Origin of the sequence: Bacillus sp. PPSBB_11 (genome assembly GCF_038023285.1) — a bacterium.
GTDB lineage: Bacteria > Bacillota > Bacilli > Bacillales > Bacillaceae > Bacillus > Bacillus altitudinis.
In genome coordinates this window covers 3,296,490-3,411,832 of the sequence record NZ_CP150633.1, presented here as the reverse complement: position 1 = coordinate 3,411,832, position 115,343 = coordinate 3,296,490, and the positions used below count along the sequence as shown (strand labels likewise).

The following is a 115,343-nucleotide window of genomic DNA, read 5'->3' as shown; positions in this document are numbered from 1 at the left end:
AGAACAGGAACAGGCACTATCAGCACGTTCGGTTACCAAATGAGATTTGATTTACAGGAAGGGTTTCCTTTATTAACAACAAAGAAATTACACCTGAAATCAATCATTCATGAGTTACTGTGGTTTTTAAAAGGTGATACAAATGTCAAATATCTTCAAGAAAATGGTGTCCGTATTTGGAATGAATGGGCAGATGAAAATGGAGAGCTAGGGCGTGTGTATGGTGCGCAGTGGAGATCATGGGCGAGCGGAGACGGAGAGACAGTAGATCAGATCAGCAGACTGATCCATGATATTGAGAATCATCCTAATTCGAGAAGATTGATTGTCAGTGCGTGGAATCCAGGAGAGATTGATCAGATGGCGCTGCCTCCTTGTCATTGCTTGTTTCAATTTTACGTATCAAACGGTAAATTATCGTGCCAGCTCTATCAACGTTCGGCAGATATCTTTTTAGGTGTGCCTTTTAATATTGCTTCGTATGCACTACTAACGATGATGATTGCCAAAGTGACAAACCTTGAGCCAGGAGAGTTTATTCATACGCTAGGAGATGCTCATATTTATCAAAATCATCTTCCGCAGGTCAAAATGCAGTTAGAGCGTGAGGAGCGCACACTTCCGCAGCTTCGCATCACTAGAGATGTCAAAAGTATTTTTGATTTTACGTTTGATGATTTTGTGCTTGAGAACTATGATCCACATCCGCATATTAAAGGAGAAGTCAGTGTATGATTTCCATGATAGTGGCGACAGGAAAAGACAGAGTCATTGGCAAAGATAATCAAATGCCTTGGCATTTACCCGCTGATTTAGCGTATTTTAAAAAAGTCACAAGTGGTCATACCATTGTCATGGGTAGAAAAACGTTTGAATCAATTGGACGAGCACTGCCTAACCGCCGGAATATCGTGTTGACCACAAGTTCTTCTTTTCAAGCTGAAGGATGCGAGGTAGTCCATTCAATCGATGATATTTTAACCATTGCGAAGACCGAGGAAGAATTATTGATCATTGGCGGGTCTAAGCTGTATGAGGAAATGATGCCATACGCAGATCGTCTATATATCACGCACATTCATCATTCATTTGAAGGCGACCGTTTCTTCCCTTATTACGATGAAGATCATTGGACGGTTGTATCACGTGAAAAAGGCCATCGTGACGAAAAAAACCCCTACAATTATGAATTTGTCGTCTATGACAGAAAAGAAGGATAAGTGAGTAGGAGGAGTACGGTTGTTTCGTTATTGGTTTTTAACGATTTATGTTGTTGTATCCTTTTTTAAAAGTATAAGGCATTTGTATGATCATGAATTAACGGATCCACGCATTTCCTATACGAAACGAATGCATCTCATCCATGAGCATGCAAAAAGGTTTGCCAGAGGGTGTATTGATCAATCAGGATCGGTCATGACCATTCATCAGCAAAAAAGGCTGCCAGATGGCCCTGTTATTTATGTCACAGAAGCACATCATCCAGTGACGACGACATTGCTGATTGGTCACTTAGAGAAGCCATTTGCTTTTATGGCAAAACCGCATCTGTTTCGCTATCCCATCTTAAAACAATGGTTGAAGAAGATGGCGGTGATCAAGCAGAATCAATCTGATGAGGCGTTATTAGAAGAAGCAAGAGAAAGAGTTCTATCTGGCCAGAGTCTGTTGCTTTCTGAACAGTATCGTGTCATGGCAGAAACGCTTGCTGAAGAGTGTAACTGCCCACTTGTTCCGGTTGAAACAAGCGGCACAGACCGTCTTTTAACAGGGAAGATCGTCAAAAGACTTCGTCCAGTTAATGTCGATATCCATATAAAAGCACCGGTCAAGATGAGTGATTACGCACAAAAGCGTGCATAGAAAAAACCAGCATCCGAATGTGGATGCTGGTTTTTTAATCATGCTGGGATGTTGACGCAATAAAATAGAATGCAGAAGAACATGGATGCACTTCCACCGAGAACAAAGCTGTGCCAAATCGCATGATGATAGGGAATTTTCCGCCAAATATAAAAGATCGTTCCGACTGAATACAAAATACCGCCTAATAGTAAGAGGCTGAATCCAGCTCCTGTTAATTGAATGTACAGAGGTTTAATTGCGATGATAATCATCCAGCCCATTAATAAATAAACAAGGGTGGATACAATGATAAACCGTTTGACGAAAAAGATCTTAAAGACGATACCGCCTGCAGCGAGCGCCCATACGATTGCAAGAAGAGTATAGCCAAGTGCGCCTTTTAATGGGCCAAGCAAAAATGGCGTATATGTACCAGCAATCAATACATAAATCGCAGAGTGGTCAAGGATTTCAAATACATCTTTTGTTTTTTTGTGCCGAATGCTATGAAGCAAAGTAGAGCTTAAATAAAGCAGCAGCATCGACGCGCCAAATATCGAAAAGCTAATAATGTCAGTGACAGTGCCGTATTGAACAGCGAATAAAACGAGAAAAACAATGGCGGGAATGGATAAAATGACGCCAATGCCATGTGTAATCGCGTTGGCAATTTCTTCTTTTACAGTAAACAATGGATGTCCTCCTTTATTGAACCGGTATATAACCATCAAGCGACTTCAGAAATGAGAGACCTTCAAGTGTAATCTTCGTTCCAGCTCTGCCTTTCCCTTTTGTCACATAGGCTTTTTTCTCAAGATCATCTAATCGACTCCTGACTTGCTGAGGGGTCAGCGGGATGTCGCCTTGTTTGCTTAACTCAGACAAGATACGTCTGCTGGCTGCTTCTCCTTTTTCATTTAGAGACTTAATGGCTTCGAGTAAGAAAACAAATTCTTGTTTCTCCATAAGCGTGAGCTGGTGTTCTTCTTTTTTTCCTTTACCAGCTGTTTGTTGAGGTAATAATACAAAAGGTGGCAAGTGATGCAAGAAAACTGTTTGCCCTTCGAGAATTGCGGCTGCATAATGAACGATATTTTTGAGCTCCTGGACATTCCCTTCAAACGAATATTGCTGTAAGACTTCCCACACACTTGAGTCGATGTCAGGCGTCATGTTCAGTTCCTGAAAGAAAGAAGCGGTTAAAATAGGAATATCTGTTTTTCGATCTTCTAAGGGCGGGAGAGGGATATGAAGCACATTGAGCCGATAAAACAGCTCAGGTAAAAAACTGGACGAAACGCTCATCGCCTCTAATGATAAAGACGAAGAAGCAATGATTTTTGTTGCAGGAGAAACTTCGAGAAAACGAATGACCTGATGCTGCATAGGAATACTAAGTGCGCTGACTTCGTCTAAATAAATCAAATGATTTGCCGTATGAGTAAATGCTTCCTGCAAAGTCTCTTCATCTACAATGGGGCAGTAGATATGTTTCATCGAAGCCTGCGCAGCAAATGAATGGGCCATTTCTTGTGCAAAGCGTGATTTGCCTGTTCCAATTTCTCCTGTGATCAACACAGGCTGATCGTTTTTCGTGAATTGTTTTGCCAAATGAATGGCGTGTTTTATATCTTGGTGTTCTCCATATATATTAGCAAACGGATGTGTGGTCATCGAGCGATTCCTTTCTTTTGGTTCTAATTGGTTTTATTATAACACCCAATTAGAACAAATGTATAGAAAAACGAAAAAGTTCATGAAATTTATCTCCGATCCATGATCTATTGGTTTATTTTTTGAATATTCATGTTATAATGACAAATTAAATAAGGTTAAAGAGAAAGGATCTTGTACATGAAACCGTTGCTCAAAGAAAACACGCTAATTCAAGTGAAAGACATCTTAAAAGCCCATCAAAATTTGAAGGATGTAGTGATTCATACACCACTTCAAAAAAATGAGCGACTTTCTGAACGATATGAATGTAATGTCTACTTAAAAAGAGAGGACCTGCAAGTTGTTCGTTCTTTTAAATTAAGAGGCGCTTTTAATAAAATGAGCCAGTTGCCAAAAGAAAAACTAGAAAACGGCATTGTTTGTGCCAGTGCAGGAAATCACGCACAAGGCGTTGCCTATTCTTGCAAATATTTAGGTATCCACGGGAAAATCTTTATGCCTGCTACCACACCAAGGCAAAAAGTATCTCAAGTGGAGCTTTTCGGAAAAGAATATGTTGACATTATCTTAACCGGAGATACCTTTGATGATTCGTATCATGAAGCAGTCAAATGCGGAGATAAGGAAAAGCGGGAATTTATCCATCCATTTGATGATTTAGATGTCATGGCAGGACAAGGAACAACTGCTGTAGAAATATTAAATGATATCGAAGTGGAGCCTCACTTTTTATTTGCAAGTGTTGGGGGCGGAGGTTTGTTATCTGGCGTTGGCACGTATATGAAAAATATCGCACCAGAAACAGAAATTATTGCAGTCGAGCCGCTTGGTGCCGCCTCACTTCATGCTTCCCACGAGAAAGGGGAGGTTGTCACACTTGATTCAATAGATAAGTTTGTAGATGGAGCAGCGGTTCAGCGGATTGGCGAAAAGACGTTTACGTCGCTTCAGTCTGTTGTCGATAAGATTAGTCTTGTACCAGAAGGAAAAGTATGTACAACCATTTTAGAGCTGTATAATCAATGTGCAATTGTAGCTGAGCCAGCGGGTGCGTTACCGATCGCGGCTTTAGATGCACATCGTGAGGAGATTAAAGGGAAAAATGTCGTTTGTATTGTCAGCGGAGGCAATAATGACATTGGCCGAATGCAAGAAATCAAGGAACGCTCCATGATTTATGAAGGACTCCAGCATTATTTCATCGTTAATTTTCCGCAAAGAGCAGGTGCTCTCAGGGAATTTTTGGATGAAGTGTTAGGGCCAAATGATGATATCTCACGCTTTGAATATACGAAAAAAAATAACCGAAGCAAAGGACCTGCGCTTGTTGGGATCGAATTGAAAGAAAGAGATGACTATGCAGCGCTGATTGACCGAATGAATAAAAAAGGCTTCCACTATGTTGAAGTGAATAAAGATCAAGATTTATTCCACCTATTTATTTAGGCTTAACAGATAATTGGAAAAGAGGATTGATCGTTTGTGCTGCTCAAAACAATATGTTTTAGACGGATGGATGGAGCTCAGATCAAGGTAACAGAAGTCCCTGTTTTAAAGGGAGATGAATCCTATGGTTTCATGCTCACCTTTAGACTTGAAGCTTTCTTGAAAAAAGTCTATGTATCTAAGGGAAAGAGGCATGTGTACTCTTTCAGGGAGGATGTGAAACGTAACGTCAAGTGGAGCACATATGAACAGATCTACCAAGAGCCTACACTAAAACACAATGCGTAAATTGGAATCTTTGCCAAAGAGAGTGAGCGGCCATTTTCAAATGGGGGCTACTCATCTTGGCAAGGATTTTTTACATGAAAAGAAGAAAATGTGACAATTTCAAAAACGTTCTGACAGTTGTTTTCAAGTATGCACGAAATAAGGTAATATCATATGTAAAGACTAAGACAGCAAGGATGAGACGATAGTGAAACAAATTAAAATTGTAACAGATTCAACTGTGGACCTTCCGCAAGAAAAAATCAATGATCTTTCCATTCATGTCATTCCGCTCAATATTTCCATTTCTGGGGTTGATTATATTGACCGAGTGAACATACAGCCAGATGAATTTATTGAAAAAATGGAGGCCGCTGAGGAACTGCCGAAAACGTCTCAACCTGCGATCGGTCAATTCGTCGAATTATATGAAAAACTGACGGCAGATGGAAGCGAAGTCATTAGTATCCATTTGACTGGTGGGATGAGTGGTACGGTTCAAACTGCTGAAAGCGCTTCTAAAATGGTAGACGGAAATATCACTGTCATCGATTCGAATTTTATTTCCTATGGTTTAGGGTTTCAAGTCACCAAAGCAGCAGAGCTTGCAAAAAAAGGGGCAAGCCGTGATGACATCCTCAAAGAAATGGACAAAATTCGTCTTAAAACAAAGCTATTTGTCACAATCGATACATTAGAAAATCTCGTGAAAGGTGGACGAATTGGAAGAGGAAAGGCGCTGATCGGTTCACTTCTTCATATTAAACCAATTGCCAGCTTAACAGACGGCATATACACACCAGAAGCGAATGTGAGAAGTTACTCCGCTCTTGTCCGCTATTTGACAAAACAGTATGTACAGGCAGTGAAAGGGAAAACCGTTCAGGCCATTGGGATCGCACATGCAGACGCATTAGAACTTGCAGAAAAGCTTAAAGCAGCACTGCTTGATCACACACCTGATGCACTAGTTGACATCGCTTATACAACACCGATTATTTCCTGTCATACTGGTAAGGGCGCTATAGGCTTTACTTTTTATACCGATTGATTGAAAAGGGGATGTAATGGTCATGTATACAAAAAGGGGAGCCTTATTTGGTGCGCTTACGATCATAAGCGTGCTTCTTTTAGTCTCATGTTCAAATGGACAAATCAAGGATGCGTTAAATTATCAAATCCAGCCGTTTGAGTATCAAAACCAGGATGGTCAAAAGGTGTCGCTCGACGATTTAAAGGGGAAAGTCTGGGTGGCAGATTTTATTTTCACAAGCTGTGAAACGATTTGCCCGCCGATGACGGCACATATGACTGAGCTACAAAAACGGTTAAAAGAAGAAAAATTGGATGCGCACATCATTTCATTTAGCGTCGACCCAGAGGTGGATTCACCGAAAAAGCTAAAGGAATTTGCAAAAGCATATCCATTATCCTTTAAGAATTGGGATTTTCTCACTGGTTACTCGCAGTCAGCGATTGAAAAATTTGCAATGAAAAGCTTTAAGACGATTGTGAAAAAACCTGAAGACGAAGACCAAGTGATACATCAATCTCTGTTTTTCCTCGTTGATCAAGAAGGAAAAGTGATGAAAAACTATGATGGTGTTCAAAATACGCCATATGATGAAATCATCAAGGACATCAAAACACTGAATCGAAGCTAGCATAAGGATGTTCAAATGAGCGAAAACATGATACACTTTTTTAATCAGAAAAAGGAGGGACATCATCGTTTGAAGGCTCGTTTGATTTTGATTGTGATGTCTCTAGCTTTTGTTCTTTCTGCATGTTCCGCGCAAGAGGCTGGCATAAAGGATAAACTAGAAGACACACAAAACGTAAAAGAACATATTACGATCGCAGCGGTTGGAGATTCCTTAACAGAAGGAATCGGAGATCAAAATAAAAAAGGGTATGCCGGCATCACCCGTGACAAGATAGAAGCGGTGGACGGTGTACAGTCTGTTACATTAAAAAACTATGCCATTAAAGGCAGTAGAACGGTAGATTTATTAAAAAGATTAAAAGAAAAAAAAGTGCAGGATGGACTGAAAGACGCTGATTATATTTTCTTTACGATCGGCGGAAATGACTTAATGCATGTCGTCCGACAAAATGTGCTCAACTTGACATTTGCTCCTTTTCAAAAAGAGCAAGGTCCTTTTGAAGAGCGTTTTAAGACCATTCTTGCTCAATTAAGAGAGCATAATGACCATGCAAAGATCATGTATGTCAGTATGTACAATCCTTTTAAATTCAGCTTGTCTGAGCTGAGAGATATTGATGAGGTCGTCAAAGACTGGAATGCTGCTGCCGAAAAAGAACTAAAAAAAGACGGCAATGCTGATATGATCGATGTAGCAGATTTATTTGAAGATGATAAAGATGAAAAATTACTGGCAGATGATGATTTCCACCCAAACCAAAAGGGGTACTCTCTTATGGCAAATCGTTTATTCTCAGAAGTGAAAAAAGAAGGACTGCCGAAGGAATAGGGTGAAAAGATGAAAAAATGGAAGAGTTTATTTTTTATTTTACTGTCAATTAATCTATTAATTGTTCTTGTATGCGGTATTTTTATGCTGCTGCCGAGCGATCAATCCGCTTCGAAAAAAGAAGTGAACAGCGAGTATGCTTTTAACATTTCTAGTTCAAAAGAGTCGCTCACCAGCTTTGTCAATGATTATTTGAAAAACCAAGGATCAAGCGATATGCCCGACTTTCATGTTGCGATTGACCAAGATGTGAAAGTAACAGGTGCAATCAAAGCTTTTTCTTCAACGATTAATGCAAATGTATCATTTACACCAACTGTTGAAGATAACGGGGATGTTCTGCTGAAAGTAGATGACTTTTCAATTGGACAATTAAGCATCCCAATCAGTTTTGTTTTAAGCTACATGGGTCAATTCTATGAACTGCCTGATTTCGTTCATGTGAAACCAGACCAAAAAACGGTGGAAGTGCGCCTTTCAGAAATGCCGCTGACGAATGATATGTATGTCAAAGCGAACAAAATTGATCTTGAGAATGATGAAATTGAATTCTCATATTATCATCCAAAGCAATAGAACGTGTAAGTCAGGAGTGAAACGATGAAGCGAGTCTATCAATATTTTAGTTTACTGTCGCTCTTATTTGCTGCATACTTTGGCATGACAGCTGCCTCTCATTTGAAAGCAGAAAATATCGACCAGTTTTACTTAAATATCGCCTATTGTGCATTATTTTTAGGTACCATGATTCTTGCTTTTGATTTTCAAAAACAAGAAAAAGCTGAAGATGTCTCGTAAATAGCCTTTTCCATTTGGAAAGGCTATTTATCTTATTTTCAGCGTGATTGAAAATCTTTGCATTCTAGGAAGGACGAGTACCGGCGCAGAGTGAATGTGACATTCGTGAGCACCGGCACGCAGGACTGACACCGAATGCGAGGGTTTGTCTACACGCTAAGAGCCTTTTCCATTTGGAAAGGCTCTTTTTACATTTGGTGAGACAAGACGACTTTTGCCATTAGCTCTGGCTCTCCGTTTGCAAATCCATGAAGTAAAATAAGATAGGCCCGCTTTGTTTGCAGGTGAACTTTCGGAATATCAAGCAGTACACTTTGAGTACCGGCAGCTTTTAATTCAAAGTGATACTTATTCGGAGAGAAGTGGTGGGTTTGGGTGCCGTTCACATATCCGAGCTCCTTTGATAACATGCCTTGATCTCGTTCATATATATCAATGAAAGGGAGGTCTGGTGACAGCTGGATAAACGTGAGTGCTGATAGCTCATCTTGCTTAATCAGCGAGTCTTGCTTTTCTGTGAGCAGCGCAAAGCCGGTACGAGCTCCCGTGATACATAGCGTGTAAGTCTCGTTTCCATTAATCATCATACGAGAAGAAAGAATTCTTTCTTTTGTAGCCAGCTTGAATACTTCTATCTCATAAACACCCTCATCCCATTCCATATAAGCAGACAGCTGACCGTATGGCAGCTTTTTTTGGATTGGCTGCTGATTTACAAATACAGCAAGCTCACTTAAATCCGGTGCAGCGTGAAATAATCGAATAACAGCTTTGGAAATGGTGTTTCTCGGATGGTATGGGGGGAAGGTAGCTAATGGACGATATTGAAATTGATTCATCTCGTAGAGCTGCTGCACGTCTTTATCCCTTCTTTCTCTGCAATGTGTTTTTTGTAGCGTATGCAAGAAAGGGACGATCTGTATAGGCAAAAGAAACATAGAAAAAAGCCTGACAAAAAGTGTCAGGCTCTCGTATTAAGAAGGAGATGAATATTGATGATATTCAGCCAGCTTAATGAACGTTTTTTCATCCTCAATTAATCCGCAAACGCCGCACTGGACTTTGATTTTCGGTCCTTGATAGTTCATGTGAAAAGGAGAAAGCTGATCTCCTTCATATGTTTCGACAATAGCTCCAGTTGCTGGATCAAGTTTCACAGGTTCTGAATGCTGCTCGATGAGATTAAAACGCGTTCTGTTGGTTTTGCAGTTCGGACAAAGATATGGACTTGTCATGGTTCATTCCACCTTTTTATCCGTAGCATGTCCTCCACGCTAAAATCTATGCTTAATCCTTTTGACTTTTATCCAGCTTTTTAAATAATTTGATCATCGTTTTCAGTTCTTCATCATCAAATGATTCAAATCGTTCCATGAAGTATTCTGTTTTCTTTTTCTCAAAATGCTCAGTAATTTCCTTACCCTTATCGGTTAAGTGGATTTTGATGATGCGTCGATCCTCTTTTGAACGGATACGAGTGATCCAGCCTTTTTCTACAAGTGTGTCGGTTACAGCTGTAATATGGCTTGCTGATACACCGAGAATTGAAGCGAATTCCGTTACTTTTTTTGCGCCTTGTTCACGCAGCAGATTTAAAATGAGAAATTCATTCCGAGATAATTCGTTTTCAAGCAGGCTGTTAATTTCATAACGTATTTGCTTAAATACGGTTCTCAGTAAAGTATCCATTTCATACATCATTTGTTTTCTTTGTTCCAATCATTAAACCCCCATTATATTTTAAGATACGACAGAATGCTTTCTTTTGTTTTTAGGTATACAAGTCGTATCATTTTCATTATTTTTTATCATGTTATAATATGATGATACCATTTTTTAAATGAAGGGGGCACTAATATGTCTGAAAAACAAGAATTAGCCACATTTGCTGGAGGCTGTTTCTGGTGTATGGTTAAACCTTTTGATGAACAGCCAGGCATTATCAAAGTTGAATCAGGGTATACTGGCGGACATACAGTGAATCCAACCTATGAGGAAGTATGTACAAATACGACAGGCCATAGAGAAGCCGTTCAAATTACCTTTGATCCAGACGTTTTTCCGTATGAGAAGCTATTAGAACTATATTGGCAGCAAATAGACCCAACAGATGATGGAGGACAATTTGGTGATAGAGGAGAGTCCTACCGTACAGGGATTTATTTCCACAATGAAAAACAAAGGCAACTTGCAGAAACATCAAAAGAGCAGCTGAGCCAAAGTGGAATTTTCCAAAAGCCAATCGTGACAGAAATTTTAGAGGCTAGCCCTTTTTATCCTGCTGAGGAATATCATCAGCATTATTATAAAAAGAACAAAATGCACTACGAACGATACCATGTCGGTTCGGGCAGAGCAGGTTTTATTCAATCTCATTGGAGTGATAAATAATGGCTAACGAAAAAGAGCAGCGCATCAAAGAATTAAACCGTATGCAGTACGAAGTGACGCAAAATAATGGAACTGAGCCGCCATTTCAAAATGAATTTTGGGACCATAAGGAAGAGGGCATTTATGTAGATATCATTTCAGGCAAACCATTGTTTTCTTCTTTAGATAAATTTGATGCCCATTGCGGCTGGCCAAGTTTTACAAAACCGATTGAAGATCAAGAGGTAGAAGAGAAAGTAGATACGAGCCATGGCATGGTGCGGACTGAAGTTCGCAGTAAGACGGCCGACTCTCACCTTGGTCATGTATTCCCAGACGGCCCAGGGCCAAAAGGTCTTCGGTATTGTATTAATTCTGCCGCTTTAAAGTTTATCCCGAAGGATGATCTTGAAAAAGAAGGCTATGGTCATTTGAAACACATCTTTCAATAATTGATTTAAAAATCGTCACATGGAAGTCAGCTGCTTCCGTGTGACGATTTTTTTATTTTTTATGGTGTGTATGATGTAATTGTTCAATGATGTGAAACAGCTTCTCTTTTGTAATGAGCGGTGCTTCGTTTGATGTGTAATGGGTCAAATGGACTTTTTGAAAATGAGGGTGAAGATGTAGTCTTGGTAAAATGGCATAAAATTGTTCATGTTCAAACAGTGAATCTGCCTCGTGAGGGAATGTGAGTTCCTCGTGAAGTTTTTCTCCAGGTCTTTTGCCGACAACGAGAATATCAGGAGAAGGAACGTTGATCTGACCGGCATATTCATGAAATGCTTTCAATAGATCAGCCAGCTGTAATGACTCCATCTTGAGAATGAATGTTTCGCCGCCTTTCATCATGATAGCTGCTTCAAGCGTGAGGGATACAGCTTCTTCGATAGACATAAAAAAGCGTGTCATCTTAGGATCAGTTACAGTTAGAGGTTGTTCATTTAACAACTGTTGAAGCATGATGGGGATGACGGAACCCCTTGATCCAAGCACATTGCCAAACCGGACAGAGCAAAACCTCGTTTTCTGATTTGAAATACTTTCATTCGCTTGAAAAAACAATTTTTCTGAAATTAATTTTGTAGCTCCCATGGCATTTGTCGGAGAAACCGCTTTGTCGGTTGAAATGTTGACAACATGACTCACTTCATGTTCAAGTGCTGCTTCGATGACATGCTGTCCGCCGATGATGTTGGTTTGGACAGCTTCAAACGGATTATCTTCGCAGGTGGGTACTTGTTTGAGTGCAGCTGCATGGAAGATGATATCTACCCCTTTGACAAGCTGCCTGACGCGGCTTGCATCCCTCACATCTCCAAGTGCAAATACAACCTCTGGATGCGCCGCATATTCATTTTTCATCATGTATTGTTTACTGTCATCTTTACTGAAGACAATGACCTTTTTAGGAGAGCAGGCTGTTAATTTTTTCACAATCTGCCGGCCAATCGAACCCGTACCGCCTGTGACCAAGATGATTTTGTCACGAAAAAAGGTCTTCAAACTCGTTTCTATTTGTTTGGACATATCTAATCCCCCAACTCTCATTTCTCTACTTTGCATCATATGTGAAAGAGAGGAAGACGTTTGAGGAAAAGAACCACTTCATGCATAAATTAGGTGAACCAATTATAACCATCTGCTTGACGACTTAATAGAATATGTAGAGATAGAAGATTAAGTAGAATAGCGAGGCACCTGAAGACTTCAGTACGGCGATCAGTTCAGCTCTCAGAATGTATTCACTGATACTGAGCTGCGCGAGGGGAGAAGATCATACATGTATAGGGGAAATCGTATTTTAGCCATGATCCCAGCTTTTAGCAGCAAGCAGGGGCATCATGCTGAACACATTCGCGTATTGGCGGAGCGGCCGCTAATCTATTGGACCATTCAGCCATTATTACAAATGATTGAATTAGATGAAGTCATCGTATCTTCAGAGGATGTGAATACTCAAATCATTTCGTCCCACTATGGAGCAAATGTCATTGAACTGCCAAGCACACATGTGACGGAACAAACACCTTCTTTAGTAGCTGTGAAGCATGCACTTGCTTATTTAGAACGAGAGGGAAAGACGTTTGATATTGTTTTGTATTTGCATCCAGCATCACCACTAAGGCAGACGGCAGATATTGAGAACTGCTTGCAGCTTCTAGTAGAGGGAGGATATGATTGTGCGGCTTCTTTTACAGAGGCGTTAGAAAATCCAAATGAAACTTGGACACTTCATGACACCAATGAAGCCAGCCTGTATAAGGACAATCATTATTTTTTTGTACCAACTCAGGAGCACCCTTATACGTATGGACGTTTAAATGGAGCTGTCTATGCGTTTCATGTTCCATATGCAAAAGAATGCATTCATTCCTTTTTAGAAGGATCTGTTGGTGCATATATGATGGATCATGCGCAATCGCTTGTTGTGAAAAGTGAGGAAGATCGGAAAAAGGCAGAGAAGATTTTATTGGCTCGACAAGATGCAGAAGGAACGGCATAAGATGATGGCAGTTAGAAAAAGCGCCCGGTCATAGGGCGCTTTTGACTATTTCATAAAGTCTGTATGGCAGCGTATCAAATGTGTTCCAGCGAACGACTTGCTCGTAATTGTTCTCTGCAACCGATTGTCTTTGCTGAGGGTTTGTTACATAGTGCTCGACCTGCTCAATCAAATCGTTTTCATGTGTGTAAAAAGCGAAGCTTGAAAATGCCTGTGACGGTTGTAGATCTGTCAACTGAAAGCCTCCGCTTGCAGCGATATCAAATGCTCTGTTGTTAAGACTCATATTTTGAACATTGGCTTTGTTTTGATTATAGGCAAATTGCGCGGGCCTGTGCGGATTCAGAACAATGGCTGATGTTTGATAGATGTCTGCCATCTGCTCGGGACTCAGCCAGCGGGTCATCAGTGAGAGATCGCGATATCGTCTGCGTGATTTATTCAACACGCGATGCCACTCTTTTCCTGCTACGAGAATGCGCCATTTGTTTTGATGTAAGAGTGTATCGATGGCTTTGAGGCGGTTTGGATAAGGGTAGCCAATGAGTGCAATGTCATAGATGCACGACTCATGTGGTGATTCTTTTTTCTGAAATACGTGTGTATTGGTTGGAATGGGAAAGTAGTGCGTGTGATCAGCGCCCATTTGTTTGTAAAATGACAAAGCACCTTCGTCAATCGTTAAGATCAGCTGTGCATCACTTACACATGCAGCTGACACATCTATATAAAAAGGGTCTTCTGTCATCCACAGTACAACGGGGATCTTTTCTTGTTTGAATTGATGAAGCAGTTCTGTTGGAATATGATCACCGATCATCATGAAAACAAAATCCGGAGAAAATGTCCGGATTTTGTGCATATGAGCGGGTAGAGTTTCCCTTTCCACCTTGACGCATGAAAAGGGGGAATCAATGAAGCTATCTTCTATCCATTGATCGAACATCCGATAGATTCCACCGTAGCCAGAGCTGATATAAAGAAGCTTCATGATGGCCCTCTCACATTAAGATGTGAACGTAACACTTTCTACTTTATCTACATCTAATAGAGTCGTTGCAGAGCCTGTAGGTGTCACAGAGCTTTCTTGTGTGACGAAAACAACACCTGTTGAAGCATCGAATGATACGAATTGAACGGGTCCGATTAAGTCACCTGAGTCCATGACAATGCTAATGACTGTTCCAGGTGCAAGTCTTGCGAAAATCCATCTTGCTGGTTGAGATACGTCGAGTGTTGTAGCAGAATCTGAAGGTGATGCTTCAGCAGCTACCTCACTAAATAAATCGTTCAATTTTTCTTCCACTTGAACTCCTCCTTCTTCGAGATTAACTGTTAACGCATGACTAAGCGGTTTGAAAAACAGCTTTAATAGCTCTTTTTTTAATTCGGCACGCTTTTCGCTCATGTTTTCCCCATCCTTTCTTCATCCATTCAAACACACCACTATGTATATGCCGTTCTCTTTTTTTGGTATAAGCAGAATGCTCATTCCTTGTTCTTTTTTTCATTTAATGACTTCACACATTTTTGAAAAATGTTTTCAAATGCTGATGCTAAATGAAGTGATCCTCATACTCTAGTAAAGATCAAACGAGAAGAAAGAGGGAATCTGAATGGAATTTGAACAACTATTAAATGGCTGGAACGAAGAATTACTAGAAACAGAAGGAATACTTGAAGTTGTGTTGATTATACTTCTTCTTCATCTTTTAGAGGAAAGTGAGGAAGGGAGTGCGTCAGAGATTAAAGAATTGCTGCGCCCGTGGCTTGAGCTCGGCATTCCGCTGCCGCGTGTTCATTTAGTCAATGGAGATGTGCTGCAAAACGTGGTTGTCGTACAATTGTTTGACTCAGTAGCAGTCTTTAAAAATGCGACAAATCAGCTAAGAGTAAGTGTTCCTTATGTGAACATTGTCAGCTGGGGGGCTTTTTAATCTATTTAAAAAAGGATAATGGTCATGAAAGTATCAGTGATATTAACAAGCTACAACAAACCTGATTTCATTGAACGTGTGTTAAAGAGTGTGGTAGAACAAACGTATCAGCATTGGGAGCTTTTGATCATGGATGATGGCTCTGAACAAGAAACGATCCAAAAGATGCAGCCTTATTTAGTGGATAAGCGCATTCAATTGTATTCTCATCAAATTTATCCTGCAAACCGGCTGAAGACTGTACGTTATGCAACGCTAATTAATGAAGCATTAACACTTATAACAGGTGAGCTGGTTTGTTATGTAACTGATGATACAGTCTACAGAAAAGATCGTTTAGAGAAAATGGTCGAGGTTTTTCAATCGAAGCCTCACATAGATATCGTCTATTCCTCGCAGCGTGTCGTGCATGTGAATCAGCATTTGGTGGAAACGGCGAGCTTCGTTCGAGAAGCAGATCAAGTGTTGGAGCATGCATCCTTTCAAGTCGACCATTGCTCTGTTATGCATAGAAGCCGGCTGCTTTCGCTTATTCATGAAAAATACGGACAATACTGGGCCGACGAACCAAAACATTGGCATCATGCTGACTCTGTGTTTTGGATGAGACTGAATCATTTTGCTGCGTTCTATCCATTACAAGAAGTACTAGATACCACATATAAAACGCCACAATCATTCCATCATATGTTTGCGAGTATGCCCTACGATTTAATTGACGGAACTGTGATTGAAAGAGATGGCGCTTATTATCAAATCGCTCACGGATGTCTTCATCTAATTGACAAGCGCTGGGTGAATGAAAAGAACAGGCGTGCGATTCGTGTTCCTTCCTTATGTACGATGAAATATGAAATGAACGAGCCGCTGACAGTTCCGAATTATACAGTCGTCACTGCAGATAACGGAAGAACATTTTATTATATTGAACATCAGACAAAAAGAAGGTTTGCTTCAAGACGTGATGTGCAATATTTTCAGTTTCATCAAAAGGAGATTTACACGGTCACAAAACAGCAGCTGGAGACGTTTGAGGAAGGCAGCATCATTCAAGTATCTCCTATATTCAGCCCGCCAAATAGACGGCTGTTTAAATGGAAACAAGATGTCTATTTATTTGTGCATGATACCTTTTGCCGAATTGTCCCTGAGGTAGTGAAAATATTTGCGTTTTACCATCAGCCAATCAAACTACAACCTTCTCAATTTGCATTTTTTCAAGAAGGAAAGCCAATTGTGCCGCTGTATATGGAGTCACTTCAGGAATTTGACTTGTCTCTTTATCAGATGTCAGGACGAAAGCACTCCTCCTAAGAGGGGTGCTTTTTTTAGAATAGATGAAAAAAGCAGGAGATCGACAGGAAAAAGCGAATCGTGAAAAGGATAGGGGAACACGTTGAACATCATCAAGCCGCTGAAAATTGGGCAATACAGTGCCGAATTTTCGGCATAGAGAGTGAGGGGGAAATAGTGGGGAAGGTTGTCGAAAGAGCGGATTGGTTTGAATTAATTTTAGAAGCCATCGATGAAGCGATTCACGTTGTAGACGATCAAGGGGTTACCATCTTTTATAATCATAATGCAGCGAAGTTCGACTGTTTAGCGAAAGAAGAGGTGATTGGCAAGTACATACTGGATGTGTATCCTTCATTAACTGAAAAGACAAGTACACTCATGCATGTACTTAGAACAGGAAAACCCATTTATCATTCGTTGCAAACCTATTTGAATAAAAATGGAGAAAAAATTGAGACCGTCAACACCACACTGCCCATTATAGAAGGCAGCAAGTTAATTGGGGCGGTAGAAGTAGCGAAGGATGTGTCGAAGCTGTCGGCGCTTTCGAATCGTTTAGATCAAAAAAAACGAACGGATGGTGCCGCGGAGACCACTCAAATGCTCGATTTTTCTGCATTTTTAACAAATGATCCACACTTAAAAGAGATGCTGGAGAAAGCGAAAAAAGCTGCTGCATATCCTTCATCGGTTATGGTCTTCGGGGAAACTGGGACAGGAAAAGAGGTACTCGTACAAGCGATTGTTCATGCATCTGATCGGAAAGATCAAGTCTTTATCCCGCAAAACTGCGCTGCTCTTCCAGAATCGCTGCTTGAAAGTCTTTTATTCGGGTCTGTCAAAGGAAGTTATACGGGCGCAATAGATCGCAAGGGGCTGTTTGAATTAGCAGATGGCGGTACGCTTTTTCTTGATGAGCTGCAAGCGATGCCGCTTACGCTTCAAACAAAATTACTGCGTGTGTTAGAGGATGGTGTTGTCCGCCGGATAGGTGATGCAAAGGCGGTTCAAGTAAATGTCAGAGTGGTTACTGCTCTCAATATCGACCCATTTGAAGCCGTTAAAAAACAAATGTTAAGAGAAGACTTATTTTATAGACTGCATGTGTCATCATTTCATATCCCGCCGCTTCGCACAAGGAAGCATGATATCCAGCTGTTATCCCGCCACTTTATTCAAACGTATCATCAGCAATTTTCTAAAAACGTCAACCGCCTTTCTGAAGAAACTGTCCAAGTATTTATGGCCCATCAGTGGCCAGGGAATGTCAGAGAATTAAAACATACGATCGAGCATGCCGTCTTGATGATGCCAAAGGAAGCAGAAGAAATCACCCCAGCATATCTTCCTGCCCATTTGCGGACGCATCAGATAGAAAGTCATCCGCCAGAGTCCTCATTAAAAAGTCAAGTGACGTCATTTGAACAAACGCTGATTCAAGAAGCTTTAAGACAGCACGCAGGGAATATTAAGCAAACAGCAGCCGCTTTAAAAATTCCTCGACAAACATTGCAGTATAAACTAAAAAAATATATAGATGCCAAAAAGTAGGCACTTCAAACAGGTGAATGTGACGGAAAAGCTCCTTTTCTAAAGAATAGGGGCATTTTCCCATGTTGGCACATAACTTGCATAGTATAAAGTGAATGCTGATAGGGGGAATGGATATGAATCAAAAACTGTATCAACCTGCGCGACATTGGAAGGACATTGAACTTTGGAAGGACGTACCCGAGGAAAAGTGGAACGACTGGATTTGGCAGCTGACGCATACGGTCAAAACGCTTGAAGATTTAGAAAAAGTCGTGAACTTAACAGAAGAGGAAAAAGAAGGGGTGAAGATTTCCACGAAAACCATTCCACTCAACATAACACCCTACTATGCCTCACTGATGAATCCAGACGATCCAAGATGCCCAATCCGTATGCAGTCTGTACCGATTGCAGAAGAGCTTCATAAAACAAAATATGACCTCGAAGATCCGCTCCATGAAGATGAGGATTCACCTGTTCCAGGTTTAACGCACCGTTACCCAGATCGTGTGCTGTTTCTTGTCACAAATCAGTGCTCCATGTACTGCCGCTATTGTACGAGAAGACGTTTTTCCGGTCAGATCGGGATGGGCGTGCCGAAAAAGCAATTAGATGCCGCCATTGGATATATTAGAGAAACCCCTGAAGTGCGGGATGTGTTAATTTCAGGCGGTGACGGGCTGTTAATTAATGATCAAGTGCTTGAATACATTTTGAAAAACTTACGAGACATTCCTCACGTTGAAATCATTCGAATTGGAACACGTGCACCGGTCGTGTTTCCGCAGCGAATTACAGATGAATTGTGTGAGATTTTAAAAAAATATCATCCAGTTTGGCTGAACACTCACTTTAATACAAGCATTGAAATCACAAAAGAAGCGAAAGAAGCGTGTGAGCGACTTGTCAATGCTGGCGTGCCTGTTGGTAATCAGGCGGTGATCCTAGCAGGAATTAACGACAGTGTTCCAATTATGAAGAAGCTGATGCATGATCTCGTCATGATTCGCGTCAGACCTTATTATATTTATCAATGTGATTTATCTGAGGGGATCGGCCACTTTAGAACACCGGTTTCAAAAGGCCTTGAAATCATTGAAGGCTTAAGAGGACATACGAGTGGTTATGCTGTGCCAAGCTTTGTTGTAGATGCACCAGGCGGAGGAGGTAAGATCACCTTACAGCCAAATTATTTATTATCTCAAAGCCCAGAGAAAGTGGTCCTGCGTAACTTTGAAGGTGTGATCACCTCTTATCCGGAGCCAGAACATTACGTCGCCGGCCAAGCGGATGCGTATTTTAATGAAATCTATGAAGAAAAGAAAGAACCCGCCATTGGCATAACAGCTCTATTTGAGGATGAAGCAAGATCCTTTACGCCTGAAAATTTAAGCCGAATGAAACGAAGAGAGTCTTATGAAACGAATCCTGAACATGATACGCTCAAAAACAAACGCGAAAAACGAGATGAATTAAAAGAGAAGAAATATCAAGCCCAGCTCAAAAAAGAACAAACCGTAAAGGAGGAGAAATAACGTTGCTGACATGTGATTGGTGTGAGGAGAAGAAAGCGAACGCAGGACAGACCACAGTCTATTGGGAACTCATCACGGGCACACAATCGATTGAGATTTTGGAAACGCCTTCGATTTCTTGCACGCATTGCGGGATGACGTATCAGAAGGATGAGACAGTAAAAGAGATAGAAGATCAATTAATTTTAGTCGATCAAACAAAACTTCCAGAAAAAATCTCATATGAAGAATTAATGAGCATGGAGCGGTTATTAAAGCGTAATTACTTTGATTTTTCTTCATAAGTTGTACCTCCGCCTATACAAGTCATCAAATTCCTGTATAATATAACAACAAAATAGAGTGTCGCGGAGGGAAAAACAGGTGAAGTCGTTTTACCATTATTTAATGAAGTACAGACATCCAAAACCGAAGGATGACATCAGTCATTTTGCAAATGCTGCTTATGAAGATCACAGCTTTCCTAAAGCATCCACTGATTATCATGAGCTATGTGCCTATTTAGAGTTAAATGGGGACTATTTAAGCTCCATGACGACATTTGATGAGGCTTTTGAGCAATACGAAGTAGAAGTCAAAAAAAAATAACACACACAACCGCTTGTTCCGTATGGAAGAAGCGGTTTTTTCATGAAGAAATAAAATGGCGTTTTGCATGGTGTGGTTGCCCATGCAGAATTCCTTGCGCCGGCATACGATACGTTAAGACCAAAAGTCGGGCAAGGGGGAGACAGAATGAAGGCGAAAGCACCAAAATATAAAGTAGGGGATATTGTCGTCGTTGTCATGTACGGCACAGTTGGAACGATAACAAAAGTCCATCAAATTGACCAACATTATCTATATGAGGTCAATCATAATGAGGTGCTTTATTTTGAAACATCACTCCAGCTTTACGATGAGTACGACGGGGTGATTGTAGATACAGAAAAGCTGGACATTGAATATGAGTTCCTCATTGGCGATGTTGTATATGTAAAGGATTACGGGAAAGAGCTATTTAAAATCATTGGCCATCGGACTGAGATATGGCGCTACCTTGAAGATGGCTGGGAAGATGTCATTTATGAACTGACAAGGTTAAAAGACGGAGAATGGCTGGAAACAGAAGAAGAAGACTTGACGCTTGTCCTAAGAAAATATGAGATGGATCAGTTTGTTCATCAGCTTCTTTTTGTGCATTACGTTGGAGAAACCTCAAAAGAAATAGAGGAAGATATGGTGCAAACCGCTCTATTACAGTTAGAAGAGAAACAAGAAAGCGAAGCATCACTAGAATTTCTCGCTGTATCTATAGTGGATGAGCTTCTTGATATTTACAATGATTATAAAATTCTCTATGAATTTTTCAAAGACCCAGAATATAAGGATATGATGGACTTTATTTTGGAAAGTTTAAACGAGCATTTTGGTTAAAAGAAGACTTGTCCTAACACGAATAAAAAGTAAGGAACACAGAAAAAAGCAATCACATAAAACCATCCCCTCAAGATACGGCCCATCACCTGATCAAAAGTATGTCCATCTAAAATGCTTAACCATTTCATTGCCTCATGCCCCTTTTCTTTTCGTTTACTGCATTTATATGTATGGAATGAGCCATTATGACAAACTGTAATAAAAATAAGGCAGCGTTCATACATCATAAAAAAGGAGGCGGAAAGCAATGAAAGAAGCAGATTTGGTGATTGATACAGAGGAAATTGCAGAATTCTTCTACACGGAGCTGGTCAAAAGAGGGTACATACCATCTGAGCTGGAAACGTTTGAGCTTGCCGATATTACATTTGAATATATGCTGAGGAAAGCAATGATAGTTGAAGAAGAGGCGCGGTAGGCACTATACTTTGAAGAGATTCTGAGTAGAAAGGGAGGGGAATTGGTTCGCGTGTATGTCATCATTTTTTTCCTTTTGTTTGGCGCCATCGCAGCGCTTATGGTGTCTGGCATGTTCCAGGAGTTGGACAACCAGATCATCTTATCGTTTGAAAACATCAGACTTCCTTTTTTAAATGATGTCATGCTGACTTTGACTGACTTTGGTATCAGTGCGCTGCTTGTCCCAATCATGCTCATCTTTAGCGTGGTGCTGTTTATGTATAAACGCTACCACTCTATTATGCTGCTTTTTCTACTATATATAGCAGAAAAAACGGTCAATCATGAACTGAAAGGACTGTTTGCTAGAGAGCGTCCAGCCTTTGATCATCTAGTGAATGAGACCTATTACAGCTTTCCGAGCGGACATTCTATGAATGCAGCAACGATCTATCCATTTATCGCCTATCTATTCATTGAAATGGTTCCGTGGCTGAAAAAGAGACAAAAAGCAGTCTACATGGTGACAGGGTGCTATGTGCTGATGATCGGCATCAGCAGGATGTATATCGGTGTTCATTATGTCACTGATGTAGCAGGGGGCTTTGCGATAGGACTAGCTTTATTTCTCATATGTAAAAAGATTGACGAAAAATTGTCCGTCATTCGACAAAAATAGAAGAAGGAAATTCATAGATCCCAGCCAATTTTATATAAAAGGGGAGGGATTTGAATGCAATTGACGTTGAGATTTTTTCAAAAGAAACCTTCAGCTTATCACTTAACCATTTATCAAACACCTGAATATGGTGCAGAAAGCGGGCATCAGCCTGTGTACCGGACAAAGATTGGCGGCAGGACACACCTTGATGTACTGGAAAAAGCATTCTCGACATTTAATGTACAAGATACAGTCCCTAATGATTACAATGCACGGTTTATCACAACTGGGGATATCGTTGTGATTGATGACCAGAAAAAAGGGAAGTGCTACTACCAGCTCTTTCCGGCAGGATGGAAACGCAGTGAACGCCTAATGACGATGAGTTAAATATAAACGACGATGCCAGCTTTACTTTCAGCTGGTATTTTCTTTTTTGAACGCAATCGTTTATAATAAATGGGACTAAACACATGTTAAACGTAAGTGGAGGCTAAAAAATGAGTGTACATATTGGAGCAGAAAAAGGACAAATTGCAGAAACGGTATTGCTGCCAGGCGATCCGCTTCGTGCGAAATATATTGCAGATACATACTTAGAAGATGTTGTGTGCTATAACGAAGTGCGCGGCATGTATGGTTATACTGGAACATATAAAGGAAAACGCATTTCTGTACAAGGTACTGGAATGGGCGTACCGTCTATTTCGATCTATGTGAATGAGCTGATCCAAAGCTATGATGTTCAAAACTTAATCCGTGTTGGCTCTTGCGGAGCGATCAAAAAAGATGTCAATGTACGTGACGTCATCTTAGCTCAAACATCATCAACAGATTCTCAAATGAACCGTGTGGCATTTGGACCGATTGATTACGCACCATGTGCTGATTTTGGTTTACTGAAAAAAGCCTACGACACAGCAGAAGCGAAAAATGTAGCTGTGCGTGTTGGGAATGTATTTACAGCAGACCAGTTTTATAATGAAAAACCACTTGAGCTGATGGACCAATATGGAATTCTAGCGATCGAAATGGAGACAACGGCTCTTTATACGCTTGCTGCAAAATTTGGCAGAAAAGCGTTGTCGATTCTGACAGTGAGCGATCATGTGCTAACAGGAGAAGAAACAACTGCTGAAGAGCGTCAAACGACATTTGACGAAATGATCTTAATTGCACTAGATTCTGTTTTATAATAGTATAAAGGGTGTGCTACGATGTAGCGCATCTTTATTTTTTTAGTAGAGCAAAAGGAAGGTATGTCATGAAGAAAAGCTATAAAATACTCTCAATCGCATCGATTCTTGGTTTGACGGCCGCATTATCAGGCTGCCAGTTGCTGGATCAGAAAAGCGGTACCACTGAATCTAACAAAACAAACGAACAAAAGAACGCAGCAAGTTCATCATCCCAGCAAAACTCAAACGATACGGCAGATTCATCTAATCAAGAGCTGACGTTAAAGAGTGAATATTTCAATGACATCAAGGTAGTGAGCGGACTGAAGACCATTCAAAACCCTGAAAATGTGCTTGCTTTAGTGAACAAAGAATATGCACTGCCAGGAACCTATAAACCTTCTGATCTCGTTGTACCAAAAGTGGAATTCTCTTTTTCAGAGGATATTGAAAAACGATATATTCGAAAAGAAGCAGCGGAGGCACTTGCAAAGTTATTCAAAGGTGCTAAAAAGGAAAACTTTGAGCTTGCTGCAGTATCTGGCTATCGTTCCTATGATCGTCAAAAAGTCATTTTTGATAGTGAAGTGAAACTAAAAGGGAAAGAAAAAGCCCAAGAAGCCGTAGCCTTACCAGGCGAAAGTGAGCATCAAACAGGTCTTGCCATGGATATTTCCTCAAAAAGTGCCGGCTTTGAAATCTCTGAAAAATTTGGTGAAACACCTGATGGTAAATGGGTAGCCAAAAACGCTTATAAATATGGCTTTATCATCCGTTATCCAAAAGGGAAAGAAGACATCACGAAATATGAATATGAGCCGTGGCACTTGCGCTATGTAGGGAAAGAAGCTGCAAAAGCGATGCATGATCATGATTTAACTTTCGAAGAGTATATGAATAAAGTGAAGAAAATATAAACAAATAAAAGGCCTCCCGAAGCTGGGAGGCCTTCTTTTATACGCCGTTTTAAAAAAAGAACAAACCTGCTAAAGCGAAGCCGGTAATAAAACCGAGACCGATGCCATAAGCTGCACCCCAGCCATAATAACCTCCGTAATATCCATAACCAAAGCCCCCGCGGGACCCGCCGACTGGCCGGATATAAACTTTGCGGTTTGACACCCGCTCAATACGTCCAACATGTACTCTGCCATTTCGATCAGTAATTCTAGCTACTTTCCCCATATGCTGCTGACAAAGTTTATAGTAGCGCTCCATGTTTTTCCTCCTTATGACAAACTCTTTTCACTCTTATCCTATGCGAAAGACTTCATAGAGTTTGGACAAAACATATAGGAGATTCGCTCATTTTATACTGTACATTCAAATACAAGGTGACTCAGATGTTCTCGGTGTGTTTGAATCAGGTCATAGTGTGTCTGTAATGTATCATAAAGAGAAGATGGTATTTGATCTGATAATTCCATTTCGGTCGGCTCTTCCTGCACCATGTGTTCATCAAATGAGAGAATCTGAATGTCACGGAATCCTGCGGACGCTAACTGTTTTTTCCATTCAGGAAATGAAAAGAGGGAGTGAAACCCATAAAACTCCCGAATGGTTGCCTGTTCTTTTGAGGGGAGCGGCACTTTTAACACAGCCTCATTTGCGATCAATTGCTTTCCAGGAGCAAGCACCCGTTTGATCTCAGCAAGCGCAGCAGGTAAATGGGTGAAACTTAAAACAGATTCACTGATCAGTAGAGAGAACGAGTCATCTGAAAATGGCAGGTGTTCGATCGATGCTTGCTGTGCACGGAAAGGTAGTTGTTCCCGCTCGAATCGCAGATTGGCTTTTTCAATCATCAAAGGGTGTGTATCAATCGCCTCTACTTCATAACCTAAATGTCCTAGATAGGCGGCTGTTTGTCCTGTGCCGCATCCAACATCCAGTATACGATCGTCAGACGCCAAGTGAAGATGCTCAATCATCGTTTTTGTTAGCTCAATTCCGCCAGGATGGGCACCTGATACACCAAAATAGGCAAGCATTTCTACATAGTCACTCATGGAATCCCTTCTTTCTTTATCATGTTTCTCTCTAAAGATTATGCATTGCAAGGCGAAATGGCTTATCTTTTCAAATAGAAGTTTGATCCTTTGGTTGACGGATGAAGAATCGTCCTTGATAATAATGAAAGGAGATAAAGGTGGTGTTTTTTTGAAAAAACAATTCAAGTTCGTGATAGCCATTCTGGTGACAGCAGCGCTTTCCTCAGCGATTACATTTGTGATCACAAAACAAGGTGCTGTCAGCGTTTCAGGAGATGAGAAGTTTAGTAAACTCATGGCTGCATATACGAAGGTAAAAAACGAGTATTACGAAAAAACGGATGATCAAAAACTAGTAGACGGTGCGATTCAAGGAATGATTGCATCACTTGATGATCCATACTCTACATATATGGATCAGGAGGAAGCCGAAGGATTTAACAACACGATTTCATCTTCATTTGAAGGAATTGGTGCACAAGTAGAAGAGAAGGATGGACAAATTTTAATTGTCGCACCGATTAAAGGCTCTCCTGCTGAAAAAGCTGGTTTGAAACCTCATGATCGTATTTTAAAAGTGGATAGTAAAAGTACAAAAGGTATGTCAGTGAATAAAGCCGTTTCTCTTATCAGAGGGAAAAAAGGAACGGATGTCAAACTGCATTTGAACCGACAAGGTGTTGGGAATGTAGATGTCACGATCACAAGAGATACGATTCCACTTGAAACGGTGTATGCAAAACTAACAAAAGATAAAATAGGCGAAATCCAAATCACGTCTTTTGCTGAAACCACGTCTAAAGAGTTAGATAAAGCGATTGATGACCTCGAGAAAAAAGGGGCAAAAGGTTTTGTCATTGATCTGAGAGATAATCCAGGCGGCATTATGACAGAAGCAATTGAAATGAGCAATGACTTTATCGATAAAGGAAAAGTCATTATGCAGGTTGAGGAAAAAGGAAAGAAACAAGTGTACAAAGCGGAAAAAGAACGCAAAGTTCATCAGCCGACAGTTGTTCTTGTAAACGGCGGTTCAGCGAGTGCTGCTGAAATCATGGCGGCAGCTCTGCACCAATCCTCTAGCATTCAACTGGTTGGAGAAAAGACATTTGGTAAAGGGACTGTTCAGAATGCGCAAAGCTACAATGATGGTTCTAGTGTGAAATTAACCATTGCCAAGTGGCTGACACCAGACGGGTCTTGGATTCACAAAAAAGGAATTGAGCCACAGGTGAAAGCATCTCTGCCGAGCTATGCGAAGCTGCCATACTTAAGTCCGAAAAAGACGTATCAACTGAATGATGATGGAGATGAAGTCAAAGCGGCTCAAAAAATGTTCCAAGCGCTTGGCTACAAAGCAAAAGCCAATGGAGAATACGATCAAGCATTCCAGTCGATCGTGAAAAGTTTCCAATCAGATCACGATCTAAAGGCTGATGGTATTCTGACAGGGGATACAACGACGGTACTGATGACAAACATACAAGATAAGCTCAAGAAAAATGACACGCAAATGAAAAAAGCCATTGAAGTGTTGAAAAAAGAAATGAAATAGAAAAAGCAGTCCTCATCAGGGGACTGCTTTTTTTCTTGTATTACGCTTTGTTAGCCACAGGTTCCGTTGTTTTCCCATTCTTTTCAAACAAATCACTTGTCACAGCATTAGATGTGACATTCTTTTGGAAGAATGGATTCAAAATCAGGATGACCACAACGTTTGCTAGTAAACCAAGAAATCCTTCATAAAGACCAAACGTGACTTGTGAGATATTGGCTGTAAAGGTGACGATGATGCCAACAACTAAACCCGCAATCGTTGCTTCTCTCGATTGTTTTTTCCAGAACAAGCTGATGGCAATGGCTGGGAAAATTTGAACCATTCCTGAAACACCGATCAGCTGAAGCGTGACAAGCGCAGTCGGGAACAGCATACCGAATAAAAGAGCAAGCCCGATCACGATAAATACCATCGAACGTGTAATGATCGTTAACCGTTTAGGTGACACAGTTGGATGGATTAAATCACGGTACAAATTATTGGCAAATAAATTCGACGCCCCAATGGCCATGATCGAACATGGAATGAGAGAAGCAAGTGCAATCGTTGAATACGCAAGCCCCTGCATCACGCCGCCATATGACGTCTGAATTAAATGAAGAAGAGCAAATCTTGGATTTGTATCTTCCGGTAAGACTAAAAAGGCAATGAAGCCAAGGAAGATGACCAAAATCAATACAATGTTGTAAAGAGGTAAAAACATACTGTTTTTACGGATGGCATCTGCGCTTTTGGCTGTGAAAACACCAGTTGCTGCATGTGCCCACATAAATAATGCGAGTGCAGAAACACCTGATGCGGTAATAAACCACAAAATGCCTTTAGGCCCGCCTTCAGGAATCGTCAGAAGCTGTGGGGCTTCCTTAGCTAACGTATTCATCATTGGTGTCCAGCCGTTAAAATGAATAATCGGGAGGGAAACGACCATAAAGAGCATGATCACCCAAACAAGAATATCTTTAATAATGGCTGTATATGTAGGACCTTTAATACCACTGAAAAATGTATAAAGTGCAACTAAAATAAATGAAATTATAACAACTGCATTCACATTAATATAACTCGTTCCAGCGACAGTTAACGTATCTTGAATCCCGCTGAGCTGAAGACAAATGTATGGAATGAGCATGAGTACACCAACAATGGCAATCAAACTGGATAACAGTTTACTGTCAAATCGCTCACGTGCATAATCAGCAAGTGTTGTCAGCTTGTGATTTTTTGCAACCGTCCAAAGTTTTGGTAAGAAGAAATACGCAATAAAATAAGCAAGAACTGAATAGGGGATAGCGAAAAAAGCAACACTTCCCGCTGTATAAGCTGTACTTGTGAGCCCTAAAAAGGTATAAGCAGTATATAAGTCTGCGCCAACAAGGAACCAGACGAGAAGCCCGCCAAATTTTCTCCCGCCAACAGACCATTCTTCTACTGATTGTCTTGATGATTTATCACGACCAGCGGCAAAACCGATGACCACGACGATGAAAATGATACTTGCAGTTATCAATAAAGCTGTTAAGTTTCCTTGCATTCGTCAGTTCCTCCATTTGAATGTTGCATCCTGTAAATGATAAATGTGCAAACGGGTGTGAGTACAATCCATAGTAAGAGCCAGAAGTGGAAAAAGGGCAGCCCGATGACAAATGGATGAATACGATTCACAAAGGGGAGCAGTGCAAGCTGTCCAATGAATGGAATCGCGATGAGTAGCGCCAGTATCAGTTTTTTGTTCATGTTTTCCTCCTCTAATATTTTGTAATTTCATAATAATAGCAGTTGTCAGATTAGATCACAAGACCATTTTCAGAAAAAACAATCATTTTTATGAATATCATACTAATATAACGCTTTCATTTTTAAAAAGAGGTAAATAGAGAAGAATGAGAAAGGAAGACTTGAAAATAAGTATGGAAAAATAATATTTAGAGCAAATAAAAAAGCCCCAGCATGAAGCTGAGACTGTGCCGTTTTTTATAGGAAATCAGATACTTCTTCGATGTCAAAACGATTGCTTTTATGAGCTTCTTTTGCTGCTTTGCCGACAGAAATCAACATCACTGGTTCGTATCGACCGCTCACATTGAATTCTTTCACGTACGCTTCTTTGCTGAAACCGCCCATTGCGCATGTATCATATCCCATTGCTTTCGCCGCAATCATTAATTGCATAGCAGCTAACGAAGCGTTAGAATACGCAGCTTCACGTGCATATTGCTCGCTTTGATAAGCACCATTAATTTGCGTCATCAATGTTTCTTTAATATCTTCTGTGATGAAGCCTTGTTCTGCTAGCTCACTGTAGATTTTTTCACCCTTTAGATTGGCTTCAAGGTCACCAAGCACTGCAATCACAGCTGATGCTTGAGAGACTTGTTTTTGATTGTAAGCAATTGGAAGAAGTTTTGCTTTTGATTCAGCACTATGGAAAACAGTGAAATGCCAATGCTGAAGGTTCCAAGCAGATGGTGCTTTTGTTGTGATATCAAGAAGCTCTTTTAACTCTTCTTTTGTCATTTCATGAGTTGTATCATACTCTTTTACTGAAGCTCTTTCTTTTAAAATGTCAATCGTTTTTTGATCGCTCGCCATATGGATATTTCCTCCCGTTTTTGCAAATAGTATGGTACAATAAATAAAAAAGTGAGAAACTTACTTATTGTAACTAGAGATATATTTTAAATTGTACACCGTTAGTTTGTCAAACGATTATGAAAAGAAAGGCTGAAATATATGGAATTTCAATTATGTCCAAACATTCAGCAAGCTTTTTTGCTTCTTGGCAAAAGGTGGAATGGTCTCATCATTCATGTATTGCTTGATGGTCCGAAGCGGTTTAAAGACCTGACGGACATTATTCCATCCATCAGTCAAAAAATGCTCGCAGAACGCTTAAAAGAGCTTGAGCAAGAAGGAATCATAAAGCGCACTGTACTTCCTGAAACGCCAGTCAAAGTCATCTATTGTCTAACCGAAAAAGGGAGTGCATTACATGGTGTGTTCGGAGAAGTATCGCGCTGGGCAGGGGAGTATGCTGGATCTCATGAAAAAAAGGAGCAAGCTTAGTTTTAGGTTTGCCCAAACGTTTTGTCTTCTAATGAATATGCTGATGTTAGGCACATGACAAAGGAGGAGAAAAGCATGTACCCTCATACTCCGTATTTTCGAGGCGGTGCCCCTGGCATTCCGCCATATGAATCTAGAGTCCCTTTGTTTTTTGGTTTTGGCGCTCCTTTAGTCGGCGGACTGCTTGGCGGATTTCTAGGAAGTGCGATTTTTAATTATCCTCGTCCATATTACCCGCCACCACCACCGCCTGTTCCACCACCTTATGGCGGCGGATATCCACCATATTATTAAGAAAAAAGAGTAAGCCTGCTTCCATTTCAAAGCAGGCTTTTTATAATGGAATATCAATTTCAGAAATGCCTGGATCATCATGCTTTAAAAACATAATTTCTAAAATACCATCTTGATACGAAGCCTTCGTTCCTTTTCTTTTCACAGCAGCAGGCAGGACAACCTTCTTTTGTTTATTCTCTTCAGGAAAATGATCAATAAACAGCAGATTGGCTGTATGTTTGATTTTTACTTTTTCCGTGTTCGGACGATCGAGCTCTATTTTGACAAACACGTGATCTGTCGTCTCAAATACTTCAACATTCGGCTCTTTCTTTTTTTTATCGTCTGTCTCTCTTTCTTTCTGCTTCTGAGACAGCGGATCCTGAAAGGGGAATTGAGCAGAATAATTGGAGCCGAAAACACTTTCCATGACTTGATTGACATATTGCTCAACGTCTTTAGGATCTGAATTTTTTAACGCTTCTTTTGAAAATTGCTTTTGAAAAGGGAATAATCGGTTCCAGTCAAACATGCAAATCATCCTTTCTAAATGCCCTGAATTAGTATATGCCCATAATGTGATGTGCGTGCTATAATATACGATAGGTTTAGAAAGGAATGGTTAGATTGAACGAACAACAATCAAAAGGTGTCTTATATACGGCTGCATCTTTTACATTATGGGGGTTGTTCCCATTATATTGGAAGCTGATGGAGCATATTTCGTCAGGCGAAATTTTAGCGCACAGAATCGTATGGTCCTTTGTTTTTATGTGCGGTATTCTTTTATATTTAAAGCAAGTCCGTCCAGCGATGCAGACTGTGAAAGGTCTGATGATAGATGGAAAAGCACTTTTTTCATTACTTTTATCGGCTATTTTAATTTCGGTCAACTGGTATGTATACATTTGGGCTGTAAATCACGATCTGATGCTGGAAGCGAGTTTAGGGTATTATATTAATCCGCTTGTATCAGTTTTACTAGGCATCATTTTCTTAAAAGAACGACTGAATAAAATGCAAACCACCGCCATTCTCATTGCTGCAGCTGGTGTCATCATCTCAACTGTTCAGTACGGCTCATTTCCTGTCGTGGCTTTCGTATTGGCTTTTAGTTTTGGGTTTTATGGACTGATTAAAAAAAGAATGAGTTTTACGAGTGCCATTGGATTAACCATTGAAACACTGCTTCTTGCACCAGCTGCGCTTGTTTACTTATTTTTCTTCTTAAAAGAACCTGTTGTCACGATGAATCCGAGCAGCTTCGGCTCTCTTGGGCTATTATTTTTTGCAGGTGTCTTTACAGCTGTACCGCTTCTTTTATTTTCTGAAGGAGCCAAAAGAATTCCTTTATACCAAGTTGGTATTTTGCAGTATATTGCACCAACTATTACACTCTTTTTGGGGCTATTTGTGTATCACGAACACTTATCTGCAGCAAAAATCGTGACATTCCTCTGTATTTGGGTGGCGATTTTACTATTTACAACCTCTCAACTCCGAATGAAAAAAACAGCGAATTCTCATTAAAGAGACGAAGCAGTTTGCTTTTTTTTGCAGGCGGATCATGTCATAATAAGTTGTTACCAAAACTGTAGAGGTGATCACATGTCATCAGTCGATGAGCTTGCACACGCTTATCAATCTTTATGGAAAAATCGGCAGCTTGATGTAGTGGATATGACTTCATTACACGAGGCGATACGAGATGATTTGCTTGATGCACGCACCCATCCTCGCGCAAGAAAGTCATTACATCAAAAGTATGTACTCGCTGTGGAAAGAATTTTAGAAAGCACGATTGAACAGGGTCATCAACTACAGCTGATCAGCTTACATACGAAAAAGCTGCGAGAACTAATTCAAAATGAAGGAAGGAACCACTCATGAAACCAATTCAAACGGAAGATGTCACAGCACATCTTGAATCGTTTTTAAATCGGCCAGTCTTCGTTCATCTTGAAACGACAACTGGTTCTTATTCAGCTCATGTGAATGAGCAAAATATGACGGTCGTGGCGTATATCCGCAACGCAAAAGTTGTCTATTCACAGGCAAAAATAAAAGGACAAGGTCCATACCGTGTCGGAATGAAAACAGAAGATGGCTGGATTTACGCAGAAGGTTTAACCGATTACGTGTTTGATGAACAAGGTCGCCTGCTGTTAGCAGGACACCTGCCAGACGGAAAACTAGCGATCTCATTACAAATTAGTGAAACACCATTTCAGGTGTAGGAGAGAGGGGAACAGTGATGAACGAACATGTACTTGTGATGCTGCCTCACCCCGACGATGAATCCTTCGGGGTCGCAGGGCTCATCGCGCAAAGCAGAAAACGTGGAATTCCAGTGACGTATGCATGCGGGACACTTGGAGAAATGGGAAGAAATATGGGAAGTCCAACTTATGCTAACCGTGAGACACTTCCTGAATTAAGAAAACAGGAATTAATCAATGCATGTAAAGAAATGGATGTCACAGACTTGCGAATGCTTGGTCTTCGAGATAAAACGTTGGAATTTGAAGATGATGAGTATTTAGCGGATGTGATGGAACGCATAATTGATGAAGTGAAACCAACTCTTATTGTCACGTTTTATCCAGGTCATGGCGTACACCCTGATCATGATGCGACAGGTGAAGCGGTCATTCGTGCTCTATACCGCAAGAAAAAAGAAGACCGTCCTGTCACATACTGCATGGCCATTACGAAAAATCGAGAAGAAGTGCTAGGAAATGCCGATATTGTGATTGATATTACGGATGTAGCCGATATCAAATTAAATGCACTAAGAGCGCATAGAACACAAACAGAAGGCATGCTAAGAGAGCTTGAACAAAAGCTGAAAAACAAAGAACCAGTCGTTCAAAAATGGTTTGATGAAGAAATTTTCTGGACGTATCAATGGAATGACTAAATGAAAGGCAGCTGACTGAAGTCAGCTGCCTTTTCCTGTTGTATGAGAATGCATACGTCTTTCAATCAACCTAAGACGAACAAATAGGACGATGGCACCTGCGGCAAGCCCAGTAATCAGCCCAACCCAATAACCAAACGCTCCAAATGAGGTATACGTGCCAATCAAGTAGCCAGCTGGAAGGCCGATGACCCAGTAAGAGACAAACGCAGCAATCAGTGTGTAATTCACATCTTTATAGCCGCGCAGAGCCCCCTGAATGGGTGCAGCGATCGCATCTGACAGCTGGAAAAAGATCGCATACATCAAAAAGTGCTGTGTCATTTGTAAAACAGCTGATTCAGTTGTATATAAACCAGCGATCTCAGGTCTAAATAACAAGATGAGTGCTGCGGTACATAATGAGAACAAAACAGCTGTTGCAATGCCAATATAGCTGTAGCTTTTTGCGTCTTTATACCGCATGGCACCGGCTTCAAAACCTACAACAATCGTTAAAGCCATTGAGATACTAAGCGGCAGGATATATAAAATAGAAGCAAAGTTCATTGCTGCTTGGTGACTGGCGATTGTCACGGTATCAAAGTGACCCATTAAGAGCGTGACAGCTGCAAAAATACTTGTTTCAAAAAAGATCGCAAACCCAATAGGGATACCGATTTTCAGTATTTGACCCATTCGTGCGACGTTGAAGCGAGGTAATGTCTGAAACAACCGAAAGGATGCAAACGGTTCGGCTTTGATGACAATACAAATACTCATGATGAAAATCGCCCAATACGTCAGCGCAGATGCAAGACCTGCCCCTGCACCGCCAAGCTTTGGAAACCCAAAGTTTCCAAAAATAAAGAGATAATTTAAAACAAAATTAATAGGAAGTGCGGTTAACGTAATGAACATCGTTACACGTGTTTTTCCTAATGCATCAATGAACGATCTCATGACTGAATAACCAAAAAGCGGGATGATTCCAATAGCAAGGAAGCTGAGAAAATGACGGGCAATGGTTTCTACGGATGGTTCAAGCCCAAGTCGCCCTAAAATAAACGGAACACACATCGATCCAATGACAATCACCACGATACTTAAAAGAAAAGATAAATAAATGGCCTGGAAGACCGCACGAGGAACATCTTCCCTGCGGCCGCCGCCCATCAGCTGAGCCACAATAGGGGTAACAGCCATTAAAATGCCAGCGAGACCAGTATAAACAGGTGTCCAAATGCTCGAACCGATCGCTACACCTGCTAGGTCTTCTGCACTCACTTTTCCAGACATCACCGTGTCTAAAAATGTGATGAGCGAAAGACCTGCCTGTGTAATTAAAATCGGAATCAATATGGTTAAAAATTGTGCCAACTTTGCTCGAATACTATTCGTTTCTCTCATCATAAGTTCCTCTCTGAACAGAAATAACGAGAGGAATTATATCACGCTATGTAAAAAAATCAATTCTCCGTCGGATTATTTTTCTTTGAGGGCTTCGTTTTTTTGAACATTTGGGCATAAATAAAAGAAAGACTGACAACACCTAAAATGCTGCAAGCATATTGAATCACTTTTTGAATGGTCATATTGAATTCACCTCCATGCAAATAGAATGTGCACAATTTGTTATTTTATGACACAAGCGAAAGAAGGAGGGACATGGTGAGATGATCAATCGCACAAATGAAGAAGCGATGTTTAAGTTAGAAATGAAATCTCATTTAACGCAAATTATGATGGATGCAAGGAAAATCGTCGAATCGCTTGACCAGACGGAACAATGCCTTCTTTGTGAACTCGAATCATTGCATGATCAGTTTAATGAAATGCATGCAGAGGCTTCCTCGTTTTATTTACAAGCATATATGGAAGAATTCACACCAGGTTTTGCTCAATTTTCTTTAGCCATTGAGAACTTATCAAAACAAAAGCATGGCGCACTGATTGTGATTCAAAGGAGAGATGAGGTGGAGGATTATATACAAAAAGGGACAAACCTCCATGCGAAAATTAGCGCATCATTAATAGAAAGCATTTTCTATCCTGGAAACCCACTTCATGATGGCGCCCTTTTAGTAAAAGAAAACACGCTTGTTTCCGCTGCAAATGTCCTACCGCTCACCTCAAAAAAAGTCAGCCCTTCTCTAGGCACAAGACACCGGGCAGCCATTGGACTTTCTGGCATGACTGATGCCCTTGTTCTTGTTGTATCAGAAGAAACAGGGAAAATGTCGTTTGCGAAAGAAGGCGTCCTCTATCCGTTAACTGTAAAAGATCAAGAAATCAGAAAGTAAACATGAACACAGCATTCTTCATTGGGAAGGGTGCTTTTTTTATTGAGAAGAAAAAACAGGCAATTAAGTAAAAAGTCATTTGATACAGAAAAATTTGTCATGTAGAATAGAACTATGAAACTAGCAACGTGCTTGTTTTGACAAATTTCTAAACGTCAACTTAAAAATTCCTTAAAAATTGTTTATAAATACAGCAAACAGCCGATAGAAACGATATGGCTTTGTTTTAGCATTTTGAGTTTGCTGCTCTAACCTATTTAGTATTGCCCAACGTCTTCATGTCGAGTAATATAATAGAAATAAAGATAAAATAGTGCAAGAGAAGCAGAACCATTAAATGCTAAACTCAAAACTAGTACATAAGTCTTATGGAACGAAATCATGAAAGGCGGAGATTTATCTATGAAGAAAAAAGTAGTAACCGGCCTCACAGTTTCAGCGATCGCAGGCTCAGCTGTTATTGCTGCACCGGCAGAAGCACAGACGATCAAGGTGAAAAGCGGTGACTCACTTTGGAAGATTGCCGAACAGTACAACACAAGTATTTCGGAACTTCAATCTCTTAATCAATTAAAAACGACGATGATTTTTGCAGGACAAAGCTTAAAGATTCCTGGTGCAAAAAGTTCAAAATCCAGCTCATCAACAAGTTCAAAAGCAACGAAATCAAGTGCTTCAACAACATCTAGCTATACAGTCAAGCTTGGGGATTCATTATGGCTGATTGCGAAGAATCACAAAATGTCAGTTGCAAGTTTGAAAAGTTTGAACAGCTTAAACAGTGACCTCATTCGTCCTGGACAAAAGCTGAAAGTGTCTGGAACGACGAAAACGAGCGGCAGCCAGTCCACAAATTCAAACTCAACATCTAATTCTAGCTCAAGTAACAAATCAACGAATTCTAATAGTTCGTCGTCAGCATCTAGTACATATAAAGTGAAATTAGGCGATTCACTTTGGAAAATTGCCAATTCGTTAAATATGTCGATTGGTGAAATTAAAACATTGAACTCGCTAAAATCTGATATGATTTATCCAAATCAAGTATTGAAGGTAAAAGGAACGGTGACGTCAAAACCAAGTCAGCCGAAAGCACCTGCTCAACCTAGCACGCCTTCAAACAGCAATCAGTCTTCAAGTAGTAAAACAACATCTTATACGGTTAAATCAGGTGATTCATTATGGAAAATTGCGAATCAGTTTAAGGTGCAGGTTCAATCAATCCGCACAGCAAACAGCTTGAAAAGTGATGTGCTGAGAATTGGACAAGTATTAAAAATCAACGGAACAGCTTCCGGTTCAACTGGATCTAATGGTTCTACGTCAAACGGTTCAACAACACCGGTCAACAATAATAAAACTGACGTTCCAATGAATGCAAAAATCACGACAATGATTCAAGAAGGTAAAAAACTCACAGGCATTCCTTACAGATGGGGTGGCAATACACCAGCTGGATTTGATTGTAGCGGCTTTGTTTACTATCTCATTAATAAGGTTTCATCAGTATCTAGATTGAGTACAGCAGGATACTGGAATATGATGACGCCTGTCAGCACACCACAAGTTGGAGATTTTGTTTATTTCACAACGTACAAAGCAGGTCCTTCTCATATGGGACTATACCTAGGTGGAGGAGATTTCCTTCATGCAAGTGACAGCGGAGTAGGAATTTCAAACTTAAGCAATCCTTATTGGAAAAAAGCCTACCTAGGCGCAAAACGTTTCTTCTAAAAAAGCCGATTTTCGGCTTTTTTTGTTTGCCCGTTGCTGTGATTGTCCATACTGATATCAAAAGGGGGCAGTCATAAATGAAAAAGTCAGTGTGGATGATCATGATATGTTTGATCTTTACCGCATCAGCATGTCATGCACCGCCGAAAAAAGAAACGACAGAAGAAACAAGAGAAGTTGCCGCACCTAAACAAGCACCAGTCACAACGTCACTCATAAACGAAAGCGGGCAAAAAATAGGGAGCATTGAAATAAGAGAGTCCTCAGAAAATGGGCTGGATCTGCATGTGAAAGCGAAAGGACTGCCACCAGGTCCTCACGGCTTTCATATTCATGAAACAGGAATATGTGAAACGCCAGATTTTGAAACAGCAGGTGCACATTTTAATCCGACCCATAGAGAGCATGGCTTCGACAACCCAAAAGGGCATCATGCTGGAGATATGCCTAATTTAGAGGTAGGGGCAGATGGACAAATTGATGTTGTCGTGAATGTACCAGATGTGACGTTAAAGGGAGGCCCAAATCAATTAATCGATCAAAACGGGCGAAGTTTCATCATCCATGCAGAAGCAGATGATTACTTAAGCAACCCTTCTGGCAACTCAGGGAAACGCATTGCTTGCGGAGCCATCACAAAAGAAATGGTAAAATAACAGAAGACGAACCTTTATGTATTGAGTGCATAAAGGTTTTTTTAGTATACTTGGTGAGGAAAATGATCGAAGAGAGGAATTAATCATATATGTTTAACCAACCATCACTCCCAGAAGAAATTCAAGCAATGATCGAAGCAAAAGGAAAAGTTCTCGAAGAAGAATTTCGTCCGCTTATCGGAACAGGCGGCTATGAATCACAAGATACGTCTATTATTCAAGATGCCATGATTGCACTTGCCCTAGGAAAAAATGTTCTGTTAAAAGGACCGACGGGCTCAGGTAAAACCAAACTAGCAGAAACTTTATCCGCTTTCTTTCAACAGCCGATGCACAGTGTAAACTGCTCAGTTGACCTTGATGCAGAAAGTCTTATTGGCTATAAAACCATCCATAATGATGGACAAGTTGCTTCTATAGAATTCATTGAAGGACCCGTTACAAAAGCAATGAAAAAAGGACACCTTTTATATATTGATGAAATCAACATGGCAAAACCAGAAACACTGCCTATTTTAAACGGTGTGCTTGATTACAGAAAAATGATGACAAACCCATTTACAGGTGAAGTCGTTAGAGCAGAAGAAGGTTTTGGCGTGATTGCAGCAATCAATGAGGGATATGTGGGGACAGTGCCGCTCAATGAAGCGCTGAAAAACCGTTTTGTCGTCATTGAAGTTCCTTACATTGGCGGTGGCATTTTAAAAGAAGTACTGCACACTCAGTCCGTATTAAAGGATGAGCGGTTAATCGATCAATTCGTACAGCTCTCATCAGATCTCATCGTCCAAGCACACAATGGACAGGTCAGTGAAGAAGCCGCATCCATTCGCGCACTGTTAGATACATGTGATCTTGCGCAATATATTCCGCCGCTTCGTGCAATTGAACGAGGAATTGTAGAGAAGCTAGAAGATGACCGGGAAAAAGCAGCGGTAAGAAATATCGCTCAAACATTATTCGAGTGAGGTTCTGACTTTTGAAATTCATCAAATTTAATGACAGCAGAATCGATTCATTTCTATTTATGGAATTAACGGATTTAGCCAAAACACTTGCCAAAAGTGATGATGTGGAGCTTGAATACGGTGTTCAATCGTACTATGAACCGTTTGAAAAGAAAATTTTCATCAGCCATTTTTGGGATGATCGTCATCAAGAGGATATGATGGCAGGCCTAAAAAGTGATGTGTTTCTGCGAGCAGTAGGGACAGTGTATAGCGATCTTACAGTGTTTGAAGACATCATTTCCTATGCCCACACATTATCCATTCCTGATGTGTGCAAACAATTGTTTATGCTGTTTGAAGATATCCGCATTGAAGAGCGGATTAAACGTGACCGCCCAGGAACAAAAAAGGTATTTAAACGGAGAAGAGAGCTTTACAGACGTCACTTTAAAACACAATTAACGATTAACCAAGAGCGCAGTATTTTAACAGATGCACTCTTTTGTGCGATATACGTGAAGCTGACAGCCGAATCTCCGCTTGAAGAAATTCCACCCCTTCATGAGCGGATAGATCCAATGATTCCGTTTATTGAGTCAAGTCTTGAACGTGTATATGACGCACGCTCGACATCTGATATCGCCATCATTGTGAAGGAATTGACAGAAGGCTTCGATGAGCTCCTTGAAAAGGATATGCTGAACACATACTTTTTCTTCCCAGAATTGGACTATGAAAAAGCGGCAAAAGAACCGCTTTTCCATGACCTCAAAAGAAAGCCAAAATTAAGTGAGGATATAAAAGTCGATCGGGAAAAAGAGGGGGATGAAGACATCCATAATGAATATATGGAAGTATGGCATAGAGAAACGGAAGCACCATCTAAAAGTTTCCTTCAATTTGATTTAGAACACGGTGGTAAAAGCGATCTCGGTAAAGATGCGGCAAGAGAAGGTGACGATGGAGATCAGGCGCTTGGAACGGTTCAAGGTTCAGCCAAACAAACCCATCGAAAAGACTATTCAAAGCTTGAAGCACTAGAAGAGGCAGAAGGAGAAGAAAGCGGGGCAGATGCGCATGAGAATGGAAAAGAAAACAAATATGCATTTCCAGTCATGATTTCACCAGAACCTCCTTCACCAGAGCAAATAGATGTGTACAAGCAGCACGCAAAGGCAATCGAGCCTTATCAGAAACGCTTAAAACAAATGATTCAAAAAACACTTGAGCATAAAAAATCATGGCCAAAAACAGATCTTCATGCAGGGCGTCTCAGTAAAAAGCTCATTCGTTATTTTACAGAGTCTAACCCTCGACTATTTTATAAAAAACAAGCGCCATCTTCTCAAATTGATGCTGTGTTCACTTTATTAGTTGACTGCTCTGCAAGTATGTTTGACAAAATGGATGAGACAAAAAAAGGGATTGTTCTGTTTCATGAAGCTTTAAAATCAGTGCAGGTACCTCATCAAATTGTTGGGTTCTGGGAAGATACAAATGACGCAACTGAAACAAGTCAGCCGAACTACTTTAACACCGTCGTATCGTTCAAAGATTCCTTATTTGACGCAGGACCATCCATTATGTCACTTGAGCCAGAAGAAGATAACCGGGATGGATATGCGATTCGCCAAATGACAAAAATGATTTTAAAACGAAGAGAAGAGCAAAAGTTCCTCATTGTTTTCTCAGACGGAGAGCCGGCTGCATTCAGCTACGAACAAAATGGGATCGTGGATACACATGAAGCGGTTCTCGAAGCGAGAAAAAAGGGAATTGAAGTGATCAATGTGTTTTTATCCAATTCTCCGATTGAAGAGGCGCAGATGAAAACGATCCAAGATATGTATGGCAAGTTCAGCATTTTTGTACCGGATGTCGATACATTGCCAGATGTGCTATATCCATTACTCAAGAAATTGCTGCATAAAAGCATTGGGGCATAAGGTTTTGCCCCTTTCTTTAAAATATTTTTCGGAATGATTTAAATTTTTTGTTTTTCTTTGAATTTTTTATCTTTAATTGAACAAAGAATGTAGAAAGTAATCCGAAACAGTGGTAGAATATGATTGGAAGCGTTTTATTACATAAATTTGGTCATTGTGTTCTGGAAGTTATATCGAGATAGTGTTCAATCACTTGATGATCAAAGTTGGGGGTAGTGTTCAAAATGTTTCAAAATGATGTGAAACAACCGTTGAGTTGGGAAGAATTTCATGGTCCGAACCTCGGCTACGTGCTCGAGCTCTACGATCAATATGTCCAGGATCCTACTAGTGTTGATGAAGACATAAGAGGCATATTTGATGAACTTGGTGCACCACCGAGTGAAATGAAGGAGGAAATTGGGAAAAAAGAAAATAGCGTAGTTACTTCTGAACAAATCCAAAAGATAGCATCAGTCGTTAAACTGGCAGAAGACATCAGAACGTATGGCCATTTAAATGCTTCCGTCAATCCTCTTCGCAAAGAAAAGGAATTACAAGAGCTGTTTCCATTAAAGGAATACGGTTTAACTGAAGAAGACGTTAAGAATATTCCAATATCAATTATTAGTCCAGATGCACCTAAACACATTTCAAACGGCATAGAAGCCATTAACCATTTGAGAAATACGTATAAGCGTACCATTTCATTTGAGTTTGATCACGTACATGACTTCGAAGAGCGCAACTGGCTCTCTAAATCTATTGAGTCTGGCGAATTATTTAAGAAAAAACCAGCAGATAAACTAGTTTCTGTACTCAAAAGATTAACAGAAGTCGAGCAATTTGAGCAGTTCCTTCATAAAACATTTGTTGGACAAAAGCGTTTTTCTATAGAAGGATTAGACGCACTTGTTCCAGTACTTGATGAAATTATATCCGAGTCTGTTACACAAGGGACTTCAAATATTAACATTGGAATGGCACATAGAGGCCGTTTAAATGTATTAGCACATGTGTTAGGAAAGCCATATGAGATCATTTTCTCAGAATTCCAGCATGCGCCTAATAAAGAGCTTGTACCATCAGAAGGCTCTATTGGCATCAGCTACGGATGGACAGGGGATGTAAAATATCATCTCGGTGCTGACCGCCAAATCAAAGATGAAGATACAAAGAGTGCAAGAGTCACACTTGCCAATAACCCAAGTCACTTGGAATTTATTGACCCGATTATTGAAGGAAGCACTCGTGCAGCGCAAGAATCGCGTACTCAAAAAGGCTATCCAGTTCAAGACGTTGAAAAAGCGTTAGCCATCTTAATTCATGGGGATGCTGCATTTCCTGGAGAGGGAATTGTCGCAGAAACATTAAATTTAAGTCAATTAGTCGGCTATCAAGTGGGGGGAACGATCCATATCATTGCCAACAATATGATTGGATTTACCACAGAAAGCAATGAATCTCGTTCAACGAAATACGCTAGTGACCTTGCAAAAGGTTTCGAGATTCCAATTGTTCACGTCAATGCAGACGATCCAGAAGCTTGTTTAGCAGCTGTTCAGCTGGCGGTAGAATACCGTAAACGGTTTAAAAAGGATTTCTTAATTGACTTGATTGGCTACCGCAGATATGGCCATAACGAAATGGATGAGCCTTCTACTACTCAGCCAATGCTGTACGATGCGGTCAGAAAGCACAAAACGGTCAAGAATATCTTCGCAGATAAGCTTGTCACTGAGGGCCTTCTGTCAAAAGAACAAAGAGAAGAAATTGAGCAGGCTGTCACGGCAAAAATTGAAGAAGCTTATAAAAAAGTGCCTTCAAAGAAAGAACATACAATTCAAGAAATCGAATTGCCAGAGCCTGTATCTAACGGCTTCCCTGCAGTTGATACATCCGTAGAGTTTGATGTATTAAGAAAGCTGAATGAAGAATTAATTAGCTGGCCGAAAGACTTCCAAGTATTCGGTAAGCTAAAGCGGATCCTTGAAAAACGTGCAAAAGTGTTTACAGATGATCGCAAAGTGGAATGGTCACTTGGTGAAGCACTGGCATTTGCATCTATATTAAAAGACGGTACGCCGATTCGAATGACCGGACAGGATTCTGAGCGAGGCACATTTGCTCAAAGAAACCTTGTTCTTCACGACAGTCAAACGGGTGATGAATTCATTGCTCTTCATGAACTGAGTGATGCAAATGCATCATTTACAGTCCATAATAGTCCACTGTCAGAAGGCTCTGTCATCGGGTTTGAATATGGTTATAATGTCTATTCTCCTGAAACATTAGTGATTTGGGAAGCTCAATTTGGAGACTTCGCAAATGCGGCTCAAGTGTATTTTGATCAATTTATTTCAGCAGGCCGCGCCAAGTGGGGACAAAAGTCAGGGCTTGTGATGCTCTTGCCACATGGATATGAAGGACAAGGTCCAGAACATTCTAGTGGAAGAACAGAACGCTTCTTGCAATCAGCTGCTGAGAATAACTGGACAGTTGCGAACCTGACAAGTGCAGCTCAATACTTCCATATTCTTAGAAGACAGGCGAAAATGCTGCTTCGTGAAGAGATTCGTCCTCTTGTCATCATGACACCGAAGAGTCTGCTTCGAAACCCGAACACATTATCCGAAGTCCAAGAACTAACAGATGGACAGTTCCGTCCAGTTCTTGAACAGCCGGGCCTTGTGCATGATCATGAAAAAGTAACACGCCTTGTGCTATCGAGCGGGAAGGTATCGATCGATATTAGTGATCGTTTTACTCAAATGGAAGACTCAAAAGATTGGCTTCATATTGCGAGAGTGGAACAATTATATCCATTCCCAGCCAAAGATATTAAAGCCATTTTATCAAAACTGTCGAACTTAGAAGAAATCGTATGGGTGCAAGAAGAACCGCAAAATATGGGCGCTTGGGGATATATTGAGCCATATTTACGTGAAATTGCATCTGAAAAAGTAAAAGTACGTTACATCGGCCGCAGAAGACGTTCAAGTACGGCTGAGGGTGATCCAACTGTTCATAAAAAAGAACAAGAACGAATTGTATCTGATAGCTTGACTCGCAAAAACTAAGGGGGAAATGAAAAATGGCGGAAATTAAAGTACCTGAACTAGCGGAATCAATCTCGGAAGGAACAATTGCTCAGTGGCTAAAACAGCCGGGCGATTATGTTGAGCAGGGGGAATACCTGTTAGAACTTGAAACAGATAAAGTCAATGTCGAATTGACAGCTGAAGAATCTGGTGTTCTAAAAGAAGTACTGAAAGATTCTGGTGACACTGTCCAAGTTGGAGAAGTCATCGGAACGATTGCAGCAGGTGAAGCTGGCGGAAGCGAGTCCGCAGCTCCAGCACCTGAGCAAGATTCTGCACCAGCTTCGAAAGAAGAACCAGCAGCTGAACAAAAAGAAGAGGCAGCAAAAGAAGAGCCGAAATCTGGTAATGGCAGAACGATCGCTTCTCCAGCAGCTAGAAAACTAGCAAGAGAGAAGGGGTTAGACTTATCTGAGATTCCAACCGCAGATCCGCTGGGCAGGGTACGAAAGCAGGATGTAGCTTCTTACCAAAAGAATGAAGCTCCTGCAAGTGCACCGAAAGCCGCGCCAAAAGCAAATGCTGCGGTGCAAAATGATCAAGCAGGGAAACCAGTTGAGCGTGAAAAAATGTCACGCCGCAGACAAACCATTGCAAAACGTTTAGTTGAAGTTCAACAAACGGCAGCGATGCTGACAACATTTAATGAAGTCGATATGACAGCTGTCATGGATTTAAGAAAGCGTCGCAAAGATGCCTTCCTTGAACAAAACGATGTGAAACTGGGCTTCATGTCCTTCTTCACAAAAGCAGTGGTAGCAGCACTTAAAAAATATCCACTTCTCAACGCAGAAATTCAAGGTGATGAGCTTGTCATTAAAAAATTCTATGACATCGGTATTGCTGTAGCCGCCAATGAAGGGCTTGTGGTACCAGTTGTCCGTGATGCAGACAGACTATCGTTTGCTGGAATTGAAAAAGAAATCGGTCATCTTGCGAAAAAAGCAAGAGATAACAAATTATCGCTCAATGAATTACAAGGTGGATCATTCACGATCACAAACGGAGGAACATTTGGTTCTCTGCTTTCAACACCAATTTTAAACAGTCCTCAAGTTGGAATTTTAGGTATGCATAAAATTCAGCTTCGTCCTGTTGCAATTGATGAAGAACGCTTTGAAAACCGTCCAATGATGTATTTAGCTCTTTCATACGATCACCGTATTGTCGATGGAAAAGAAGCTGTTGGGTTCCTTGTCACGATTAAAAATCTACTTGAAGATCCTGAACAGCTATTGCTTGAAGGATAATCGAAAGAAAAAGCTAGTACCGATGAGGGTACTAGCTTTTTTGGTCTTTATTTTCTGAGTAGCCTCTTTTTGACCAAAATGTTGCCAGCCAAGAGCCAGATAAATTATGCCATACGCTAAAAATGGCACTGGGGACGGCGGCAAGTGGAGAAAAATGTGCGGTTGCAAGGGCTGCGCCAAGTCCAGAATTTTGCATCCCTACTTCTATTGAAATTGCTCGTTGAGAAGGAATGTCCATTTTACACCATTTTGCAATGAGGTAACCCAATAATAGACCAAGAGCATTATGTAAAACAACAACGGCAAAAATAAGCAGTCCAGATTGCAGAATCTGTTCTTTATTTGCACTGACAACAGCTGCAATGATGGCGACAATGCCAGTAACAGATACAAGCGGGAGTGCTTGTACAGCATACGTCACTTGTTTTTTAAAAAACAATTTGACGATGACACCTAAAATAATCGGAATTAAGACAACTTGGACAATCGACAAAAACAAAGCACCCGGTGATACAGATAACCAAGATTTTGCAAAGATATAAATGAAAACAGGGGTCAAAATGGGAGCAAGTAGGGTCGAGATCGTTGTCACGGCAACAGATAAGGCCGTATTTCCTTTCGCCAAAAAGGTCATTACATTGGATGCAGTCCCGCCTGGACAGCAGCCGACGAGAATGACACCAACAGCGATTTCAGAAGGCAAATGTAACCCATAGGCCAATAAAAATGCAATGAGTGGCATCAGTGTATACTGCGCTAAAACCCCGATCAATACATAAAGAGGCTTTCTAAAAAGCTCTTTAAAATCTTCAGAAGACAGCGTCAGCCCCATGCCAAACATAATAATGCCAAGTAAAAAAGGGATATAAGGTCCAATCAAAGAAAATGCCGCAGGAAAAGTAAAACCTAGACAAGCAAAGACAATGACCCATATAGCGAATGTTCTTCCTGCAAAGTGACTAATGTGTAAAAGGGTGTTCATACTATCTTTCAACTCTCTTTCTTTTCATATCTTTTCTATTTTAAATGAATTTTCTGAAAAAACAACCTATGATTTTGTAATGGGTGTTCATAATATTATTATGTAAACTAATAAAAACCCACATAGCAAATGAACTATGTGGAGTATGCGATCAAAAAGGTGTCCATTTCACTTGTTGAGCCTGTTTTAGTCTTGCTTCTGGCTCACGCCAGTCAACGACATTCCACCACCGGTCTACATATTGCGCCTTTTCATTTCGATATTGGAGGTAATAGGCATGCTCCCACACATCAAGAGCAAGAAGGGGGATGACGTCCCATTGTGAGAGGAACTGATGGCGCTCTGCTTGTAAAATGTCTAAACGCTGAGATCGAGGAGACCATACAAGAATCGCCCATCCGACACCTTCTACTTGTTTGGCAGCAGCTGAAAAATGTGACTTGAACGCCTCATAGCTGCCAAATGATTGATCAATGAGACGAAGCATTTGACCAGTAGGTTTTCTTTTCCCTGAAGGACTCATGGAAAACCAAAAGATACAATGTAAATAATGTCCTGCCCCATGAAAGGCAAGCTCACGTTCCCAATGCTTGATCATGGTAAAGTCGTTGGTTCTTCTTGCTTTTTTTAGCGCAAGTTCAGCTTGATTTAGACCATCAACATAAGTTTGATGATGCTTTTGATGGTGCAAGTACATAATTTCTTTTGAAATATAAGGTTCGAGCGCGTCATACCGATAAGGCAGTGGTGGTAACTGATGATTTCCAGCTGCTACATCGCGCACTTCTTCGTGTGGATGCTGCATGTCTTCTGCAATCCTTTCGGCTAGTTCGTACCATTGTTGTTCACTGGAATCATCATCCTCCATTTTGAGTCGTAAATGTTCCACTTTTCGATGGATATTATCATCTTGCCACACATGTTGAATCGTGCTAAGCCACTCTTTGAGCTGTGAGCGATATTCTTCTTTATTCATGTATACGCCTCATTTCCTCTAAAAATGTAGAACAAGCCATCATCGGAAACACAAATGGGTAGCTATGATAGGTGATGTAAAATTGTTTTGGCAGTCCAATGCCGACCGGATAGTACATGGCTTCTTCAGTATGGTGATGGTTCACTAAAAAGGAGACAGCTTTCAAAATGGCTGCGTTATTTGCTTTCTCATATTGGAGGAGCGCCTCTGTCGCCCATGCGGTTTGAACCACTGTGCCAAAGGGAAGCGGGACATAGGTTTTCAGTTCTGCACTTTTACACGATTCTCCGAAACTGCCATCTTCAAGCTGAATCTGCTTTAGGAAACGGCACGCTTTTTGCACAGCAGGGTGTGAGGAGGGAATGCCAGCCGCTTTCAGTCCTGTTAACGCTGCCCAAGTTCCATAAATATAACAAACACCCCATCTGCCAAACCATGATCCGTTTTTCTCCTGGTGGTCAATGAGCCATTTTACACATCGATCTTTTTGCCTGAGAATCGTGGGTGAAGCAGTCTCTTTTTCTTCTAAACCAATCAAATGGAGCACACGACCAGTAATATCAGGAGTTGACGGATCAATCGCCGCATCCTCCGCAGATTCAAGCGGAAGATGACGAAGCAGAAAGTGATCTTGATTTTTTTCGAAAGCAGAAAAGCCGCCATCACGATTTTGCATGGAGAGAAGCCAGTCATATCCTCGTTTCCACTGAAGTGGAGTGTATTCCTTTGGGATCGCTTTTAACACAATTTGCGTGTCATCACAATCAGGATTATTCGTATTGATATGTGAGAAACCAAAGCCACCAGGAGCAGCATGCCGGTTATGAACTGCCCAATCCGCTTTCTTCATTTGCTGGCGGTCCAGCAAATAGGTGAAGGAATTCATGATCATGGGATCTTGTCGTTTTCTTCCTGCTCTTTGAGAAGCGTAACTGACAAGCGCTGTATCCCACACAGTCGAGGTGGAATTCTCAGCATATATCTTGCCTTGACAGGAGGTGACGAGCCTTTTCATACCTCTGACTGCTTTTTGGATGAGATGATGTCCAGGGGAGTACCCAAGGCTCATGAGGGCATAGACCATAAAGATGGTTGCACTTAAGTAACTGTACAGTGTCCCATCTTTTTCAAGACGGTCAAACATGTATCGCTTTGCCGCTTCATATCCGAAAAAGTCGAGCCGGCTGTCGAGGGCTGTATATGACCGCATATACATGAGGAAGTCATCAGTCGAACGTTCTTCTCTTGCCATAAACCAGTCAAATGGATTTTTAGACATGTTTTCATCAAGATGGGCTAATGATGGAAACGTAGCATGAGAGGTATACCGTTTGTTCAGTGCGATCATCATGGGGACAAAATGAATCCTTGCATAGGCACTAAGGTGGTAGAAGTGTAGCGGAAAAGACGTAGGGATGAGTAAAAAGGAAAGAGGTGCATAGAAGTAGGGCCAAGGGTGCATGCCATTTACGGCAAGCATCCACTTTGTCATAAAATGAACGTTCTTTAGTCCACCTTTTGAGCGAATATATTGTGCTGCTTTTTCCATATGGGGCTCGTCTTTTTGAAATCTGCCAGATGCGAGCATGCCGCAATAACCTTGTACTGTAGCTGTGAGATGTCCCGACTGGTCATGATACAAAGAAAAGGAACCATCTTCATTTTGTTTGGCATGTATTGCTTCGGCCAATTGATGGATCAATTGCTGATCGGGGTCACCAACGGCTTTTAACAGCATAATGAAAAAAGCATTTGTCATCATAGGTCCTTCAAAGCAGAAAATAAATGCGCCATCTTCTCTTTGTCTGCGTTCTACCTGCATGTGCAGTTCATCGATATATTCGTTGACTCTCGTTTTAAAATCTTGCATTCGGCCATGCTCCTTTCCTTTATCACTATATTCAGGAGTCGGCCTGTCACATGACAGCTCAAAAAAAGCCGATGACATCGTCACCGGCTCAGCGTGTAGACAAACCCTCGCATTCTTTGTCAGTCCTGCGTTCCGGTGCTCACGAATGTCAAATTCGCTCCGCTCCAGTACTCGTCCTTCCTAGACTGCAAAGGTTTTCTATCACGCTGAAAAAAAGACAAAAGGCTAAAATCAAGTTCATTTTAGCCCTTTGTCAACAATCTGAGCCGATGACATCGTCATCGGCTTTCTTAAATGATTAGTCTTGCAGATTAATCCACACGCTTTTGACTTCTGTATAGTTGTTAAGGGCATATGATCCCATTTCTCTGCCAAGGCCTGACTGTTTATATCCGCCAAACGGGGAGGCGGCATCAAAGACATTATAGCAGTTGACCCAAATGGTTCCTGCTTCTAGGCGTGCAGCGATATCGTGAGCATGCTTTAAGTTTTCTGTCCAAAGTCCTGCCGCTAACCCATAGTCAGATTGATTGGCCCGTTCGACCACTTCATCAATGGAATCGTAAGGAATCGCAGATAGAACTGGGCCGAAAATCTCTTCTTTTGCGATTGTCATTTCATCTTCTACATCTCTAAAGACAGTAGGGGAGACGAAATAGCCTGCTTCATAAGGGCAGTCACCACCGACTACGGCTGTTGCACCTTCTGACTTCCCTTTTTCGATATAACCTAACACACGTTCATGCTGCTCTTTACTCACTAGAGGCCCGATCTGGGTATCATGATGAAGACCAGCTCCTTGTTTTAATGATGTCGCATATTTAGCCATTTGATCGACGACTTCATCATATTGGCTCCGGTGCACAAAGACCCTCGATCCTGCACAGCACACTTGACCTTGGTTAAACATCACGCCGTTTAATGCACCTGGAATGGCTTTCTTTAAATCGGCGTCTGGTAAAATAATATTCGGCGATTTTCCGCCAAGCTCTAAAGTAACACGCTTGATGGATTTGGCTGCTTTCTCCATGATCAATTTCCCAACACTTGTTGATCCAGTGAAAGCCAGCTTATTGACATCAGGGTGATCGGTTAATGCTTCACCGGCTGTTTCACCAAATCCAGGAACGATGTTAATCACGCCTTCTGGGAATCCGGCTTTATCCACTAATTCAGCTAAATATAAAGCAGATAGCGGTGTTTGTTCAGCTGGCTTTAAAACGATGGTGCAGCCTGTTGCTAGTGCAGCACCCATTTTCCACATGGCCATGAGGAGCGGAAAGTTCCAAGGAATGATTTGTCCCACAACGCCCACAGGCTCATGGCGAGTATAATTAAAATATCCCTGGCTGACAGGAAGGGTTTGTCCAGTCATTTTTGTGGTCCAACCTGCATAATAGCGCATGTGCTCAATGGCAAGAGGGATATCCGCATTGGTTGTTTCATTAATTGGTTTTCCATTATCAAGTGTTTCCAGCTGAGCCAGTTCTTCTTGGTGTTCTTCCATTAAATCTGCCAGCTTAAACATCAAGCGGGCACGTTCGGCTGCAGACATAGAACGCCAAGGTCCATGGAACGCCTTTTTAGCAGCTTTTACTGCCTCATTAATGTCGGCTGCACCTGCTTCATATACATCAATAAGGGTTTCTCCTGTGGCAGGGTTAGGTGTAGAGAATGTTTTGTTATCATGACTTGTGATAAACTGACCGTTAATGTAGAGTTTTTTCGTCCCTTGGAGAAAAGATTCGAGTTTTGAACTGATTTGAAGTGTTGTAGAGCTCATAAATAAACAAACCTCCTTAAAGATATGGGTTTTGTTCTGCGAGTTCTAGGTGGAAAAAGTGGACATGAAGCATTTTGTATACGCACACATTTGTAAACGTATACATTTATCATATTACACGACATGTTTGAAAGCAATCGATAACACTCATTGCATTTCACGAAAAATTGGCTACAATAAATGTATAGATGAAAAAAGGAGTTTTTAAATCATGATCCATCAAAACTGGCAAACGGCTGAAACGGTAAAACAAGTAAAATGTGTACATACAAATGCGAAAAAATATATGGTTGACCGGGCATTAACGGTTGGACACACATATGATGTGAAAAATGAAACAGAGGAATTCCTCTTTGTCGTTGATAATACGGGTAAAGTAGGCGGGTACTACAAAGAGTATTTCGAAGACAATTCTGCTGAATGATTTTGATGGTCATCACTCATACTAAGAAAAACAGTAAAGGGTGATGAAGATGAAAAAGCAACAGCAAGAAGAGCAGAAACATCAAAATGCTTGGCATGACAATGAAGATGCTGATATGGCGATTACACTTGAGCAGATTTCTGATGTGTATGCCGAAGGAACGATTGATACCCCAAAAGATGAATAGTCATTTAAAACAGTGATTTTACATAATCACTGTTCAGATTGTTGACAAAGGGCTAAAATGAACTTTATTTTAGCCCTTTGTCTTCTTTTCAGCGTGATAGAAAACCTTTGAAGTCTAGGAAGGACAGCTACTTTTGCGGAGCGAATTTGCCATTCGTGAGCACCAGAGCGCAGGAATGACAAAGAATGCGAGGGTTTGTCTACACGCTGAACAGTGATTTTACATAATCACTGTTTTTTTATGGTCCCATAACGAATGATTTCTTGAAAAAAAATGAAACTTTTTTCCTGCTTTAACAGTCTAAATAAGTAGAGGAAAGAGCATCGGATCAAAAAGAAAAAGTTAAATGAAATTTAATCTATTCGTAATGGAATAACGACGATTTATAGCGTATTCTATAAGTGAGAATAAAACGTACCCACAGAGCCGTGTGGCCGTTTTGTCATAAAGGAATTTGATGCAGGAAGAGGGGGTTTACGTGGGTATTTTTTCTGTCAGTAAACAAAATGATCATAAAAAATTCGAATCCTTATTAATTGAAGGAGAAAGAATTGAGGCTGTTTACAGACTGCGTCACGACCAAATTTGTTTCACTAATAAACGACTGATCTTTGGCGATAACCGCGTATTTTCTAAAAAGAAAGTCAGGGTCTCCTTGCCGTATCGATCAATAGAAAGTTTTGCCATTCAAGAAGCTGGCGTGTTTGATCAGGACACTGGTATGCTGCTTGTTACAAGCTCAAAAGTATTTGAACTCGATTTTTCTAAAGATACAGATTTGAGTGACGTGCAGGCCATTTTAACAAAACATCTTTGCTGATCAACGATGCGATTACATAGATCACATGCACTTTTCTCATTCTTTGTTCTTATTTTTATCTATCGCACATCTCTTGAGCTTTTCCCATTACAGCGGGAAAGGCTTTTTTCTATTCGTGTGTTTGAATCACATCAAAAAAGGATAAAGATGAAACAGATACAGAAAGGAGAATGAACAATGAAAGTATTAGTTGCTGGAGCAAACGGACATACAGGGAGACTTGTCATTCGATATTTAAAAGAAAAAGGACATGAGCCACTTGCTCTCATTCGAGATGAAAAACAAGCAGATGCGCTAAAAGAACTTGGGGCAGCGCCTGTCATCGGTGATCTTGAAAAGGATGTGACAGATGCTGTGAAGCAAGCAGAAGCTGTCATCTTTGCAGCTGGTTCAGGCTCAAAAACAGGTGCAGATAAAACCATCGCTGTTGATCAAGAGGGGGCAAAACGCCTCGTAGATACAGCCAAAAAAGAAAATATTCAGCATTTTGTGATGCTGAGTTCTTATAATGCCGACGATCCTCATCAAGGAAAAGGACAAGGTAGTATGGAGATTTATTATGAAGCGAAAAGAAAAGCCGATGAACATTTAAAACAGTCTGGTCTTTCTTACACCATTGTGCGGCCAGGAGCACTGCTGCATGAGGAGAAGACAGGGAAAATAGAAGCAGCGGCTCATATTCCAGACGATCGTGACATTGAGATTTCAAGAGAAGATGTAGCCACTGTATTAGTGGAAAGCTTAACGGAATCCAATGTGAAAAATAAAGCTTTTGACTTAATCAAAGGTGATACACCAGTAGAAGAAGCACTTCGCAATCTTTAAATGAAGAAAGCTGCTGCCAAAGGCGGCGGCTTTTTTGATGTTTTCATTTCGCATGGAGCGGGAAGGTAAAGAGAAAGGAGTGATTGACCGTGAGCTTAACGAAAGAGCAAAAAGCTGATTTATATGAAAGACTTATTCAATTAAAAGAAGATGTGAAAGGATCAAAAAAGAAAGAAGAATCCATGCTGGCCGAATCGAATGAGATTTCAAATGGTGTTGGAAACCATATCGCAGATCACGGAAGCATCTATTTAGACCGCATGACCGAACAGACGCTGGATCAAGTCGATGATCAGCTCGAAGGTGAAATTGATGCGGCGCTTAAGCGGATGGAAGACGGAACATATGGAATTTGTGAAAAAACAGGAAAAGACATTCCATATGAACGTTTGAAAGCAGTACCCTATACTCGTTATTCAATTGATGCAAAGAAAAATGAAGAAACCAATCAAGATCCAAATGAATTTGACCGTTCGTTCTCTGAGCAAATGCGTGATTTAACAAATAGAGAAACAATGGATCAATTACATTCAGATACGTATGAAAGGCTAGAAGAAGAGCAAGATGTTGATGTAGATGAGGAAAAATAACATGATGAGAGGAATTTATGTTTTCTCAACATAATGTTTTCCTACGTCTACATGGACAAAAATCTTGTATACATGAGTATTTTTTTAGAAAAAACATATCTTGAAATTTAATAAACTTTCGTGTAGTATAGTTTAAAGGCTGCGATGCGCGTAATGTTAATTAAGTTTTAACCTTTAAGCTGTAATAGGGAGTTTTATATTGAAGCCGGAATGTCACGCCTCCTTCGAGAGGAAGACAGGAACGTTTCTGCAAACACCCACTTTGAGGAGTGGTGGTTTAAAACTTTCTTACTTAGATTACGGCATCCGCAGCTTTTCCTAGGATGATTCAAGCCATTTTCCATTTTTGGAAAATGGCTTTTTATTTTGTCCAAAAGACGATTTTGAACAGACCGAATGTGGATGGACAAATGTATGTTAAAATAGACAAAACAAACGACGGAGAGGGAATTGGATGTTACAACAAGCAGAAGCACTTCTTAAACAATATTATGGCTTTGATACTTTTAGACAAGGACAAAAACAAGCCATTGAATCGATTGTGAATAAACGGAAGGATACGGTCTGCATTATGCCGACAGGCGGAGGGAAATCGGTTTGCTACCAGATTCCTGCTCTTATGATGGAAGGAACGACAATCGTTGTATCTCCGCTTATTTCTTTAATGAAAGATCAGGTTGATGCGTTAAATGAGATGGGAATACGATCGTCCTTTTTAAATAGTACACTTTCAGCAGGTGAAATGAATACAAGGCTGAAAAAATGTGAACAGGGGGAGTATGATTTGCTTTATATCACCCCTGAACGCTTACAAAATGAACGTTTTTTTCAGCTGCTTGATCGATTGACGATTCCTTTAATGGCTATTGATGAAGCGCACTGTATATCTGAGTGGGGACATGATTTTAGACCGAGCTATCGCTTTATACAAGAATGTGTAAACAAGCTTTCAAAAAGGCCTGTTATTGTAGCATTAACAGCCACTGCTACAAAGAAAGTCCAACAGGATATATGTGAGCAGCTTGGCATGGACGAAGAAGAAACAATCTTTACTGGTTTTGCTAGAGAAAATTTGTCTTTTCAAGTGGTGAAAGGGCAAAACAGCGACCAATTCATCACACAATATATGAAGAAAAACAGTCTTGAGTCAGGCATTATTTATACAGCCACACGAAAAGAAGCAGATCAAATTTATCATCGTCTAAAAAAGCAAAAGATCAAAGCGGGTGTTTATCACGGAGGATTAGATGATGAAGTCAGAGAAGAACAGCAAAATCTTTTTTTAAATGATGATATTCAAGTAATGGTAGCTACATCTGCATTTGGTATGGGGATTAATAAGTCTAATGTACGTTTTGTCATTCATCATCAAATTCCAAGAGATATTGAAAGTTACTACCAAGAAGCAGGACGTGCCGGGAGAGACGGGCTTGAAAGTGAATGCATTTTGCTGTTTTCACCGCAAGGCGTACGCGTGCAGCGCTTTCTCATTGAACAATCAACAGAAGATGAATTGCGGTATCAGCATGAATTGCTCAAGTTGAGACAAATGGTAGACTACTGTCATACGGAACAGTGCCTTCAGCAATTTGTGATGGATTACTTTGACCAATCATCAAGTGCCCCTTGTCAAAAATGCAGCAACTGTCTAGACGAGAGAGAGCGTGAAGACGTCACGAGAGAAGCACAAATGGTTTTGTCATGTACCGTTAGAATGAACGAACGATTCGGAAAAATGATGATAGCTCAAGTATTAGCCGGCTCTAAAAACAAAAAAGTACTTGATTTTGGTTTCGACCGGCTTCCTACTTATGCTTTAATGAAACAGCATTCAGCCCAACATATTAGTGATTTCATTGAATTTTTAATTACAGAAGAGTATTTACACATGTCTGAAGGAGCTTTTCCAACACTAAAAGTGACACAAAAAGGAAAGAAAGTGCTAGTGGGGCAGGAGACCGTCTATAAAAAGCAGGCGATAAAGGCAGAGGCTATTCAAGAAAATGATGCATTATTTGAGCAGTTAAGAATGGTCAGAATGAAGTTGGCAAGAGAGCAGGGCGTTCCGCCATTTGTTGTCTTTTCTGATCAAACATTGAAGGAAATGTCAGCAGTAGAGCCTAAAACAGAAGAAGAACTTTTAAATATTAAAGGTGTCGGCGCACAAAAAAGAGAGAAATATGGAGATGTTTTTTTAGAAGAAATTCGTTTATTTATAGAAAAAGAGAAAAAATAAAGAGTTTGAAGAAGGAAAATAAATTTTTTTCGTTTCACTTGGACGCGTTTTCATCATGATGATTTCCATCCCTACAAAACCTTGATATGGTGCGGAATTGAGCCATTTAGTGGGCTGATTTACCAATGGAGAGAGATGTTTCATGTAAAGGAACTGTAATCTAAAACATATCGTTTTGTTATTGAAATGACATTTACATATGTTACGATAGCACTCGTTAGCCGCCATAAAAAGCTAACAAGGGAGGATTTACTTTATGAAGAAGACTATTATGTCCTTGGTTGCTGTTGCAGCAATCTCAACAACAGCATTAGGAGCACAGCAAGCTTCTGCAAAGGAAATCACTGTACAGAAAGGTGATACACTTTGGGGAATCTCTCAAAAAAATGATGTGTCTCTAAAGGACCTAAAGGGTTGGAACAATTTATCTACAGACATGATCTATGTAGGAGATAAATTGACAATCTCTTCAAAAGAGAAAACTCAGGAGCAGTACAAAGTCCAGAAGGGGGACAGCCTCTGGAAAATCGCTCAAAAATTCAATGTGTCAATTAGCGATATTAAGTCTTGGAATAACTTAAACTCAGATATAATTATGATTGGTTCAACATTAAGTGTTGCTGGTCAAAGCTCAGCTCCGGTAAGCTCAGAACCTGTTCAAAAACAGGCACCTGTCCAAAAAGAGCAAACAACGAAAAAAGCTGCTCCTAAAAAGGAAACAGCTAAAGCAGAATCATCTTCTGCTAGTCAAAGTGTTCAAAAAGAAATGACTGTAACGGCTACGGCTTATACAGCAAATGATGGTGGCATCTCAGGTATCACTGCAACAGGGGTAAACTTAAACAAAAACCCAAATGCAAAAGTAATCGCAGTAGATCCTAATGTCATTCCATTAGGAAGTAAGGTTTATGTTGAAGGCTACGGTGAAGCCATCGCAGCAGATACTGGCGGCGCAATTAAAGGTAACAAAATTGATGTACACGTACCAAGCAAATCCCAAGCTAAAAATTGGGGCGTAAAATCAGTCAAAGTGAAAGTACTTAACTAGTAGTCTATTGTTTTTGGAAGAAAGCATCAGGTGGCGGCCTGATGCTTTTATTATACCTTTTTTTGGCCGGAAATACACATATTTTTCTGAAAAATTCGCATTTTCGACAAAAACCAGCGTATAAGCCCATCTCAACGCTGGTTTTTGTGTCGTTAGCTGTCCACCCAATAAATTTCTCCGCTTTGCTCTTTCCAATTAATTTGGACATCAAAATGGTGTTTTTCATAAAAATGAATCAGGCGGTCCACATGGTTCCAATCTCTTTTGACGAGATCCCCAGTAATGACTGGAATGTTTTGCTCTCTTGCGATTTCTTTTAAATGCTTCATACAGATGGATCCATAGCCATTATCAGGCGGGCCTTTAATATCGGCAATGTGAATCTTTCCTTCTTCAGGATATTCCGCGATCAAGGAAAAATCAGATTGTCCGCGAAAAGCTTTTTCACAATCGCTTAACATGATTTTGCACGTATCTGCATTCTCAATTGCAGAGACGATCATCCATTCATCTTCCTTCGCTTGATCAATGCCAATAATCTTTGCTTTTTTTGAAATATCTTTTATATTTTCTTGCATTCGATACATTTGGAACTGCAACTGCTGTAATTCTTGCTCTAATGTCTTCACATCTTTTGTTGTTTCCTGTAAGATTGACAAGTCTATTGCTCCTTTCATAGAAGAGTTGATAAAAACCACACAAATTCCCATTCTAAAGGAAGTGAGTGGATCTTTCAAGCCGCTAGAAGGCAGGCAATCGGCAAGTTTGTCTAAAATTCGACGAAGACAGCGAATTCATTGACTTTAGAGAGAAAGTTAAATAACATACTCTTAGTCGGAACTAATAAAGAGAGGTTTTCAAACATGAACGAACAGAATCAAAAACCGAAAAATTTCACCGGCATTGTTGTCTTTTTAACAATTGCCATAAACGGCTTAATTGCTTTATTATTTTTCATGCCAAAAACAGATAAATTTAGTCATCTGGATATTACATTTCTGCCGTTACTGAATGCCGTGATGAACAGTTTTACGTTTATCTTTTTACTTTCAGCGCTCATTATGATTAAACAAAAGAACATTAAAGCCCATAGACGATTTATCTTTGCGGCTTTTTCAACAACACTTGTCTTTTTAATTTCGTATGTGACGTATCATTCAATGGCAGCTGATACACACTTCGGGGGAGAAGGAATCATTCGTCCGATTTACTTCTTTATTCTCATCACACATATCGTCTTATCTGCCGTCATTGTACCGCTTGCACTGATCACTCTCTTTAGAGGCGCACAAATGCAAGTCGAACGTCATCGTAAAATTGCCAGATGGACCATGCCTCTTTGGCTCTATGTCAGTCTAACAGGTGTCATCGTATATATTATGATTTCTCCATACTACAGCTAACGTATGTCCATCTGGACATACGTTCTTTTATTTACAAGATGAAGTGCTTTGGATAAAATGGGAATTGGGTATCCGACTTGCACGGTATCTTCCCACCTATAGAATCACATCATGTCTGGCCGTTTGCTCGTTTGGAGAACACAATTGAACGAAACGGGGGTTATATGATGACTGAACAATTGCAGTACAAACCGGGGCTTGAAGACATTGTGGCAAGCGAAACGTCAATTTCGTTCCTAGATGTCCAGCAAGAAGAAATTGTGATTCGCGGTTATGACCTCATCGAGCTGGCACAAAACAAGACGTACTTAGAAACAGCCTATTTGCTCATTTATGGAAGATTACCAGATGCAATGGAATATCACCAATTTCAGCAAGATATTTCCTCACAAACAAGCTTACATCCAACCATTCAAACCATTTTGACAAAACTGCCAAAAACCACTCACCCAATGGATGCCATGAGAACGTGTTTATCTGCTCTTGCAGGGTACGATGAACAACTGAATGATCGATCAGAAGCATGCCAACAAGCGCGTGCTGTTCGATTACTTGGCCAGCTACCAGCGATTGTTGCGGGAAGCTATCATATTCTCACACAAGACACCACACCTACTCCAGACCAGACCAAATCCTACACTGAAAACTTTCTAGCGATGTTAACAGGCCGCACTCCGGCACAAGACGAAATCAAAGCATTTGACCAAACACTCACGCTTTATAGTGAGCATGAGCTGCCGAATTCAACATTTGCAGCAAGAGTCATTGCATCTACTCATTCTGACATGTATGGTGCTTTTACTGGAGCGATTTCTTCATTAAAAGGTGACTTACACGGAGGCGCAAACGAAGCAGTCATGCACATGCTGCTCGAAGGCAAAACAACAGAAGGTTTCCTTTCGCTCATCGAACGTAAATTAGCCGCAAAAGAAAAAATGATGGGCTTTGGACACCGGGTATACATGAGAAAAATGGACCCAAGAGCGGCTCTTTTAAAACGATCGTTGAAAACGCTTACCGAATCAAAAGGAGACACGACGCTTTATGACATGTGCGTCGCAGGCGAGGCATACATGAAAGAAAAGAAAAACCTCTATCCAAACCTTGATTATTACGCAGCACCTATTTATTACGTGCTCGGCATTCCTATTTCACTTTATACACCGATTTTCTTTGCTGCGAGAGCAAGCGGATTAGCAGCGCATGTCATCGAGCAGCATTCACACAATCGGATTTTTAGACCGAGAGTAAGGTATTTAGGACCAAGAGGATTAAAAGTCTCAAATGATGATGGAAAAACGGGGGAATGAAGATGAATAAAACAGCAGTAGCCAATCAAACAGATCAACTATTAGAAGATATCGCAGCTTATGCCGTGGATGGAGAAATTACGAGCAAAGAGGCCATTGAAACAGCTCGGTATGTACTCATGGATACACTCGGCTGCGGAATGCTGGCGCTCAACTTTCCAGAATGCACGAAGCATCTTGGACCAATCGTACCTGGAACTGTTGTCCCTAACGGAGCAAGAGTGCCCGGCACTTCATTTGTGTTAGATCCTGTTCAAGCGGCTTTTGATATTGGCTGTATGATTCGCTGGTTAGATTATAATGACACGTGGCTTGCACAGGAGTGGGGCCATCCCTCAGATAACCTAGGCGGGATATTGGCTGTAAGCGATTATATCAGCAGAACACGCCTTGCAAACGGAGAAGAGCCGCTAACGATGAATGACGTACTGCATGCGATTGTAAAGGCACATGAAATACAAGGTGTGCTTGCTTTAGAAAATTGTTTGAATCGAAATGGCTTGGATCATGTTCTTTTTGTCAAGGTGGCATCAAGTGCAGTCGTTTGTGCAATGCTTGGCGGAACGAAAGAAGATGTACAGCATGTATTATCACAAGCATTTGTGGACAATTCACCGCTTAGAACGTACCGGCATGCCCCAAACACAGGATCAAGGAAATCGTGGGCAGCAGGGGATGCCACAAGCCGTGCGGTGAGACTGGCGATGATGACATTGAAAGGAGAAATGGGCTATCAAACGCCCCTCAGTGCAGAAAAGTGGGGATTTGAAGACGTGTTAATGAAAGGAAAACCACTCACACTTGCCCAGCCGCTCGGGTCATATGTGATCGAAAATGTACTCTTTAAAATTGCCTATCCAGCAGAATTTCATGCGCAAACTGCCGCTGAGGCCGCTGTCATTCTACATGACGCGGTAAAAGACCGTTTAGATGAGATTGACAGGATAGAGATTACGACACATGAATCAGCCATTCGAATTATTGATAAAAAAGGACCGCTTTACAACCCGGCAGACCGTGACCATTGCTTGCAGTATATTACAGCCATTGGGTTAATCTATGGTGAGCTGACCGCTGATCATTATGAAGAAGAGACGGCGCAGAATCCGCTCATTGACCGTTTGCGTGATCAAATGATCGTGAAAGAAGATAAACGGTATACAGAAGACTATTTAGATCCGAAAAAGAGATCAATTGCAAACTGTGTTCAAATCTTCTTTAAAGACGGAACGATGACAGATCGAATCGAAATTGAATATCCGCTTGGTCATCGTAGAAGAAGGCAGGAAGGGATCCCGCTGCTTGAAAAGAAATGGGTGTATCATTTGAAAACGAGATTTCCACAAAAACAAGTCGATCAAATTGTTTCACTTTGTCAAAATCCCAATCAATTAAAAACAACGACAGTACCAGCATTTATGGACTTATTTGTCATATAAGGGGGAGCTAGTGTGTGGATCGTGAATGATGAAGTAAATCAAGCTGACTTAGCCGCAGCTTTTAAAGAGCAAATGCACAAATCCGCTTTATTTCAAATTCCAGGCGTTCACGATGGAATGTCTGCGCTCTATGCGAGGAAAATGGGATTTCAAGGGCTTTATTTATCGGGTGCCGCTTTTTGCGCAAGCAAAGGGCTTCCTGACCTCGGTATGATTCATTCCGCTGAAATGGCGGAAAAGGCAAAGGAAATCATTCGAGCTTGTCAGCTGCCTCTTTTAGTTGATATGGATACTGGCTATGGCGGTGTATTAAATGCAGCCAGGGCAGCAAAAGAAATGGTGGAGAGCAAGGTAGCGGCTGTTCAAATTGAAGATCAGCAAATGCCGAAGAAATGCGGACATTTAAACGGGAAATCACTCGTTTCTGTAGAAGACATGATGGCGAAAATCAAAGCGATCAAACAAGCGGCACCTACACTTCTCGTCATCGCAAGAACGGATGCGAAGTCAGTAAACGGGATGGAGGATGTCATTCACCGGGCGAATCTCTATCTAGAAGCAGGAGCAGATGCCATTTTTCCTGAAGCGCTGATCACAGCAGAAGATTTCACGTATGCTTCAAACAATATAAAAGGGCCGCTCCTTGCAAACATGACGGAGTTTGGAAAAACACCTTATTATCATACAGACGAATTTTCTATGTTTGGCTTTCAAATGGTGATTTATCCTGTGTCATCCCTGAGAGTTGCTGCAAAAGCGTATGAGCGTTTATTTACAGAGATTAAAGAAAAGGGGACGCAGCAGGGAATGCTGGAGGACATGCAAACGAGAAAAGAGCTATATGAAACGATTCATTATGATGAATATGAAGAAATGGATCAGCATTTAGCCAAAACGATCCTGCCGGAAATCGGGAAAGAGCATTCATAAAATGAAAAGCACTTCCGTTTAGGAAGTGCTTTTTTTTACGATGATGGTGTGGATGATGAAGCCAATTTCATCTTTTCTTCAACTGTTTTCGTTTTTTCTTTTACTTTTTCAGCATAAGTGAAATCACCGTAGCAATACGGATAGCGGAAGTTATCTTTGTCGCCCCCGCATGTATAGACTTCAGGGTTTCGCTTCACTTGCTTTTTGGAGTATTGCTTTGCCAATTTTTCGGAATGTTTTCCCCCGTTTTTTGCAACAAAATCAATATAGCCGATTCCCATGTTATAGCTTTGAATAATGGTTTCCAAATCAACGCCTTTTTTCTTCCCATGCTTGTACATGGTCGAAAAATGATGGACTCCTTGTTTAATGCTTTTCTGAGGGTCATTGATTTCATTTCGTTTCAAACCAAGAGATTCAGAGGACTGCATTGGATCTCCGCCTCTGCCTTTTGATTCCTGATACATCATACCGAGAATTAATGCGGTATATTGATCTAAATCTTGATCTCTTAACTCTGTTTCTACAAGCGGTTTGTAATCATCCAATCTCGACAAAACAATTGATTCCGTATCAATCGGCAGCTTTTTTAACTCCTTTTGATTAAAGGAAATGACAATGGCCGCTAATACGCAAACAAACAGAAAAATCGTGAAACAGCCTGAAATGGCAAAACATCCTGTTTTTTTCTTTTTCAAGGTCAGTTCACCCCTGTTTTGCCCCGCTTTTAAAAGGGAAGTACAGCCTTTATATTATGCCATATCCTGCACAGGATACCAAGTGAAAACCTTATATTCAATCATAGCCAAACGTAAATTCTGTTCTTGTTTTCAGTCTATAGCAGAAATAAACAAAACCGATCATGAGCCACACCATGCCGATGATTAATGCATTTGTACTGATGCTTGTTAAGAGCCAAATACAAAAAGCCGTTCCGCAAAGAGGGATGATGGCATACCTCAGTGTGTTTAATACACCTCTTTGTTTTTGTTTGATGAAATAGTAAGCGAAAACAGACAAGTTAACAAACGTAAATCCAATTAATGCCCCGAAGCTGATAAACGAGTAAATGACCTCAAGCTCACCAATAACTGCGGTTAACGAAAAAACACCAATTAATAAAATATTAAATACAGGCGTTTTCAATGTTGGGTGAATATAACCGAAGAAACGCTTTGGTAATGATTGATCTCTTCCCATCGCATACAAGAGTCTTGCGGCACTCGCATGTGATGATAGGGAGGAAGAGATGACAGCGACCATGGTGCCGGCTAAAAAGATTGAGTGGAGAAACGCTCCGCCCACAAATTCCGCAATTTCAAGTGATGCCGCATCTGGATGCTTGAACTGTTGAAAATTTGGAAACACCTGCTGTAAAAAATAAGAGGTGAGGGTAAACAGCACACCTCCAATAGCGACCGTTAAAAATATAGCGAGAGGAATCGTTCTTTTTGGTTTAATTGTTTCCTCAGACATGGTCGAAATCGCATCAAATCCTAGAAAAGAAAAACATAAAATCGTTGCGCCGGAAAAAATAAGGGCGGGATCTAAGCTTGCTGAATAAAACGGACGGGTTGACAGTATCTCTCCCGTGCCTGCATGCTGCGTGAGCCCATAAATAATAAACCCAACAAATGTAACAGCGACAATCACCTGAAAGGTCACAAATAGCGCTGTAATGTTGGCTGTAAGACGTATACCAATTACATTGACAGTCGTTATGGCGATAGCAAGTATGATGATCCAAATGTAATGAGGTACATCAGGAAAGGCTGCGGTTAAATATGCACTTCCGATTGCAAAATTCACCATAGGCAAAAATAAATAGTCCATCAATAGTGTCCAGCCTACAAGGAAGCCGACGTGAGGATGAATACTTTTTTGCGCGTATGTATATGCAGATCCTGCTTTTGGAAAAGCCTTCACCATATTCCCATAGCTAAGCGCTGTCAATAGTAATGCCAGTAAAGTAAAGATATAAGCTGCAGCAACGTGTCCTTTCGTCAGCTGAGCAACAATGCCGTATGAATCAAATACGACAAGTGGGTCCATATAAGCAAGCCCGATCACAACAAGCGGAAAAACAGTCAGGCTGCGTTTTAGTCTTGGCTCTTCAGTCAATTTGCCTATCAGCTCCTCTAAAAAAATGAATAAATAATGCTCATTTTAAAAAGAATGCTACCACGTGTCAATGCTATTTGAATAAATCTTTTTTCAAAAGGTGTGGAAGCTTTGCATGCTACACGTTTTGGTATATGATGATACATAGAATAAGTCGTGAGTTGACTGACAAGAAAGGTGAAGCGAAATGAAGGAAGAACTGAATACAAATCAAGAACAGGAACGGATGGAGCTGGACGAAGAAAGTCTATTTCTTGTCTCCCAAACATTTAAAGCCTTATCTGATCCGACGCGTATTCGTATTCTGCATTTGCTGTCTCAAGGTGAACATTCAGTAAATGATATAGCAGAAACACTAAACCTTATGCAATCAACCGTATCTCATCAGCTGCGCTTTTTAAAAAATCTTCGTCTCGTAAAATCCAGACGAGCAGGGACCTCGATTTTTTACAGTCCTGAAGATCAGCATGTGATGGAAGTGCTTGAACAAATGATACACCATGCACAGCATGATTGAGAAAAAACCTTCCTACTTTTATATAGGAAGGTTTTTTATGCATGATGTACTTGGGTTGATCGTTTATTTGCTTTCATCATTTGATAAGAAAACACAATATAGTAAGCCGCTAGAAGGAAAAAGCTGAGTATTGTCAGCGCATCATCGCTGACAATATGCTGATACAATTCAACGATATCCATTTTGGTGATCGCATGTGTTGTCAGATTGACCGATTTAAATGCAAGCCTAGATAAAAACAAACATAAAATAAAGCTTTCAATCCATTTACTTGTTTTCATATACAGCCGGCCATTTTCTAATTTCATCTGAATCGTCTGATAGGCGTGAACGGCGAGACTGCTCCCGAAGATCATGCCAATGACGGCATAGATAAAAATACTGTGATTTTGCCATCCTTCTGATAAGAGAATAAGGGCAGTGAGACTAAATACATACATTCTCATGAAAAGATTTACCGGGCGCACAAGCTGATAGCGTCTCATTCGATTCATTCGAATGATGATCCAGACGAGCATGACGATCCCGATCATGAACAACTGCCATACGTGATGTGTCATGATGCAACCTCCTCCTGCACAGGCAGGGATGTAAACGAATGCTGGCTGTTACTTATCATTACCATTCTTTCTTTTTTTATCAAATCAAAACCTATATTTATGAAAAAGAGGAAAAGTCATGAAAATCGATCGCATTTTGTCCATTGTGATGATACTGATTAGCAAACGGCAAGTACAGGCGAAAGACCTCGCTGAACTACATGAAGTGAGCGTAAGAACCATATACCGTGACATTGATACGATTAATCAAGCGGGGATTCCAGTTGTCACAAAACAAGGTGCAGGGGGTGGAATTTCACTCGTTGACGACTATCGTCTAGAGAAAAAATTATTCACCGATGATGATATTGAACTGATTTTAACAGCTCTTGAAAGCATTACGAGTGCATACACCTTTAAAGAAAGTGAACATGTTCTAAAGAAAATGAAATCCCTGATTCCGCCTCAAAATGAGAAACAGCAACATGTCTTTATTGATTTAAGCTCTTGGGGGAAAGACAGCTATTTAGAAAAGAAGCTCCAGCTCATTCATACCGCTGCCTCAGCGCATCAATATATCCAGTTCACCTATCGCAATGCAAAAGGCGAAACACTTCCTAGAAAAGTAGAGCCTTATACACTTGTCTTAAAAGGAAGACACTGGTATTTGTATGCGTATTGCTGCGTGAAAAAAGCGTTTCGTCTGTTTAAACTCAAAAGAATGTCAGACCTTATCACGCATTCAGTATCTTTTCTTCCTAAACGAATAAAAAATGAAGACAAGCCTTGGAATGATTCTTGGCACGAAGAACCTTCCGTCAGTACACTAACGCTCAGGTTGACTGAAGATTCTGTTGGTAAAGTGAAGGAATGGATAGATGAAAATGAATTCACCGTATGTGCAGATGGTACGTATCTTGCCACAATCACGTTGCCTCAGGATGATTGGTTATATAGCTTTCTTTTTTATTTAGGGCCAGATGTCGACATTGTCTCTCCGCTATCCGTTCGGGAAGCATTTGATCTCAAGTTGAAACAATTTCAAAAACCAAAAGGAACTTGACACAATGTTGTCAGGTTTCTTTTTATATGATGGAAAAAAAGGAGATGAGAATGTATGTACGATATCGTGATTTTACAGAAACAATGGATCAAGGGATTATCTGTTCGAACAACAAATGAAATGGAGCAAACAAACGAGCGGAAGATTGCTCCGCTTTGGCAGCAATTTTTCACGCAGCAGCTTCGCGGAGGACATGCGCCAGTCATAGGGCTGTATTCAGATTATGAAAAGGATGAAAATGGCGCTTATTTGTTCACAGCGGGGCAATTGGTTGACCAGCAGCTAGCACAAGATGCAAAAGAGATTCCAGGCTCCACCTACGCAAGATTTCAAACGAGAAAGGGCCCGATTGAAGAGGTTGTGTTTGAAACATGGCAGCAGATTTGGAGCTGGGATCAGCGTTACTTGCGAACATATACTGGCGATTTTGAATGGTACGACGAACGATCGATTGATCCAAAAGAAGCACAAATTGATATTTATATAGCAGTCGACGAAAAAATAGTTGCTAAAACTAATGATATTAGTTAATATAAAACTAACGACATTAGTTTTAGGGGGAAAACAAGATGAGATTGACAACATTTGACCGTTTGCACCAGCTTACACTCATGCCACGTATTTTTCCGGTAAATTGTTATGTATTTGAGGAAGAGAATGAACTCATCTTAATTGATGCAGCTTTGAAAATGGCAGCAAGCTCGATCATTGAATTTGCACATCAATTAAACAAACCCATTAACAAAATTATTCTGACTCATAGTCATATGGATCATATTGGCGCACTAGATGAAGTGAAAAAGGCTTTTCCAGAGGCAGTTGTTTATTTATCGAAACGAGATGCTCGCCTGTTTGCTGGCGATTTCTCTTTACTTCCTGGTGAACCGAAGAAAAAAGTCAAAGGCAGTTTTTCAAAAGACATTCTCACAAAACCAGACGTGCTTGTTGAAGAAGGGGACGAGATTGGGTCACTTAAAGTCATTGCCACACCAGGACATACACCAGGAAGCATCTCTTTATACGATGAAAAGTCAGGGGTTGTCATTGCGGGTGATGCAGTTGTGACAAAAGGCGGTTTATTTGTAACGGGTGAGTTTCGCTTCACCTTCCCATTCCCGGCTTTTGCCACTTGGGATGCAGAAACAGCACTAAAAAGCGCTGAAAAATTACTGGCACTTCGCTTGTCTTGTCTCGCAGCAGGACATGGTGATCTCATCATAGAGCCTGAGGCAAAGCTCAGAGCTGCTATCGAAAAAAGGAAGCATCAGCTACAAAAGGGAGGACAGTAAGCCATGTCTCCAAGAATGGGTATCACACAAGAAAAAATTGTTGAATCTGCCATCGAATTTGTCGATGAAGAGGGCTTTTCCGCGTTGACCATTGCTACATTGTCCAAACGGCTTAACATCAGACCACCATCTCTTTACAACCATATATCCGGTCTTCATGAAATACAGGCAGCTCTTGCTGTTAAGGGGCTGACAATGCTTTGTGAGGCCGGCAAACAAGTAACAGCGGGGCTGGAAAAAGAAGACGCTGTTTTAGCATTTGCAAGACAATATGTTCAATTTGTTCGTCAGCATCCCGGTCTTTATGAGGCTGCTTTTTCACATATGAATGAAAAAGAAGTCAGTGTGGCTGCAGAGAATCTTGCTGATTTTGTCCAATCCATCATGTCTCGTTTTGGTGTAAAAGAAGAGGACATGACGCATGTCGTCAGAGGGCTTAGAAGCTTACTGCACGGCTTTGGAGATATTTCAAACAAAAAAGGATTTCAACGGAAAGAACAGCTTGAAGATAGTGTGAGCTATGCGGTCCGTCTTTATATTGCAGGCATCAAAGAGCAAGAAGATCTGTCTCATTGACAGGTCTTTTTTATGTATCGAACCGATTTGATGAAGGAGATGTGAACAAATCAAAACATTTTTTGGGCAAAAAACCAATAAAGATTTGACAGTTTTGTGAAACATGGTATGCTTATTATGTGAAATAATTCACATAGAGGAGTAGAGGCAGATGAAAAGAAAGCCTGTTTATGTGGAAACAACCATTCAAGCACCTATTGAAAAAGTATGGGAGTATACGCAAAATCCAAAGCTTCATGAACAATGGGATTTGCGATTTTCGACCATTTCATTAAATGGACCTAGTGATGAACAGCCCCAATCCTTTTTGTATGAGAAACACCTTGGATTCGGCATTAGTGTAACTGGGACAGGAGCGTATCGAACGAGCGTGAAGGATGAGCGTCATGAAAGAGCATCCTCACTTCAATTTAAATCATCACACCCTTTGTCTTTCATCAAAGAAGGCGGAGGGTATTGGAAATACATGAAAACGAATGATCACATTGTGTTTCAAACGCAATTTGATTATGAAACAAAGGAAGGAAAAGGGTGGAAATGGGCAGACCGGTTCTTTTTTCGGCCAATGATGGGGGTTATGACTGCCTTTAGCTTTGGCGCATTAAAGACGTGGCTTGAAAAGGGCACGCATCCCCGTTTGCTGCTTGAGAGAACACTTGCCCATTATGGCATTTGTTTGTTGTTTGCCATCGTCTGGTTATGTCAAGCGATCATTCCTTTTTCACCTTCTGCTTTTGATCATAGCACCGGATTTCGATTGTTTTATGCGCTATTAGGTGTATCATGGCTCATGCCTAAACTGCCAAAGAAATATATATTCATCCTTCAAAGCATCTTTCTGCTGCTGATGCTTGGTAGCGGGATTTTATCGCCAGAAACGACTCTGCACGAGCCGCTGGTGCTGAGTGCATTTTTGATTTTATCTGTTGCAGGAATGATCAACTTAAAAGATTGTGTAGATGTGTTTTCGATCAAACGAAAAAGGGGAGGTAGACATGGTCGTTCATCATCATCAAGTAAAGGACTACGATAAGTTGCATCCAACATTAAAAGAACGTTATAACCGCGCGTTTACGGCTGAAGGCATCATGGAGGAAATAGGAGGCGGGACAAAGCTCATCCGATTGTTATTCAAAATCGGCCCATTGTTTCGCTGTTTTTTTCCTGAAAGAGGGCGAAATATTCCCTTCCAAATTGTGAACAAGCCTTTTACGACAAGTAAGGGAGAAGAAGGGATGCACTGGTTTCGAACGTTCTATTTTCCTGACAAGGAAAGACATTTTGATGCAGATATGATCATTGATCAGAAGAGCCATCAAGTACTAGACTACTTTGGAAAACCTAGGCTTCTTGTGTCAGAGCTTCATTTTACAGTCACGGAAAAAGGGTTCTTGCACATTCAATCAGGTAAGCAAAAGTTTTTGCTGTTTGGGCGGGAGTGGCCGCTCCCTTCTTGGCTTTATGGTGAATCTGATGTAACAGAAGGGTACGATGAGCGTGCAGGTGAGTATACGATTGATGTTCAAGTGAAAAATCGCCTTTTTGGCACTCTTTTTACGTATAAGGGCCGGTTTACGGAAAGGGTGTCATCTCATGAATAAATGGCATTTGATGTGTAGCATCGTGTTGATGGCTTGCTTTCTCCTTACACGTTTGACGACAGCTCCCATACCAGAATTTTTTGTTTTGATTGCGATTTTATTTTTTCTTCCCGCTTTCTTACACTTTTTTTATCAGGAAGAGAAGAAACGGCAGCAGAAGGGGCTGATCGGCTTCATAATGAAAGCCTTTCCAGTAGCAGCTCTATGTGCAACAGGCGCATTCATCTTTCACTCTCTTTGGCTTGCATTGGGATGGCTTTTCTTTACAATGATTCTGGCTTTATTTGGTTTCACCCGTTTGCTGAAAAGAGGGGCCCATCCGCTTCATGAGCTGATGATCGATGGCGCATGTATGTATATCGCTCTAGGTGGACTTTGGTTCTGGCTGTACATAGCAGATATACAAGTGATGACATTTTCACCGATGATTGTACTTTTGACCGCTATTCATTTTCATTATTCGGCTTTTTTTATCCCTATCTTTTATGGATTATTGGGGAGGCAGCGGAAAAAAGAGACGACGCTATACAAAGTGGGTGGCTGGGTTATTTTACTGTCGCCAGTGATGATTGCTGTTGGAATCAGCTATTCTCGCCTGTTTGATACGTTCAGCGTCGTTCTTTATGTGATCGCACTTTATTTGTATGGAATTTTATGTATGACAACTTCTTTTCGTTCAACTGTCGCAAAAGGGTTCGTTGTGTTTTCTAGCATCATGTTAATGGGAACGATCGTCCTATCATTCCTTTATTCTGCCGGAATGCTTTTACATGTTAGCTACATCAGCATGGATCAAATGATTTGGTTTCATGGCAGTATCAATGCAAGTTTGGTTATTTTACCAGGCCTCATTGGATGGTTGATTGAAAAACCAGCTGATCGATTGAAACAGAAGGATTTTCCGGTATCGAGAGTTCACGGTCGTTTTCAGATCATGTCTTTTCAACATGACGACATGCAGCATGATGAGAAGATTGGTTTAGTCGATTCTCTTGACCAATTAAATGGAAAGGCATTTTCAGCAGAGAGTGTGTCACCTGTTATTCGCAGATTTTATGAGGACCCGATGTCCTTTAAGTTAAAAGCAGCCGTCTGTTTTCATTGGTGGGTAAGGCCGTTTGTCTTTTTGCTTCAACCTGTTTTTAGACAAATAGGACAGCTCTATTTAGGGTCATCACGAATGCCATATGAAATGCCGGGGAGTCTTTCAAGATTTCAACATCCTCTTGAAGAAAGGGAGAATGTACGTGTGTGGGTCAGGCGCAATGAGAAAGGCGAGCAAGTCTTTTATGCGCTCTATGCTCAGCACCATGATGAAGAGACAGTCTATATGAATATTGCTTTGCCGCTTCCTTTTTCACAGCTTACGGCAATTTTAAAACCTTTGAATGAAAAGGAAGATTTTCTATTAAAAAGTAAAAGTCCAAAAGGCAGTACGGGCGATGAAGGATTGTATTTGCATACGTCTTTCATCACCATGAAACTGCCAATGGAAGAAAGCTTTCATATGAAAGCAGAGACGGAAAAAAGTCTCACAGCGATTCATCAAATGAAGCTATTCGGTATTCCTTTTTTAACGATTCAGTATCAAATCGACAGTGAAAGCCTCTCATCTTAATCAATGATGTCGCATGGTTCACCGTGACGAATGATGTTCACAATCGCTTGCCCATCACTCGGATGATGATCTGCATACTGTACTGGCAGTAAAGCAAAAAATACATAGTAGACTGAGAAGTAAGCAAATTGATAGAAAAATTGATGTTCTGGCAGGAAATCGTTGGCGATCATTGTATTCAATATGAGAACACTGAGCAGGTTGCATAATGATCCGCCTAAGTAGACAAGAATGTGTGAGAAACGGTTATTTCTCCTCATTTCTTCATAGTGGCAAAAAGCATCTAGAAAATAGATTCTTCTAATTTCAACGACGCCTATTTTCAATACTTTTTTGCCTCTGCCAAGTGCAAACGAAACCTTTGCTCCAAACAGCCATGCGACCACAATATGGCCCAGCTGATGCAAAATGGCAACGATAGGAAGAATGACGAAAAACGACCAGCAAAACGTCCACATATCTGATAATGTAAACAAGTGTTAACCCTCCCTGAAATATTCGAGAGGAAGCAGTAGGATTATTTGCCATTTTACCGAATTCATTTTCATGATGCAAATATTTAATAGACTACTATAAAATGATTATGTAAACTAAAAAGGATTTTCAATGAATAGGCTTTTTAACCCTTTCTTTTAGAAGAGTAGGGTGTGCTACAATAAAGAAATTAGTGGAAGACAAGTGGTCATCTAGCAGAAGAAAAATGTGACCTTTTTTATGAAAGATTGAAAGGGAGAGCGATTCTAATGGCAGATATTGAACAGTTTTTAGCGTTAGACATTCGTGTTGGGACGATAGTAGAAGCAGCATTTTTTGCAGAAGCAAGAGTACCTGCTTTTAAGCTGAAGATTGACTTTGGGGATGAGATTGGCATAAAACAATCTAGTGCACAGCTGACAAAACGTTATCAGGCTGAGAATCTCACTGGGAAACAAATTATTGCAGTGGTCAATTTCCCGCCAAGAAGAATTGCCGGGTTTAAATCAGAGGTGCTTGTCTTAGGAGGCATGCCGTCAAAAGAAGACGTTGTTTTGCTTGCTACAGATGAGCCGATTGAAAATGGCACCAAAATAGGGTAAGAAAAAAGACATCTTCATCAGAAGATGTCTTTTGCGTATTGAGGCGGAATAACCACACGCCACATTCGTGTGTGTCTCAAAGAGACATGTTACCCGACTTACACAATTCAGCTCATCGCTTGATTAATATAGCATGAGATTGGTATGAATGCAACCATTATTTGAGTTCTCTTTGTCTTTGGAAGATAAAAAGAAGGTTCATCTCCTCATATCTTAGAAAAAATGACAAGAAATCAATTATTTGGATTATTTTTTCGAAAAATATTGAAAAGTCAGATCATATTTTATAAAATGAATTCATCTTAGTTTGTTTAATCGATAAACTAAGATAGCGATCATCTATTGATCTATTGTTTAAAGCGAATGATTTGCTGCTATGTGGGCTAAGCTGAAAGAAAGAGATGTTCAGCTTCATTTTTACAACAAATTGAAAGCGCTTTATTTTTCGGCCTATTGATTGCTGCTGCCCTGCACCATCTGTCCGCTAGAAGAGGCTAAGTGAAGAAGGGAGAAAACTCATGGTGAGTGAGAATTTAAAGAAGATTCGTATGTCTGAAAAAGTGGGGTATGCTTCAGGAGATTTCGCATGTAATTTAATTTATGCAACTGTCTCTACGTATCTATTATTTTTTTATACGGATGTGTATGGATTATCAGCAGCAGCAGCAGGGACGATGTTTTTGGTGGTTCGGGCCATCGATGCGCTTGCAGATCCGTTTATTGGGGCGATGGTTGACCGAACGAACAGCCGTTTTGGCCGGTTTAGACCTTATTTGTTATTTGGTGCGTTACCTTTTGCCGTTCTTGCTATTCTTTGTTTTACGACACCGGATTTTTCCGAAATGGGAAAACTCATTTATGCGTACATCACGTATGTTGGTTTATCGCTTACATACACGTTCATCAATGTTCCTTATGGTGCTTTAACTTCCGCAATGACAAGAAATAACCAAGAGGTCGTCAGTATTACGTCTGTTCGTATGCTTTTTGCAAATCTCGGTGGTTTAGTTGTTGCTTTTTTTGTTCCGTTTCTTGCGACGTTTTTGAGTGATACAACAGGAAATACAGCACTTGGCTGGCAGATCACGATGGCATTTCTCGGTGTACTTGGGGGCGGATTACTGATTTTCTGTTTTAAAAGTACGAATGAGCGCGTCACACTTCAAAAGCCAGAGGAAAAGATCAAGTTCAGTGATCTCTTTGTCCAGTTACGAGTGAATCGTCCGCTTGTTGTGTTAAGCATTTTCTTTATCATTATCTTTGGTGTGAACTCGATCAGCAACTCAGTCGGGATCTATTATGTGACGTATAACCTCGGCAGAGAAGATTTAGTGAAGTGGTACGGCCTGATTGGCAGTCTGCCAGCTTTAATGGTGCTGCCGTTTATTCCAAAATTGCACAAACTATTAGGAAAGAAAAAGCTGCTGAATTATTCATTATTGCTGAATATTGTAGGCCTTCTTGCATTACTTGTGATCCCGCCGAGTCAAATCACTTTAATACTTATTTTCAGGCTCGTTGCGGCTGCAGGGAGTATTACAGCAGGTGCTTACATGTGGGCACTCATTCCTGAAACCGTTGAATATGGCGAATATAAAACAGGGAAAAGAATGGGTGGACTGATTTACGCAGTGATTGGCTTCTTCTTTAAATTTGGGATGGCCTTAGGCGGCATCGTTCCAGGGCTTGTCCTTGACCGATTTGGTTATATTGCAAATCAAGTGCAAACACCAGAAGCTTTACTGGGCATTTTAATCACGACAACGGTGATTCCTGTATGCTTACTCATTTTAGCGATGGTTGATATTAATTTTTATAACCTAGATGAAGAAAAACATAAAAAAGTCATACGAGAGCTTGAGAATAGAGACAAGGTGTATATCGATCATATGGACGATTTTAAAATGTAGTTCTCTGAAAGAGGAGGAAGTTCAATTGAAGATTACTAATCCAGTGCTCAAAGGATTTAACCCTGACCCAAGTATTTGCCGTGCGGGAGAGGACTATTACATGGCGGTTTCTACATTTGAATGGTTCCCGGGGGTGCAAATTTATCACTCGAAGGATCTCATCCATTGGCGGCTCGCCGCGCGTCCCTTGCAAAAAACTTCTCAACTCGATATGAAAGGAAATCCTGATTCCGGCGGGGTATGGGCACCGTGTTTAAGTTATGCGGATGGTCAGTTTTGGCTCATCTATTCAGATATTAAAGTAGTAGATGGTCCGTTTAAGGATGGTCATAATTATTTGGTCACAGCTGATGCAGTAGATGGTGAGTGGAGCGATCCGGTTCGGCTCAATAGTTCTGGGTTTGATCCTTCCTTGTTCCATGATCCAAGCGGAAAGAAATACGTGTTGAATATGCTGTGGGACCATCGAGAAAAACATCACTCCTTTGCAGGTATAGCCTTGCAGGAATATAGTGTATCTGAAAAAAAACTGGTCGGTGAGCGGAAGGTCATTTTTAAAGGCACACCAATCAAACTGACAGAAGCCCCGCATCTTTATTACATCAATGATGTCTATTATTTATTAACAGCTGAAGGGGGAACACGTTACGAACATGCAGCCACAATCGCCCGTTCCTCGCGTATTGATGGGCCGTACGAGGTTCATCCTGACAACCCAATTTTAACGGCTTTTCATGCGCCTAGCCATCCACTACAAAAATGCGGGCATGCTTCCATTGTACAAACGCATACAAATGAATGGTATATGGCTCATCTGACTGGCCGCCCAATTCATTCAAGCAAGGAATCCATTTTTCAGCAAAGAGGCTGGTGCCCTTTAGGAAGAGAGACAGCCATACAAAAGCTTGAATGGAAAGATGGCTGGCCGTATGTGGTAGGCGGAAAAGAGGGACTCCTAGAGGTTGAAGCGCCTGCGATGAGCGTAAAAGAGTTCTCTCCAACCTATCACATAGTCGATGAATTTAAAGATTCATCGTTAAATAGACATTTTCAAACATTAAGAATCCCATTTACGGATCAGATTGGTTCAGTGACGGAAAATCCTCATCATTTAAGGCTGTATGGGCAGGAATCTTTAACGTCTAAATTTACCCAAGCATTTGTTGCGAGGCGCTGGCAAAGCTTTTATTTTGAAGCAGAGACAGCGGTTTCCTTCTTTCCGAAAAACTTTCAGCAAGCGGCAGGACTTGTGAATTATTATAATACGGAAAATTGGACTGCACTTCAGGTGACTTATGACGAGGCGCTTGGCCGTATCCTTGAATTATCTGTGTGTGAAAATCTGGCCTTTTCTCAGCCGCTAATTAAAAAAATCATCATCCCAGACGAGATTCCGTATGTGTATTTAAAAGTGACCGTTCAGAAAGAGACGTACACGTATTCTTATTCTTTTGATCAACAAGAGTGGGAAAAAATAGATGTACCGCTTGAATCGACTCATTTATCAGATGATTTTATTCGAGGAGGGGGGTTCTTTACAGGGGCTTTTGTCGGAATGCAGTGCCAAGACACAAGCGGCGAACGTCTGCCTGCCGATTTTAAGTATTTTCGATACGAAGAAACAACTGAATAAAAAAAGACAACACTCTAAAGGCTGTCTCTCTTTAACATGTATTCCATTATGGTGAAGGCGTGACATCACGCAAAAAAGCTTCAGTGACAAGAGATGTCATCCCTAAGGCTGGTGCGTTTTGTCCTAATGATGAAGGAAGCAGCTCCACCCGTGAGCTGAATTGTGCATCCATTCTAGAGGATACTTCATCTTGAATGACACTTAGAACGGCCTGCTCAGATTCAATGACCTTGTTTCGTAAAATAACGGCTTGTGGGTTGAAGGTATGCAGAACGTTTGTGAGACCTACCCCGATGTAAAAGCCAAAGTTACGCAAGGCATTGAGTGTTTTCATATCATTTAACTTCGCCAGCCGCTCAATATCTTGATAGGTGAATGGCTGACCATCTGTTTGGAGCGATTGGAACAGTGCCTTCTCAGATGCATACAGTTCCCAGCAACCACGATTTCCGCAGCTACATGTCGGTCCATTAAAGTCGATCGTCATATGTCCCATTTCACCAGAAAAACCGTTTGTGCCTCTATATAAATGATGATTGATAATGATGCCTATTCCAATACCAGTGCCGATACTTGCATAGATCAGATGGTCATAATGTTTAGCAGCACCAAAGATTTTTTCACCGTACGCACCGGCATTTGCTTCATTCTCGATAAAAACCGGTACTTGGAATGTGTCTTGGAGACTTGTTTTCAGATCGACATTTTTCCATTTTGAATGAGGCGTAAATACAATTTGTTCATCTGCATCGACCAGACCTGGTATACAAATCCCAATCCCAATTAGCCCGTATGGGGAAGAAGGGATATGTGAACGTAACTGCTGAATCAATTCAATTAAAATACGGACGGTCACTTCAGGTGTGCTGGATGGGAGCTTGAGCTGCTCATCATGAATCATCGACCCTTCAAGGTCTGTTAAAATGCCGTTGACATAATCAACACCGACATCAATGCCGATAGAGTAACCTGCACGTTTATTAAACATGAGAAGCACGGGTCTTCTTCCGCCGCTAGATTCGCCTTGACCGATTTCATAAACAAGATGTTCTTTCATTAATGTACTCACTTGAGAAGAAACGGTCGATTTATTTAACCCAGTGCGTTCAGATAATTTTGCTCTGGAAATTGGTGCATGGTGAAGAATTTCGTTTAGCAATAGCTTTTGATTTATTTTTTTCACAAAGTTCTGATCCGCAATATCCATTGTATCCACTCCATTTGTTTCGTCTTTAGATTAAGTGAAGAAAAGCCATTTTTTGTCGTGTTTATTCTCTATAAAACATGCTTTTCACTTTATTATAACGAAAATATTTCTAAAAAACTAAAAAATATGGAAAATTCAAAGAGATTAGTTGGTCAACTTGTTCATTTGTTTGTTGAATCAACTTACTAAGTGAATATATAGGGGGAATCACTTATGGTCAAATCAAATATGACTTCGTTAAGTCGTTTACAAGGGATTGGCAACATTCAATATGAAGGAAAACATTCAAAGAACCCATTCGCATTTAAATATTATGATCCGAGCGAAATGATTGGCGGAAAATCAATGAAAGATCACCTGCGATTCTCCGTCGCTTATTGGCATACACTGACTGCTGATGGAACAGACATGTTTGGAACTGGCACGATGAAAAGGGCCTGGGATTCTTATAGTGGAATGGATTTGGCGAAAGCTAGATTGGAAGTGGCCTTTCAGCTCTTTGATCTATTGGATGTTCCGTATTTTTCATTCCATGACCGTGATATTGCACCAGAGGGCGACACGCTTCAAGAGACCAATCAGCAGTTAGACATCATCATAGAAAGAATGAAAGATTACATGCAGCAAAGCGGGGTTCGGCTTCTATGGAACACGGCTAATATGTTTAAGCATCCAAGATTTGTTCACGGTGCAGCGACATCCTGTCATGCAGATGTATTTGCCTATGCAGCAGCACAAGTGAAAAAGGGCATCGAAACAGCAAAGGAACTCGGCGCAGAAAATTATGTTTTCTGGGGAGGACGAGAAGGTTACGACACACTGCTGAATACAGATATGAAAAGAGAGCTTGACCATTTGGCGACCTTTTTGCATATGGCGGTCGATTATGCAAAAGAAATTGGATTTACAGGTCAATTTTTAATTGAGCCAAAGCCGAAGGAACCGACTACTCATCAATATGATACGGATGCAGCGACATCGATCGCCTTTTTAAAACAATATGGATTGGATTCACACTTTAAATTAAATATCGAGGCCAATCATGCGACATTAGCGGGTCATACGTTTGAGCATGAGCTGCGTGTAGCAAGAATTCATGGACTGCTCGGTTCCGTTGATGCCAACCAAGGAAACTCCCTTCTAGGCTGGGACACTGATGAATTCCCAACGGATTTATATGCCACAACACTCGCCATGTATGAAATTTTGCAAAATGGCGGACTTGGAACAGGCGGTCTCAATTTTGATGCAAAAGTCAGAAGAGCCTCCTTTGAACTGGAAGATCTTCTGTATGCCCATATTGCGGGGATGGATGCATTCGCAAAAGGGCTGCGGGTGGCTCATAGACTCATAGAAGACCGTGTGTTTGAAGATGTGATCAAGCACCGGTACCGCAGTTTTTCTGAAGGAATTGGACGGGAGATTTCAGAAGGAAAGGCAAACTTTCATACATTAGAAGAATATGCACTGAAACATCCGCTCATCAGAAACGAATCTGGCAGAGAGGAACAGCTGAAAGCCAGATTAAATCAATATTTGTTAGAAGATTAATTGAGCGGGCGGATGTTTTGAAGGAGTGAACACATGAAGTATGTGATGGGAATTGATCTTGGAACGAGCGGAGTTAAAGCGATATTAGTAGATGAGAGCGGGAAGGTATGCTGTGAGACAACTAAATCTTACCGCCTCATTCAAAGCAAACCAGGTTATTGTGAGCAAAATCCTGAAGACTGGGTAGAGCAGACGATTGCCGCGATGACAGAACTTATGGAGAGAAAGCCTGTTCAGTCAAGGCAAGTAGAAGGCATCAGTTTTTCTGGACAAATGCACGGACTTGTTTTATTAGATGAATTCCTTCAAGTGCTCAGGCCTGCCATCTTGTGGAATGACACAAGAACAACACCGCAATGCGTGCGCATGACAGAAAAGCTAGGAGGCAGGCTGCAAGCGATCACAAAAAATCAGGCATTAGAAGGATTTACACTGCCAAAGTTGTTATGGGTAAAGGAACATGAACCAGAAATTGATCAACGAATCCATTTGTTTTTACTTCCAAAAGATTATGTCAGATATCGATTAACCGGCGCTATTCATATGGACTATTCTGATGCGGCTGGTACGTTACTGTTGGATATTGGAGAACAAACATGGAGTGAGGAGATTTGCAAAACCTTTGATATTCCGCTACGTATTTGCCCGCCGCTCGTTTCGTCGGAGGCGGAGGTTGGAACACTTTTGCCGCAGATCGCAAAGGAAACCGGGATGACAGAAGAGGCGAAGGTTTTTGCGGGTGGAGCGGATAATGCTTGCGGTGCCATTGGTGCCGGCATTTTATCATCAGGTCACACACTATGCAGCATTGGCACATCAGGTGTCATTCTTTCCTATGAAGAAAATCATAACAGAGAGCTGAATGGAAACTTGCATTTGTTCCATCATCCAAAAAAAGACGCTTTTTATACAATGGGAGTCACTTTGTCAGCAGGTTATAGCCTCGATTGGATTAAATCTTTACTTGCTCCAAATGATTCGTTTAAAGACCTTTTAGCCGGAGCAAAGGATATAGCGCCTGGCGCAAATGGATTGCTATTTACGCCATATTTAGTTGGGGAAAGAACGCCTCATGCAGATTCAGTCATTCGTGGAAGCTTCATTGGATTAGACAGCCGGCATGAAAAAGCGCATATGGTTAGAGCTGTGCTTGAAGGAATCACTTTTTCATTAAATGAATCGATCGCTTTATTCAGGCACGCGGGAAAAAGCATTGATTCCATCGTGTCTATTGGTGGAGGTGCGAGAAGTCATACATGGCTTCAAATGCAGGCAGACATTTTTCAAGCTGAGGTGATACAGCTTGAAAATGAGCAAGGGCCCGCGTTAGGTGCAGCGATGCTTGCAGCAGTTGGATGCGGCTGGTACGAGTCACTTGAGGCGTGCGCGGATCAGTTTATCCATCAAGCAGCCGTATTTACACCAAATCAACAGCATGTCGATGTATATGATCATCTCTTTCGTTTGTATCAAAGCATTTATACAAACACAAGAGACATTCATGCGGGTCTAGAACAGTATCGATAATCTAGTAGTGAGTAGGGGCATGAAAGGAGGTGATGAATTCATTTCATCTTAGAGATGACAGAATCAAAAGGATGAAAAAGGAGAGGAATGGACGATGAATTTGAGAAAATTAAGACTGTTGTTTGTGATGTGTATTGGACTGACGCTTATACTGACGGCTGTACCAGCCCATGCGAGAACCATTACGAATAATGAAATGGGTAACCATAGCGGGTACGATTATGAATTATGGAAGGATTATGGAAACACCTCGATGACACTCAATAACGGCGGGGCATTTAGTGCAGGCTGGAACAATATCGGAAATGCTTTATTTAGAAAAGGGAAAAAGTTTGATTCCACTAGAACTCACCATCAGCTTGGCAACATCTCCATCAATTACAACGCAAGTTTTAACCCAGGCGGGAATTCCTATCTATGTGTCTATGGCTGGACACAATCTCCATTAGCAGAATACTACATTGTTGATTCATGGGGCACATATCGTCCAACAGGAGCGTATAAAGGATCATTTTATGCTGATGGAGGCACATATGACATTTATGAAACAACCCGTGTCAATCAGCCTTCCATTATCGGGATCGCAACCTTCAAGCAATATTGGAGTGTACGTCAAACGAAACGTACAAGCGGAACGGTCTCCGTCAGTGCGCATTTTAGAAAATGGGAAAGCTTAGGGATGCCAATGGGGAAAATGTATGAAACGGCATTTACTGTAGAAGGCTACCAAAGCAGCGGAAGTGCAAATGTGATGACCAATCAGCTGTTTATTGGCAACTAAAAAAGTCAAAGAAAAGAGCCGGGAGCAAAACTCCTGGCTTTTTCTATCATAATTTTTCAACTTCGACTCTGCCGGAAAAGAACGTCGCACCGCCGCCCATATCTGCCAAGCGATCAGGTGTGAGGCCATTCACCAAATGTTTTTTGCCTTTTTGGTCTGCCCATAATCCCTGGCTGACAACAACGCCAGATAACACATTTTGTCCGACTGACACGATCAGCTCGCATTCTCCTCGATCATTCAGCACACGAACCATGTCCCCATCTTCAATCTGTCTTTCTTTTGCATCTTGTTCATTCATATGAAGCTTCGGAAATTTCTCTAGCTTTTGATGCTTCTCATGAAGAGAGAAGGTGGAATTAAGAAAATTATGGTTTGGTCCCGGTATAAACGTTAGTGGATAATCACTTTCCTTGAATAAAGGTACATAGGTTGGAAGGGCTGGATATCCATCTTTTTTCATTTGTTCAGAGTAAAGCTCAATTTTCCCGCTTGGGGTAGGGAGCTTTAAATCTTCGAAAGGCCCTCGTTTTGCTTTGATCCACTTTTTCTCTTTTAACGCTTGATATGAAATGTTTTCATAATGCGGATTTTCAGGATGATGAAGAGCTTGTTCCATTAGTTCCGCATCTGTGTCTTTAAAGGCTTCATCTTCAAAGCCCATCGCATGAGCCAAAAGACGAAACACTTCTGTGTTTGATTTGCTTTCTCCATAACGTTCTATAACAGGTTCTTGAATTTGAATGTAATGATGCCAGTAAGAAGTATAAAAATCCTCGTTTTCAAAGGCAGAGGTCGCTGGCAGAACAATATCCGCATAAGAGGCTGTCTCTGTCATGAACAAGTCATGGACAACCGTAAATAAGTCTTCCCGCATCAAACCGTCTCTTACTTTATTTGCTTCAGGTGTCACAACAGCCGGGTTGCAAGAGTAGACAAAAAGAGAATCAATAGAAGGTTCTGCGTTCGTTAGCACGCTGCCCAGCTGATTCATATTAAATGTTCTAGGTTCGCGTTCCTTTAATAATTCCGGTCGCTGAAGAGCGATTTCATTATAACTAAGAAAAGAAGAGTTCGATTTCATCGCACCGCCGCCTTTATGCAGCCATTGACCGGTGAGGGCAGGGAGGCAGGAGATGGTTCGAATACTCATACCGCCATTATCGTGATGCTGTAGCCCATTGCCAATACGAATGAGAGACGGCGTTGTCTCTGCGTACATTCTCGCAAGTGTGATGATGTCTTCTTTTGGGACACCCGTGATCTGTTCGACTGTTTCTGGATCGTACTGCTTCACATGCTCGCGAAGTTCATTGTGACCGACCGTGTAAGTCTCTAAAAATGACGCATCTGTGCGGTCTTCTTTAAAAAGGACATGCATGATCCCAAGAGCTAGCGCACTGTCAGTGCCAGGGCGAAGCGGAATGAACCAATCTGCCATCCGGCCCGTTTGGTTTTTGTGCACATCAATGACGACAATTTTAGCCCCTTGCTTTCGAGCTTTTTGTGCCAACGTGATTTGATGCATATTGGTTGAAACTGCATTGATGCCCCAAAAGATAAATAGCTTCGTATGAATGGTTTCTTCTGGGTCTGTCCCGATGCTTGCGCCCATTGTATATTTATAGCCAGTTGTTCCGGCTGACTGACAAATGGTTCGGTCTAGCTGACTTGAGCCAAGTCGATAGAAAAAGCGGCGGTCCATTCCTTCTGCATTAAGATTCCCCATATTCCCATAGAAGCTGTAAGGCAAAATGCTTTCTGGTCCTTTTTCTTCGATCAGCTTTGTCCATTTTTGACGAATGGTTTCAATCGCTTCTTCCCACGTAATTGGAGCAAACTGCCGGTCACCTTTTTGACCTACACGTTTTAATGGTGTTGTCAGACGTTTTTCATCATATAAACGAGCTGTGACATTCCGCACTTTATTGCAAATGTTTCCTTGAGTGACTGGATGATCTGGATCTCCTTGAACTTTAACGATCTTTCCGTTCTCTTTATGTATTAAAAGACCGCACTGGTCAGGGCAATCTAACGAACAAACTGATTTGAATATTCCGTCTTTCATTGCTGTGTAATCGGTCATACGTTTAGCTTCCTTTCCGAATTCCGTGATCACTGTACATATGGACTTTATTTTAGCATGTTCAGACGAGGAAGGTAAGGATAAGCATATGAAAAAAAGCCCCTAATGAAAGGGACTTTTAAAAACGGGTGACCTGCACAGGGAATTCTTTGACCCCAAACACAAACGTGCTTTGAATTGGTTTCAGCTGATCTGCCGCACAGGTGATTTCTCGAAACGTACGGAGTAAAATCTCAAGTGCTAGATGAGCCTCAAGCCGGGCGAGAGGGGCACCAAGACAAAAATGGATGCCGAAGCCAAAGCTCAAATGCGGATTTGATTTTCTGTCAAGACGAAACGTATCTGGATCGTCAAACTTCCGTTCATCACGATTCGCAGATGCCACCCAGCTGATGAGATAGTCTCCTTTTTCAATGTGAGAACTGGCAATCTGAACATCCTCTGCTGCAACTCGCCCAATCGCTTGAACAGGCGGATAATAGCGTAGCGTTTCCTCCGTCAATTGAGGAATGAGAGACAGGTCTTGCCGCACTGATTCGGCGATATGCGGCTGCTCTGTTAAAAGTCGTACGGCATTTGTAATTAAATTCGTCGTTGTTTCATTACCAGCAACGAGTAAGAGTATACAAAAGCCAAGTAGTTCATTTTCTGATAAACGCTCACCGTCAATTTCCGCTTGGATGAGAAGGGAGATTAAATCATCGGCTGGCGTTTCTTTTCGTTTTTGGATCAAATGAGCAAAGTACGCTGACAGCTCTTTTTCTGCTTGTTTTTGCATGTCGACAACGGCTTGAACAGCTTCTTTTGAATCATCTTTGGCTCCTGCAACTAGAGCATCTGAATGTTTTTTGATCAGCTCTCTGTCTTTCACTTCTGCCCCGAGAAGCTCGGCGATGATCATGACAGGTAGGGGAGCGGCAAGATCTTGGACAATATCGAAGGTCCGTTGATCCTTTACTTGATGTAATAGATCATGGGTCAAGTCTTTGATCTTTTCTTCTATTTGTTTGATCGCTTTTGGCGTGAAGGCTTTATTGACGAGTGCTCTCATTTTGGTATGTTTTGGTGGGTCCATTGTTAAAATACTCGTTTTAGATGTACTTCTTCCTCGCTGTGATGAAAACACTTTTGGCTGCTTCAGAACGGACTGAATATCAGCATATCGAAAGAGATCCCAGCACTTTCTCGTTTCATCGTATCGAATATCACCCTGCGATCGTAATTCATTGTAGATAGGGAATGGGAAAAGAAGGTCATCAGTAGATCGGATTTCTTTCATTGGGATGACATTGACGTAATTTTCTTTTACTTTCATTATGAACGCTCCTTTTTCACTTGATTTCCCTTTCACGGTATCACCACGAAAAACGCATTTCAACGGACATGTTTTCTAAAATATGTCAATAGTCTAATCGAAAGATTCAAACACATTCATCCTATAGGAAAATAGAAAGTCATCAAAAATGATAACGCTTTCTAAAAACTAGAATTGAAGTCACCGAAACCAAAAATAAAATGGTGAATTCAGTCGAACGAAAGGGTACTATGATTCAAATCTGTATAGTTCTTTTGATCTAAATTGATGATTTAAAAAAACACGGCTAACATACATACCGCAAGCTGTTCAGCGTGCATTCGGGACTTTTGAAAAGTGCTGGCTCTTTCTTGACACGATTTCTCATCATGTTACGATAACTAACGTGCGAAAAACACGAACAAAAAGCGAACAAGGGAGAGGATCAATATCATTGATCAAAAGAAAGTTGCTTTCATTGGAGCAGGTTCTATGGCGGAAGGAATGATTGCAGGTATTGTGCGATCAGGTCAGATGCCGCTCAGCCAAATTTACGCAACAAACAAGCAAAATAAGCAGCGATTAAACGAACTAACGAAACGCTACGGAATCCAAACAGCCACAATGGATTCATTTCCTTTTGAAGAGATGGATATGTTGATCCTGGCAATGAAGCCAAAGGATGCTGAAACAGCACTTGAATCATTAAAACCTCATATTCAGAAAGATCAGCTCATCCTGTCTGTGCTTGCAGGTGTGAAATCATCGTATATTGAAGACATGCTGCATGAAGGGCAGCCTGTTATGCGAGTAATGCCAAATACGTCAAGTACGATTGGGGCGTCGGCGACCGCTTTATCTGCTGGACGTGATGTGAAAAATGAACATGTAAGCATGAGTCGGGCTCTTTTATCTGAAATGGGAGAAGTGTATACCATTCAGGAAGAACAAATGGATATTTTCACAGGAATTGCCGGAAGCGGTCCAGCTTATTTTTATTTCTTAATGGAAAGAATCGAAGAAGCTGGAGAAGAAGCTGGCTTATCAAAAGAAATGTCCCGTCAAATCGGTACACAGACACTTCTCGGTGCAGCGAAGATGCTGCAAGAAACAGCTGAAAATCCTTCTGTCCTCAGAGAAAAAATTACGTCACCTAATGGAACAACTGCTGCAGGACTAGATGCATTAGATGATTTTGGCGGAGGAGAAGCCATCAAACAGGCTGTCAAACATGCTGCCAATCGATCAAAAGAAATAAGTGAACAGCAAAAACAAAAAGTAACGATATAAATAGAGCCTCAATACAGGAGTGATAAGGTGTACGCAGAGAAAGAGAGAAAACGAATTGTTGTGAAAATCGGAAGCAGCTCTCTTACTAGCTTTCAAGGTGAGATTAGTTTAAAAAAACTAGAAAACCTCGTCAATCAAATTGTAAAACTCAAAGATGAAGGACACGAAGTCATTTTGGTCTCATCTGGTGCGGTTGCAGCTGGTTACCGAAAATTAGGATTTATTGATAGACCGAAAACACTGCCAGAAAAACAGGCGTCTGCCTCAATAGGGCAAGGGCTTTTAATGGAATCATATTCTACTTTATTTTTATCGCACGGTTATATTGCTTCACAGCTATTAATTACAAGAAGCGATTTTTCAGATGAAACGCGCTATCAAAATGTGCGAAATACAATGAATGTGTTATTAGATCGAGGGATCATCCCGATTATTAATGAAAATGATACAGTGACGATCAATCGGTTGAAGTTTGGAGACAATGATACATTGTCTGCAAAAGTAGCTGGACTGATTGATGCGGATTTCCTCGCTATTTTATCTGATATTGACGGCTTGTATGAAGATAACCCTCATACAAATCCGAATGCGAAGAGAATTCTAGAAGTCACAGAAATCACAGAAGACATCGAAGCAGCCGCTGGAGATGCGGGAAGCAGCGTTGGCACAGGCGGAATGAAATCAAAACTCGACGCTTTTAAAATTTCAATGGCCTCAGGCATCAATGGCTTTTTGGGAAAAGCCGATACGCCTCACATTTTAGACAAAGCCATTAATGGGACAGAGGACGGCACTTATTTTACAGCTGACGAAAATTTAGCGCCGCTGAATTATAAAAAACAGTGGATTGCTTTTCATTCTGGCCCAAAAGGCGAAATCGTTGTTCAAGAGAAAACACAGGAGCTTCTCATGCATCGTGAGAAAAGTCTGGATTCTGACGGCATAGTCAATGTAAAGGGTTCGTTTAAAAAAGGCGATGTTGTCCGTATTTTAGATCAAGATGAAAGAGAGATAGGGCTTGGCATTGTCAATTATGCGTCCGACGAACTCGCACTGAACGGTGACTTGCTACAGGATGAAGTGGTGCATGTCGTAGATCTTGAAGCATTTGTTTGTCATTTAGATTTATCAATACCAGTTTGCTAATTATAAGGGAGGAATTTCATGACACTGACAGCTGAAGTTGTCACATCGGTCAAAGAAAAAGCGAAAAAAGCAAAGCACGTATCAAAAAAACTAGGTTTACTTCAAACAGAGGAAAAAAATGAGGCGTTGCTGAAAATAGCAGAAACACTCGAACAGCAAAGTAATTTTATTTTACAGGAAAATCAAAAGGATTTAGAGGCAGGAAAAGAAAAGGGCTTCTCTGAAGCATTAATGGATCGATTAATGTTAAATGAAGAGAGAATTCATGAGTTTGCGGAAAGTTTGCGGCTTGTGACGAGATTAACAGATCCTGTTGGAGAAATATTGGATGAATGGACTCTTGAGAACGGCTTACATGTGAAAAGCCGAAGAGTACCGCTCGGCGTGATCGGGATGATCTATGAAGCGAGACCGAATGTCACTGTCGATGCAGCAGGGCTTGCCCTCAAGGCAGGCAACTCAGTGATTTTAAAAGGCGGTTCCTCCGCTATTTCTTCCAACAAAGCCATCGTCCGCGTCATTCATGAGGCATTGGATCAAACAAAGATCCCTCGTGATGCGGTACAGTTTATTGAACAAACAGACCGTTCATCGGTTCAAGCGATGTTTCATCTAAAAGAATGGATCGATGTTTTAATTCCGAGAGGCGGGGCTTCTTTAATCAAAACCGTTGTAGAAGAATCGACCATTCCAGTTCTTGAAACAGGGACAGGGAACTGCCATATCTTTATTGATCAAACAGCGAATGTAGAAAAAGCCATTCAGATTGTCATCAATGCGAAAACAAATCGTCCGGCCGTTTGTAATGCGCTTGAGACTCTGATCGTTCATCGCGATTGGCTGAAAGAAAATGGTGCAGCATTGAATGAAGCACTGCTTCAGCACCAAGTCACTGTGCACGGGGATCAAGACGCTCAATCCTTCTTTTCCGAAGCGGTTCCTGCGGAGGAAGTGGATTGGACAGATGAGTATTTAAGTCTTGATCTTGCGGTGAAAGTCGTTGACTCAATTGAGGGCGCCATTCACCACATTGATCAGTACGGAACCAAACATTCAGAAGCCATCGTAACAGAGGATGAAAAAAACGCACAAATCTTTCTAAACGAAGTCGATGCGGCTGCTGTTTATCATAACGCATCTACACGTTTTACAGATGGCGGTGCACTAGGATATGGCGCTGAAATTGGCATTTCTACTCAAAAGCTGCACGCAAGAGGGCCAATGGGACTTCCTGCACTGACAACAACAAAGCTGCTTCTATCTGGTGATGGTCAGATTAGAAGCTAGAATGAATGTAACGAACACTACCTTTCTAACTTGGGGTAGTGTTTTTTTAGTGTATGAGAAAAGAAGAGAGAAAAAAGGGGAACGACATGGAAACGATGCTGAAGCACTGACAACTCTTGAAAAAGAAGACAAAGGGCTAAAATGAAGTCCATTTTAGCCCTTTGTCAACAATCTAGTTTTTTTATGAACTTGAACGGTCTTTTTTCATGACTTTCTCAAATTTGAAAAATTCAAATGTCTCAGGCGCTAAAGGGTCATTTTCTTGATTCTTCTCATGAGGGAAGCTCGGATCTGGATGGTGTAAGTGATAAAACTCAACAATCTGAAACCCGCATTTGTTCACATAAAAATGAATGTTGCGCTTTTCAAAATAAGGAGTGACAACTTCCCACACCTTCGTTTCTGGATATTGCGCCTCAATGGCTTTCCATGCTGCCTGACCAATGCCGCGGCTATGAGATGATGAAGAGATATATAATAGATCCACCGAATTGCGGTGTGTATGCGGGTTGATTTTTAAGACAACCCCTCCTGCCTTTTGACCATTTAGTAAAATATGATAGACAAGGTTCTCTGTCGAATAAAAAGATTCATCAATCGACTCATCAGGAGGAATTGGTCCACCTTCTGCATCGCCAAATGCATCAATGATGCCAGCTGTGAAAGCATCTTGCAGTTCCTTTTTCATCAAAGGGAAGTCTTCTTGATTTGCAAGTGATAATGTGACTTGATCTTGTGCGATTTTGTTCATGTGTAAATCCTTTCTCCACATACGTGGTGTTTATGCATGTTATCATAAAGGATGGAGTAACTCCATAGTCAAGAAAGGAGCCCTAAAAATGATGAGCGATGGTCAAAAAACATTTTTAACTGGAGAATTTGCGTCATTATTTGAAGTGAAAAAAGATACACTGCTCTATTATGATAAAATCGATTTGTTTAAGCCGGCAGGTGTTCAGGAAAATGGGTACCGTTATTATACATTTGAACAGTTTGATCATTTCATGGCCATTCAATCCCTTCGTGCTGTTCAATTTCCGATCAAACAATTAAAACAATACTTTACTGAGCCTTCTCAGGAGAAATTGCAAAGCCTTGCGGTTGAGCAAGCAAAAAAGGTCGGGGAGGAGATCCAAAAACTACAGGATATTCAATCTTTTCTTTTTCGTGTGATCGAGACAACGAATGAATTATCATCAGTGAAAACAGGGGAGGTCTTGTTTCAAGAACTGCCAGAAGAACCGATCGTCCTCAGTACATCAAACCCAATTGATTCAAACACACCTATAGAAGAAATTTCTCGAATTGTAGGAGAATTTCTGAAAGGGATTGGTATTAAAGGTGCCGCGGCAAATGGTTCTGTTTTAAACAAGGAGCAGTTTTTGCAGCGTCATTATCATCAGTCTGATAGGCTGTTTTGCCGAATGGAAGGGCCGGATGCAGTCAAAAAGCCTGCGGGTCTATATGCAGTCATGTATCAACAAGGAACATATGAAGAGATGGAGACTGCCTATTCACGTTTATTAGATCACATCGAAGCAGAGGATATGATACTGGATGGAGATGTCTTTGAGGAGTATTTACTTCATTCTCTGATGTCTAAAAATGAAGCGGATTACATGACGAAACTTAGTGTGAAAGTCAGAAAACGGGAAGCTTAAGGCATCACAAAAAGGATAGACAGGCATTTTTACATGCTGTCTATCCTTTTTGGTGCTGTTTAACCGACTTGGTTTTCGGCAAATTGACTCATATAGAGGTCTGCATAAAAGCCTTTTTCTTTCAAAAGCTCACGATGAGTTCCTTTTTCAATGATCGTGCCATCTTTCATAACTAAAATGAGATCGGCATCTTTAATCGTTGAAAGTCGATGTGCAATAACGAAGCTTGTTCTGCCGTTCATTAATTCATTCATCGCTTTTTGAATATGCATCTCTGTCCGTGTATCGACACTGCTTGTTGCTTCATCTAAGATTAATATCTTCGGATCAGATAAGATGGCACGGGCGATGGTTAACAGTTGACGCTGACCTTGCGAGAGGTTGCCGGCATCTTCTGTTAAGAGTGTGTCATATCCATCTGGAAGGGTACGGATGAAATCATCTGCATAGGCATGTTTAGCGGCCTTCAACACATCCTCTTTTGAAACATTCGGTCTGCCATATGCGATGTTGTCATAAATTGTGCCTTCAAAGAGCCATGTATCCTGAAGAACCATCGCAAATAAGTCACGCACTTGCTCTCGGCTGAGGTCGGTTGTTTTTACGCCGCCAATGCGAATGGAGCCTTGATCTAGCTCGTAAAAGCGCATTAACAGATTAATAATCGTTGTTTTTCCAGCGCCTGTTGGCCCAACAATGGCAACCGTTTGTCCTTCTCGGACATGTAAATTCAAATCTTTAATAATGGGTTGATCTTTCTCATAACCGAAGTGCACGTGCTCAAAGGCCACATCTCCGGAAAGGGATTTAAGATCAATCGCTGCATCTTCTTCCGCATGTTCTTCTTCCTCATCCAGAATTTCAAACACCCGTTCAGCAGAAGCGATAGCAGATTGAACTAAGTTTGCAACACTGGATGCTTGCACAAGCGGCTGCGACATTTGTTGTGTGTATTGGATAAATGCTTGCACATCCCCAACACGAATATTCCCGTTAATGACAAGAATTCCGCCAGCAACACTTACCGCCACATAGCCAAGATTCCCAATAAAGGTCATCATCGGCATCATTAAGCCGGAGATAAATTGTGCTTTTCTTGAAGATTCATATAGTTGTTCGTTTAATTGATCAAATGTATCAATGGCTTTCTTTTCATAGCCATACGCACGAACCGTCTGATGTCCTGTGAACATTTCATTAATATGTCCATTGATCATCCCTAGTTCTTTTTGCTGTGCTTTAAAATGCTTTTGCGAAAATGATGTAATGCCTCGAATCGCAAACAAACTGAGAGGCAGCGTCAAACAAACAAGCAGCGTCAGTAGCGGACTGATGAAAAGCATCATGACGACAATTCCAATGACTGTAATGACAGATGTGATCACTTGTGTGAGTGCCTGCTGTAAAGAAGTATTAATATTATCAATGTCGTTCATCACCCGGCTCAGCGTGTCTCCATGTGTTGTTTTATCAAAATAACGAAGAGGGAGACGTGTAAGTTTGTCACTCGCTTCTTGTCTTAGTTCAGCAATGGTCTGCTGCGAGACACCAGCCATCACATATTGCTGCACGAATGAGAAGAGAGAAGCCACGACATATAATAGAACAAGCAGCAATAAAATGCGTGAAATGACATCGAATTGAACGCCAGTTCCTTGTGTAAAACTTTCAAATAGGGAAGAGGTGGCATCCCCAAGTAATTTTGGACTGACAACATTAAAAACGGTTGAACCGATCGCTGCAATCAGGACAATGATCAGCTGAAATTTCCTCGGTTTTAAATAGCCCGTTAAACGAAGAAGTGTTTTTTTAAATTCCTTCGGTTTTTGTACTGGGCCCCTTGGGTGACCGCCTTTATGTCCCATTCCAGAAGACATTTTTTTACTCATCCTTGCTCCACCTCCTGACCTTCCTGTGATGCGACTATCTCTTGATAGACAAGGTTATCTTTCAGTAACTGTTCATGTGTACCGATACCTGCTATTTTTCCATCATCTAACACAATGATTTTATCGCTATGCTTCACTGTGCTGATTCTTTGAGCCACAATAATCAAAGCAGCATGCTCTTTTTCAGCTTCTAGCGCTGACCGAAGTTTTGCATCCGTTTTGTAATCAAGGGCAGAGAAGCTATCGTCAAACAGGTAGAATGCAGGTTTTCTTACGAGTGCTCTTGCAATCGAAAGACGTTGTTTTTGACCGCCAGAGAGATTCGAACCCCCTTGGTCTATCTCTGCGTGAATTCCGCCATCTTTTTGCAAAACAAATTCTTCGGCCTGTGCTGTCCGCAGTGCCTGCCAAATCTCGTCATCTGTAGCATCTCGTTTGCCAAAGCGCACATTATCAGCAATGGTTCCGCTAAATAAAATGGCTTTTTGAGAAACATAACCCATCTGACTTCTCAGTTTCTCTTGAGGCAATTCTCTAATATCGACACCATCTAATATAATTTTTCCTTCTGTTGCTTCATAAAAACGTGTCATCAGCTGAAGAAGGGTCGTTTTCCCGGAACCTGTACTGCCAATGATCGCCGTCGTTTCACCCTTTTTGGCTTCAAACGTCATGTCTTGAACGGCTGGTTTTTCAGCATTTGAATAATAAAATGACACATTCTCAAAGCGAATGGACTGGGCTGGCTGATCAAGTTTAGTGACAGCCTCTTTTTTGTCTTTAATTCTTGGTTCTAGATTTAACACTTCATTCATCCGTTTAGCTGATGCCTGAGCTCTAGGCACCATAATAAAACTCATAGAAAGCATAATGAGTGCCATTAAAATCATCATCGCATATTGAATGAAGGCGATCAGATTCCCGACTTCCATCTGTCCGGCATCAATCCGATTAGCGCCAATCCAGACAATACCGATATTCGTGAAGTTCATGATAATGAGCATAAAAGGGAACAAGTACGCCATTAATCGATTGACCTTAAGGCCAGTATCCTTATACGATGTATTGGCTTCTTGAAAACGTTCCTTTTCGTCATCTACTCGGTTAAACGCACGAATGACCCGAATGCCTGAAAGCGACTCTCTCATAATCAAGTTCAGCCGGTCCGTTTTTTTCTGAAGCTGGCCAAAGAGGGGGATCGCTTTTCTTGACACCAAATAAATGAACCCGCCAAGAAGGGGGAGAGCTGCTAAAAAGATGAGAGATAACACAGCATCTCTAGATACAGCCAAAATAATTCCACCAACGAGCATAAGAGGCGCCCGTGTCATCATTTGTAAGATCATGATCGTGACATCTTGAACTTGTTTCACATCATTTGTTGATCTTGTAATAAAGGAAGATGTCCCGATTTTTTGAAATTCTTCTAATGAGAATTGTTCGACATGCACAAACAGCTGTCTTCTCATATCACGCCCGAAGCCTAGAGCTGTCTTAGATGACAAGTAGGACTTCCAAATCGTGAGCAAGATGGCAAGTAAAGAACAAGCCACCATCCAGCCCCCAACCTTCCATATATAAGCGACATCTCCTTGGACGATCCCGACATCAACGATATCTGCTGTAAGCGTCGGTAAATACAGCTGGAGCATACTGCTTAAAAAGGTGAGAACCACAATGGACACAACGGATAGCCGATAGGGCTTTAAAAACGATAAAATTGATTTCATACGATTACCTTTCTTCCATATAGTCTGTTGTTCTGTAACTCATCATATACAAAGAGGGATTATTTCTACAAATGAAATGTCTTGTTTTAGTGAATTATTTATATTGTTCAATTTTTGAAAAGAAGTCTTTTACAAACATATAAAAATCATGGGCTGAAGGAGACATCTCTCTCGATTTAGACGCAATAATTCCGACCGTTCTTCTCACTTGAGGGAAATCAATGGGAATTTTCACTGTAAATCGCGGTGTTGTTTCATAAAAGGCACTTTCGGGTAATAAGGTAACGCCCATACCCGCTGACACGAGACCTTTAATGGCATCCAAATCTTCTCCTTCAGATGAGATAGTAGGCTCATAGCCAGCCTGCTTACAGGCATCAACCGCAATTTGTCTCAGCACATATCCTTCAGGAAACAAAACGAAATGGTCTTTTCTCAAATCACTTAAATGAATACTTCTTTGCCCGCTAAAGGGGTGACTAATTGGCAAAAGGGCATAAATGCTTTCGGAAAACAAGATATTTCCTTCTATTTGAGGATCGTTTGTCGGGACGGGTCCTAAAAAGGCAAGATCAATGTCTCGATTTTTGACAGCTTCAATCAGAAACTTATAGGAACCTTGCCGAAGTAAAAAATCGACCTCTGGATATTCCAGCTTAAATGCGGAAATGACAGAAGGGAGCACTTGGCTTGCTAGACTTGTAGGAAATCCAATGTTCACTGTCCCTTTGTGAGGGTCTAAGTATTCATCAATTTGTTCTTTGGCGTAATCGATCGCTTTTAGGGCGGTTCTGACATGGTCCAAAAATTGTCTGCCGATTTTCGTTAATTTGATATTTCGTCCTTCTCGTTCGAATAAAGCCACTCCAAGTTCTTCTTCTAAATTGGCAATCTGCCGGCTGATGGCAGATTGGGCAACGTGTAAGTTTTCAGCCGCTTCTGACACGTGTTCACGGTCAGCAACTTCTACAAAATAACGTAATTGACGAAGCTCCATTTTTGCACTTCACACCCATCTATCTCAAAAAGAGATTGTTTTGATCTAAATTATATATTGTTTATATTAATTTGAAAACTTAAAATAAGTTACAGAGTTTGTGAGATTTTATTACTGTGAAAAAACGGATCTTTTAAACGGGGGAGAGAAACGATGACTTATAATCAACTACCACAACCACAAGGTCTCTACCGTCCTGAATTTGAACATGATGCATGTGGAATCGGACTGTACGCCCATTTAAAAGGGGAGGCGACACATAGCATCGTCAAAAAGGGATTGCAAATGCTGTGCCAGCTTGATCACCGCGGCGGGCAAGGCAGTGATCCGTATACAGGTGATGGTGCCGGTTTAATGGTACAACTGCCAGACGCTTTTTTTAGAAAGAACTGCCAAGACTTTGCACTTCCAGAAAAGGGCCGTTACGGGGTAGGAATGGTGTTCTTTTCAAAAGATGATGATGCCAAAACGCGTCAAGCGATCGAACAAAAGATCAACGGCTTCATTAAACAAGAAGGGCAAACATTAATTGGCTGGAGAACGGTCCCTGTTGATGCTGGGAAAATTGGAACGGTTGCAGCGAAGAGCTGTCCGGTTGTGAGACAGGTCTTTATCGGAGCAAACGACAACATTACAGACCGTTTGTCATTTGAACGAAAACTATATGTCATCCGTAAGCAGGCTGAAAACTGGGGAACAGCAGAGGAAAAACAATTTTACTTTGTCAGCCTGTCGAGTCAAACCATCGTATATAAGGGGCTTTTAACATCAGATCAAGTTGATGCTTTTTATCTTGATCTACAGGATGAAACATTTGTTTCTGCATTTTCACTCGTTCATTCAAGATTTAGTACAAATACATTCCCGACATGGGAACGAGCGCATCCAAACCGTTACTTAATTCATAACGGAGAAATCAACACATTAAGAGGAAACATCAATTGGATGAGAGCAAGAGAACAGCAATTCGTGTCTGAAGCCTTCGGAGAAGATCTAGACAAGATTTTGCCAGTGCTGAATGCAGACGGAAGTGATTCATCCATTTTAGACAATGCCTTTGAATTTTTCGTGCTTGCAGGGCGTACTCCTGCTCATACAGCGATGATGCTGATTCCTGAGCCGTGGACGGAGAATACGCACATGTCAAAAGAGAAACGGGCATTTTATGAATACCATAGTTCGTTAATGGAGCCGTGGGATGGCCCGACAGCGATTTCGTTTACGGATGGTAAACAAATCGGCGCCATCTTAGACCGGAACGGATTAAGACCCGCGAGATACTATGTGACAAATGACGATCATATCATTTTCTCATCTGAGGTCGGCGTCATCGACACAAATGAAGAAGATGTGAAGTATAAAGACCGTCTTGAACCAGGTAAAATGCTGTTAATCGATTTAGAAGAAGGACGCATTATTTCTGATGAAGAAGTGAAATCTTCGATTGCGAATGAACTTCCTTATCAAAAATGGCTCGATGAAGAAATGGTTCACGTCAATCGCTCGGAAGAAAATTCAGAAAATTCTAGTATAATGAGTGATTTGTTAACGCGTCAGCGTGCTTTCCATTATACGTACGAAGACATTCAAAAGTATTTAATTCCTTTACTAGAAGAAGGCAAGGACCCAATCGGCTCAATGGGAAGTGATACACCGCTTGCTGTGTTATCAGATCGTGCGCAGTCGCTGTTTTCTTATTTCAAACAGCTGTTTGCTCAAGTGACGAATCCACCGATTGATGCCATTCGTGAGCAGCTCGTTACATCGACCATGACTTGGTTAGGTGCTGAGGGAGATATTTTACATCCAAATGAATATTCATGCCGAAGAATTAAACTTTATACACCAGTTTTAACAAGCGGGCAGTTCAACGGCTTGAAAACGATTGTTCATAACGCCTTTAAAAGCAAAACGATTCATACACTTTTCACTGATGACCTAAAACGTGGTCTTGATGCGATGTTTGAAGAGGCAGAAAAAGCCATTCGTGAAGGGGTATCTTTACTAATTCTTTCTGATCGTGACATGACGGAAGAAAAAGTGCCGATTCCACCACTTCTTGCATTGAGTGCACTTCATCAGCATCTTGTGCGTCAAGGCTTACGAACAAAGGTGAGCTTAATCGTCGAATCTGGAGAAGTAAGAGAGGTTCATCATTTTGCCGCACTGATTGGCTACGGTGCAGATGCGATCCATCCGTACCTCGTTTACGAAACATACAAACAGCTTATTGCTGAAGAAGCGATTGCGATTAGCTTTGATGAAGCTGTCACAAAGTTTGGGAAAAGTGTGACTGAGGGCGTAGTTAAAGTAATGTCTAAAGTGGGAATTTCCACTGTCCAAAGCTATCGAGGCGCACAAATTTTTGAAGCAGTCGGCATTAGTGAAGATGTCATCCAGGCGTATTTCACAGGAACAGCTTCGCAGCTAGGCGGTATTGATCTTGACACCATTGCAAGTGAAGCAAAGCTTCGTCATGAGGCTGGGTATCAGGCATCAACTGATCAAACGCTAGAATCAGGCAGTGAATTCCAGTGGAGAAAAAATGGAGAGTATCATGCCTTTAACCCAAAAACCATTCATACCCTTCAGTGGGCATGCCGCAACGAAGATTATGATTTATTTAAGCAATATACGAAGGCAGCGGATGAAGAACGAATTGGTTTCCTTAGAAATCTATTTGCTTTTCGTTCAAAACAAAAGCCAGTTCGTCTGGAAGAAGTTGAATCTGCTGAATCCATTGTACGCCGCTTTAAGACAGGTGCGATGTCATTTGGTTCATTAAGTAAAGAAGCGCATGAAGCACTAGCGATTGCGATGAACCGAATTGGCGGCAAAAGCAACAGCGGAGAAGGCGGGGAAGACCCTGCACGCTTCACAGTAGATGAGCACGGGGATGATCGCAGAAGTGCGATTAAACAGATTGCTTCTGGCCGCTTTGGCGTGAAAAGTCATTATTTAGTCAATGCAGATGAACTGCAAATTAAAATGGCGCAAGGTGCAAAGCCGGGAGAAGGCGGACAACTGCCAGGAAATAAAGTATATCCTTGGGTCGCAGACGTACGTGGTTCTACGCCAGGTGTTGGCCTAATCTCACCACCGCCTCACCATGATATTTATTCAATCGAGGATTTGGCTCAATTGATCCATGATTTGAAAAACGCAAACCGTGATGCACGCATCAGTGTCAAGCTAGTTTCTAAAGCTGGCGTTGGTACTATTGCAGCAGGTGTCGCAAAAGGGACAGCGGATGTCATCGTAATTAGTGGATATGATGGCGGTACTGGAGCTTCTCCGAAAACAAGTATTAAACATACAGGACTTCCTTGGGAGCTTGGATTGGCAGAAGCGCATCAAACCCTTGTCTTAAACGGCCTTCGAGAGCGAGTCGTTCTTGAGACGGATGGCAAATTAATGACAGGACGCGACGTTGTCATGGCTGCGATTTTAGGAGCAGAAGAATACGGCTTTGCGACAGCTCCACTTGTCGTATTAGGATGCGTCATGATGAGAGCATGTCATTTAGATACTTGCCCAGTTGGTGTCGCTACTCAAAACCCGGAACTTCGCAAAAAATTCATGGGTGACCCTGATCACATTGTCAACTTCATGATGTTTATTGCAGAGGAAGTAAGAGAAATTTTAGCTGAACTTGGCTTTACATCAATGGATGAATTGATAGGGCGTACGGATGTCTTATCAGTAAGTGAAAGAGCAAAATCACACTGGAAAGCAGGACAGCTGAACCTTGAAACCCTGCTTTATCAGCCAGAGGGACCACGCACATTCAGAACGCCGCAAAATCATAAAATTGATGAATCACTGGATATGAATGAGATTCTCCCTTATGTACAGGAAGCGCTCGATCATCAAACACCGGTTGATCTGTCACTAAACATTCGCAACATTCACCGTGTAGCTGGAACGATTACGGGCAGCGAAGTGTCTAAGCGCTACGGAGAAGAAGGCCTGCCAGAGGATACGATCACACTTCGGTTCACTGGTTCAGCTGGACAAAGCTTCGGCGCATTTGTTCCAAAGGGGATGTCTTTATATTTAACAGGTGACTCAAATGACTATATCGGCAAAGGACTCTCTGGAGGCAAAATTGCTGTCAAAACATCTGATCACTTTGTACAAAATGGACATGAGAACGTGATTGTCGGTAACGTTGCATTTTACGGCGCGACAAGCGGAAAAGCGTTTATTAACGGTCGTGCAGGTGAACGTTTTGCCGTGCGTAATTCAGGTGTCAATGTGGTCGTTGAAGGAATCGGTGATCACGGCTGTGAATACATGACTGGCGGACGTGTTGTCATTTTAGGTGACGTTGGGAAGAACTTTGGCGCAGGGATGTCTGGCGGTATCGCTTACGTGCATACATCCGATGCAAAACAGTTCAAAAGAATGTGTAACATGGAAATGATCATGTTTGAAAAACTCACAGATCACGAAGAAGAACAAGAAGTGAAGCAAATGATTCAGGAACACCTTGATTATACAAACAGCTCAAAAGCAGCAGCGCTTCTAGAGAATTGGGCACAAGAAAAGAATCACTTCATTAAGATCATTCCAAGAAATTACAAAATGATGCTTCAAAGCATTGAGGAACAAAAACAAGCAGGCCTCAGCCACGAGGAAGCTGTTATGTTCGCATTTGAAGCAAACACAAAACCGAAAAATAAAGAAACGGCAAACGGGCAAAAAGCAGCCCTCGCTCATTAAGAAAGGGGAGAGGACAATGGGCAAAGCAACAGGTTTTATGGATTATAAAAGAGAAAAGCCAAATGAACGTGACCCTCTCACTCGTCAAAATGACTGGAAAGAATATTCAGCTCCTTATACAGATGAGGTATTGAAACAGCAGGGTGCTAGATGTATGGATTGCGGAACACCGTTTTGTCAAATTGGGATGGAGATCAGGGGCGGCGTTTCTGGCTGCCCGATCTACAATTTAATTCCAGAATGGAATGACCTTGTCTACCGGGGCAGATGGAAAGAAGCGCTTGAAAGACTACAAAAAACGAACAATTTCCCTGAATTTACTGGAAGAGTATGTCCAGCACCTTGTGAAGGCTCATGTACCGTCGCGATCAATGATCCAGCAGTATCGATTAAAAATATCGAACGGACGATCATTGATAAAGGTTTTGAAAATGGCTGGATTACACCAAGAATTCCTTCAAGCCGTACAGGGAAAAAGGTTGCCATTGTCGGATCAGGACCAGCAGGACTGGCAAGTGCAGACCAACTAAACCAAGCAGGGCACGCTGTAACCGTGTTTGAACGATCTGATCGTCTTGGTGGACTGCTCACTTATGGTATTCCGAATATGAAGCTCGACAAAGAAGTCGTTGAGCGCAGAGTTAAACTGCTAAGACAAGAAGGCATTGACTTTGTGACCAATACAGAAATTGGTGTGGATATCACGGCTGATGAACTGAAAGAGCAATTTGATGCGGTCATCCTTTGTACAGGTGCACAAAAGCAGCGTGACCTGTTAATTGAAGGCAGGGAAGCAAAAGGGATTCACCTGGCAATGGATTATTTAACACTCGCAACAAAAAGCATGCTTGATTCAGGATTCAAAGATAAAAACTTTATTGACGCAAAAGGGAAAGACGTCATTGTGATTGGCGGAGGAGATACAGGCGCTGACTGCGTCGCAACTGCACTTCGCCAAAAAGCAAAAAGTGTTGTTCAATTCGGAAAGCATCCAAAGCTTCCAGATACACGTGTAGGGGATAACATGTGGCCAGAACAGCCTTATGTCTTCTCTCTAGATTATGCTTACGAAGAAGCACAAGCAAAATTTGGAGAAGATCCGCGGCAATATTCGATTCAAACCACAAAGATTGTGGCTGATAAAAATGGGAAGTTAAAAGAGCTTCATACCATTCAAATGGAAAAGGTGAAAAACGAGCAAGGGAAGTTTGAATTTCATGAGATTCCAGGAACAGAGAAGGTATGGCCAGCTCAGCTAGTCTTTATTGCGATTGGTTTTGAGGGAACTGAACAGCCGCTAGTGAAACACTTTGGCGTGGACAGCAAAAACAATCGGATTGACGCAAAATATGGGGAATATACGACGAATGTAGAAGGCGTATTTGCAGCGGGAGATGCAAGACGCGGTCAAAGCTTGATTGTCTGGGCAATTAACGAAGGCAGACAAGTGGCGCATGAGGTAGACCGTTATTTAATGGGGAGTTCGGTTCTGCCAAAATAGGTCAAACAAAGGGTGTTTACCATATATAGAGAAAAGCCATGACCAAAGAGTGGTCATGGCTTTTTATGATTCAGACATGGTTGGCTGGATAATGACTTTTTTACGTTTGAACTGGGAGACAACCAAACAGAGGAAGACAGCAAGAACAAAAAGAGAAATGGTCAAAAAGCCAAATGTATAGGAGCCCGTCATTTCTTTTAAACTGCCAAGAACGTTTGGTAAAAAGAATCCCCCAATGCCTCCTGCAGCCCCTACAATTCCAGTCACAATCCCAATTTCCTTATGAAACACTTGCGGCACAAGCTGGAACACCGCCCCATTCCCCATACCAAGACACATCATTCCGACAAATAAAAGCGCAATGACCACTGGTAAAGCAGGTAGACTACTCACTGCCCCTAAACAGATACCAATCAAAGCAAATAAACCGAGCAGTACTTTCATCCCGCCAATTTTATCGGCAATCAAACCGCCAACTGGCCGAAAGAAGCTGCCTGCCGCCACGCAAAGCGTCACAAAATCACCGGCATGAATTTTTGAAATCGCATATTGGTCCACAAAGAAAATACTCAAGAAACTTGAAAGGCCGACAAAACCACCGAATGTAATCGCATAAAGCAGGCAGAAAAACCACGTTGTTTTCACTTGAAAGACTGAAAAATAGGACCGAAGCGGCTGAGGGGCGGGCTGGTTTGGTGCATCTTTTGCTGTGAAAATAAAAAACAAAAAGACGAAACTTAAAGGAATAAGAGCGAGCCCCATCACTGTATGCCAGCCATACATCTCCGCAAGCCTTGGTCCAAAGAGTGTCGAGATCAGTGTTCCGCTGTTTCCGGCGCCGGCAATTCCCATCGCTACCCCTTGTAAATGAGGAGGGTACCAGCGGCTTGCCATCGGTAAAGCGACCGCAAAACTCGCACCTGCAACCCCTAATAAAATCCCGATCAGTACTAGCTCTGAAAGGGTTGTACCACCGAAAAACCCCCATATAAGCGGAATGGTGGTCAAAATCATGCCCATCATCGCTGTTTTTTTAGGTCCCATTCGGTCTGTTAATAGGCCTAGCACAATTCGAAAAAAAGATCCGGATAAAATCGGAATGGCTACAATCATGCCTTTTTCTATTGTCGATAAGGCAAAATCTTGTGCAATAAAAGCACCGAGTGCCCCCAGCAAAACCCAAATCATGAAACTCACGTCAAAATATAAAAATGAACCAAACAATGTCTTAGGATGACCACTAGAAGTCAATTCTGAGAGTTTCACAAAACCACTCCTTTATTTTGAATTTTCTGACTTAAAGATAGCGAGTTGATAGAAGGAATGGAAGTATTGTGTTAGAAAAAATGACATGGATAAACACTTTTTTACAAATGTGTGCCATAATCTAGGCAAACATTGCTTTGGCGCAAAAAGCTAGAAAGGTTGATCTCACATGGCAAAACGTAAACTCGTGTTTATCGGAAACGGCATGGCGAGTATGAAATGTATCGAGCATATCGTAAAGAATCAGCCAGAACGCTATTCCATCACGATCATTGGAAAAGAGAAGCACCCGGCCTACAACCGAATAAAACTTTCATCGGTTTTACAAAAAAGTGAATCATTGTCTCAAATTGAACTAAAGCCAAAAGAATGGTACACCAAACATGACATCACCATCCAAACAGGCGAAGCAGTTGTCCACATCGATACAAAGCGTCAATTGCTCATGACAGAAGCACGCCGGAATATCCCGTATGACAAACTGGTTATCGCCACAGGCTCATCGCCTCATTTTCTACCTATACAAGGCGTATCCAAAAAAGGGGTCTATGCTTTTCGTACGATTGACGATTATGAGGCCATTTACGCTGATTCTTTACGCTATGAGCGTGCAGCAGTCATTGGAGGTGGTGTACTTGGTGTGGAAGTGGCCGCTGGTTTACAGATCGCTGGACTGAAGACAACCTTGATTCATCACACGGATTGGCTTATGCAACGCCAATTAGATGAAACCGCTGCAGGGCTTTTGTCTCAACAATTAAGTCGCAAGGGGATTCAGGTAAAAACAAATGCTCATACGATTGCATGTTTAGGAAACGAGAGAGTAGAAGGCGTTCTGTTAAAAAGTGGAGACATCGTGGATGCTGATCTCGTGGTTTTCACAACAGGGGTCCGTCCGAATATAGAGCTTGCAAAACAGCACGGCATTCATACAAGAAAAGCCATTGTTGTAAATGATGTCATGCAGACAAACGTTGAGAATATTTATGCTATTGGAGAATGTGCAGAGCATAAGGGAATGGTGCACGGTCTTGTGCAGCCTATTTATGAACAAGCAAACGTGCTTGCGAATCATTTATTAGATGAACTGGTCACGAATTTACCTCCTGCCATTTATTCAACAAAATTGAAAGCAAATGACATATCTATTTATTCTGCTGGCAGTATTGTAAACCGATCCCCCTCCGCTTCAGTGGTGACTTACTTAGATGAAGAACAAGAAGTATATAAAAAACTAGTGTTTGAACATGATGTGCTCACAGGCGTTGTATTAGTTGGTCAACTTGAGAGAGCTGAGCAGCTTTTGCAGGATGTAAAAGTGGGGCGTGATAAAAGCGTAGTCATGAAATCACTGAATGAAGAGCAGATATCCCCTTTAGATTCATTAAAAACAGAGGATCTCATCTGCCAATGCCACACGGTGACGAAGGGAGCGATATTCAAAAGCATATCGGTCCATCAGCTGACAAATTTAGAAGAGATAAAAAAACAGACAGGGGCCGCAACGGGCTGCGGAGGCTGTCAAGAGCTTGTTCGTGCCTGCTGCCATGTCTCATCAAATCAGCTAACGGAAGCACTGGACACGTTTTGCTCGTGCACAAATGTAGAGGAAGAGACCATTTTTTCGTATGTAAAAAAGCAGCAGCCGCTGAATGAAGAGCAAGTAAGAAGACAATTTGATTGGATGACAGATAACGGCTGTGACAAGTGCCGAGCAGCCATTCCATACTATCTTGAGCAGTTTCAAGATCTTTTCGTAAAAGACAGCCCATCAGATCATGAGCCCATACTAATGCCTCAGTTATATGGTGGCCGTCTTGATCTGACATTTTTACAGATGATAACCGGATTATTAGAGCAAAAGCAAATTCAGCACGTAGAACTAACGGAGAATAAACGAATTCGGCTGATCGGTATTTCACAAGAGGCCGACCATATTATAAAAGAACATGGACACATCATGCCACAAGAAAGCAAGAGACTTTCTCATGTTCTATCATGTGATTGTCGTCACGATCCATCTGTCACAACACTTGTCATGGAGATCGAAAGACAACTAGAAAACACGCTTTTACCTGCAGTCACATCGATTCATATCGCTGGTCCTTCCTGCGTATGTCATTTCAGCCCCATCTATGACATCTGCATCAAGAAGCAGCTGGATGAATGGGACATTTATATAGGAGGCAGCATACGTCAACCTAAGGCAGGTCAGCTTTTTTATTCTGTGAGCCGAACGGATGAGCTGATTCCTTTTTTAAAAGCACTGCTTGAAGACTATAGAAAACGTGCATATTTTCAAGAATCTATTGGAGACTGGATCCAAAAAAACGGCATCATTTCCATCCGAGAAAAATTGCTCGATGAGGAAATGAGAGAAGAGCTCTGCGAGCAATTTGAGCAAAGTAGACAAAAGGGTGTGAATGTATGAATCAATCTTTTTTACAATATGTGCAGCAAACATCAGAGCAGCAAGAGCGAAAAAGGGTGTTCCCATCTCAATGTCCGTTTTGCAGTATGCAGTGCAAAATGCAATTAGTCGAGCAGCACGCAGAAGGGCGAACACGCTACCAGACGATAGGTATTCATAATCCAACCACGTTCGGCAGGATCTGTATGAAAGGGCAGCATGCTCACCAGCACGCACTGCACAAGGAACGATTGAATCACCCCCTCATCAAAAGAAACGGTCAATTTGTCAAAGTGACTTGGCAGGAGGCACTTGACGAAATCAAAGCACGCACTCAAACCCTTCAGACGGAACATGGGAACGATGCTATCAGTGTTTATGGTAGTGCATCGATTACAAATGAAGAAGCTTATTTACTCGGAAAATTTGCAAGGGTCGCCCTTAAAACGAAATACATTGATTACAATGGAAGACTGTGTATGTCTTCAGCAGCAACAGCAGCTAACCAAACATTTGGACTTGATCGGGGTCTAACCTTTCCGCTTCGTGACATCAAGCATGCCCGGGTTTTACTATTGGTTGGAACCAATATAGCGGAATGTCAGCCGACCCTCATACCGTATTTGGAAGAAGCTAAAAAGAACGGGGCATTTCTCATCGTGATCGATCCGCGAAAAACAGCAACAGCCAAACTAGCTGACTTACATGTCAGCTTAAGGCCTGGGTCAGATGCTGCACTCGCAAATGGAATCTTACACGTCATGCTTCATGAACAGTTACTAGACGAAGAATTTATTAAAAAACGAACATCAGGTTTTCAAGAAATGAAACAGCATATTTCACACATGTCCCTGCAAGACATTACGCAGCAAACCGGTGTATCGATGAAAGTCATTCAAAAAATAGCGAGAAAATTCGCCCGCGAAAAAACAGGAATGATTCTGACTGCAAGAGGCATTGAGCAGCAAATAGACGGGACAGCATCCGTTCGTAATTTCCTGAATATTCTGCTTGTTACTGGGAAAATTGGCCGGATTGGGTGTGGATATGGTGCCATTACTGGGCAAGGAAATGGACAGGGTGCAAGAGAACATGGACAAAAAGCAGATCAGCTTCCTGGTTACCGTGATATCACAAACCCAGTACATAGAAAAGAAATGGCCGAAATATGGAATATCGATGAAAAAGAACTGCCTGGAAAAGGTGTATCTGCTTTTGAAATGTTTGAAAAAATGCAGAAAGGAGAGATAAAAGCGCTCTTTTTAATGTGTTCTAATCCTGTTCAATCAGGTCCGCATGCAAGCTTTATCAAAAAAGCCATCGAGCAGCTGTCCTTTTTTGTCGCAATTGATTTATTTATCTCTGAGACGGCTGCACTCGCAGATGTTATTTTACCAGCTTCGTCATATTTAGAGGACGAAGGGACCATGACGAACATAGAAGGACGCGTTACGCTGAGAGAAGCAACCTATCCACTCAAACACCAAAGAAAGCACGATTGGCAAATCATTTGTGAAATAGCAGCAGTATTAGGCAAAGGCGGCTCTTTTTCTTTTTCATCTGCAGAAGACATCTTTGAGGAATTGAGAACAGCAACGAAAGGAGCCAAAGCCGATTATTCCGGTATGACCTATGACAGGTTAAGGAAGACGCAAGGCATATTATGGCCCTGCTCTCATTTGGAAGACCGAGGAACAGAAAGACTATTTGAGCATCAATTCTCACATCCTGATAAATTAGCAAAATTTGCAGTCGTTGCACATGGACAACAGGGTGCAAAAGAACCAGTCAGTCCAGAATATCCACTCTATTTAACGACCGGCAGGGTGATGGCTCATTACCAAACGGGCGTTCAAACAAGAAAAAGCACCTCTCTTGTTGCCCGGCAGTTTGAAGCTTATGTAGGGCTTCATCCTGACACAGCCGAAGCTTATGGACTTCAGCACGGGGAGCTCGTCACCATCCAGTCAAAACGAGGTAGTGTCATCATGAGGTGCCACATAACAGATAGCATCCGAAAAGATACTGTGTTTGTTCCGTTTCACTGGAATAAACATCAATCAATTAACCTATTAATTGGTAAACAGTTAGATCCACACAGTAAAATGCCAGGTTTTAAATATTGTCCTGTACAGCTGTCAGCCTACAAGAATTGAAAACTATGTGAGAAATTTTAACATGTATTTTCCATCTTTGTTTAGATTATGGTACTTTCTAAAAAACGATCACATGAGGGGTGTTTTTCATGAAAGAAAAACTCGTATTAGTAGGGAATGGTATGGCTGGTATCCGAACGCTCGAAAACATTTTAAAAACAGACAATGAACGATTCGACATGACTGTATTTGGAACTGAGCCGTATCCTAACTATAATCGGATTCTTTTATCGAAAGTTCTCCAAGGGGATACAAAGACAGAGGATATTACGTTAAACGATTGGAATTGGTACAAAGAACATCATATTCAGCTGTTTACAAATGAGACCATTGTGAAGATCGATCCAGACAATCAAACCGTTATGAGTGATCAAGGACGGACCGTGCATTATGACCGTTTAATTTTAGCGACAGGGTCCCTCCCGTTCATCCCGCCCATTCCAGGGAGCGATAAAAAAGGGGTAACAGCTTTTCGTACATTACAAGACACAGAGGAAATGGTCAAAGCATCTATGATGTACAAAAAAGCAGCCGTCATTGGAGGCGGGCTCCTTGGACTTGAAGCCGCGCGTGGTCTACTAAACTTAGGAATGGAAGTGACCGTCATTCATCTTGGCTCTCATCTAATGGACCGGCAGCTCGATCCGGTGGCAGGTCAGCTTCTGCAAGCAGCTTTAGAAAAACAAGGCATGAGCTTTCTATTAGGAAAACAGACAAATGAGATTTTAGGAGATACAAGGGTAGAAGGGCTAACATTTTCAGATGGTTCTACATTAGAGACAGATATGGTGGTCATGGCAGCAGGAATTAAACCGAATCACAAGCTTGCCGAAACGAGCGGCATTGAAGTGAACCGGGGGATTATCGTCAATGATTTCATGGAAACAAGTGTCCCGCGGATTTACGCAGTCGGAGAATGTGTTGAACATAGAGGACAAACGTACGGTCTTGTTGCGCCATTATACGATCAAGCAAACGTGCTTGCGAAGCATGTTTGTGATATGGCCCCGACGCCTTATGAAGGATCTGTACTATCGACACAGCTAAAAGTATCAGGGGTTGATGTATTTTCAGCTGGAGATTTTATCGAAAACGATGAGAAAAAAGCGATTAAAATTTTTGATGAACAGCAAGGTATTTATCAAAAACTAGTCTTCCAGCAAAACCGATTAGTCGGCGCCGTCATGTTTGGAGAAACAAGCGATGGACCACGTTTATTCTCGTACATTAGAGAAGGTGTTGATATGTCAGATATGGAAAAAGTATCTGTCTTAACATCAAATGAGCTGGCGCAAGAAAACACGATTGAACAAATGGCAAACGACCATATCGTTTGTGGCTGTAATGGTGTCTCAAAAGGTCAAATAGTGGCAGCTATTCAAAAAGAAGGCCTAACGACTATACAAGAGGTCAAGCAATGTACAAGTGCTTCTCGGTCATGCGGAGGCTGCCAACCTGTTGTGGAAGAGATTTTATGGCACACTTTAGGCGATGATGCAAACCGCACTGCGCAAAAAGAAACCATCTGCGCCTGCACCACCTTATCAAGAGATGAAGTGATTCATGAAATAAAAGAGAAAGGTTTGCAGCATGTCAAAGAAGTGATGAATGTACTTGACTGGGAAACAGAAGAAGGCTGTTCAAAGTGCCGGCCTGCACTGAATTACTATTTAGGGATGATGTATCCGCTTGACTACAAAGATGAAAAAAGCTCGCGATTTGTGAATGAACGAATGCATGCCAACATCCAAAACGATGGTACCTATTCGGTCGTTCCACGTATGTACGGAGGCGTGACAAATGCTAATGACCTGAGAAAAATAGCGGATGTCGTTGACAAATATGAGATACCGCTTGTGAAAATGACTGGAGGGCAGCGAATCGACCTTTTAGGTGTCAAAAAAGAAGATTTACCAAAAGTATGGGCTGATTTAGATATGCCGTCTGGTTATGCTTACGGAAAATCATTAAGAACCGTCAAAACTTGTGTTGGAGAACAATTTTGCAGATTCGGAACGCAGGATTCCATTTCTCTTGGGATCGCACTTGAAAAGAAATTTGAAGGACTTGCCACACCGCACAAAGTCAAAATGGCCGTATCAGCCTGTCCAAGAAACTGTGCTGAATCTGGGATTAAAGATCTTGGCATCGTAGGTATCGATGGGGGATTTGAATTGTATGCTGGCGGGAATGGAGGGACACATTTACGAGCTGGAGACTTATTAATGAAAGTAAGTACAGCAGAAGAAGTAGAACAAATGGCCGCAGCCTACCTTCAATATTACAGAGAAACCGCAAATTATTTAGAGAGAACATCCGCTTGGGTTGAACGGCTTGGATTGAATCATATCCAAACGGTCCTGCTAGATGACAAGAAACGTGCAGCACTCATCGAAAGAATGGACATCGCACTTTCAACTTATGAAGAACCGTGGCAAGAGATTCGAGAGAACGAAACAGAAACAAGACAATTATTTCAAAAGGCAACTGCTTCCGTCTAAATCAATTGAAGGGATGAGATCAGATGACAGTTTCAATTGTAAAAGTTCATATTGGTACAATATCAGATTTTCCATTGCAGCTAGGGAAAACAGTCGCAGCCGGTCCACTTGAATTAGCTGTTTTTCAAACCTCTAACAAGCAGTTCAAAGCCATTGAAAATCGCTGTCCTCATAAAGGCGGTGTACTAGCTGAAGGAATGGTGAGCGGAGATCATGTCTTCTGTCCAATGCATGATTGGAAAATCAACCTTTCATCAGGAAATGTTCAAGAACCAGATCATGGATGCGTGAAAACATATGAAGCATTGGTTGAGGGAGACGACGTCTTTATTTTACTGCCTTCATAAATGGTTTAGAACCTTCCTTTCCTGTACATGCTGTAAGTACATGCAGTGAGAAAGGAAGGTATATGTGTGCCATTTTTTAATATTTTGATTGAACTCTTTATCGGATTTTTCGCTTTATTTTCCATTACAAAGCTATTAGGGAAAACACAATTTGCACAAATCACGCCGTTTGATTTTATTTCTGCACTGATTTTAGGGGAGATGGTTGGTAACGCCATTTTTGATCCAGAAGTCAGCGTGCTACATATCCTTTTTGCAGTTGCAGTCTGGGGCGTTTTAATCTACACAGTTGAATGGCTTTCACAAAAATTCAAATCCATTCGCGCTTTTTTAGAGGGAAGACCGACTCTTGTGATTGATAAAGGAAAGATTCACTACAATCGATTAAAGAAAAATATGCTTGATTTAAATCAGCTGCAGACGCTGATTCGAGCGAAAGGGCATTTTGCTCTTAATGAAATTGAATTTGCCATTTTGGAAACGGATGGGTCTGTGAGTGTGCTTCCGAAAATGAAATATGCACCAGCTACAGCCGAAGATGTGAACGTGAAAGGAAAAGAAGTCACATTGCCTAGAACGTTTATTATCGACGGAGAGATTTTAAAAAAAGATTTAAAGGAAGCTGGATTTGATGAAGCGTGGCTGAGAGAGCAATTGAAAAAACAGCACATATCCTCCTATAAAGACGTCCTATTTTGTGAATGGATTGAAAATGAAGGAATTTATGCGATGAAATATGAAAAAACATCCACAACCTAACACAGTGGATGTTTTTTTGTGTTTTTTTGTTTTATAACTGAATAGGATCAAAAAGAATACGTCAATGAAAACGTTCACAATATAAGGGGGAGATGTGTGATGAAGTATGGAAAACGACTGCTGATGATGGTATTGGCCTTACTGCTTTTTGACTCAGCTTATGCGCAAGCAGCTGGACACAACCATCAAACAAACCGCGTGCTTATTGTCGACCAAAAAGGAAATGGGACATTTCGAACGGTTCAATCTGCCATTGATGCGATACCAGTGAACAATCAACAGCAAACGACGATATATATTAAAAATGGTGTGTATAAAGAAAAGATTCTCCTTCCGCAAAATAAGCCGTATGTGTCCTTTATTGGAGAAAATCAGTATCAGACGATTCTGACGTATGATGATACAAATGCAAGCAGCGGGAGCACAACCAATAGCTCTAGTACAATGATTCGGGCAAATCATTTTTACGCAGAAAATATCACGTTTCAAAATACAGCTGGCCGAAACGCAGGGCAGGCGGTTGCCCTTTATGTATCCGGGGACCGGGCTGTGTTTAAACACGTACGTGTTCTCGGTTATCAAGATACACTTTATGCCACAGGCACAGGGAGACAATATTATGAAGATTGCTATATCGAGGGCACGGTTGACTTCATCTTTGGTTCAGCAACGGCTGTATTTAAAAGAGCTGAAATAAAAAGTCTTGGAAATGGATATATTACAGCGGCATCCACAACAGAAGCGCAAAAGTATGGCTACGTTTTTATTGATTCCACGTTAAATAAAGGAACGTCTGCGTCTCAATCTGTGTACTTAGGCCGTCCGTGGAGACCTCATTCGGCTGTCACGTTCCTCCAAACAAAAATGGATGAACATATTAAAGCTGAGGGATGGCATAACTGGGAGAACAAAGACAACGAAAGAACGGCTAGATATCAAGAATATGGATCAACGGGCGCAGGGAGTCATGTGGCAAACCGGGTGAAGTGGTCAACGATATTAACAAAAAACGAAGCAAGTCAAATCACCGTTCAAGCCGTGCTTAGCGGAAGCGATGGCTGGAATCCTGAAAAAAGGTAAAAGAGGCTTGTCAGTTTTCGTCAAAGAAAGCTGACTTTTCTGTTTAAAAAACCTTTGAGAACAAACGTTCTTTTGTGTATAATGAACATAATCTGCTAAATTTGGCTGCTTTTCTAAAAAGGAGGGATTGCGTGAAACGTTTCTCACAGGTCATGTTTTTACAACTATGTATTTTGTCGATGTTATTTCTCCCTTTTTCAGTGAAAGATGAACAACTAACAGCTCATGATGATCAATCAAAATGGATCACTTCTTTAGACGAATTCATTCGAACAGCACCTGATTTAGAGGGCGCAATTGCTGGCATCAGCGTACGCGATACTTCTGACACTTCTCTTCTTTATGAACATCAAGCGGACATCCGTCTGACTCCTGCTTCTAATATGAAATTACTCACATCTGCTATCGCACTCGATCTACTGGGTGAAACACACACTTTTCCAACAGACGTTTGGATAGATGGTTCAATTCACAAAAAAACATTGCACGGCAATCTTTATCTCCGAGGCTCTGGAGACCCGACATTGTTAGAAAGCGATTTTGCCGCATTAGCCAAACAAGTCAAAAAGGCCGGAATACATACGATTCGTGGACAGCTTGCAGCTGATGATACTTGGTTTGATGACACAAGGTATTCCATCGATCTGCCGTGGAGTGATGAAGATCAATATTACGGCGCTCAAATATCTGCTCTTACTGCTTCACCGAATGAGGATTATGATGCAGGGACGATCATTCTCGAAGTTAAGCCGGGAAAGAAAGCAGGGCAGAAGGCCAGCTATGAGATGATCCCGAAGACTGACGTCGCTCAAGTTGTCAATCAAGTGCAAACTGTGCCAGAAGGTGGAAAGAAGAAAATATCTTTTAAACGCTCTCACGGTACAAACAAAATTACACTGACTGGAACGATTCCGCTAAAAGCATCCTCGTCTAAACAATGGGTCGCATTATGGGAACCGACAACGTATGCTTTAGACTTAATGAAACGAGCATTAAAGGCTGAGGGGATTCAGCTGAAAGGACCACTCAAAACAAAACAAGTTCCTAAAAAAGCGAAAAAAATCGCTTCCCATACATCAATGCCTTTATCCGATCTTCTTGTTCCGATGATGAAATTAAGCAACAATACACATGCAGAAATTCTGTTAAAAGAACTTGGGAAGCGGGTAAAGAACAAAGGAAGTTTTGACAAAGGGCTTGACGTGCTGAATGAACGTCTTCCTGCCTATGGCATCGATGCATCTATGACTGTGTTGAGAGACGGATCAGGCATATCACCGATTAACCTTGTTTCTGCAAATCAATTCACGTTATTTTTGACAAACATTCAAAAGGAAAAATGGTTTAACACCTATGTCCATGCACTTCCGTTAGCTGGGGCAAGTGAGCGTATGGTGGGAGGTACATTAAGAAATAGATTGAAAGAACCAGCTACACTAGAAAAAGTGCGTGCAAAAACAGGTACACTATCAACGGTCAGCACACTATCTGGATATATTGAAACGCAGAGTGGAAAAACGCTTGCTTTTTCCATCTTATTGAATCATCTCGTTGATGACGAAAAAGGAAAAGAGATAGAAGACCGAATTGTCAGCATGTTAGCTGAGGATCTTTAGACAGAGAAGGAGAACCATCATGACGTTAGATAATAATCAATCTTTAGTAAAAACCATGTCGATCTTTCTAATTCCACTTTTATTAAGCAATATTTTGCAATCAATTGGACAGCTTGTTTCCATTGTGCTTGTCGGTAGATGGATTGGAGAGGATGCAGTAGCTGCGATTTCGGCATTCTTTCCACTTTTCTTTTTACTTGTTTCTTTTTCCATTGGGATTGGATCAGGGAGCTCGATCCTGATTGGACAAGCATACGGAGCAAAAAATGATCAGAGGTTAAAGGAAATTATCGGTACAACGCTTTCGTTCACCTTTTTAATCGGACTTTCTTTAGCTGTCATTGGAGGTTTTTTTGCCACAGATATTTTACATTTGATGGGGACACCTGCAAATATTGTGGAGGAAAGTGCGGCATATGCCAGAATCCTATTCATCTCCATGCCCATCTTATTTCTTTATTTTGTCTATACAACTTTTTTACGAGGAACAGGAGATTCGAAAACTCCATTTTATTTCTTAATGATTAGTACAGGAACAAATATTTTACTGCTACCGATCTTATTATTCGGCTGGCTTGGTTTACCGGCATTTGGTTTATATGGTGCTGCGTATTCTTCTGTGATTTCTACAATCGTTACGTTTATCATTCTTCATATCTACCTTTATAAAACAAAGCACCCGCTGCGCATTGATGCGTCGGTTAGAAAGCATCTATTGATGAAAGGGGATTTATTAAAAACGCTATTAAAGTTAAGTATCCCTTCTAGTATTAATATGATTCTCATTTCTTTATCAGAAATTGCTGTCATTTCTTTTGTCAACGATTATGGATCACAGGCGACCGCAGCTTATGGCGTTGTTAACCAAGTCGTAAGTTATGTACAGATGCCCGCAGTGAGCCTTGGTATTGCTGTTTCTATCTTCGCCGCACAATTCATTGGCGCAGGAAACATGAATCGTTTGAAAGATGTCATTAAAATTGGGCTGGGGCTAAACTTTGCGATAGGCGGATTGATTATTATTTTCGTCTATATTTTCGCACCACAAATTTTATCTATCTTTTTAACAGATCCTGCAACAATTGATGTTGCATATAGTTTGGTCGTGATCACCCTATGGAGCTATCTCATTTTTGGAACAGCACAAATCGTTGCAGCCACAATGAGAGCAAGTGGCACAGTTCTATGGCCGACCATCTTTAGTATTTGTTCCATTTGGCTTGTTGAAGTACCAGTGGCTTATGTGCTATCACACCATACATCGCTTGGGATCAAAGGAATATGGATAGGATATCCTGCAGCCTTTTTTGTAAACTTATTGCTCCAATACAGCTATTATCGACTGGTATGGAAGAAAAAGCAGATCGTTGCACTTGTCCAATCATAATGTGAGCCTATCATCTGGCATATACATACGAAGATCGATTACTTTGTAGGGGGTCTGATCTTCTATGTTTTTAAATCAAAGAAGTGAGCTCAGTTCGTATGATATCGGTGACTTCACTTATGCCGGACCAGATTTTCAAGTCTTGACGTGGGGAGAAGGAACAACGCTGAATGTAGGGAAGTTTTGTTCCATCGCAAACGAAGTAAAAGTTTTTCTTGGTGGTGAACACCGAACAGATTGGGTCACCACATATCCCTTCAATCAAATTTTCACAGATGCTGCCCATATTAAAGGACATCCACGATCAAAAGGGGATGTGTGTATAGGGCACGATGTTTGGATTGGATATGGAGCAACAATCATGTCAGGAGTACAGATAGGAAACGGGGCAGTCATTGGAGCAAATAGTCTGATTACAAAAGATGTGCCTCCATATGCGATTGTCGCAGGGAACCCGCAGCGGCTCATGAAATATCGGTTTTCTTCGGATATCATTGAAAAACTTCAGTTATTAGAATGGTGGAATTTAGAGTTTTCTTTCATACAGTCTATTTTTCACCTTTTGCAATCTCCTGATATTGACCATTGTATAAGCGTAATTGAAGATAGAAAAAAGAAAGGCTGACAGAGCCTTTCTTTTTTTATCTTCGTCTCACTTAGCTGAGTCTAATGATGGTAAGCGATGCACCGGTTGCACCACCACCTATTAGAATGGCTGTTACAACCGCTCCGAAAAATTGTAATGAAATTGTATTTCCTGCTGTTAAATTGACAATAACTGTATTGCTCATAAAAGTTGTGGATACGGCAGAGGACTGAATTGAACCTGGAATAGCAGTTGATCCATTCAACCATAGCCTTGTGCTCACTAAAAGTGCAGTAGTGGTATTTACTTGATATGTGATATAGTATTTACCTGTTTGCTGGACTGTGAATGTATCATTTGAACCATTCGGCGTAAATCCATTAATATTTTGATTACTTGGTAAAGCAATGTTCGTACCACCAGCAATAGTAATGATTGTAGGACCTGTTGTATTTCCAGCATAAAGTGCCGTATCAGTTGGACCGCTAGCTCCAGTGGCACCAGTGATTCCGGTAGCTCCAGTTGGACCGGTGCCTCCAGTGGCACCAGTGATTCCGGTAGCTCCAGTTGGACCGGTGCCTCCAGTGGCACCAGTTGCACCCGTGCTGCCAGTGGTCCCAGTAGGTCCGGTTGAACCTGTAATTCCTGTAGCACCAGTAGCTCCAGTTGAACCTGTGATACCCGTGGCACCAGTTTCTCCAGTTGAACCTGTGATTCCCGTAGCGC

At 41.2% G+C, this 115,343-nt stretch carries 113 protein-coding genes, 1 other RNA gene and 1 pseudogene (1 of these 115 only partly in view); 80 read left to right on the top strand and 35 right to left on the bottom strand.

All coding sequences use genetic code 11. From position 1 onward, the window contains the following. The 3 genes in view from V7L95_RS16655 to V7L95_RS16645 are tightly spaced (at most 19 nt apart) and all read left to right on the top strand, a layout consistent with a single transcriptional unit that may run on beyond the window. Positions 1-735 carry the 3' portion of a thymidylate synthase gene (locus V7L95_RS16655; RefSeq protein ID WP_008346390.1) on the top strand. Its footprint begins 60 nt before the window's first position, so the window shows 735 of its 795 coding nt (coding positions 61-795); the start codon falls outside the window, past its left edge; the stop codon is at positions 733-735. After that, the gene (folA, locus tag V7L95_RS16650; RefSeq protein ID WP_017359700.1) at positions 732-1,220 is read left to right on the top strand and encodes a type 3 dihydrofolate reductase; all 489 of its coding nucleotides are present in this window, start codon (positions 732-734) and stop codon (positions 1,218-1,220) included. The genes V7L95_RS16655 and folA overlap by 4 nt, the downstream gene beginning before the upstream one ends. Before the next feature lie 19 nt (positions 1,221-1,239). Then, positions 1,240-1,863, top strand: coding sequence for a lysophospholipid acyltransferase family protein (locus V7L95_RS16645; protein ID WP_340967426.1), 624 nt, complete (start codon positions 1,240-1,242; stop codon positions 1,861-1,863). A gap of 38 nt (positions 1,864-1,901) precedes the next feature. On the opposite strand, the gene V7L95_RS16640 is transcribed toward V7L95_RS16645, so the two are convergent. Together V7L95_RS16640 and V7L95_RS16635 are read right to left on the bottom strand one after the other, a co-directional pair. Further along, positions 1,902-2,537, bottom strand: coding sequence for a hemolysin III family protein (locus tag V7L95_RS16640; RefSeq protein WP_008346394.1), 636 nt, complete (start codon positions 2,535-2,537; stop codon positions 1,902-1,904). A gap of 13 nt (positions 2,538-2,550) precedes the next feature. Further along, positions 2,551-3,519 (bottom strand): sigma 54-interacting transcriptional regulator, encoded by a 969-nt coding sequence (locus V7L95_RS16635; RefSeq protein ID WP_340967425.1) that lies wholly within the window; start codon positions 3,517-3,519, stop codon positions 2,551-2,553. 180 nt (positions 3,520-3,699) lie between these two features. Between V7L95_RS16635 and ilvA the strand changes: the two genes are divergently transcribed. The 7 genes from ilvA (at position 3,700) to ypmT (ending at position 8,528) form a co-directional block, all read left to right on the top strand. After that, the gene (gene ilvA / locus V7L95_RS16630) at positions 3,700-4,968 is read left to right on the top strand and encodes a threonine ammonia-lyase IlvA (RefSeq protein ID WP_008346398.1); all 1,269 of its coding nucleotides are present in this window, start codon (positions 3,700-3,702) and stop codon (positions 4,966-4,968) included. 36 nt (positions 4,969-5,004) lie between these two features. Then, on the top strand, positions 5,005-5,256 hold the full coding sequence (locus tag V7L95_RS16625; RefSeq protein WP_008346400.1) for a YpmP family protein: 252 nt from the start codon (positions 5,005-5,007) through the stop codon (positions 5,254-5,256). 187 nt (positions 5,257-5,443) lie between these two features. Next, a complete protein-coding gene (locus V7L95_RS16620) occupies positions 5,444-6,286 on the top strand; it encodes a DegV family protein (protein WP_017359697.1) in 843 nt (280 codons plus the stop codon). Between the two features lie 22 nt (positions 6,287-6,308). Then, positions 6,309-6,899: a cytochrome c oxidase assembly protein gene (locus V7L95_RS16615; protein ID WP_007500791.1), complete on the top strand. Its 591-nt coding sequence runs from the start codon at positions 6,309-6,311 to the stop codon at positions 6,897-6,899. 69 nt (positions 6,900-6,968) lie between these two features. Then, positions 6,969-7,730, top strand: a complete 762-nt coding sequence (locus tag V7L95_RS16610) for an SGNH/GDSL hydrolase family protein (protein WP_017359696.1) — start codon at positions 6,969-6,971, stop codon at positions 7,728-7,730. Between the two features lie 9 nt (positions 7,731-7,739). Further along, positions 7,740-8,306: a YpmS family protein gene (locus V7L95_RS16605; RefSeq protein ID WP_007500787.1), complete on the top strand. Its 567-nt coding sequence runs from the start codon at positions 7,740-7,742 to the stop codon at positions 8,304-8,306. A 24-nt stretch (positions 8,307-8,330) separates the two neighbouring features. Further along, complete coding sequence (gene ypmT / locus V7L95_RS16600) at positions 8,331-8,528, top strand: protein YpmT (RefSeq protein ID WP_008346409.1); 198 nt, start codon at positions 8,331-8,333, stop codon at positions 8,526-8,528. A 188-nt stretch (positions 8,529-8,716) separates the two neighbouring features. Here the strand turns inward: ypmT and V7L95_RS16595 are convergent, their stop codons facing one another. The 3 genes from V7L95_RS16595 to V7L95_RS16585 all read right to left on the bottom strand — a co-directional run bounded on the left by V7L95_RS16595 (position 8,717) and on the right by V7L95_RS16585 (position 10,247). Then, positions 8,717-9,385, bottom strand: a complete 669-nt coding sequence (locus V7L95_RS16595; protein ID WP_286108367.1) for a DUF4397 domain-containing protein — start codon at positions 9,383-9,385, stop codon at positions 8,717-8,719. Positions 9,386-9,502: 117 nt separating this feature from the next. Beyond that, a complete protein-coding gene (locus V7L95_RS16590; RefSeq protein ID WP_008346413.1) occupies positions 9,503-9,763 on the bottom strand; it encodes a hypothetical protein in 261 nt (86 codons plus the stop codon). A 52-nt stretch (positions 9,764-9,815) separates the two neighbouring features. Next, positions 9,816-10,247: a MarR family transcriptional regulator gene (locus V7L95_RS16585; RefSeq protein ID WP_007500780.1), complete on the bottom strand. Its 432-nt coding sequence runs from the start codon at positions 10,245-10,247 to the stop codon at positions 9,816-9,818. A 138-nt stretch (positions 10,248-10,385) separates the two neighbouring features. Here V7L95_RS16585 and msrA point away from each other — a divergent pair, with 138 nt between their 5' ends. Both msrA and msrB read left to right on the top strand, forming a co-directional pair. After that, positions 10,386-10,919 (top strand): peptide-methionine (S)-S-oxide reductase MsrA, encoded by a 534-nt coding sequence (gene msrA / locus V7L95_RS16580; RefSeq protein ID WP_340967416.1) that lies wholly within the window; start codon positions 10,386-10,388, stop codon positions 10,917-10,919. Then, the gene (gene msrB, locus V7L95_RS16575) at positions 10,919-11,350 is read left to right on the top strand and encodes a peptide-methionine (R)-S-oxide reductase MsrB (protein ID WP_008346418.1); all 432 of its coding nucleotides are present in this window, start codon (positions 10,919-10,921) and stop codon (positions 11,348-11,350) included. Before msrA ends, msrB begins: the two co-directional genes overlap by 1 nt. A gap of 52 nt (positions 11,351-11,402) precedes the next feature. On the opposite strand, the gene V7L95_RS16570 is transcribed toward msrB, so the two are convergent. Then, positions 11,403-12,431: an SDR family NAD(P)-dependent oxidoreductase gene (locus V7L95_RS16570; RefSeq protein WP_340967410.1), complete on the bottom strand. Its 1,029-nt coding sequence runs from the start codon at positions 12,429-12,431 to the stop codon at positions 11,403-11,405. 253 nt (positions 12,432-12,684) lie between these two features. On the opposite strand from V7L95_RS16570, the gene V7L95_RS16565 reads away from it, so the two are divergent. After that, a complete protein-coding gene (locus V7L95_RS16565) occupies positions 12,685-13,407 on the top strand; it encodes an N-acylneuraminate cytidylyltransferase (RefSeq protein WP_017367462.1) in 723 nt (240 codons plus the stop codon). Between the two features lie 28 nt (positions 13,408-13,435). Here V7L95_RS16565 and V7L95_RS16560 read toward each other — a convergent pair whose 3' ends face one another. After that, positions 13,436-14,230, bottom strand: a complete 795-nt coding sequence (locus tag V7L95_RS16560; protein ID WP_340967404.1) for a DUF3880 domain-containing protein — start codon at positions 14,228-14,230, stop codon at positions 13,436-13,438. 183 nt (positions 14,231-14,413) lie between these two features. Beyond that, complete coding sequence (locus V7L95_RS16555; RefSeq protein WP_007500770.1) at positions 14,414-14,815, bottom strand: hypothetical protein; 402 nt, start codon at positions 14,813-14,815, stop codon at positions 14,414-14,416. Between the two features lie 208 nt (positions 14,816-15,023). Between V7L95_RS16555 and cgeC the strand changes: the two genes are divergently transcribed. From cgeC to V7L95_RS16520, 7 genes are all read left to right on the top strand, one after another. Beyond that, a complete protein-coding gene (cgeC, locus tag V7L95_RS16550) occupies positions 15,024-15,344 on the top strand; it encodes a spore maturation protein CgeC (protein WP_007500768.1) in 321 nt (106 codons plus the stop codon). Positions 15,345-15,362: 18 nt separating this feature from the next. After that, entirely contained in the window at positions 15,363-16,658 is a 1,296-nt protein-coding gene (locus V7L95_RS16545; protein WP_048002262.1) for a glycosyltransferase family 2 protein, read from the top strand. A 156-nt stretch (positions 16,659-16,814) separates the two neighbouring features. Then, positions 16,815-18,191: a sigma 54-interacting transcriptional regulator gene (locus tag V7L95_RS16540; RefSeq protein ID WP_098680797.1), complete on the top strand. Its 1,377-nt coding sequence runs from the start codon at positions 16,815-16,817 to the stop codon at positions 18,189-18,191. A gap of 116 nt (positions 18,192-18,307) precedes the next feature. Then, entirely contained in the window at positions 18,308-19,708 is a 1,401-nt protein-coding gene (gene ablA, locus V7L95_RS16535) for a lysine 2,3-aminomutase (protein ID WP_008346434.1), read from the top strand. Between the two features lie 2 nt (positions 19,709-19,710). Beyond that, positions 19,711-19,992 carry a YokU family protein gene (locus V7L95_RS16530; RefSeq protein WP_024718564.1) on the top strand — a complete coding sequence of 94 codons (282 nt, stop codon included), beginning with the start codon at positions 19,711-19,713 and terminating at the stop codon, positions 19,990-19,992. Between the two features lie 79 nt (positions 19,993-20,071). Beyond that, positions 20,072-20,296 carry a YozE family protein gene (locus tag V7L95_RS16525; RefSeq protein WP_008346438.1) on the top strand — a complete coding sequence of 75 codons (225 nt, stop codon included), beginning with the start codon at positions 20,072-20,074 and terminating at the stop codon, positions 20,294-20,296. 147 nt (positions 20,297-20,443) lie between these two features. Further along, positions 20,444-21,124, top strand: coding sequence for a hypothetical protein (locus V7L95_RS16520; protein WP_008346441.1), 681 nt, complete (start codon positions 20,444-20,446; stop codon positions 21,122-21,124). Here V7L95_RS16520 and V7L95_RS16515 read toward each other — a convergent pair. Continuing rightward, complete coding sequence (locus V7L95_RS16515) at positions 21,121-21,255, bottom strand: hypothetical protein (RefSeq protein WP_017359686.1); 135 nt, start codon at positions 21,253-21,255, stop codon at positions 21,121-21,123. The genes V7L95_RS16520 and V7L95_RS16515 overlap by 4 nt on opposite strands. A 119-nt stretch (positions 21,256-21,374) precedes the next feature. Between V7L95_RS16515 and V7L95_RS16510 the strand changes: the two genes are divergently transcribed. The 5 genes from V7L95_RS16510 (at position 21,375) to V7L95_RS16490 (ending at position 24,282) form a co-directional block, all read left to right on the top strand. Continuing rightward, entirely contained in the window at positions 21,375-21,545 is a 171-nt protein-coding gene (locus V7L95_RS16510) for a YozD family protein (protein ID WP_008346445.1), read from the top strand. Between the two features lie 51 nt (positions 21,546-21,596). Then, positions 21,597-22,205 carry a phosphatase PAP2 family protein gene (locus V7L95_RS16505; RefSeq protein ID WP_017359684.1) on the top strand — a complete coding sequence of 203 codons (609 nt, stop codon included), beginning with the start codon at positions 21,597-21,599 and terminating at the stop codon, positions 22,203-22,205. A gap of 54 nt (positions 22,206-22,259) precedes the next feature. Further along, a complete protein-coding gene (locus tag V7L95_RS16500; protein WP_007500756.1) occupies positions 22,260-22,577 on the top strand; it encodes a hypothetical protein in 318 nt (105 codons plus the stop codon). 110 nt (positions 22,578-22,687) lie between these two features. Then, positions 22,688-23,383 (top strand): purine-nucleoside phosphorylase, encoded by a 696-nt coding sequence (deoD, locus tag V7L95_RS16495; RefSeq protein ID WP_007500754.1) that lies wholly within the window; start codon positions 22,688-22,690, stop codon positions 23,381-23,383. 68 nt (positions 23,384-23,451) lie between these two features. After that, complete coding sequence (locus tag V7L95_RS16490; RefSeq protein WP_007500752.1) at positions 23,452-24,282, top strand: M15 family metallopeptidase; 831 nt, start codon at positions 23,452-23,454, stop codon at positions 24,280-24,282. Between the two features lie 49 nt (positions 24,283-24,331). On the opposite strand, the gene V7L95_RS16485 is transcribed toward V7L95_RS16490, so the two are convergent. Continuing rightward, positions 24,332-24,583: a hypothetical protein gene (locus tag V7L95_RS16485; RefSeq protein WP_008346452.1), complete on the bottom strand. Its 252-nt coding sequence runs from the start codon at positions 24,581-24,583 to the stop codon at positions 24,332-24,334. Between the two features lie 92 nt (positions 24,584-24,675). Beyond that, positions 24,676-25,374: a class I SAM-dependent methyltransferase gene (locus tag V7L95_RS16480; protein WP_008346454.1), complete on the bottom strand. Its 699-nt coding sequence runs from the start codon at positions 25,372-25,374 to the stop codon at positions 24,676-24,678. A 151-nt stretch (positions 25,375-25,525) separates the two neighbouring features. On the opposite strand from V7L95_RS16480, the gene V7L95_RS16475 reads away from it, so the two are divergent. After that, the gene (locus V7L95_RS16475; protein ID WP_008346456.1) at positions 25,526-26,911 is read left to right on the top strand and encodes a S41 family peptidase; all 1,386 of its coding nucleotides are present in this window, start codon (positions 25,526-25,528) and stop codon (positions 26,909-26,911) included. Positions 26,912-26,951: 40 nt separating this feature from the next. On the opposite strand, the gene V7L95_RS16470 is transcribed toward V7L95_RS16475, so the two are convergent. The 3 genes from V7L95_RS16470 to V7L95_RS16460 form a co-directional block, all read right to left on the bottom strand. Then, a complete protein-coding gene (locus V7L95_RS16470) occupies positions 26,952-28,445 on the bottom strand; it encodes a sodium:solute symporter (RefSeq protein ID WP_007500747.1) in 1,494 nt (497 codons plus the stop codon). Beyond that, entirely contained in the window at positions 28,430-28,648 is a 219-nt protein-coding gene (locus V7L95_RS16465) for a DUF3311 domain-containing protein (protein ID WP_017359680.1), read from the bottom strand. Before V7L95_RS16465 ends, V7L95_RS16470 begins: the two co-directional genes overlap by 16 nt. 237 nt (positions 28,649-28,885) lie before the next feature. After that, complete coding sequence (locus V7L95_RS16460) at positions 28,886-29,503, bottom strand: nitroreductase family protein (protein ID WP_008346464.1); 618 nt, start codon at positions 29,501-29,503, stop codon at positions 28,886-28,888. A gap of 141 nt (positions 29,504-29,644) precedes the next feature. Between V7L95_RS16460 and V7L95_RS16455 the strand changes: the two genes are divergently transcribed. Next, complete coding sequence (locus V7L95_RS16455; protein ID WP_017359678.1) at positions 29,645-29,977, top strand: winged helix-turn-helix transcriptional regulator; 333 nt, start codon at positions 29,645-29,647, stop codon at positions 29,975-29,977. Between the two features lie 75 nt (positions 29,978-30,052). Next, a complete protein-coding gene (locus V7L95_RS16450; protein WP_003215921.1) occupies positions 30,053-30,271 on the top strand; it encodes a hypothetical protein in 219 nt (72 codons plus the stop codon). Between the two features lie 40 nt (positions 30,272-30,311). Here V7L95_RS16450 and V7L95_RS16445 read toward each other — a convergent pair whose 3' ends face one another. Further along, complete coding sequence (locus V7L95_RS16445) at positions 30,312-30,785, bottom strand: germination protein GerT (RefSeq protein WP_008346468.1); 474 nt, start codon at positions 30,783-30,785, stop codon at positions 30,312-30,314. A gap of 95 nt (positions 30,786-30,880) precedes the next feature. Between V7L95_RS16445 and rarD the strand changes: the two genes are divergently transcribed. The 4 genes from rarD to bshB2 all read left to right on the top strand — a co-directional run bounded on the left by rarD (position 30,881) and on the right by bshB2 (position 33,173). Beyond that, a complete protein-coding gene (gene rarD / locus V7L95_RS16440) occupies positions 30,881-31,783 on the top strand; it encodes an EamA family transporter RarD (RefSeq protein WP_024718571.1) in 903 nt (300 codons plus the stop codon). 78 nt (positions 31,784-31,861) lie between these two features. Next, the gene (locus V7L95_RS16435; RefSeq protein ID WP_008346472.1) at positions 31,862-32,143 is read left to right on the top strand and encodes a hypothetical protein; all 282 of its coding nucleotides are present in this window, start codon (positions 31,862-31,864) and stop codon (positions 32,141-32,143) included. Next, positions 32,140-32,490 (top strand): YojF family protein, encoded by a 351-nt coding sequence (locus V7L95_RS16430; RefSeq protein ID WP_008346474.1) that lies wholly within the window; start codon positions 32,140-32,142, stop codon positions 32,488-32,490. The genes V7L95_RS16435 and V7L95_RS16430 overlap by 4 nt, the downstream gene beginning before the upstream one ends. Before the next feature lie 17 nt (positions 32,491-32,507). Next, positions 32,508-33,173: a bacillithiol biosynthesis deacetylase BshB2 gene (gene bshB2 / locus V7L95_RS16425; RefSeq protein ID WP_007500738.1), complete on the top strand. Its 666-nt coding sequence runs from the start codon at positions 32,508-32,510 to the stop codon at positions 33,171-33,173. 21 nt (positions 33,174-33,194) lie between these two features. On the opposite strand, the gene V7L95_RS16420 is transcribed toward bshB2, so the two are convergent. Continuing rightward, positions 33,195-34,562 carry an MATE family efflux transporter gene (locus tag V7L95_RS16420; RefSeq protein WP_048003184.1) on the bottom strand — a complete coding sequence of 456 codons (1,368 nt, stop codon included), beginning with the start codon at positions 34,560-34,562 and terminating at the stop codon, positions 33,195-33,197. Between the two features lie 59 nt (positions 34,563-34,621). After that, complete coding sequence (locus tag V7L95_RS16415; RefSeq protein WP_003215647.1) at positions 34,622-34,747, bottom strand: hypothetical protein; 126 nt, start codon at positions 34,745-34,747, stop codon at positions 34,622-34,624. Positions 34,748-34,828: 81 nt separating this feature from the next. Between V7L95_RS16415 and cdaS the strand changes: the two genes are divergently transcribed. The 7 genes from cdaS (at position 34,829) to odhB (ending at position 45,071) form a co-directional block, all read left to right on the top strand. Further along, positions 34,829-35,455: a sporulation-specific diadenylate cyclase CdaS gene (gene cdaS, locus V7L95_RS16410; protein WP_007500734.1), complete on the top strand. Its 627-nt coding sequence runs from the start codon at positions 34,829-34,831 to the stop codon at positions 35,453-35,455. Between the two features lie 402 nt (positions 35,456-35,857). Next, positions 35,858-37,189: a peptidoglycan endopeptidase gene (locus V7L95_RS16405; RefSeq protein WP_035392632.1), complete on the top strand. Its 1,332-nt coding sequence runs from the start codon at positions 35,858-35,860 to the stop codon at positions 37,187-37,189. Between the two features lie 77 nt (positions 37,190-37,266). Next, positions 37,267-37,845 carry a superoxide dismutase family protein gene (locus V7L95_RS16400; protein WP_007500730.1) on the top strand — a complete coding sequence of 193 codons (579 nt, stop codon included), beginning with the start codon at positions 37,267-37,269 and terminating at the stop codon, positions 37,843-37,845. An 89-nt stretch (positions 37,846-37,934) separates the two neighbouring features. Beyond that, entirely contained in the window at positions 37,935-38,813 is an 879-nt protein-coding gene (locus tag V7L95_RS16395) for a MoxR family ATPase (RefSeq protein ID WP_017367449.1), read from the top strand. Between the two features lie 11 nt (positions 38,814-38,824). After that, the gene (locus V7L95_RS16390; RefSeq protein WP_135227102.1) at positions 38,825-40,741 is read left to right on the top strand and encodes a VWA domain-containing protein; all 1,917 of its coding nucleotides are present in this window, start codon (positions 38,825-38,827) and stop codon (positions 40,739-40,741) included. Positions 40,742-40,965: 224 nt separating this feature from the next. Next, positions 40,966-43,800, top strand: coding sequence for a 2-oxoglutarate dehydrogenase E1 component (sucA, locus tag V7L95_RS16385; protein ID WP_035703265.1), 2,835 nt, complete (start codon positions 40,966-40,968; stop codon positions 43,798-43,800). 14 nt (positions 43,801-43,814) lie between these two features. Then, positions 43,815-45,071: a 2-oxoglutarate dehydrogenase complex dihydrolipoyllysine-residue succinyltransferase gene (odhB, locus tag V7L95_RS16380; RefSeq protein WP_007500721.1), complete on the top strand. Its 1,257-nt coding sequence runs from the start codon at positions 43,815-43,817 to the stop codon at positions 45,069-45,071. A 31-nt stretch (positions 45,072-45,102) separates the two neighbouring features. Here the strand turns inward: odhB and V7L95_RS16375 are convergent, their stop codons facing one another. The 4 genes from V7L95_RS16375 to V7L95_RS16360 all read right to left on the bottom strand — a co-directional run bounded on the left by V7L95_RS16375 (position 45,103) and on the right by V7L95_RS16360 (position 50,682). Beyond that, positions 45,103-46,053: a bile acid:sodium symporter family protein gene (locus V7L95_RS16375; RefSeq protein WP_008346493.1), complete on the bottom strand. Its 951-nt coding sequence runs from the start codon at positions 46,051-46,053 to the stop codon at positions 45,103-45,105. A gap of 151 nt (positions 46,054-46,204) precedes the next feature. Next, entirely contained in the window at positions 46,205-47,029 is an 825-nt protein-coding gene (locus V7L95_RS16370; RefSeq protein ID WP_060832398.1) for a superoxide dismutase, read from the bottom strand. Further along, positions 47,022-48,899, bottom strand: a complete 1,878-nt coding sequence (locus tag V7L95_RS16365) for a prenyltransferase/squalene oxidase repeat-containing protein (RefSeq protein WP_060832397.1) — start codon at positions 48,897-48,899, stop codon at positions 47,022-47,024. The genes V7L95_RS16370 and V7L95_RS16365 overlap by 8 nt, the downstream gene beginning before the upstream one ends. A 298-nt stretch (positions 48,900-49,197) precedes the next feature. Next, positions 49,198-50,682 carry an aldehyde dehydrogenase family protein gene (locus tag V7L95_RS16360; protein ID WP_136944862.1) on the bottom strand — a complete coding sequence of 495 codons (1,485 nt, stop codon included), beginning with the start codon at positions 50,680-50,682 and terminating at the stop codon, positions 49,198-49,200. A 211-nt stretch (positions 50,683-50,893) separates the two neighbouring features. Between V7L95_RS16360 and V7L95_RS16355 the strand changes: the two genes are divergently transcribed. The 8 genes from V7L95_RS16355 to V7L95_RS16320 all read left to right on the top strand — a co-directional run bounded on the left by V7L95_RS16355 (position 50,894) and on the right by V7L95_RS16320 (position 56,812). Further along, entirely contained in the window at positions 50,894-51,106 is a 213-nt protein-coding gene (locus tag V7L95_RS16355) for a DUF6501 family protein (RefSeq protein ID WP_017367443.1), read from the top strand. 49 nt (positions 51,107-51,155) lie between these two features. Next, the gene (locus V7L95_RS16350) at positions 51,156-51,293 is read left to right on the top strand and encodes a YozQ family protein (protein ID WP_017359491.1); all 138 of its coding nucleotides are present in this window, start codon (positions 51,156-51,158) and stop codon (positions 51,291-51,293) included. A gap of 478 nt (positions 51,294-51,771) precedes the next feature. Further along, the gene (locus V7L95_RS16345) at positions 51,772-52,113 is read left to right on the top strand and encodes a PH domain-containing protein (RefSeq protein WP_008346505.1); all 342 of its coding nucleotides are present in this window, start codon (positions 51,772-51,774) and stop codon (positions 52,111-52,113) included. A 177-nt stretch (positions 52,114-52,290) separates the two neighbouring features. After that, positions 52,291-52,938 (top strand): SDR family oxidoreductase, encoded by a 648-nt coding sequence (locus V7L95_RS16340; RefSeq protein WP_017367442.1) that lies wholly within the window; start codon positions 52,291-52,293, stop codon positions 52,936-52,938. An 89-nt stretch (positions 52,939-53,027) separates the two neighbouring features. Further along, a complete protein-coding gene (locus V7L95_RS16335) occupies positions 53,028-53,528 on the top strand; it encodes a TraR/DksA C4-type zinc finger protein (protein WP_017367441.1) in 501 nt (166 codons plus the stop codon). Between the two features lie 133 nt (positions 53,529-53,661). Then, positions 53,662-53,847: non-coding RNA, 6S RNA (ssrS, locus tag V7L95_RS16330), on the top strand. A gap of 135 nt (positions 53,848-53,982) precedes the next feature. After that, positions 53,983-55,764, top strand: a complete 1,782-nt coding sequence (gene recQ, locus V7L95_RS16325) for a DNA helicase RecQ (RefSeq protein ID WP_046526865.1) — start codon at positions 53,983-53,985, stop codon at positions 55,762-55,764. Between the two features lie 256 nt (positions 55,765-56,020). Then, positions 56,021-56,812 carry a 3D domain-containing protein gene (locus V7L95_RS16320; protein ID WP_007500712.1) on the top strand — a complete coding sequence of 264 codons (792 nt, stop codon included), beginning with the start codon at positions 56,021-56,023 and terminating at the stop codon, positions 56,810-56,812. 152 nt (positions 56,813-56,964) lie between these two features. On the opposite strand, the gene V7L95_RS16315 is transcribed toward V7L95_RS16320, so the two are convergent. Beyond that, positions 56,965-57,471, bottom strand: coding sequence for a GNAT family N-acetyltransferase (locus V7L95_RS16315; RefSeq protein ID WP_008346514.1), 507 nt, complete (start codon positions 57,469-57,471; stop codon positions 56,965-56,967). Positions 57,472-57,675: 204 nt separating this feature from the next. Here V7L95_RS16315 and V7L95_RS16310 point away from each other — a divergent pair, with 204 nt between their 5' ends. The 4 genes from V7L95_RS16310 to prpB all read left to right on the top strand — a co-directional run bounded on the left by V7L95_RS16310 (position 57,676) and on the right by prpB (position 61,894). After that, positions 57,676-58,215 carry a DUF420 domain-containing protein gene (locus V7L95_RS16310; RefSeq protein WP_008346516.1) on the top strand — a complete coding sequence of 180 codons (540 nt, stop codon included), beginning with the start codon at positions 57,676-57,678 and terminating at the stop codon, positions 58,213-58,215. A gap of 167 nt (positions 58,216-58,382) precedes the next feature. After that, positions 58,383-59,525, top strand: coding sequence for a citrate synthase (gene mmgD, locus V7L95_RS16305; RefSeq protein ID WP_035391756.1), 1,143 nt, complete (start codon positions 58,383-58,385; stop codon positions 59,523-59,525). A gap of 2 nt (positions 59,526-59,527) precedes the next feature. Further along, complete coding sequence (locus tag V7L95_RS16300; RefSeq protein ID WP_017359486.1) at positions 59,528-60,964, top strand: bifunctional 2-methylcitrate dehydratase/aconitate hydratase; 1,437 nt, start codon at positions 59,528-59,530, stop codon at positions 60,962-60,964. A gap of 12 nt (positions 60,965-60,976) precedes the next feature. After that, complete coding sequence (gene prpB, locus V7L95_RS16295; protein WP_017359485.1) at positions 60,977-61,894, top strand: methylisocitrate lyase; 918 nt, start codon at positions 60,977-60,979, stop codon at positions 61,892-61,894. 35 nt (positions 61,895-61,929) lie between these two features. Here prpB and V7L95_RS16290 read toward each other — a convergent pair whose 3' ends face one another. Together V7L95_RS16290 and V7L95_RS16285 are read right to left on the bottom strand one after the other, a co-directional pair. Then, the gene (locus tag V7L95_RS16290) at positions 61,930-62,592 is read right to left on the bottom strand and encodes a lysozyme family protein (protein ID WP_017359484.1); all 663 of its coding nucleotides are present in this window, start codon (positions 62,590-62,592) and stop codon (positions 61,930-61,932) included. A gap of 97 nt (positions 62,593-62,689) precedes the next feature. Continuing rightward, a complete protein-coding gene (locus V7L95_RS16285) occupies positions 62,690-64,015 on the bottom strand; it encodes an APC family permease (protein WP_340967361.1) in 1,326 nt (441 codons plus the stop codon). A 187-nt stretch (positions 64,016-64,202) separates the two neighbouring features. Between V7L95_RS16285 and czrA the strand changes: the two genes are divergently transcribed. Next, positions 64,203-64,532, top strand: a complete 330-nt coding sequence (gene czrA / locus V7L95_RS16280; protein WP_007500691.1) for a Zn(II)-responsive metalloregulatory transcriptional repressor CzrA — start codon at positions 64,203-64,205, stop codon at positions 64,530-64,532. Between the two features lie 35 nt (positions 64,533-64,567). On the opposite strand, the gene V7L95_RS16275 is transcribed toward czrA, so the two are convergent. Beyond that, positions 64,568-65,092 (bottom strand): hypothetical protein, encoded by a 525-nt coding sequence (locus V7L95_RS16275; protein WP_035391760.1) that lies wholly within the window; start codon positions 65,090-65,092, stop codon positions 64,568-64,570. 118 nt (positions 65,093-65,210) lie between these two features. Between V7L95_RS16275 and V7L95_RS16270 the strand changes: the two genes are divergently transcribed. The 7 genes from V7L95_RS16270 to V7L95_RS16240 all read left to right on the top strand — a co-directional run bounded on the left by V7L95_RS16270 (position 65,211) and on the right by V7L95_RS16240 (position 71,218). Then, positions 65,211-66,134, top strand: coding sequence for a YafY family protein (locus V7L95_RS16270; RefSeq protein ID WP_017359481.1), 924 nt, complete (start codon positions 65,211-65,213; stop codon positions 66,132-66,134). A 54-nt stretch (positions 66,135-66,188) separates the two neighbouring features. Beyond that, positions 66,189-66,665 carry a GyrI-like domain-containing protein gene (locus V7L95_RS16265; RefSeq protein ID WP_046526860.1) on the top strand — a complete coding sequence of 159 codons (477 nt, stop codon included), beginning with the start codon at positions 66,189-66,191 and terminating at the stop codon, positions 66,663-66,665. A 38-nt stretch (positions 66,666-66,703) separates the two neighbouring features. Then, positions 66,704-67,423, top strand: a complete 720-nt coding sequence (locus V7L95_RS16260) for an MBL fold metallo-hydrolase (protein WP_025207489.1) — start codon at positions 66,704-66,706, stop codon at positions 67,421-67,423. Between the two features lie 3 nt (positions 67,424-67,426). Then, positions 67,427-67,999, top strand: a complete 573-nt coding sequence (locus V7L95_RS16255; protein ID WP_008346533.1) for a TetR/AcrR family transcriptional regulator — start codon at positions 67,427-67,429, stop codon at positions 67,997-67,999. Positions 68,000-68,150: 151 nt separating this feature from the next. Beyond that, positions 68,151-69,032, top strand: coding sequence for a hypothetical protein (locus V7L95_RS16250; RefSeq protein ID WP_236797578.1), 882 nt, complete (start codon positions 68,151-68,153; stop codon positions 69,030-69,032). Further along, positions 68,995-69,600, top strand: coding sequence for a DUF4166 domain-containing protein (locus V7L95_RS16245; protein ID WP_048002178.1), 606 nt, complete (start codon positions 68,995-68,997; stop codon positions 69,598-69,600). Before V7L95_RS16250 ends, V7L95_RS16245 begins: the two co-directional genes overlap by 38 nt. Then, positions 69,593-71,218, top strand: a complete 1,626-nt coding sequence (locus V7L95_RS16240; protein ID WP_340967347.1) for a YndJ family protein — start codon at positions 69,593-69,595, stop codon at positions 71,216-71,218. Before V7L95_RS16245 ends, V7L95_RS16240 begins: the two co-directional genes overlap by 8 nt. Here V7L95_RS16240 and V7L95_RS16235 read toward each other — a convergent pair. Then, a complete protein-coding gene (locus V7L95_RS16235; protein WP_007500681.1) occupies positions 71,215-71,694 on the bottom strand; it encodes a hypothetical protein in 480 nt (159 codons plus the stop codon). The genes V7L95_RS16240 and V7L95_RS16235 overlap by 4 nt on opposite strands. A gap of 267 nt (positions 71,695-71,961) precedes the next feature. Here V7L95_RS16235 and csaA point away from each other — a divergent pair, with 267 nt between their 5' ends. The 3 genes from csaA (at position 71,962) to V7L95_RS16220 (ending at position 75,837) form a co-directional block, all read left to right on the top strand. Further along, positions 71,962-72,294: a chaperone CsaA gene (csaA, locus tag V7L95_RS16230; RefSeq protein ID WP_156060896.1), complete on the top strand. Its 333-nt coding sequence runs from the start codon at positions 71,962-71,964 to the stop codon at positions 72,292-72,294. Positions 72,295-72,812: 518 nt separating this feature from the next. Further along, complete coding sequence (locus V7L95_RS16225) at positions 72,813-74,204, top strand: MFS transporter (protein ID WP_007500679.1); 1,392 nt, start codon at positions 72,813-72,815, stop codon at positions 74,202-74,204. A 25-nt stretch (positions 74,205-74,229) separates the two neighbouring features. Continuing rightward, positions 74,230-75,837, top strand: a complete 1,608-nt coding sequence (locus tag V7L95_RS16220; protein WP_340967344.1) for a glycoside hydrolase family 43 protein — start codon at positions 74,230-74,232, stop codon at positions 75,835-75,837. 46 nt (positions 75,838-75,883) lie between these two features. On the opposite strand, the gene V7L95_RS16215 is transcribed toward V7L95_RS16220, so the two are convergent. After that, entirely contained in the window at positions 75,884-77,044 is a 1,161-nt protein-coding gene (locus V7L95_RS16215; protein WP_048002882.1) for an ROK family transcriptional regulator, read from the bottom strand. Positions 77,045-77,257: 213 nt separating this feature from the next. Between V7L95_RS16215 and xylA the strand changes: the two genes are divergently transcribed. The 3 genes from xylA to V7L95_RS16200 all read left to right on the top strand — a co-directional run bounded on the left by xylA (position 77,258) and on the right by V7L95_RS16200 (position 80,903). Beyond that, the gene (gene xylA, locus V7L95_RS16210; RefSeq protein ID WP_206115501.1) at positions 77,258-78,595 is read left to right on the top strand and encodes a xylose isomerase; all 1,338 of its coding nucleotides are present in this window, start codon (positions 77,258-77,260) and stop codon (positions 78,593-78,595) included. A 33-nt stretch (positions 78,596-78,628) separates the two neighbouring features. Next, positions 78,629-80,122 (top strand): xylulokinase, encoded by a 1,494-nt coding sequence (gene xylB / locus V7L95_RS16205; protein WP_340967339.1) that lies wholly within the window; start codon positions 78,629-78,631, stop codon positions 80,120-80,122. A gap of 94 nt (positions 80,123-80,216) precedes the next feature. After that, a complete protein-coding gene (locus tag V7L95_RS16200) occupies positions 80,217-80,903 on the top strand; it encodes a glycoside hydrolase family 11 protein (protein WP_007500674.1) in 687 nt (228 codons plus the stop codon). Between the two features lie 46 nt (positions 80,904-80,949). Here the strand turns inward: V7L95_RS16200 and V7L95_RS16195 are convergent, their stop codons facing one another. Continuing rightward, positions 80,950-82,989, bottom strand: a complete 2,040-nt coding sequence (locus V7L95_RS16195) for a molybdopterin oxidoreductase family protein (protein WP_206115497.1) — start codon at positions 82,987-82,989, stop codon at positions 80,950-80,952. A gap of 118 nt (positions 82,990-83,107) precedes the next feature. Further along, entirely contained in the window at positions 83,108-84,304 is a 1,197-nt protein-coding gene (locus V7L95_RS16190; protein WP_206115496.1) for a cytochrome P450, read from the bottom strand. A 423-nt stretch (positions 84,305-84,727) separates the two neighbouring features. On the opposite strand from V7L95_RS16190, the gene proC reads away from it, so the two are divergent. From proC to V7L95_RS16175, 3 genes are read left to right on the top strand one after another with little or no spacing between them, the layout of a single operon-like run. Continuing rightward, a complete protein-coding gene (gene proC, locus V7L95_RS16185) occupies positions 84,728-85,573 on the top strand; it encodes a pyrroline-5-carboxylate reductase (protein ID WP_080563247.1) in 846 nt (281 codons plus the stop codon). 27 nt (positions 85,574-85,600) lie between these two features. Continuing rightward, a complete protein-coding gene (gene proB, locus V7L95_RS16180) occupies positions 85,601-86,719 on the top strand; it encodes a glutamate 5-kinase (protein WP_017359466.1) in 1,119 nt (372 codons plus the stop codon). Between the two features lie 18 nt (positions 86,720-86,737). Beyond that, positions 86,738-88,006: a glutamate-5-semialdehyde dehydrogenase gene (locus V7L95_RS16175; protein WP_017359465.1), complete on the top strand. Its 1,269-nt coding sequence runs from the start codon at positions 86,738-86,740 to the stop codon at positions 88,004-88,006. Between the two features lie 181 nt (positions 88,007-88,187). Here the strand turns inward: V7L95_RS16175 and V7L95_RS16170 are convergent, their stop codons facing one another. After that, positions 88,188-88,757, bottom strand: a complete 570-nt coding sequence (locus tag V7L95_RS16170) for a GNAT family N-acetyltransferase (protein ID WP_008346575.1) — start codon at positions 88,755-88,757, stop codon at positions 88,188-88,190. 88 nt (positions 88,758-88,845) lie between these two features. Between V7L95_RS16170 and V7L95_RS16165 the strand changes: the two genes are divergently transcribed. After that, the gene (locus V7L95_RS16165; RefSeq protein WP_340967319.1) at positions 88,846-89,667 is read left to right on the top strand and encodes a MerR family transcriptional regulator; all 822 of its coding nucleotides are present in this window, start codon (positions 88,846-88,848) and stop codon (positions 89,665-89,667) included. A gap of 59 nt (positions 89,668-89,726) precedes the next feature. On the opposite strand, the gene V7L95_RS16160 is transcribed toward V7L95_RS16165, so the two are convergent. The 3 genes from V7L95_RS16160 to V7L95_RS16150 form a co-directional block, all read right to left on the bottom strand. Continuing rightward, entirely contained in the window at positions 89,727-91,556 is a 1,830-nt protein-coding gene (locus V7L95_RS16160) for an ABC transporter ATP-binding protein (protein ID WP_210552072.1), read from the bottom strand. After that, positions 91,553-93,286 (bottom strand): ABC transporter ATP-binding protein, encoded by a 1,734-nt coding sequence (locus tag V7L95_RS16155; protein WP_340967315.1) that lies wholly within the window; start codon positions 93,284-93,286, stop codon positions 91,553-91,555. Before V7L95_RS16155 ends, V7L95_RS16160 begins: the two co-directional genes overlap by 4 nt. 94 nt (positions 93,287-93,380) lie before the next feature. Further along, positions 93,381-94,283, bottom strand: a complete 903-nt coding sequence (locus V7L95_RS16150) for a LysR family transcriptional regulator (RefSeq protein WP_024718330.1) — start codon at positions 94,281-94,283, stop codon at positions 93,381-93,383. Positions 94,284-94,436: 153 nt separating this feature from the next. Between V7L95_RS16150 and gltB the strand changes: the two genes are divergently transcribed. Further along, positions 94,437-99,008, top strand: a complete 4,572-nt coding sequence (gene gltB / locus V7L95_RS16145) for a glutamate synthase large subunit (protein ID WP_057079436.1) — start codon at positions 94,437-94,439, stop codon at positions 99,006-99,008. 16 nt (positions 99,009-99,024) lie between these two features. Next, a complete protein-coding gene (gene gltD / locus V7L95_RS16140; protein WP_008346585.1) occupies positions 99,025-100,509 on the top strand; it encodes a glutamate synthase small subunit in 1,485 nt (494 codons plus the stop codon). 63 nt (positions 100,510-100,572) lie between these two features. Here gltD and V7L95_RS16135 read toward each other — a convergent pair whose 3' ends face one another. Further along, a complete protein-coding gene (locus V7L95_RS16135) occupies positions 100,573-101,775 on the bottom strand; it encodes a nitrate/nitrite transporter (protein ID WP_008346586.1) in 1,203 nt (400 codons plus the stop codon). Positions 101,776-101,944: 169 nt separating this feature from the next. Between V7L95_RS16135 and nirB (V7L95_RS16130) the strand changes: the two genes are divergently transcribed. From nirB (V7L95_RS16130) to V7L95_RS16090, 9 genes are all read left to right on the top strand, one after another. Further along, complete coding sequence (gene nirB, locus V7L95_RS16130) at positions 101,945-104,206, top strand: nitrite reductase large subunit NirB (protein ID WP_017367411.1); 2,262 nt, start codon at positions 101,945-101,947, stop codon at positions 104,204-104,206. Next, positions 104,203-106,341, top strand: a complete 2,139-nt coding sequence (locus V7L95_RS16125) for a nitrate reductase (RefSeq protein WP_146271422.1) — start codon at positions 104,203-104,205, stop codon at positions 106,339-106,341. The genes nirB (V7L95_RS16130) and V7L95_RS16125 overlap by 4 nt, the downstream gene beginning before the upstream one ends. Positions 106,342-106,430: 89 nt before the next feature. Continuing rightward, positions 106,431-108,842 carry a nitrite reductase large subunit NirB gene (nirB, locus tag V7L95_RS16120; protein ID WP_017358862.1) on the top strand — a complete coding sequence of 804 codons (2,412 nt, stop codon included), beginning with the start codon at positions 106,431-106,433 and terminating at the stop codon, positions 108,840-108,842. Between the two features lie 23 nt (positions 108,843-108,865). Continuing rightward, positions 108,866-109,189, top strand: a complete 324-nt coding sequence (gene nirD / locus V7L95_RS16115; protein ID WP_008346593.1) for a nitrite reductase small subunit NirD — start codon at positions 108,866-108,868, stop codon at positions 109,187-109,189. 66 nt (positions 109,190-109,255) lie between these two features. Then, on the top strand, positions 109,256-109,948 hold the full coding sequence (locus V7L95_RS16110) for a DUF421 domain-containing protein (protein WP_008346595.1): 693 nt from the start codon (positions 109,256-109,258) through the stop codon (positions 109,946-109,948). A 99-nt stretch (positions 109,949-110,047) separates the two neighbouring features. Continuing rightward, positions 110,048-111,028 (top strand): pectinesterase family protein, encoded by a 981-nt coding sequence (locus tag V7L95_RS16105; RefSeq protein ID WP_008346597.1) that lies wholly within the window; start codon positions 110,048-110,050, stop codon positions 111,026-111,028. 131 nt (positions 111,029-111,159) lie between these two features. Then, entirely contained in the window at positions 111,160-112,644 is a 1,485-nt protein-coding gene (dacB, locus tag V7L95_RS16100) for a D-alanyl-D-alanine carboxypeptidase/D-alanyl-D-alanine-endopeptidase (RefSeq protein WP_340967306.1), read from the top strand. Between the two features lie 19 nt (positions 112,645-112,663). Beyond that, on the top strand, positions 112,664-114,031 hold the full coding sequence (locus V7L95_RS16095; protein ID WP_008346601.1) for an MATE family efflux transporter: 1,368 nt from the start codon (positions 112,664-112,666) through the stop codon (positions 114,029-114,031). A gap of 64 nt (positions 114,032-114,095) precedes the next feature. Beyond that, on the top strand, positions 114,096-114,656 hold the full coding sequence (locus tag V7L95_RS16090; protein WP_008346603.1) for a CatB-related O-acetyltransferase: 561 nt from the start codon (positions 114,096-114,098) through the stop codon (positions 114,654-114,656). Between the two features lie 31 nt (positions 114,657-114,687). Here V7L95_RS16090 and V7L95_RS16085 read toward each other — a convergent pair. Continuing rightward, positions 114,688-115,343, bottom strand: a pseudogene (locus tag V7L95_RS16085) (collagen-like protein); the annotation flags it as partial.

Excerpts from the sequence above, each read along its gene's own strand:
- V7L95_RS16455 (WP_017359678.1), top strand. The coding sequence starts at position 29,645 with ATGGAATTTCAATTATGTCCAAACATTCAGCAAGCTTTTTTGCTTCTT.
- V7L95_RS16375 (WP_008346493.1), bottom strand. The coding sequence starts at position 46,053 with ATGAACACCCTTTTACACATTAGTCACTTTGCAGGAAGAACATTCGCT.
- V7L95_RS16605 (WP_007500787.1), top strand. The coding sequence starts at position 7,740 with ATGAAAAAATGGAAGAGTTTATTTTTTATTTTACTGTCAATTAATCTA.
- sucA (WP_035703265.1), top strand. The coding sequence starts at position 40,966 with ATGTTTCAAAATGATGTGAAACAACCGTTGAGTTGGGAAGAATTTCAT.
- V7L95_RS16165 (WP_340967319.1), top strand. The coding sequence starts at position 88,846 with ATGATGAGCGATGGTCAAAAAACATTTTTAACTGGAGAATTTGCGTCA.
- msrA (WP_340967416.1), top strand. The coding sequence starts at position 10,386 with ATGTCTGAAAAACAAGAATTAGCCACATTTGCTGGAGGCTGTTTCTGG.
- V7L95_RS16520 (WP_008346441.1), top strand. The coding sequence starts at position 20,444 with ATGAAGGCGAAAGCACCAAAATATAAAGTAGGGGATATTGTCGTCGTT.
- V7L95_RS16445 (WP_008346468.1), bottom strand. The coding sequence starts at position 30,785 with ATGTTTGACTGGAACCGATTATTCCCTTTTCAAAAGCAATTTTCAAAA.
- V7L95_RS16500 (WP_007500756.1), top strand. The coding sequence starts at position 22,260 with ATGCAATTGACGTTGAGATTTTTTCAAAAGAAACCTTCAGCTTATCAC.
- msrB (WP_008346418.1), top strand. The coding sequence starts at position 10,919 with ATGGCTAACGAAAAAGAGCAGCGCATCAAAGAATTAAACCGTATGCAG.
- V7L95_RS16175 (WP_017359465.1), top strand. The coding sequence starts at position 86,738 with ATGACACTGACAGCTGAAGTTGTCACATCGGTCAAAGAAAAAGCGAAA.
- V7L95_RS16430 (WP_008346474.1), top strand. The coding sequence starts at position 32,140 with ATGAAACCAATTCAAACGGAAGATGTCACAGCACATCTTGAATCGTTT.
- folA (WP_017359700.1), top strand. The coding sequence starts at position 732 with ATGATTTCCATGATAGTGGCGACAGGAAAAGACAGAGTCATTGGCAAA.
- V7L95_RS16155 (WP_340967315.1), bottom strand. The coding sequence starts at position 93,286 with ATGAAATCAATTTTATCGTTTTTAAAGCCCTATCGGCTATCCGTTGTG.
- ypmT (WP_008346409.1), top strand. The coding sequence starts at position 8,331 with ATGAAGCGAGTCTATCAATATTTTAGTTTACTGTCGCTCTTATTTGCT.
- V7L95_RS16510 (WP_008346445.1), top strand. The coding sequence starts at position 21,375 with ATGAAAGAAGCAGATTTGGTGATTGATACAGAGGAAATTGCAGAATTC.
- xylA (WP_206115501.1), top strand. The coding sequence starts at position 77,258 with ATGGTCAAATCAAATATGACTTCGTTAAGTCGTTTACAAGGGATTGGC.
- V7L95_RS16435 (WP_008346472.1), top strand. The coding sequence starts at position 31,862 with ATGTCATCAGTCGATGAGCTTGCACACGCTTATCAATCTTTATGGAAA.
- odhB (WP_007500721.1), top strand. The coding sequence starts at position 43,815 with ATGGCGGAAATTAAAGTACCTGAACTAGCGGAATCAATCTCGGAAGGA.
- V7L95_RS16635 (WP_340967425.1), bottom strand. The coding sequence starts at position 3,519 with ATGACCACACATCCGTTTGCTAATATATATGGAGAACACCAAGATATA.
- V7L95_RS16125 (WP_146271422.1), top strand. The coding sequence starts at position 104,203 with ATGAATCAATCTTTTTTACAATATGTGCAGCAAACATCAGAGCAGCAA.
- gltD (WP_008346585.1), top strand. The coding sequence starts at position 99,025 with ATGGGCAAAGCAACAGGTTTTATGGATTATAAAAGAGAAAAGCCAAAT.
- V7L95_RS16400 (WP_007500730.1), top strand. The coding sequence starts at position 37,267 with ATGAAAAAGTCAGTGTGGATGATCATGATATGTTTGATCTTTACCGCA.
- V7L95_RS16470 (WP_007500747.1), bottom strand. The coding sequence starts at position 28,445 with ATGCAAGGAAACTTAACAGCTTTATTGATAACTGCAAGTATCATTTTC.
- V7L95_RS16350 (WP_017359491.1), top strand. The coding sequence starts at position 51,156 with ATGAAAAAGCAACAGCAAGAAGAGCAGAAACATCAAAATGCTTGGCAT.
- V7L95_RS16090 (WP_008346603.1), top strand. The coding sequence starts at position 114,096 with ATGTTTTTAAATCAAAGAAGTGAGCTCAGTTCGTATGATATCGGTGAC.
- mmgD (WP_035391756.1), top strand. The coding sequence starts at position 58,383 with ATGACTGAACAATTGCAGTACAAACCGGGGCTTGAAGACATTGTGGCA.
- czrA (WP_007500691.1), top strand. The coding sequence starts at position 64,203 with ATGAAGGAAGAACTGAATACAAATCAAGAACAGGAACGGATGGAGCTG.
- V7L95_RS16485 (WP_008346452.1), bottom strand. The coding sequence starts at position 24,583 with ATGGAGCGCTACTATAAACTTTGTCAGCAGCATATGGGGAAAGTAGCT.
- V7L95_RS16370 (WP_060832398.1), bottom strand. The coding sequence starts at position 47,029 with ATGAATAAAGAAGAATATCGCTCACAGCTCAAAGAGTGGCTTAGCACG.
- V7L95_RS16565 (WP_017367462.1), top strand. The coding sequence starts at position 12,685 with ATGTATAGGGGAAATCGTATTTTAGCCATGATCCCAGCTTTTAGCAGC.
- csaA (WP_156060896.1), top strand. The coding sequence starts at position 71,962 with ATGGCAGATATTGAACAGTTTTTAGCGTTAGACATTCGTGTTGGGACG.
- V7L95_RS16260 (WP_025207489.1), top strand. The coding sequence starts at position 66,704 with ATGAGATTGACAACATTTGACCGTTTGCACCAGCTTACACTCATGCCA.
- V7L95_RS16190 (WP_206115496.1), bottom strand. The coding sequence starts at position 84,304 with ATGAAAGTAAAAGAAAATTACGTCAATGTCATCCCAATGAAAGAAATC.
- V7L95_RS16360 (WP_136944862.1), bottom strand. The coding sequence starts at position 50,682 with ATGAGCTCTACAACACTTCAAATCAGTTCAAAACTCGAATCTTTTCTC.
- V7L95_RS16590 (WP_008346413.1), bottom strand. The coding sequence starts at position 9,763 with ATGACAAGTCCATATCTTTGTCCGAACTGCAAAACCAACAGAACGCGT.
- V7L95_RS16275 (WP_035391760.1), bottom strand. The coding sequence starts at position 65,092 with ATGACACATCACGTATGGCAGTTGTTCATGATCGGGATCGTCATGCTC.
- V7L95_RS16365 (WP_060832397.1), bottom strand. The coding sequence starts at position 48,899 with ATGCAAGATTTTAAAACGAGAGTCAACGAATATATCGATGAACTGCAC.
- V7L95_RS16105 (WP_008346597.1), top strand. The coding sequence starts at position 110,048 with ATGAAGTATGGAAAACGACTGCTGATGATGGTATTGGCCTTACTGCTT.
- V7L95_RS16195 (WP_206115497.1), bottom strand. The coding sequence starts at position 82,989 with ATGACCGATTACACAGCAATGAAAGACGGAATATTCAAATCAGTTTGT.
- V7L95_RS16420 (WP_048003184.1), bottom strand. The coding sequence starts at position 34,562 with ATGAGAGAAACGAATAGTATTCGAGCAAAGTTGGCACAATTTTTAACC.
- V7L95_RS16490 (WP_007500752.1), top strand. The coding sequence starts at position 23,452 with ATGAAGAAAAGCTATAAAATACTCTCAATCGCATCGATTCTTGGTTTG.
- V7L95_RS16310 (WP_008346516.1), top strand. The coding sequence starts at position 57,676 with ATGAACGAACAGAATCAAAAACCGAAAAATTTCACCGGCATTGTTGTC.
- V7L95_RS16300 (WP_017359486.1), top strand. The coding sequence starts at position 59,528 with ATGAATAAAACAGCAGTAGCCAATCAAACAGATCAACTATTAGAAGAT.
- V7L95_RS16150 (WP_024718330.1), bottom strand. The coding sequence starts at position 94,283 with ATGGAGCTTCGTCAATTACGTTATTTTGTAGAAGTTGCTGACCGTGAA.
- V7L95_RS16200 (WP_007500674.1), top strand. The coding sequence starts at position 80,217 with ATGAATTTGAGAAAATTAAGACTGTTGTTTGTGATGTGTATTGGACTG.
- V7L95_RS16395 (WP_017367449.1), top strand. The coding sequence starts at position 37,935 with ATGTTTAACCAACCATCACTCCCAGAAGAAATTCAAGCAATGATCGAA.
- V7L95_RS16265 (WP_046526860.1), top strand. The coding sequence starts at position 66,189 with ATGTACGATATCGTGATTTTACAGAAACAATGGATCAAGGGATTATCT.
- V7L95_RS16170 (WP_008346575.1), bottom strand. The coding sequence starts at position 88,757 with ATGAACAAAATCGCACAAGATCAAGTCACATTATCACTTGCAAATCAA.
- deoD (WP_007500754.1), top strand. The coding sequence starts at position 22,688 with ATGAGTGTACATATTGGAGCAGAAAAAGGACAAATTGCAGAAACGGTA.
- V7L95_RS16255 (WP_008346533.1), top strand. The coding sequence starts at position 67,427 with ATGTCTCCAAGAATGGGTATCACACAAGAAAAAATTGTTGAATCTGCC.
- V7L95_RS16615 (WP_007500791.1), top strand. The coding sequence starts at position 6,309 with ATGTATACAAAAAGGGGAGCCTTATTTGGTGCGCTTACGATCATAAGC.
- V7L95_RS16215 (WP_048002882.1), bottom strand. The coding sequence starts at position 77,044 with ATGGATATTGCGGATCAGAACTTTGTGAAAAAAATAAATCAAAAGCTA.
- ablA (WP_008346434.1), top strand. The coding sequence starts at position 18,308 with ATGAATCAAAAACTGTATCAACCTGCGCGACATTGGAAGGACATTGAA.
- V7L95_RS16320 (WP_007500712.1), top strand. The coding sequence starts at position 56,021 with ATGAAGAAGACTATTATGTCCTTGGTTGCTGTTGCAGCAATCTCAACA.
- gltB (WP_057079436.1), top strand. The coding sequence starts at position 94,437 with ATGACTTATAATCAACTACCACAACCACAAGGTCTCTACCGTCCTGAA.
- V7L95_RS16340 (WP_017367442.1), top strand. The coding sequence starts at position 52,291 with ATGAAAGTATTAGTTGCTGGAGCAAACGGACATACAGGGAGACTTGTC.
- V7L95_RS16240 (WP_340967347.1), top strand. The coding sequence starts at position 69,593 with ATGAATAAATGGCATTTGATGTGTAGCATCGTGTTGATGGCTTGCTTT.
- V7L95_RS16480 (WP_008346454.1), bottom strand. The coding sequence starts at position 25,374 with ATGAGTGACTATGTAGAAATGCTTGCCTATTTTGGTGTATCAGGTGCC.
- bshB2 (WP_007500738.1), top strand. The coding sequence starts at position 32,508 with ATGAACGAACATGTACTTGTGATGCTGCCTCACCCCGACGATGAATCC.
- V7L95_RS16560 (WP_340967404.1), bottom strand. The coding sequence starts at position 14,230 with ATGATGATCGGTGATCATATTCCAACAGAACTGCTTCATCAATTCAAA.
- nirD (WP_008346593.1), top strand. The coding sequence starts at position 108,866 with ATGACAGTTTCAATTGTAAAAGTTCATATTGGTACAATATCAGATTTT.
- V7L95_RS16355 (WP_017367443.1), top strand. The coding sequence starts at position 50,894 with ATGATCCATCAAAACTGGCAAACGGCTGAAACGGTAAAACAAGTAAAA.
- nirB (WP_017367411.1), top strand. The coding sequence starts at position 101,945 with ATGGCAAAACGTAAACTCGTGTTTATCGGAAACGGCATGGCGAGTATG.
- V7L95_RS16160 (WP_210552072.1), bottom strand. The coding sequence starts at position 91,556 with ATGAGTAAAAAAATGTCTTCTGGAATGGGACATAAAGGCGGTCACCCA.
- ilvA (WP_008346398.1), top strand. The coding sequence starts at position 3,700 with ATGAAACCGTTGCTCAAAGAAAACACGCTAATTCAAGTGAAAGACATC.
- V7L95_RS16415 (WP_003215647.1), bottom strand. The coding sequence starts at position 34,747 with ATGACCATTCAAAAAGTGATTCAATATGCTTGCAGCATTTTAGGTGTT.
- V7L95_RS16515 (WP_017359686.1), bottom strand. The coding sequence starts at position 21,255 with ATGAAATGGTTAAGCATTTTAGATGGACATACTTTTGATCAGGTGATG.
- cdaS (WP_007500734.1), top strand. The coding sequence starts at position 34,829 with ATGATCAATCGCACAAATGAAGAAGCGATGTTTAAGTTAGAAATGAAA.
- V7L95_RS16245 (WP_048002178.1), top strand. The coding sequence starts at position 68,995 with ATGGTCGTTCATCATCATCAAGTAAAGGACTACGATAAGTTGCATCCA.
- V7L95_RS16545 (WP_048002262.1), top strand. The coding sequence starts at position 15,363 with ATGGTCATGAAAGTATCAGTGATATTAACAAGCTACAACAAACCTGAT.
- recQ (WP_046526865.1), top strand. The coding sequence starts at position 53,983 with ATGTTACAACAAGCAGAAGCACTTCTTAAACAATATTATGGCTTTGAT.
- nirB (WP_017358862.1), top strand. The coding sequence starts at position 106,431 with ATGAAAGAAAAACTCGTATTAGTAGGGAATGGTATGGCTGGTATCCGA.
- V7L95_RS16450 (WP_003215921.1), top strand. The coding sequence starts at position 30,053 with ATGTACCCTCATACTCCGTATTTTCGAGGCGGTGCCCCTGGCATTCCG.
- V7L95_RS16250 (WP_236797578.1), top strand. The coding sequence starts at position 68,151 with ATGAAAAGAAAGCCTGTTTATGTGGAAACAACCATTCAAGCACCTATT.
- V7L95_RS16225 (WP_007500679.1), top strand. The coding sequence starts at position 72,813 with ATGGTGAGTGAGAATTTAAAGAAGATTCGTATGTCTGAAAAAGTGGGG.
- V7L95_RS16270 (WP_017359481.1), top strand. The coding sequence starts at position 65,211 with ATGAAAATCGATCGCATTTTGTCCATTGTGATGATACTGATTAGCAAA.
- V7L95_RS16095 (WP_008346601.1), top strand. The coding sequence starts at position 112,664 with ATGACGTTAGATAATAATCAATCTTTAGTAAAAACCATGTCGATCTTT.
- xylB (WP_340967339.1), top strand. The coding sequence starts at position 78,629 with ATGAAGTATGTGATGGGAATTGATCTTGGAACGAGCGGAGTTAAAGCG.
- V7L95_RS16465 (WP_017359680.1), bottom strand. The coding sequence starts at position 28,648 with ATGAACAAAAAACTGATACTGGCGCTACTCATCGCGATTCCATTCATT.
- V7L95_RS16570 (WP_340967410.1), bottom strand. The coding sequence starts at position 12,431 with ATGTCCAAACAAATAGAAACGAGTTTGAAGACCTTTTTTCGTGACAAA.
- V7L95_RS16555 (WP_007500770.1), bottom strand. The coding sequence starts at position 14,815 with ATGAGCGAAAAGCGTGCCGAATTAAAAAAAGAGCTATTAAAGCTGTTT.
- V7L95_RS16460 (WP_008346464.1), bottom strand. The coding sequence starts at position 29,503 with ATGGCGAGCGATCAAAAAACGATTGACATTTTAAAAGAAAGAGCTTCA.
- V7L95_RS16405 (WP_035392632.1), top strand. The coding sequence starts at position 35,858 with ATGAAGAAAAAAGTAGTAACCGGCCTCACAGTTTCAGCGATCGCAGGC.
- cgeC (WP_007500768.1), top strand. The coding sequence starts at position 15,024 with ATGGAATTTGAACAACTATTAAATGGCTGGAACGAAGAATTACTAGAA.